98 protein-coding genes and 1 tRNA gene (2 of these 99 cut by a window edge) are annotated in these 115,343 nt (G+C 38.8%); 50 read left to right on the forward strand and 49 right to left on the reverse strand.

What is annotated here, in order from left to right:
* The 3 genes from EWU23_RS10065 to EWU23_RS10075 all read right to left on the reverse strand — a co-directional run.
* A protein-coding gene (locus EWU23_RS10065; protein ID WP_166231723.1) for an OmpH family outer membrane protein crosses the window boundary here: on the reverse strand, positions 1-318 show its 5' portion. Its footprint begins 264 nt before the window's first position; only the first 318 of its 582 coding nucleotides appear in the window; it begins with the start codon at positions 316-318; its stop codon lies beyond the left edge, outside the window.
* A gap of 75 nt (positions 319-393) precedes the next feature.
* A complete protein-coding gene (locus EWU23_RS10070; protein ID WP_166231725.1) occupies positions 394-762 on the reverse strand; it encodes a hypothetical protein in 369 nt (122 codons plus the stop codon).
* A 2-nt stretch (positions 763-764) separates the two neighbouring features.
* On the reverse strand, positions 765-3,203 hold the full coding sequence (locus tag EWU23_RS10075) for a penicillin acylase family protein (protein WP_166231727.1): 2,439 nt from the start codon (positions 3,201-3,203) through the stop codon (positions 765-767).
* A 132-nt stretch (positions 3,204-3,335) separates the two neighbouring features.
* Between EWU23_RS10075 and EWU23_RS10080 the strand changes: the two genes are divergently transcribed.
* Positions 3,336-4,280, forward strand: coding sequence for an isoaspartyl peptidase/L-asparaginase family protein (locus EWU23_RS10080; protein ID WP_166231729.1), 945 nt, complete (start codon positions 3,336-3,338; stop codon positions 4,278-4,280).
* A 12-nt stretch (positions 4,281-4,292) separates the two neighbouring features.
* A complete protein-coding gene (locus EWU23_RS10085) occupies positions 4,293-6,125 on the forward strand; it encodes a glycosyltransferase (RefSeq protein ID WP_166231731.1) in 1,833 nt (610 codons plus the stop codon).
* Positions 6,126-6,204: 79 nt separating this feature from the next.
* Here EWU23_RS10085 and EWU23_RS10090 read toward each other — a convergent pair whose 3' ends face one another.
* From EWU23_RS10090 to xylA, 3 genes are read right to left on the reverse strand one after another with little or no spacing between them, the layout of a single operon-like run.
* Positions 6,205-6,831 carry a DNA alkylation repair protein gene (locus EWU23_RS10090; RefSeq protein WP_166231733.1) on the reverse strand — a complete coding sequence of 209 codons (627 nt, stop codon included), beginning with the start codon at positions 6,829-6,831 and terminating at the stop codon, positions 6,205-6,207.
* Between the two features lie 29 nt (positions 6,832-6,860).
* A complete protein-coding gene (locus tag EWU23_RS10095) occupies positions 6,861-9,566 on the reverse strand; it encodes a glycosyl hydrolase (RefSeq protein ID WP_166231735.1) in 2,706 nt (901 codons plus the stop codon).
* Positions 9,567-9,570: 4 nt separating this feature from the next.
* Entirely contained in the window at positions 9,571-10,899 is a 1,329-nt protein-coding gene (gene xylA, locus EWU23_RS10100) for a xylose isomerase (protein ID WP_166231737.1), read from the reverse strand.
* Between the two features lie 175 nt (positions 10,900-11,074).
* Between xylA and EWU23_RS10105 the strand changes: the two genes are divergently transcribed.
* On the forward strand, positions 11,075-13,432 hold the full coding sequence (locus tag EWU23_RS10105; protein WP_166231739.1) for a M1 family metallopeptidase: 2,358 nt from the start codon (positions 11,075-11,077) through the stop codon (positions 13,430-13,432).
* A gap of 98 nt (positions 13,433-13,530) precedes the next feature.
* Here EWU23_RS10105 and EWU23_RS10110 read toward each other — a convergent pair whose 3' ends face one another.
* From EWU23_RS10110 to EWU23_RS10120, 3 genes are all read right to left on the reverse strand, one after another.
* A complete protein-coding gene (locus tag EWU23_RS10110; protein WP_166231741.1) occupies positions 13,531-14,361 on the reverse strand; it encodes a phytoene/squalene synthase family protein in 831 nt (276 codons plus the stop codon).
* A gap of 1 nt (position 14,362) precedes the next feature.
* Positions 14,363-15,838: a phytoene desaturase family protein gene (locus tag EWU23_RS10115; protein WP_166231743.1), complete on the reverse strand. Its 1,476-nt coding sequence runs from the start codon at positions 15,836-15,838 to the stop codon at positions 14,363-14,365.
* A gap of 137 nt (positions 15,839-15,975) precedes the next feature.
* A complete protein-coding gene (locus EWU23_RS10120; protein ID WP_166231745.1) occupies positions 15,976-16,479 on the reverse strand; it encodes an RNA polymerase sigma factor in 504 nt (167 codons plus the stop codon).
* 195 nt (positions 16,480-16,674) lie between these two features.
* Here EWU23_RS10120 and EWU23_RS10125 point away from each other — a divergent pair, with 195 nt between their 5' ends.
* Positions 16,675-19,008 carry a TonB-dependent receptor gene (locus EWU23_RS10125; protein ID WP_166231747.1) on the forward strand — a complete coding sequence of 778 codons (2,334 nt, stop codon included), beginning with the start codon at positions 16,675-16,677 and terminating at the stop codon, positions 19,006-19,008.
* Here the strand turns inward: EWU23_RS10125 and EWU23_RS10130 are convergent, their stop codons facing one another.
* Genes EWU23_RS10130 through EWU23_RS10140 form a run of 3 tightly spaced genes read right to left on the reverse strand, consistent with a single transcriptional unit; the run spans position 19,009 to position 23,019 of the window.
* A complete protein-coding gene (locus EWU23_RS10130) occupies positions 19,009-20,415 on the reverse strand; it encodes a murein hydrolase activator EnvC family protein (protein ID WP_166231749.1) in 1,407 nt (468 codons plus the stop codon).
* A gap of 11 nt (positions 20,416-20,426) precedes the next feature.
* Positions 20,427-21,272 (reverse strand): DUF4292 domain-containing protein, encoded by an 846-nt coding sequence (locus EWU23_RS10135; protein ID WP_166231751.1) that lies wholly within the window; start codon positions 21,270-21,272, stop codon positions 20,427-20,429.
* A gap of 28 nt (positions 21,273-21,300) precedes the next feature.
* On the reverse strand, positions 21,301-23,019 hold the full coding sequence (locus tag EWU23_RS10140; protein WP_166231753.1) for a tetratricopeptide repeat protein: 1,719 nt from the start codon (positions 23,017-23,019) through the stop codon (positions 21,301-21,303).
* 104 nt (positions 23,020-23,123) lie between these two features.
* Between EWU23_RS10140 and EWU23_RS10145 the strand changes: the two genes are divergently transcribed.
* Positions 23,124-24,236 carry an amidohydrolase family protein gene (locus tag EWU23_RS10145; protein WP_166231755.1) on the forward strand — a complete coding sequence of 371 codons (1,113 nt, stop codon included), beginning with the start codon at positions 23,124-23,126 and terminating at the stop codon, positions 24,234-24,236.
* On the opposite strand, the gene EWU23_RS10150 is transcribed toward EWU23_RS10145, so the two are convergent.
* Genes EWU23_RS10150 through ileS form a run of 3 tightly spaced genes read right to left on the reverse strand, consistent with a single transcriptional unit; the run spans position 24,237 to position 30,132 of the window.
* Positions 24,237-25,316, reverse strand: a complete 1,080-nt coding sequence (locus EWU23_RS10150) for a hypothetical protein (RefSeq protein WP_166231757.1) — start codon at positions 25,314-25,316, stop codon at positions 24,237-24,239. It lies immediately after the preceding gene.
* A 1-nt stretch (position 25,317) separates the two neighbouring features.
* Positions 25,318-26,724, reverse strand: a complete 1,407-nt coding sequence (locus tag EWU23_RS10155; RefSeq protein ID WP_166231759.1) for an MBOAT family O-acyltransferase — start codon at positions 26,722-26,724, stop codon at positions 25,318-25,320.
* Between the two features lie 6 nt (positions 26,725-26,730).
* A complete protein-coding gene (gene ileS / locus EWU23_RS10160; RefSeq protein ID WP_166231761.1) occupies positions 26,731-30,132 on the reverse strand; it encodes an isoleucine--tRNA ligase in 3,402 nt (1,133 codons plus the stop codon).
* 173 nt (positions 30,133-30,305) lie between these two features.
* On the opposite strand from ileS, the gene EWU23_RS10165 reads away from it, so the two are divergent.
* The 4 genes from EWU23_RS10165 (at position 30,306) to EWU23_RS10180 (ending at position 33,217) form a co-directional block, all read left to right on the forward strand.
* Positions 30,306-30,887 carry a 5-formyltetrahydrofolate cyclo-ligase gene (locus EWU23_RS10165; RefSeq protein WP_166231763.1) on the forward strand — a complete coding sequence of 194 codons (582 nt, stop codon included), beginning with the start codon at positions 30,306-30,308 and terminating at the stop codon, positions 30,885-30,887.
* Between the two features lie 69 nt (positions 30,888-30,956).
* Positions 30,957-31,463, forward strand: a complete 507-nt coding sequence (locus tag EWU23_RS10170) for a hypothetical protein (RefSeq protein WP_166231765.1) — start codon at positions 30,957-30,959, stop codon at positions 31,461-31,463.
* A 10-nt stretch (positions 31,464-31,473) separates the two neighbouring features.
* Complete coding sequence (locus EWU23_RS10175; RefSeq protein WP_166231776.1) at positions 31,474-32,466, forward strand: aspartate-semialdehyde dehydrogenase; 993 nt, start codon at positions 31,474-31,476, stop codon at positions 32,464-32,466.
* 34 nt (positions 32,467-32,500) lie between these two features.
* Positions 32,501-33,217, forward strand: coding sequence for a pyridoxine 5'-phosphate synthase (locus tag EWU23_RS10180; protein WP_166231778.1), 717 nt, complete (start codon positions 32,501-32,503; stop codon positions 33,215-33,217).
* 368 nt (positions 33,218-33,585) lie between these two features.
* On the opposite strand, the gene EWU23_RS10185 is transcribed toward EWU23_RS10180, so the two are convergent.
* Positions 33,586-34,200 carry a hypothetical protein gene (locus EWU23_RS10185; RefSeq protein ID WP_166231780.1) on the reverse strand — a complete coding sequence of 205 codons (615 nt, stop codon included), beginning with the start codon at positions 34,198-34,200 and terminating at the stop codon, positions 33,586-33,588.
* A 228-nt stretch (positions 34,201-34,428) separates the two neighbouring features.
* Between EWU23_RS10185 and EWU23_RS10190 the strand changes: the two genes are divergently transcribed.
* From EWU23_RS10190 to EWU23_RS10215, 7 genes are all read left to right on the forward strand, one after another.
* Entirely contained in the window at positions 34,429-35,028 is a 600-nt protein-coding gene (locus EWU23_RS10190) for an RNA polymerase sigma factor (protein ID WP_109323966.1), read from the forward strand.
* A gap of 52 nt (positions 35,029-35,080) precedes the next feature.
* Positions 35,081-35,215, forward strand: a complete 135-nt coding sequence (locus tag EWU23_RS14165; protein ID WP_262886088.1) for a hypothetical protein — start codon at positions 35,081-35,083, stop codon at positions 35,213-35,215.
* Positions 35,216-35,268: 53 nt separating this feature from the next.
* Entirely contained in the window at positions 35,269-35,919 is a 651-nt protein-coding gene (nth, locus tag EWU23_RS10195) for an endonuclease III (protein ID WP_166231782.1), read from the forward strand.
* On the forward strand, positions 35,916-36,488 hold the full coding sequence (gene pnuC, locus EWU23_RS10200) for a nicotinamide riboside transporter PnuC (RefSeq protein WP_166231784.1): 573 nt from the start codon (positions 35,916-35,918) through the stop codon (positions 36,486-36,488). Before nth ends, pnuC begins: the two co-directional genes overlap by 4 nt.
* A 156-nt stretch (positions 36,489-36,644) precedes the next feature.
* On the forward strand, positions 36,645-37,028 hold the full coding sequence (locus EWU23_RS10205; protein WP_109323970.1) for a TraR/DksA family transcriptional regulator: 384 nt from the start codon (positions 36,645-36,647) through the stop codon (positions 37,026-37,028).
* Positions 37,029-37,379, forward strand: coding sequence for a phage holin family protein (locus EWU23_RS10210; protein ID WP_166231786.1), 351 nt, complete (start codon positions 37,029-37,031; stop codon positions 37,377-37,379).
* The gene (locus EWU23_RS10215; protein WP_166231788.1) at positions 37,376-37,717 is read left to right on the forward strand and encodes a hypothetical protein; all 342 of its coding nucleotides are present in this window, start codon (positions 37,376-37,378) and stop codon (positions 37,715-37,717) included. Before EWU23_RS10210 ends, EWU23_RS10215 begins: the two co-directional genes overlap by 4 nt.
* 130 nt (positions 37,718-37,847) lie before the next feature.
* Here EWU23_RS10215 and prfB read toward each other — a convergent pair.
* Positions 37,848-38,922 (reverse strand): peptide chain release factor 2 gene (gene prfB / locus EWU23_RS10220; protein ID WP_166231790.1). Its coding sequence is split into 2 segments (ribosomal slippage): positions 37,848-38,861 and positions 38,863-38,922, totalling 1,074 coding nucleotides; the frame shifts between segments, so codons are not numbered across the junction.
* A gap of 80 nt (positions 38,923-39,002) precedes the next feature.
* Here prfB and lpdA point away from each other — a divergent pair.
* On the forward strand, positions 39,003-40,397 hold the full coding sequence (gene lpdA / locus EWU23_RS10225; protein WP_166231792.1) for a dihydrolipoyl dehydrogenase: 1,395 nt from the start codon (positions 39,003-39,005) through the stop codon (positions 40,395-40,397).
* On the opposite strand, the gene EWU23_RS10230 is transcribed toward lpdA, so the two are convergent.
* From EWU23_RS10230 to EWU23_RS10275, 10 genes are all read right to left on the reverse strand, one after another.
* Positions 40,392-41,018: a 3-keto-disaccharide hydrolase gene (locus EWU23_RS10230; RefSeq protein ID WP_166231794.1), complete on the reverse strand. Its 627-nt coding sequence runs from the start codon at positions 41,016-41,018 to the stop codon at positions 40,392-40,394. The two genes, lpdA and EWU23_RS10230, sit on opposite strands and share 6 nt — an antisense overlap.
* Positions 41,019-41,027: 9 nt before the next feature.
* Entirely contained in the window at positions 41,028-42,350 is a 1,323-nt protein-coding gene (locus EWU23_RS10235; protein ID WP_166231796.1) for a Gfo/Idh/MocA family protein, read from the reverse strand.
* An 81-nt stretch (positions 42,351-42,431) separates the two neighbouring features.
* Positions 42,432-45,548, reverse strand: a complete 3,117-nt coding sequence (locus EWU23_RS10240; RefSeq protein ID WP_166231798.1) for an efflux RND transporter permease subunit — start codon at positions 45,546-45,548, stop codon at positions 42,432-42,434.
* A 10-nt stretch (positions 45,549-45,558) separates the two neighbouring features.
* Positions 45,559-46,815 carry a carbohydrate porin gene (locus tag EWU23_RS10245; RefSeq protein WP_235942198.1) on the reverse strand — a complete coding sequence of 419 codons (1,257 nt, stop codon included), beginning with the start codon at positions 46,813-46,815 and terminating at the stop codon, positions 45,559-45,561.
* A 17-nt stretch (positions 46,816-46,832) separates the two neighbouring features.
* On the reverse strand, positions 46,833-47,915 hold the full coding sequence (locus EWU23_RS10250; protein WP_166231800.1) for an efflux RND transporter periplasmic adaptor subunit: 1,083 nt from the start codon (positions 47,913-47,915) through the stop codon (positions 46,833-46,835).
* Between the two features lie 2 nt (positions 47,916-47,917).
* Positions 47,918-49,117, reverse strand: coding sequence for a TolC family protein (locus EWU23_RS10255; RefSeq protein ID WP_205753152.1), 1,200 nt, complete (start codon positions 49,115-49,117; stop codon positions 47,918-47,920).
* Positions 49,118-49,267: 150 nt separating this feature from the next.
* Entirely contained in the window at positions 49,268-50,641 is a 1,374-nt protein-coding gene (locus EWU23_RS10260; RefSeq protein WP_166231804.1) for a HAMP domain-containing sensor histidine kinase, read from the reverse strand.
* Positions 50,631-51,332, reverse strand: a complete 702-nt coding sequence (locus EWU23_RS10265) for a response regulator transcription factor (protein ID WP_166231806.1) — start codon at positions 51,330-51,332, stop codon at positions 50,631-50,633. The genes EWU23_RS10260 and EWU23_RS10265 overlap by 11 nt, the downstream gene beginning before the upstream one ends.
* A 30-nt stretch (positions 51,333-51,362) precedes the next feature.
* Positions 51,363-51,977, reverse strand: coding sequence for an FMN-binding negative transcriptional regulator (locus EWU23_RS10270; protein WP_166231808.1), 615 nt, complete (start codon positions 51,975-51,977; stop codon positions 51,363-51,365).
* Between the two features lie 99 nt (positions 51,978-52,076).
* Positions 52,077-52,164 (reverse strand) — tRNA-Ser (locus tag EWU23_RS10275).
* Between the two features lie 334 nt (positions 52,165-52,498).
* Here EWU23_RS10275 and EWU23_RS10280 point away from each other — a divergent pair.
* Genes EWU23_RS10280 through EWU23_RS10290 form a run of 3 tightly spaced genes read left to right on the forward strand, consistent with a single transcriptional unit; the run spans position 52,499 to position 55,767 of the window.
* Positions 52,499-54,589, forward strand: coding sequence for a HEPN domain-containing protein (locus EWU23_RS10280; protein ID WP_166231810.1), 2,091 nt, complete (start codon positions 52,499-52,501; stop codon positions 54,587-54,589).
* A gap of 1 nt (position 54,590) precedes the next feature.
* Positions 54,591-55,388, forward strand: a complete 798-nt coding sequence (cobA, locus tag EWU23_RS10285) for a uroporphyrinogen-III C-methyltransferase (protein WP_166231812.1) — start codon at positions 54,591-54,593, stop codon at positions 55,386-55,388.
* Positions 55,378-55,767: a RidA family protein gene (locus tag EWU23_RS10290; RefSeq protein ID WP_166231814.1), complete on the forward strand. Its 390-nt coding sequence runs from the start codon at positions 55,378-55,380 to the stop codon at positions 55,765-55,767. Before cobA ends, EWU23_RS10290 begins: the two co-directional genes overlap by 11 nt.
* 93 nt (positions 55,768-55,860) lie before the next feature.
* On the opposite strand, the gene EWU23_RS10295 is transcribed toward EWU23_RS10290, so the two are convergent.
* Both EWU23_RS10295 and moaA read right to left on the reverse strand, forming a co-directional pair.
* The gene (locus EWU23_RS10295) at positions 55,861-56,844 is read right to left on the reverse strand and encodes a bifunctional heptose 7-phosphate kinase/heptose 1-phosphate adenyltransferase (protein WP_166231816.1); all 984 of its coding nucleotides are present in this window, start codon (positions 56,842-56,844) and stop codon (positions 55,861-55,863) included.
* A 2-nt stretch (positions 56,845-56,846) separates the two neighbouring features.
* A complete protein-coding gene (moaA, locus tag EWU23_RS10300) occupies positions 56,847-57,827 on the reverse strand; it encodes a GTP 3',8-cyclase MoaA (protein WP_166231965.1) in 981 nt (326 codons plus the stop codon).
* Positions 57,828-57,907: 80 nt separating this feature from the next.
* Here moaA and EWU23_RS10305 point away from each other — a divergent pair, with 80 nt between their 5' ends.
* The 6 genes from EWU23_RS10305 (at position 57,908) to EWU23_RS10330 (ending at position 66,475) form a co-directional block, all read left to right on the forward strand.
* Positions 57,908-58,153 (forward strand): MoaD/ThiS family protein, encoded by a 246-nt coding sequence (locus EWU23_RS10305; protein ID WP_166231818.1) that lies wholly within the window; start codon positions 57,908-57,910, stop codon positions 58,151-58,153.
* A 44-nt stretch (positions 58,154-58,197) separates the two neighbouring features.
* A complete protein-coding gene (locus EWU23_RS10310; RefSeq protein WP_166231820.1) occupies positions 58,198-60,093 on the forward strand; it encodes an NADH-quinone oxidoreductase subunit 5 family protein in 1,896 nt (631 codons plus the stop codon).
* 21 nt (positions 60,094-60,114) lie between these two features.
* Complete coding sequence (locus tag EWU23_RS10315) at positions 60,115-61,776, forward strand: complex I subunit 4 family protein (RefSeq protein WP_166231838.1); 1,662 nt, start codon at positions 60,115-60,117, stop codon at positions 61,774-61,776.
* Positions 61,777-61,783: 7 nt separating this feature from the next.
* Positions 61,784-62,143, forward strand: a complete 360-nt coding sequence (locus EWU23_RS10320; RefSeq protein ID WP_166231840.1) for an NINE protein — start codon at positions 61,784-61,786, stop codon at positions 62,141-62,143.
* Between the two features lie 28 nt (positions 62,144-62,171).
* A complete protein-coding gene (locus EWU23_RS10325) occupies positions 62,172-63,068 on the forward strand; it encodes a hydroxypyruvate isomerase family protein (RefSeq protein WP_166231842.1) in 897 nt (298 codons plus the stop codon).
* Between the two features lie 155 nt (positions 63,069-63,223).
* Positions 63,224-66,475 carry a T9SS type A sorting domain-containing protein gene (locus EWU23_RS10330; protein WP_166231844.1) on the forward strand — a complete coding sequence of 1,084 codons (3,252 nt, stop codon included), beginning with the start codon at positions 63,224-63,226 and terminating at the stop codon, positions 66,473-66,475.
* A 102-nt stretch (positions 66,476-66,577) separates the two neighbouring features.
* Here EWU23_RS10330 and EWU23_RS10335 read toward each other — a convergent pair whose 3' ends face one another.
* The 8 genes from EWU23_RS10335 to EWU23_RS10370 form a co-directional block, all read right to left on the reverse strand.
* Positions 66,578-67,351 carry an SDR family NAD(P)-dependent oxidoreductase gene (locus tag EWU23_RS10335; protein WP_166231846.1) on the reverse strand — a complete coding sequence of 258 codons (774 nt, stop codon included), beginning with the start codon at positions 67,349-67,351 and terminating at the stop codon, positions 66,578-66,580.
* Between the two features lie 68 nt (positions 67,352-67,419).
* Positions 67,420-69,114: a tetratricopeptide repeat protein gene (locus EWU23_RS10340; protein ID WP_166231848.1), complete on the reverse strand. Its 1,695-nt coding sequence runs from the start codon at positions 69,112-69,114 to the stop codon at positions 67,420-67,422.
* A gap of 160 nt (positions 69,115-69,274) precedes the next feature.
* The gene (locus tag EWU23_RS10345) at positions 69,275-70,219 is read right to left on the reverse strand and encodes a PstS family phosphate ABC transporter substrate-binding protein (RefSeq protein WP_166231850.1); all 945 of its coding nucleotides are present in this window, start codon (positions 70,217-70,219) and stop codon (positions 69,275-69,277) included.
* Positions 70,209-70,451, reverse strand: a complete 243-nt coding sequence (locus EWU23_RS10350; protein WP_166231852.1) for a hypothetical protein — start codon at positions 70,449-70,451, stop codon at positions 70,209-70,211. Before EWU23_RS10350 ends, EWU23_RS10345 begins: the two co-directional genes overlap by 11 nt.
* An 82-nt stretch (positions 70,452-70,533) precedes the next feature.
* Positions 70,534-71,199 (reverse strand): energy transducer TonB, encoded by a 666-nt coding sequence (locus EWU23_RS10355; protein ID WP_317164318.1) that lies wholly within the window; start codon positions 71,197-71,199, stop codon positions 70,534-70,536.
* Between the two features lie 200 nt (positions 71,200-71,399).
* Entirely contained in the window at positions 71,400-71,855 is a 456-nt protein-coding gene (locus EWU23_RS10360) for an ExbD/TolR family protein (RefSeq protein ID WP_317164319.1), read from the reverse strand.
* 84 nt (positions 71,856-71,939) lie between these two features.
* Entirely contained in the window at positions 71,940-72,545 is a 606-nt protein-coding gene (locus tag EWU23_RS10365; protein WP_166231858.1) for an ExbD/TolR family protein, read from the reverse strand.
* A gap of 73 nt (positions 72,546-72,618) precedes the next feature.
* Positions 72,619-73,455, reverse strand: coding sequence for a MotA/TolQ/ExbB proton channel family protein (locus EWU23_RS10370; protein ID WP_166231860.1), 837 nt, complete (start codon positions 73,453-73,455; stop codon positions 72,619-72,621).
* A gap of 354 nt (positions 73,456-73,809) precedes the next feature.
* Between EWU23_RS10370 and EWU23_RS10375 the strand changes: the two genes are divergently transcribed.
* On the forward strand, positions 73,810-74,139 hold the full coding sequence (locus EWU23_RS10375) for a DUF721 domain-containing protein (protein ID WP_166231862.1): 330 nt from the start codon (positions 73,810-73,812) through the stop codon (positions 74,137-74,139).
* Here EWU23_RS10375 and EWU23_RS10380 read toward each other — a convergent pair.
* The 3 genes from EWU23_RS10380 to EWU23_RS10390 are packed head-to-tail and all read right to left on the reverse strand — an operon-like array spanning position 74,117 to position 76,708.
* Entirely contained in the window at positions 74,117-75,286 is a 1,170-nt protein-coding gene (locus tag EWU23_RS10380; protein WP_166231864.1) for a glycosyltransferase family 87 protein, read from the reverse strand. The genes EWU23_RS10375 and EWU23_RS10380 overlap by 23 nt on opposite strands.
* The gene (locus EWU23_RS10385; RefSeq protein WP_166231866.1) at positions 75,276-76,070 is read right to left on the reverse strand and encodes a polysaccharide deacetylase family protein; all 795 of its coding nucleotides are present in this window, start codon (positions 76,068-76,070) and stop codon (positions 75,276-75,278) included. The genes EWU23_RS10380 and EWU23_RS10385 overlap by 11 nt, the downstream gene beginning before the upstream one ends.
* A complete protein-coding gene (locus EWU23_RS10390) occupies positions 76,067-76,708 on the reverse strand; it encodes a glycosyltransferase family 2 protein (protein ID WP_235942199.1) in 642 nt (213 codons plus the stop codon). Before EWU23_RS10390 ends, EWU23_RS10385 begins: the two co-directional genes overlap by 4 nt.
* Positions 76,709-76,896: 188 nt before the next feature.
* On the opposite strand from EWU23_RS10390, the gene EWU23_RS10395 reads away from it, so the two are divergent.
* From EWU23_RS10395 to ftsZ, 5 genes are all read left to right on the forward strand, one after another.
* The gene (locus EWU23_RS10395) at positions 76,897-77,793 is read left to right on the forward strand and encodes a S66 peptidase family protein (RefSeq protein ID WP_166231870.1); all 897 of its coding nucleotides are present in this window, start codon (positions 76,897-76,899) and stop codon (positions 77,791-77,793) included.
* 40 nt (positions 77,794-77,833) lie between these two features.
* On the forward strand, positions 77,834-79,372 hold the full coding sequence (locus EWU23_RS10400) for a YifB family Mg chelatase-like AAA ATPase (protein WP_166231872.1): 1,539 nt from the start codon (positions 77,834-77,836) through the stop codon (positions 79,370-79,372).
* Positions 79,373-79,399: 27 nt separating this feature from the next.
* Positions 79,400-80,413, forward strand: a complete 1,014-nt coding sequence (locus EWU23_RS10405; RefSeq protein ID WP_166231874.1) for a thioredoxin domain-containing protein — start codon at positions 79,400-79,402, stop codon at positions 80,411-80,413.
* A 99-nt stretch (positions 80,414-80,512) separates the two neighbouring features.
* Complete coding sequence (locus EWU23_RS10410) at positions 80,513-82,003, forward strand: M20/M25/M40 family metallo-hydrolase (RefSeq protein WP_166231876.1); 1,491 nt, start codon at positions 80,513-80,515, stop codon at positions 82,001-82,003.
* Between the two features lie 56 nt (positions 82,004-82,059).
* The gene (gene ftsZ / locus EWU23_RS10415) at positions 82,060-83,346 is read left to right on the forward strand and encodes a cell division protein FtsZ (protein ID WP_166231878.1); all 1,287 of its coding nucleotides are present in this window, start codon (positions 82,060-82,062) and stop codon (positions 83,344-83,346) included.
* On the opposite strand, the gene EWU23_RS10420 is transcribed toward ftsZ, so the two are convergent.
* A complete protein-coding gene (locus EWU23_RS10420; RefSeq protein ID WP_166231880.1) occupies positions 83,343-84,101 on the reverse strand; it encodes a copper homeostasis protein CutC in 759 nt (252 codons plus the stop codon). The two genes, ftsZ and EWU23_RS10420, sit on opposite strands and share 4 nt — an antisense overlap.
* 180 nt (positions 84,102-84,281) lie before the next feature.
* Between EWU23_RS10420 and EWU23_RS10425 the strand changes: the two genes are divergently transcribed.
* Positions 84,282-84,503: a DUF2795 domain-containing protein gene (locus EWU23_RS10425; RefSeq protein ID WP_109324052.1), complete on the forward strand. Its 222-nt coding sequence runs from the start codon at positions 84,282-84,284 to the stop codon at positions 84,501-84,503.
* On the opposite strand, the gene EWU23_RS10430 is transcribed toward EWU23_RS10425, so the two are convergent.
* Positions 84,500-86,083: a glycerol-3-phosphate dehydrogenase/oxidase gene (locus EWU23_RS10430; protein ID WP_166231882.1), complete on the reverse strand. Its 1,584-nt coding sequence runs from the start codon at positions 86,081-86,083 to the stop codon at positions 84,500-84,502. The two genes, EWU23_RS10425 and EWU23_RS10430, sit on opposite strands and share 4 nt — an antisense overlap.
* Positions 86,084-86,272: 189 nt before the next feature.
* On the opposite strand from EWU23_RS10430, the gene EWU23_RS10435 reads away from it, so the two are divergent.
* The 4 genes from EWU23_RS10435 (at position 86,273) to serS (ending at position 90,122) form a co-directional block, all read left to right on the forward strand.
* A complete protein-coding gene (locus EWU23_RS10435; RefSeq protein ID WP_166231884.1) occupies positions 86,273-86,950 on the forward strand; it encodes a tetratricopeptide repeat protein in 678 nt (225 codons plus the stop codon).
* 72 nt (positions 86,951-87,022) lie between these two features.
* Positions 87,023-87,499: a 6,7-dimethyl-8-ribityllumazine synthase gene (gene ribH / locus EWU23_RS10440; RefSeq protein WP_166231886.1), complete on the forward strand. Its 477-nt coding sequence runs from the start codon at positions 87,023-87,025 to the stop codon at positions 87,497-87,499.
* A gap of 18 nt (positions 87,500-87,517) precedes the next feature.
* A complete protein-coding gene (locus EWU23_RS10445) occupies positions 87,518-88,840 on the forward strand; it encodes an aspartate kinase (RefSeq protein ID WP_166231888.1) in 1,323 nt (440 codons plus the stop codon).
* Between the two features lie 10 nt (positions 88,841-88,850).
* Positions 88,851-90,122 (forward strand): serine--tRNA ligase, encoded by a 1,272-nt coding sequence (gene serS / locus EWU23_RS10450; RefSeq protein WP_166231890.1) that lies wholly within the window; start codon positions 88,851-88,853, stop codon positions 90,120-90,122.
* Here serS and EWU23_RS10455 read toward each other — a convergent pair.
* Together EWU23_RS10455 and EWU23_RS10460 are read right to left on the reverse strand one after the other, a co-directional pair.
* Complete coding sequence (locus tag EWU23_RS10455; RefSeq protein WP_166231892.1) at positions 90,115-90,822, reverse strand: response regulator transcription factor; 708 nt, start codon at positions 90,820-90,822, stop codon at positions 90,115-90,117. The genes serS and EWU23_RS10455 overlap by 8 nt on opposite strands.
* Before the next feature lie 11 nt (positions 90,823-90,833).
* The gene (locus tag EWU23_RS10460; protein WP_166231894.1) at positions 90,834-92,729 is read right to left on the reverse strand and encodes an ATP-binding protein; all 1,896 of its coding nucleotides are present in this window, start codon (positions 92,727-92,729) and stop codon (positions 90,834-90,836) included.
* Between the two features lie 137 nt (positions 92,730-92,866).
* Here EWU23_RS10460 and EWU23_RS10465 point away from each other — a divergent pair, with 137 nt between their 5' ends.
* The gene (locus EWU23_RS10465; RefSeq protein ID WP_166231896.1) at positions 92,867-93,673 is read left to right on the forward strand and encodes a T9SS type A sorting domain-containing protein; all 807 of its coding nucleotides are present in this window, start codon (positions 92,867-92,869) and stop codon (positions 93,671-93,673) included.
* A 254-nt stretch (positions 93,674-93,927) separates the two neighbouring features.
* Here the strand turns inward: EWU23_RS10465 and ruvB are convergent, their stop codons facing one another.
* Positions 93,928-94,953, reverse strand: a complete 1,026-nt coding sequence (ruvB, locus tag EWU23_RS10470) for a Holliday junction branch migration DNA helicase RuvB (protein ID WP_166231898.1) — start codon at positions 94,951-94,953, stop codon at positions 93,928-93,930.
* Between the two features lie 162 nt (positions 94,954-95,115).
* On the opposite strand from ruvB, the gene EWU23_RS10475 reads away from it, so the two are divergent.
* Together EWU23_RS10475 and glpK are read left to right on the forward strand one after the other, a co-directional pair.
* Entirely contained in the window at positions 95,116-95,820 is a 705-nt protein-coding gene (locus EWU23_RS10475) for an MIP/aquaporin family protein (protein WP_205753154.1), read from the forward strand.
* A 6-nt stretch (positions 95,821-95,826) separates the two neighbouring features.
* Positions 95,827-97,317 carry a glycerol kinase GlpK gene (gene glpK / locus EWU23_RS10480; RefSeq protein ID WP_166231900.1) on the forward strand — a complete coding sequence of 497 codons (1,491 nt, stop codon included), beginning with the start codon at positions 95,827-95,829 and terminating at the stop codon, positions 97,315-97,317.
* Here the strand turns inward: glpK and EWU23_RS14170 are convergent.
* Both EWU23_RS14170 and EWU23_RS10485 read right to left on the reverse strand, forming a co-directional pair.
* Positions 97,314-97,436 (reverse strand): hypothetical protein, encoded by a 123-nt coding sequence (locus tag EWU23_RS14170; protein ID WP_262495125.1) that lies wholly within the window; start codon positions 97,434-97,436, stop codon positions 97,314-97,316. The genes glpK and EWU23_RS14170 overlap by 4 nt on opposite strands.
* Positions 97,437-97,446: 10 nt before the next feature.
* The gene (locus EWU23_RS10485; protein WP_166231902.1) at positions 97,447-98,928 is read right to left on the reverse strand and encodes a type III PLP-dependent enzyme domain-containing protein; all 1,482 of its coding nucleotides are present in this window, start codon (positions 98,926-98,928) and stop codon (positions 97,447-97,449) included.
* Positions 98,929-99,030: 102 nt separating this feature from the next.
* On the opposite strand from EWU23_RS10485, the gene EWU23_RS10490 reads away from it, so the two are divergent.
* Positions 99,031-100,401 carry a UDP-N-acetylmuramate--L-alanine ligase gene (locus EWU23_RS10490; protein WP_166231904.1) on the forward strand — a complete coding sequence of 457 codons (1,371 nt, stop codon included), beginning with the start codon at positions 99,031-99,033 and terminating at the stop codon, positions 100,399-100,401.
* Here EWU23_RS10490 and EWU23_RS10495 read toward each other — a convergent pair.
* Positions 100,387-101,661 carry a DUF349 domain-containing protein gene (locus EWU23_RS10495; RefSeq protein ID WP_166231906.1) on the reverse strand — a complete coding sequence of 425 codons (1,275 nt, stop codon included), beginning with the start codon at positions 101,659-101,661 and terminating at the stop codon, positions 100,387-100,389. The two genes, EWU23_RS10490 and EWU23_RS10495, sit on opposite strands and share 15 nt — an antisense overlap.
* A 219-nt stretch (positions 101,662-101,880) precedes the next feature.
* Between EWU23_RS10495 and ettA the strand changes: the two genes are divergently transcribed.
* From ettA to EWU23_RS10520, 5 genes are read left to right on the forward strand one after another with little or no spacing between them, the layout of a single operon-like run.
* A complete protein-coding gene (gene ettA / locus EWU23_RS10500; protein WP_166231908.1) occupies positions 101,881-103,548 on the forward strand; it encodes an energy-dependent translational throttle protein EttA in 1,668 nt (555 codons plus the stop codon).
* Complete coding sequence (locus EWU23_RS10505) at positions 103,549-103,920, forward strand: DMT family protein (protein WP_166231910.1); 372 nt, start codon at positions 103,549-103,551, stop codon at positions 103,918-103,920.
* A 30-nt stretch (positions 103,921-103,950) separates the two neighbouring features.
* Positions 103,951-104,910 (forward strand): AAA family ATPase, encoded by a 960-nt coding sequence (locus EWU23_RS10510; RefSeq protein ID WP_166231912.1) that lies wholly within the window; start codon positions 103,951-103,953, stop codon positions 104,908-104,910.
* A gap of 56 nt (positions 104,911-104,966) precedes the next feature.
* On the forward strand, positions 104,967-107,186 hold the full coding sequence (locus EWU23_RS10515) for a glycosyl hydrolase family 28 protein (RefSeq protein WP_166231914.1): 2,220 nt from the start codon (positions 104,967-104,969) through the stop codon (positions 107,184-107,186).
* 1 nt (position 107,187) lies between these two features.
* Positions 107,188-107,646, forward strand: a complete 459-nt coding sequence (locus EWU23_RS10520) for a DUF1569 domain-containing protein (RefSeq protein ID WP_166231916.1) — start codon at positions 107,188-107,190, stop codon at positions 107,644-107,646.
* On the opposite strand, the gene EWU23_RS10525 is transcribed toward EWU23_RS10520, so the two are convergent.
* Positions 107,647-108,084, reverse strand: a complete 438-nt coding sequence (locus tag EWU23_RS10525; protein ID WP_166231918.1) for an Lcl C-terminal domain-containing protein — start codon at positions 108,082-108,084, stop codon at positions 107,647-107,649. It abuts the gene before it with no gap.
* A gap of 447 nt (positions 108,085-108,531) precedes the next feature.
* Here EWU23_RS10525 and EWU23_RS10530 point away from each other — a divergent pair, with 447 nt between their 5' ends.
* The 4 genes in view from EWU23_RS10530 to EWU23_RS10545 are tightly spaced (at most 38 nt apart) and all read left to right on the forward strand, a layout consistent with a single transcriptional unit that may run on beyond the window.
* Complete coding sequence (locus tag EWU23_RS10530) at positions 108,532-109,293, forward strand: hypothetical protein (protein ID WP_166231920.1); 762 nt, start codon at positions 108,532-108,534, stop codon at positions 109,291-109,293.
* Positions 109,294-109,319: 26 nt separating this feature from the next.
* Positions 109,320-112,616, forward strand: a complete 3,297-nt coding sequence (locus EWU23_RS10535; protein WP_166231922.1) for a tetratricopeptide repeat protein — start codon at positions 109,320-109,322, stop codon at positions 112,614-112,616.
* Positions 112,617-112,628: 12 nt separating this feature from the next.
* Entirely contained in the window at positions 112,629-114,305 is a 1,677-nt protein-coding gene (locus tag EWU23_RS10540; RefSeq protein WP_166231924.1) for a hypothetical protein, read from the forward strand.
* 38 nt (positions 114,306-114,343) lie between these two features.
* Positions 114,344-115,343, forward strand: partial view of an NAD(P)H-dependent glycerol-3-phosphate dehydrogenase gene (locus EWU23_RS10545; RefSeq protein ID WP_166231926.1) — the 5' portion only. 26 nt of this gene lie beyond the right edge of the window; 1,000 of the gene's 1,026 nt are visible here — the first part of the coding sequence; it begins with the start codon at positions 114,344-114,346; its stop codon lies beyond the right edge, outside the window.

Genomic DNA, 115,343 nt, shown 5'->3' on the forward strand with positions numbered 1-115,343 from the left:
CAAAGTCATATCAGCTGCTTGCAATTCTGCTTGTGTCATAGCAGAAGCTCGTTGTTGAATCGCTTGCAATTCGCCTTGAAGCGCGCGTTCTTTTTGACCTAAATCAACTTGTAAACGGTATCCTTTATTTTCAAACTCTTTTTGAGCGTCTTTGTAGAATTGGTAATTATTCAACAGGGAATCTGAATTAACAAAAACGATTCTCTTTCCGTCAGTGGTAATAACACCAATTCCTGCAGATGATCCTGCTGGTTTAAAGTACAAATAAGCAATAGCAAAAGTTAAAACTACTAACCAAGCATAATGAAGATTTTTCACGGGGTATAATGTTTAAAAATGACTAGGACGTAAAGATACAAGGTCTTATTCAGTTGTCCTAAAAAATTACAATTTTCAATGATTTCCTCTCAATTTTGAACCTGCCCAGGACCATAAAGCACCAGTCAAACCTCCAAATATACCTGTCACCAAGTATAAAGCCACTACACTTCCACCTAAAGGTAAAATTTGCGCCATACGAGAAGGTAATGTACTAGGAAATTGGCTATCCATCCAAATAGCGACTAATGCCCATAAAACAAAACCTGAACCCAAGCCAATTAAAAAGGCTGATTTACTAGGTAAAGCTAAAAAGAAGGAAATAATTCCAAAGGCAATTCCCATGGCATACCAGGGTAAATATGTTTGAACGATAGCGCCTACAATGACCATGATAAGCACCACAGTGAGGGCAAAAGATATATTCATTTTACGTTGTGCCATAATTACTTAGTTAAAATCATTTTTTTGCGAATTCGATTGGTTTTTTGGTCCGCCTGATTCAAGAATAAAAGGGGTCTCAATTCTCCTTTGGCCCAAGTATCAATTAAGTCATCGTAATGAGAGCTCCCTGGATTTCCAGACTGCCCTCCTGGATACACTCCATAGGCATTTGGGTTGCCAGATTTGGATAATTCAACCACCAATCTCCAAGATGGGCCTGTTTTCGTGGTAGAAGCATTGACAATAGAACCTCCTCCTCCAATCGGAATATTCAATCGACTCAATGCATCCATGCCCGGAATTAAGTGCCTAACCCCAGTTTGCTTATGTTTATACCAAACCCAATCAGCCCCTAATGGACCATGCAGCTTGATTAAGCTATCAATATTTGCTTGAAAAGAAGTACGAATAATATCGCCCATACTTTCCTTTTTGTTTTTTGATTTCACATTATCCCACCAAATTGCCCCTGGCTCTTCGATGATTAATTTCAGCGTACGATCTACTGTTGGAATATTCATGGGAGCCTTTTCGTCAGCATTGAATTCATCATCCCAAAGAGAAGACTGCAATAAAATCACCCAATTTTCAAAGATGGTCGCTCCAATCGACTCTTTGGAATTTTGCAAATCCCATTTTTTAAGGACTTCTAATGCCGCTGCCATTTGAGGATTCGGATTACTAACATGTGGTAATAATAAAGGTAATAATCGACGAGCCCGAATATTGAAATTATCATTTTGTAAACCTCGCAATGAATCCACGGTAGCCTTATTCATGACTGTCAAGCGTTCGTTTATTCTTCGACCGCGATCTGATGGAGCAAACTGCCATCCCAAATAGTATGGATAGCTTTTGTCTACTGAAAACTGATTGGCAGAGCTCACAAAGCCTCTTGAAGGGTTTTTAACATGGGGATCCTGATCATGTGGAATATAGCCTTTCCAATCTGCCGCAGGATCCGTACCATCCAGTAAATATTTACCCTGCAAATTTGCTTTCAATGGAAACTTTCCATTGACCCAAAGTGCAATATCTCCCTGATTACTAGCAAACACGAAGTTTTGAGCAGGGGCAGAAAAATGGGTAATGGCAGCTTTATAATCCTCATAATTAGCGGCACGATTCAATTGATAAAATGCGGAAACCTCTCTCGATTTTTCTAAAGCAATCCATTTCAAGGCGTGTCCTACTGGAATATTCGAACGGAATGGTTTTTCATGACTCAAATAAACCACTGGCCCATGGTGGGTAAAAAACACGGTATCCACAAAATCATCCTCTCCTCTCACTTTAAATTTTTCAATCCTCATCGATGTTTTCTTCCATTTTCCATCATGCCAATATTCTAGCTTGGAGGCATCTTTAAATTTGATTTGATACCAATCCATTACATCAGAACCTACATTGGTGACTCCCCAAGCAATGTTCTTATTAAAACCGGCTATCACATTAGGTGATCCAGGCATGGTGGAACCATAGACATTGATCCCAGGTGCTACTAATTGCATTTGATACCAAATGGAAGGTAATGACAAAGTCAGGTGCGGGTCATTGGCCAAAATAGGCATACCTGAAATGGTCTTATTTCCAGCTACCGCCCAGTTATTAGAACCTGTATTGGGATCTTTCTCTGGTGTTTTCATGGTACTTCCCAATCCAATAAAATCAGCCGGAGCAGCAGGTATCGGTAGCGGTTTGAAATCCAGCGGTGTACCTTCTGGAATAATGGGACTTTCCTCAAATGGATAATTGGGAAACAAATGTTCGGCTACATCTCTGCCATATTTTCTCAAAATATTGGTCATTTTTAAATCATCTGTCCCTGAAGCCAATACGAATGACATATTCTTTAAAAAAATAGCACTTTTTAAAGGCTCCCATTTTTCAGGACGGTAATTCAATAATTTATATTCTAAGGGTAAAGTTCGATCTGTTAAACTTTCTATGTATGCATTTACTCCATCTGAATAGGCTTCCAAGGAAGCTTTTGCCACGGGATCTTCTACCATTCCTTTCAAGGATTGTTCAGCTCCATAAACGGCACCCATTCGACGTTGGAATTGATCGGAAACCATTCCTTTGGAACCTACAATTTCGGATATCCTTCCTCCTGCAAAATGGGTTTGAAATTCCATTTGCCATAAACGGTCTTTGGCAGTTAAATAACCTTGTGCCAAGTATAAATCATGGTCATTCTTGGCAAAAACATGGGGTATGGCCATTTCATCATACAAGACTTGAACAGGTTCAATCAGTCCGGGTATTTGCAGACTCTCTTCCGTTTGTTCTGAAGTATCTGCTTTTTCAGCATTGACCCAAAATCCATGGAAAGGACTTAGTAATTTACCCATTGGAGGAAGGGTTCCCCAATTGGTATGCAGCGCATAAGTCCAAATCAAGGTTACGATTAAAGGGAAAAAGGATTTAAATTGTCTCATTGATGCGTTGGGCACGAATTTGAAGATGAAAATTCAAAGATTTTTTTTTACTTTGGAAAGACAATTTTACACATTTGTTATTCAATCAACAAACAAAATTATTTCTTAAGAGCTCGAGGCCATAAAATTTGAATGAAAAGAAGATCATTTTTACAAACTACCGGAATTTTGGGATTAGCGAGTCCTGCATTATTAGAACAACAAACTACCATCCCTGAACCTATCATCATAGCCACTTGGAAAAATGAAAAAGGTACCCAAGCGGGTTACCAAAAAATCATGGAAACAGGTAAAGCCTTGGACGGTGTAGAAGCGGGTGCTTGGGTACCCGAAGCAGACCCCAATGAAACTACGGTGGGTTATGGTGGCTATCCGGATAGAGATGGCCATGTGACCCTAGATGCCTGCATCATGGATCATCTGGGCAATGCTGGTTCAGTTACATTCTTGGAACATATCATGCACCCCATTTCAGTAGCTAGAGCCGTGATGGAAAAAACACCTCACGTGATGCTTTCTGGTGCAGGAGCCCTAGAATTCGCATTATCTCAAGGATTCAAGAAGCAAGACTTACTGACCGAGAAATCAAAGAAAGCCTGGCTAGAATGGAAAAAACAAGCCAAATACGAGCCTAAAGTGAACATTGAACGTCATGATACCATTGGTCTATTGGCTTTAGGCAAAGCAGGCGAAATAGCAGGGGCATGTTCTACCAGCGGAATGGCCTTTAAAATGCATGGGCGCGTCGGTGACTCCCCGATCATCGGTGGAGCGGTATTTTGCGACGATGAAGTGGGGGGTGCTTGTGCCACAGGTTTAGGTGAATTTGTCATGAAAACCTTAGGTTCATTTCTGATTGTGGAGTTTATGCGACAAGGCAAAAGTCCGCAACAGGCTTGTGAAGAGGCTATTATGCGAATTGTTAAACGCTATAAATACCAGGAATTTCAAGTTGGTTATTTGGCCATGAATAAAAAAGGGGAATATGGCGCTTATTCTATCCAAAAAGGCTTTAATTTCACTATTACCAAAAATGGTAAAACGGAAGTAATAGAAAGTGCCTCTTACATGTCTTAAATCATTTTCACTATGACGAACGAAGTTAAAACAAGAAAGCCCGTAGTTAAAAAGAAATTCTTAGTCGAAATAGCTTGGGAAACATGTAATCAAGTAGGTGGGATTTATACGGTTATTCGAACCAAAGTTCCTTCTATGGTAGAAAAATGGGGCGATGACTATGCTTTATTAGGACCCTATTTCCCGCAAACGGCTGCCGCAGAATTTGAAGCATTACCTGTAGGGGAAGATACTCCCATGGAAAGAGCCATTTTGTGGATGAGAGAACAGGGCTACCAAGTTCATTATGGAAACTGGTTGATCACCGGTAAACCCAAAATTATCCTTTTTGATATTGCTTCTATTTACGATCAAATCAATGCCATCAAAGGGCGGATTTGGGAAAACCATAAGATATCCACCTTAGGCGTAGAAGAACTGGTAAATCAGACGATAGCCTTGGGTGAATTAATCCGACTTTTCATTAGCAAATGGGCACAAGAAAACCAAAATAAAAAAGACCTTATCGTTCATTTTCATGAATGGATGGCTTCTACTTGTCTACCCGATTTAAAGAAAGAAAAAGTAAAAATTTCCACCGTATTCACCACGCATGCCACCATGCTAGGGCGTTATCTAGCGGGCAATGTACCCAACTTTTATGATGTCATTGATACCTTTGATTGGCACAAGGAAGCAGTCAATTATGGCATTGAGGCTCAAGCTAGTTTCGAAAGACAAGCCGCACAAAAAGCAGATGTCCTAACTACAGTCAGTGATATTACGGCAAAAGAATGTCAATATTTTCTAGGTCGAATACCTGAGCTCATCTTACCCAATGGATTAAATATTCAACGTTTTGCGGCTTTGCATGAACACCAAAATTTGCACTCCAAATACAAGCAGAATCTATCTGAATTTGTCATGGGGCATTTTTTCCAAAGTCAGGCATTTGATTTGGATCAAACTCTATACCTATTTACTTCTGGACGATTTGAATATAGCAATAAAGGGTACGATTTAACGCTGGATGCGCTTGCCTTGTTAAATCAAAAAATGAAGGAGATTGGTTCCAAGAAAACGGTGGTTATGTTTTTTGTCACTAAACAACCTTACCATTCCATTGATCCCGAAGTATTACACTCCAGAGCGGTATTGGATGAAATCCGAGAAAACTGCTCAGCCATAGAAAAAGAGGTAGGAGAAAAGCTATTTTTAGCTGCTGCGTCATCCAACAATTTGCAACTGCCTGATTTAAACAATTTTGTGGATGAATATTGGCGACTTCGTTTAAGAAGAACGGTTCAAACCTGGAAATCAAATGCTAGACCTAAAGTGGTCACTCACTTATTAAAACAAGAAGATGATATCATCCGAAACTTGCATCGAACTAATTTATTAAATAATCCGGATGATAAAGTCAAAATCGTATATCACCCTGATTTTATCGTTTCAACCAACCCCTTGTTTGGCTTAGATTACAGTCAATTCGTTCGCGGATGTCATTTAGGGGTATTTCCAAGTTATTATGAGCCATGGGGATATACGCCATTGGAATGTATGGCTAGAGGGGTGCCTACGGTAACATCTGATCTATCTGGTTTTGGGGATTATATCATGCAAATTATGCGTGATTATGAACAATGGGGTGTCAGCGTAGTCAATCGCAAATCCCAGACTTACCAAGAGTCTGTGGAGCAATTGGCCCATAATTTATTCAAATTTACGCAGCAATCTCAAAGAGAAAGAATTACGCAAAGAAATCGGGTTGAGAGTATTTCAGATACCTTTGATTGGTCTAATTTGCGTAGCTATTACGACACGGCTCATGAATTAGCCTTAATGAAAAAAAGAAATAAGGCATAAATAAAGGAAAGATAAATTTAGATATACACCTTTATTATGTAAAAGCCTTGTCAGCCTTCAACGGCTCGACAAGGCTTTTTTATAGGTGTTTGAGCGCTTCTCTCCTACTCAATGGGGCCAAATTATTCGATTGAACAAAATCCTTCACCCAAACTCCATCCACTCGGGCATATTGCCTTAATGACCAGCCTATCGCTTTCTGGATAAAAAACTCTTTCTCCTCGGATAGCTCTTGAATCAATCGGGCCAGCAATACCACATCCGTTTTATGCTTATATGTCAATTGAAATAATAGACAAACTCGTTGCAACCAAAAATTACCCGAAGACATCCATCGCTGAATCCAATAATCTCGTTGATCGGGATGTTTCAATACATAATTTCCCATCACATGTGGCCCTAAGACATCCACCACATCCCACCAAGATTGATCTCCAATCCAATCTTCTACCAATTGAGGAATACGTTCATCCCAGTTTTTTTTCTCTAACAGAAGATAATCCAAGGCGATGTATTGAAATTCCCTTTCTTTTAAACGAAATAATTCATTAGCCACTTGAAACCAATCTAGACCTCTCCCCTCTTGGGCATACCACTCTTTTAACAATTGATGCCTAATAGGTTTCTTTATCCCCAAAAATAGAAACTGCTCCCGCATGTATTTCTTCATCCAATGCGCATTTTCCTCATGACGATGTGATTGCATTTTTTGAACTAAATGCGCTACCGGGATTATCATCGATTGCTTAAATAAAGTTTTCCTTGAAGACCACTATCGGTAATAGGCCAATTAGACGCATCAAATGGGTTATAGCGAATGTCGACAAAATTAATTTCATAGAAATTCTTCCATTTGCCACCTTCCTTATCCAATTGACGAATCCGATTGGCTGATACATTCGTTACTTCCAATTCAATGTGGTTTTCTACTTTCAATATTCCTGTAGGAATGTTCAATTGAAATGGGATAGACCAAACAATACCCAAATCTTTTCCATTCAATTTTACCTTAACCCAGTCACGCACTTGGTCAAAATGAAGGACCTTAGCTGATTTTAGTTCCTCTGCTGTTAATGAAAAATCAAAGGAGTATTTAGCGGATCCACTAAATTGATGCGTAGAGGATTCCTTTGTCCAATAATTCAACTCATCTAGTTGCTGCGAATGAGGCAAAATGGGCGCACCTTGCACAAAATCCACTTGAATCTTGCTGGTAGGTTTAATATGAACCTCACTTTTTTCCGTCAATGCAGTCAGAACTCCGCCCTTGAAAGTATTTGATACACGGATAATCCGACTTTCGCCCGGAGCTAAAACTAGAGAAAGTAGCTTAGTTTTGGGTAATTTAATTTTCTTTACTTCTTGGGTTAGAGGGTTCAGCATTTCTATGCCTGCACTAGATTTAGCCAATGAAATATTGCCTTCCGTAAACTGATTAGACAAATTGGTCACAAAATAAGCAAAGCCATTTTCCGTTCTCTTTCGAATAAAAGAAAGTCCTTGTTCTACCATAGTCTCCTTACTCACCGCATGGCGAGTCAATGCATCTGCAGGATCAGACAACACCCTCAAAAGAAAGCTTTCTCGCGCCTTATTCCAGCGCTCTTTTTGTTCCTCCGTATAATTCCAAGTACTTGCCACCGAAGGAATATGTTCTAAAAAATAAACGGGCATTCCTTGTTTCACCCAGCTTGCCAAAAGTTCCATGGTTTCTAATGACAAATGGGTACTAGGAGGAATCAGCAACATTTTATACATATTCCCAGAAGGGGCCTTCCATTTTTTGGGAGCTACCACTTGCAAAGTACTAAGCAAATAATCTGACACATAATCCACCTGAAAACCTCGGTTTTGTAAGGCATTGGACCACTTGCCAAAAGGCGTTTGAATCATCCAATCTCGACTATTGGCATGTAAATCAAGGGCGTGGGTTTTCCCAGATGCATTTCTTTCATGCCAAATATCTTCCATAGGAAAATACAAAAGCAAGTCGGAATCCGTAGGATACTTCTGCAACATGCTTTGACATGTTTCAATGTATTTATTCAGTTCTGGTAAAGCACCCCAAAAATGACTTTGAGGATTAAAATTGGTACTAGCATAAAATAACCAACCTGGCCAAGCCACTTCAGGTGGAGAATAGGTAGCGCCATGGTAAAATACATGGTTCACCCCTCCTACAAAAACTTCATCGATGATGGGTTTTACTTGAGCTAAAGAAACCTTAAAATGGTTACCTAACCACGTAGCTGTTTCGCAAGAAACCAGTTTTTTACCCATGATATCAGCCGCAGATGAGGCTAATTTAATATTCCGCAAATCCGGTATGCCAAATCGCACGCTGTCATAATCTGGGTCTATACGATACCCCGGAATGGTATAGGGCTTACTTCCGAAAAATTCAGTCTCTGGAATATCCACCGATGCATATAAATCAATCAAATTGCCGGGAGATCCATGTGCTTGGTCTCGACTTAAGAAGCCTTGGTTTTTAATCCATTTGGACCAAGGTTTAGTAAATTGATTGAGCAACATATCAGCCAAGGTACGGTGATAATCCGCCCACACTTGATTTTGAAATTCGTCCTCGGCTTTGGCTGCCGCCAATACAGGCAAGTAATGGCGTAGATCATAGCCATTAATCCGTTTAAACTCATCAAATATGCGAGGGCTGAAATTGGCCCCATAAACTTCATAAGAATCGGTATAAATGGCTCTGAGTGGAGCATGTGATTTTTTCAAAAGTGCGGCAAAAGGTTGTTTATACGCATCCCATGCTTCTTGAGAAAAATGGTCCATCACCAATCCCTCTCCACCGGGAGCTGCTCGTTTGACTTTTTGTTGGGTTAAGGTTTGATAAAACAGATAAATGACTGTATTAGACGTTTTTGCTTTCCAGCTTGACAATTTACCTTGTTGATACAAAAGCCATAAATCTTCTTGAAAATTGTTGCCTTGATAAGACGTAATGGATACTAATTGAGAATTGGGAAATTTATCTAATGCTGGAGAAATGCTAGCGACATGTTCTCCTTCAGACAAATTCATGGATTGAATCTTATAAGCCTTAGCCGCTTCGGATAGTCCAATTTGCGGACCTCCGTATGGCCAACCTGTTCCTAAAGTTAAATCAATCCCGAGATGTAACCTTTTGGCTTCCTTCAGGACAAAGGTCAATTTATTATTCCATGCTGGACTCAAGTAATTCAAAAATTGCTTTTCATACCCTTTTGCCCCATAGATAGGAATGATGTGCAATCCTCCAAAACCTGCCTTGGTAAAGGCTTCTAGATTATGTGTTATTCCTTTCTCAGAAACAGCACTACCTGGCCACCACCAATAAGCCCAAGGCTTGGCACTAGAAAAAAGAGCAGGGTCTTTCGGCCCTGCTGCTTTAACATTGCTGTAAATCAACAGCAATACAATGAGTATTTTTTTCATTTTCTTAGACAAATCTGCCCAATAAATTTTCTAAATATTCTTGCTTTCCAGATATCAATGCTGGCTCACCAATTTCGGTGGCAATTTGATACAAGTCTTCTAATTTCAACTTACCTTGTTCAAATTCAGCACCTTTACCTGAATCAAAGCTAGCATAACGAGCAGCTTTCAGTTTATCCATTTCTCCGTGAGTCAAAATCTTATCTGCAATCAATAACGATCGCGCAATGGTATCCATTCCACCTACGTGAGCATAGAATAAATCGGCTGCATCAGTAGAATTTCTACGACGTTTCGCATCAAAGTTAATACCACCACCAGCTAATCCACCTTGACGTAAAACAATGGCCATAGCTTCAGCCCACTCATAAATATCCGTTGGGAATTGATCCGTATCCCAGCCATTTTGGTAGTCACCACGGTTAGCATCCAAAGAAGCTAACATGCCATTATCAGAAGCCACTTGGCACTCATGTGCAAAAGTATGACCTGCTAATGTAGCGTGGTTAACCTCTAGATTTAAGCCAAATTCTGACAATAAATCAAACTCTCTCAAGAATCCAATCACAGTAGCAGAATCATAATCATATTGATGTTTGGTTGGCTCACATGGTTTTGGCTCAATGAAGAACTTACCTGTAAATCCATTTCTGCGAGCATATTCCACACAAGTATGTAACATACGAGCAAAATGCTCACGCTCACGCTTCATGTTGGTATTCAATAAAGACATATATCCTTCTCTACCTCCCCAGAATACATAACCACGACCACCTAATTTGATAGTTGCATCAATGGCTGATTTTAACTGAGCACCAGCATGAGCTACTACTTCAAAATTGGGGTTAGTCGATGCGCCATTCATATAACGCTCATTAGAAAACAAGTTAGCTGTTCCCCATAGTAGCTGTACACCACTTTCTGCCTGTTTCTTGGCAAAGATGTCAGAAATATATTGCACTCGACTGGCGAATTCTTTGGGATCATTGGATTGATCGATCGCATCCACGTCGTGAAAACAATAAAAAGGTGCGCCAATTTTGGTAATAAATTCAAATGCAGCATCCGCTTTATCAGCTGCACGTTGACGTGGGTCAGATGCAACATCCCATGGATAATGATGGGTACCCGGTCCAAACGGATCTGAACCATCTCCACAGAATGAGTGCCAATAGGCAATAGCAAAACGAAGGTGCTCCTTCATGGTTTTACCCGCTACTACTCTATTTTCATCATAGTAACGAAATGCTAAAGGGTTGTCCGAATCAACTCCTTCAAATTTAATTTTTTCGATGCCTTTGAAATATTCTTTTTGGCCTATAATCACACTCATGGTTCAATAGTTTAATTTATATCTATAAGCCTCAAAACTACAAAATCTACCCAAGACTAAAATAGCTATCTGTCTTTTTTTTTAGTCTCTCTTACCTAATAATAAACGGAGCGTTTTGATTAGATGAACAAAGAGTAAAATCTTTTTTCTATTTTTGAAAAAAAAGAGCTCATCAATGACAAAAAAACTATTCTTCCTCCTTTTACTAGGACTTTTTGCTAGTCCTATTTTTGGCCAATCTCCAGCTGGAACTTATAATGCGAACAATCGATTCGAGCAATTAGAATCCATCCTGCCCACGCCTAATAGTTATCGTACGGCTAGTGGTTCACCTGGTAAAGATTACTGGCAGCAACGCGCAGATTATGATATCAAAGTTGAATTAGATGATATCAATAGAAAAATCACGGGTTCAGAGACCATCACTTATTTCAATAATTCACCGGATGAATTACCTTATTTATGGCTGCAATTAGACCAAAATCTATTTGAAAAAGGGTCGGCAGGTAGTACGACCAAAACCGGCGATATCAAAAATGGTATTTCTGCCTCCGCTTTTAAAGAACTAACGGATCCTAAAAGTTATGGATACAAAATTACGGCGGTAAAAGACATCAAAGGAAATGCTTTACGTTACACCATTAACCAAACGATGATGCGTATCGACTTAGCTACTCCCGTTAAATCAGGTGCTAGCGTAAGTTTTGCCATTGATTGGAATTATTTAATCACGGAATATTACGGTCGGTCAGGATATGAGTTTTTTGCCAAAGATGGGAATGCCAATTATTTTATCGCACATTGGTTCCCTAGAATGGCTGTTTATAACGATGTATATGGCTGGCAACATAAGCAATTTTTAGGCCAAGGAGAATTTACCTTAAACTTTGGTAATTATAAAGTGGCTATCACAGCTCCTAATGATATAGTCGTAGGTGCTGGAGGAGAATTGTTGAATCCTAATCAGGTGATGACTGCTACTCAATTAAAACGTTGGGATAAGGCAAAAACAGCGACTCGACCTGTTGAAATAGTCAATCAAGAAGAAGCTGAGCAAGCTGAAAAAGGAAAACCAACTGGTAAAAAAACGTGGATCTACAAGGCTGACAATGTTCGTGATTTTGCTTTTACTGCATCCCGTAAATTCATTTGGGATGCCATGCAAGTAGATGTAGAAGGGAAAAAAGTATGGGCTATGTCCTATTATTCTAAAGAAGGGAATCCACTTTGGGGGAAATATTCCACCATGGTAGTGGCCCATACCTTACGCTCCTATTCTAAAAGAACCGTGGCTTACCCATATCCTGTAGCTATTTCATGCCATGCTACTTTGGGGGGTGGAATGGAATACCCAATGATTTCATTCAATGGCGGTCGTCCAGAAGCGGATGGCACCTATTCCGAAAATGTAAAGAATGGCATGATTGGGGTCATTATTCATGAGGTTGGGCACAATTTCTTCCCTATGATCATCAATTCTGACGAAAGACAATGGTCATGGATGGATGAAGGTTTAAACACGTTCTGTCAATATTTAGCCGAGCAAGAATGGGATCGTAATTTCCCAGCTAGACGAGGAGAAGCTCAAAGCATCATTCCTTACATGCGTTTAGATGCTAAAAACCAGGTTCCTGTAATGGCCAACTCAGAAAACATCATGGATTTTGGGAATAATGCTTATGCTAAACCAGCTGCTGCTTTAAACATCCTTCGTGAGACGGTGATGGGCCGTGAGTTATTTGATTATGCATTCAAAGAATACGCAAGACGCTGGGCATTCAAACAACCTTATCCTGCTGATTTCTTCCGTACCTTAGAAGATGCTTCTGGGGTAGATTTGGATTGGTTTTGGAGAGGATGGTTCTATGGAACAGAGCCCGTCAATCAATCGATTGAAACAGTGGATTGGTATGGCATTGACAACCAAGATCCTATAGCCCAAAAAGCTAAATCCAAGGCCGATTTTACCGCCAAAAGGGAGACTATTTCAAATATCCGCAATAAAACAGATATCAAGGAAACGGTGGTTGAAAAAGAGCCCGACATGAAGGACTTCTACAACAGCTATGACCGTTTTGCCACCTCAGATGCAGAAAAGAAAAAATTCCAAGACTATTTAGCTTCATTATCTGATGATGAGCGCAAATTGGTAGCCGAAGGAAAGAATTTCTATGTGGTTAATTTTAAAAATAAGGGCGGTTTACCTATGCCCGTTATTGTTAAATTAACCTTTGAAGATGGTACCGAAGAAGTACTTCGTTTTCCCGCAGAAATTTGGCGATTAAATGATGTGCAGGCGAAAAAAATCATCCCGACCAGTAAAAAGGTGGCAAAATGGACACTTGATCCATTTTATGAAATCGCTGATATTGATGCAGACGATAATTCATTCCCTCGTGAACCCGCACAACCTACGCGTGTTCAATTATTTAAAGCCCAACCGAGAAGCTATGGTGCTGGTCAAGCTAACCCGATGCAAGAAGCACAAAATGCTAAAAAAGCGGCTGGGGCAGTTACAGGATCAAAGAATTAATGCTTCCTCCATCTGATTATAAACGAAGCTGTCAACCTCTTGGGGTTGACAGCTTCGTTTAAAGACATGATTATCTATTTACAAATGGCCCATGACTCTTAGAGAAGGCTACTCATCTGTTTAATATAAATCCACAATTTCTCCCCATCTGAAACGCGAATACGTTGTTCTTTAATTTGCTCAAGAGGAGCCTGCTTAATTCTTTCGAATAACCGTGTATAGTACAAATAGGCTAAAAGTACCCCCTTTTTAGCTTCATGGGGCAAACGATTGATTCCGCGCAATCCTGCATCAAAATCCAACTGAATATCTGCTTCTATTTCCTTTTTATCCTTTTCGGTCATGGTCAGATAGTCGATATGGGGAAAATACACCCTTCCTCTCTCTTCAAAATCCGATTTGATATCTCGCAGAAAATTAATTTTCTGAAAAGCGGACCCTAAAGCACAGGCATCTGTTTTTAAGGCTTGATAGGCTAATATATCCCCTCGACAAAACACATGTAAACACATTAATCCTACCACCTCTGCTGATCCATATATGTATCTTTTATACCCCGCTTCATCATACTGGGTTTCAAACAAATCAAGCTCCATGGAATATAAAAATGCATCCACTAATTCTCGCTCCATGTCATATTCATGAAAAACCCGTTGAAACGATTCTAGGATTGGATTCAAACTTATTTTTTCATCCAAAGCCCAATAAGTATCTTTTTTGAATCGCTCAAATAAAACCTTTTTATCGTGGTCATGAAAAGTATCTACAATTTCATCTGCCAAACGAACAAATCCATAAATCGCATAAACAGGATCGTGAAACCGGCTTGCCAACGTCTTTATTCCTGATGAAAAGGAAGTGGAATAGGCATTAGTCAACAATTTGGAACAAGCCAAAGAAACACGCTGATATAAATCAATCTGGGTCATGCTATTTTCTTAGGGATTTATCTACTTCATTGGCTACCACCAATCCAGAAATTAAGGAAGGTGGAACACCTGGGCCTGGAACAGTCAATTGGCCCGTGTAATACAAATTATCTAATTTCTTATTTTTCAAACTAGGTTTTAAAATAGCGGTTTGAAATAAGGTATTGGCTAATCCATAGGCATTCCCCTTAAATGCATGGTAATCCGACATAAAATCTTGATGCGCATAAGAACGCTTATACACAATAAAATCTCGAATATTTTCTCCACAATATGCTTCTAAGCGATCCATTAACTGAAGGAAATACTTTTCCCTGTGTGCTTCTGTATCTTCTAAATTGGGAGCGATAGGTATCAACAAAAAGAGGTTTTCACATCCTTCTGGTGCTACGGAGGGGTCTGTGACTGAAGGGGCACTGGCATAAAATAAGGGTTCCGACGGCCAGGATGGATCAGTATAAATCTCGTGAGAATGCACAGAAAAATCACGATCAAAAAACAAATTATGATGTTTCAGTTTGGGTAGACGTTTGGAAATACCTAGATAAAACAACAAGGATGAGGGAGCCATGACACGCTTATCCCAATACTCCTCAGAATAGTTTCTGAAATCATCTCCTAACAATTGTTCTACCCAATGGTAATCCGCACTGGCCACCACCATATCTGCTTCAATTAAGCCCTTGGCAGTCTTTACCGCCCGAACATGTTTATTGACTATTTCAAAGCCTTTTACTTCGGCATTATAAGTAAACTTCACTTGCTTTTCTTCTGCCAAGGCAACCATGCCATTCACAATCTGGTGCATTCCACCCATGGGGTACCAGGTTCCCAGCGTTATCTCAGCAAAATTCATCAAACTATACATAGCTGGTGTATTTTGTGATATGGCTCCTAAAAACAAAATGGGGAATTCCATTAATTTCAAAATGGTTTCCGACTTAAAAAATTTACGGATATGCTTATAAAAGGAGGAAAAGACATCCATCCGGATGGCATCCACTAACAGCTTTAAACTTAAAAATTCTGTGATTTTCACCGAAGGGCGCCAAACAAAATCCTGAATACCCACGCGATACTTATAGGCGGCTTGTTTTAAAAATTTGTCTAATTGAGCGGAAGCTCCTTCCTCATACGATTCAAACAGGGCTTTAATTCCCTCCATGTCAGCAGGAATATCAATAACCTCTGAATCAGACAATATGACTGAATAGGATGGGTCTAGACGTTTCAGTTCATAATAATCAGAAGGCTTTTTTCCAAATTTACTAAAATAGATTTCAAAAATGTCAGGCATCCAATACCAGCTTGGACCCATATCAAATACAAATCCCCCTTCTCTAAAAACTCGGGCTCTTCCTCCTGGTTCTGCATTCTTTTCCAATACCTGTACCTCATATCCTAGGTTGGCCAAAGCTGTCGCCGTCGATATTCCTGAAAAGCCAGCACCAATAACAATTACCTTTTTCTTTTTCATCCTATCCAATTAACCGAACCTAAACAAATATAACCATCTTTTGAAAAGAGCTGCGCAGCGTAAAAGAAAAAGCCAGACAAAATCTGACTTTTTACTTATTTCTTCTGTTAACCAAAAAACTAATCAATTCTGAAATTTTACGCGTACATGTATAACTTTTTCTTTAATTCCTTACGGGCAATATGGATTCGATTTTTAACCGTACCAATAGGCAAGTCCAATTTCTCCGAAATCTCATGGTATTTAAATCCTCTGAAATACATCAAAAAGGGTAATCGATACATCTCATCTGTTTGATCTAAAGCCTTTTCCAAATCTTCACGCACAAACTCAGATAATGCTCCATTGATTTGTAAAGATTCTTGTGAGTTAATGAAGTGTAAATTCTCAGTAGTATCAATAAAGGTATTTCGACGAACCATTCGCTGGTATTGCGTAATGAACGTGTTTTTCATGATGGTAAACAACCAAGCTTTTAAATTAGTCCCTTCTGCATACTTTTCACGGTTGGAATATGCCTTAACCAAGGTGTCTTGTACCAAGTCATTGGCATCATCCATGTCTTTTGTTAAACGTAATGCAAAGGGCTTCAAAAACTTAGAAAAGCTTCCAACCTGATACGTAAATTCAAGAGCTGTCATATACAATGTGTTATTTTGTTTAACAAATTTATAAAAAGATTAAACAAAACAAATTATTATTTAAAAAAATAATCGTTGAAACCCTCGAATTGGTCGTCCCAAAAAGCTCAATCATCGGTTATCTGCTCACTCCATTGGGCAAAAAAATAAAATGAGTGTATATTTAAATCCCCATCTGAAATAGATGGTATTCGCATGAAATTAAAATCCCTGATATTATTTTTCTTCTTGCTACTGCTTTTTCACGAATCATATTCGCAGAAGAACTGTTTTTGTACCCTTCAAGGTAAAGTATCCTCCATCGAAAATCGTGAAAAAATCAAAGGGGCATATGTCTATTTAAAAGGCACCAATTTTGCCGTGCAAACGGATTCATTGGGTTTTTTTTCCATTAAAAAAATATGCCCAGGTTCTTATACCTTAGTCTGTGAAATGAGCAGCTATGACCCTGTAGAAATCAAGGTCAATCTAAGCAATCAACACGAAGAAAATATTGCTCTGCATGTACATGATGAACATTTGCAAGAAGTAGTGGTCAGCGGAAAAAGAAATGAAACTAGTGCCCAAATGCGCGGCTCGCTAAGTACTGAGGAAAGAAAAGAAAGGGATGGTTTAAATTTAGGTGAAATGCTCAAAGGTATTTCAGGAGTTCAAAGCTTACAAACTGGAAGTACCATTTCCAAACCTGTCATACATGGCATGCACTCCAGTCGAGTGATTATACTCAATCAAGGTGTTCGTCAAGAAGGTCAAAACTGGGGTAGCGAACATGCTCCTGAAGTAGATCCTTTTGTTAGTAAAAATATTCAGGTGATTAAAGGGCCTGCTGGTTTGCGATATGGTGGTGATGCCATTGGAGGTATTGTCATGTTAGAACCCAACGCTCTTCCAGACACGAGTGGCGTTACAGGTGAACTCCAAAGTATTTATTTCACCAATGGCCGTCAGTGGGTAGGCTCAGGAAGCGTGGAAGGAGGCTTCGCTAACGCGAAAGGCTGGGGTTGGCGCGTTCAAGGAACAATCAAAAATGGAGGAAATATTCATTCTGCCAACTATTATTTAGCCAATACTGGTGTGCAAGAGCAAAATTTTTCTAGCCAATTAGGTTATAAAACACGTCAATTGGGAGCTGACCTATTCTATAGTCGATTCCATACTGTTCTCGGTATCTTTCTTGGCTCTCATATTGGAAACGTAAATGATTTAGAAAGATCAATTGAATTGTCTAGGCCTTTAGAACAATTTACTCCAAGGGAATTTATTCGAAGCATCGATCGACCTAACCAAGATGTGATCCATGATTTATTAAAGTTTAAAAGCTTTTATCAAGTTTTTACCCATTATGCTTTGCGACTCACCCTGGCTCATCAAACAGATGAACGTTTAGAACTGGATGTTCTGCGGGCAGGAAAAAACATCAACACCTTAAGCTTTCAATTAAGTACTTGGAATGGAGAACTCCTATTGGACGGAGCTAATTCCAGTCAATTATGGAAAGGGCAATTTGGGTTAACCTTTTCGCTACAAGACAATATCACTTCGGGAAATCGAGTAAATACTCCTACCTTGATCACCAGTTTATTGCCTAATTATGAACAAAATAACCTAGGATTATTTGCCATTGAGAGAATGGTCAAAGAAAAATGGGAATTGGAATTAGGGCTTCGATTGGATCAAAAGCAAATTGTGACCCACCGACCTATCAAAAACTACTCTTTCATCATAGACCAAGATGTGAAAAATTTTACAGGCTTATCTGGTAGCGCAGGCTTAAAATACCATTGGTTAGATAATTTAGAAAGTCACTTTATTTTAGCAAGGGCATTTAGAGCTCCGGGGGCCAATGAATTATTCTCCAATGGTGTTCACCATGGAGCGGCCGCTTACGAAATTGGTCAACCCAACTTAAAAGGCGAAACAGCAACCAACTTAAGTCTTACCACTCAATATAACGTGGAAAAATGGGACATCGAATTAGGCTTGTACAGTAATCATATTCAGGATTTCATCTACTTACGTCCCATGGTGAATGATGGTCAAGCCGTCTATATCATAACGCTACGTGGAATTTTCCCCGGATTCACCTATGAACAAATCAATGCCCGATTCAATGGGTTAGATGGGCAAATTTCTTACCATCTTAGTCCCAAAATTTCCTTGCAACAGAAAACAAGCTTGGTCAGAGCTTTTAATACCAATAACCAAGAATATATGGTCAACATTCCAGCTGACCGTTTTGAATATTTGATCCGATATCAATTCAACAATAACAAACAATATATCAGCGCAGGGCTCACTCAAGTTTCACGTCAAAGTCGGGTGGAAGCAGGTTCCGACTATGCCGTGCCACCCGCTGGCTATCAATTAGTGCAACTCAACTGGGGATATCAATTCCATAAACTGGATGTGGGAATACGCATTACCAATGCCCTCAATGAATCGTATCGAGATTACTTGAATAGATTCCGCTATTATACCGATGACCAAGGACGAAATATCCAATTGAGAGTAGCTTACAAATTCAGTTAATTATCTTCTCAACCATTGCTCAGGATTCTGGCGAATGGTGTTTTTCCACACTTGAAAATTAATTTCTGCAGTACCGTCATCATCTGATGCCACACTGCCTATTCGCTGGCCTGTACGAACACGCTGTCCCGTGGAAACCGAGACATTATCCAACTTACTATAGACGGTAAAGTAATCTCCATGCTGGATAGCCACTACCATATTAATACCAGGTATATTCACCACCGACTGGACTATTCCCTCATAGACAGAATGTACGGGAGAGCCTGGAGCAGTTTGAATATCAATACCATTATTATTAATCATCACCCCTTTTAAAATAGGGTGTTTATGTACACCAAAGTGGTCTGAAATAAAGCCTGAAGGTACAGGAAAAGGCATTCTACCCCGTAAAGCTCCAAAGGAACTAGCTAGTTTAGCTTCTTCCGCATTCATATAGTAAATATTCTTTTCCAAAGGTACCGTTTTGATTTCTTCTACTTTCTCTGCCACTTTTGCCTTAGCTAGCTCTTTTTTATCCTCAGCGGTTTCAATTCTTGTCTCTGATTTAGCCTCATCTTTACCCGACTTTTCACTGTATTTGGGTAAGGTGCCATCTCCCTTTAAGGTCGGCAATGAAGGTTTATTAACTTCTAATTTTCTGGCTTGCTGAGCTAGTCGTAATCGCCTCTCTCTTTCCTGACTTTTTTGAATTTCTCTAGCCACAATACCCGCTATCAAATTGTCCAATTTGCGAATCGCTAATTTCTTTCGCTCTAATTCAATGCGTAATTTCTTTTCTTGCTGGGTTAAGACCGTAACTACTTTGTCCTCCTTGGTTTTCAGAACTTCCAAATTCTTTTTCTCCTTTTCCTTCTCCACCAATACCTTTTTTTCCTCCGTTTTCTTAAAAATCACCTGCTGCTCCTTGGACATCAAATCCTGACGGGTCTGAAATATCTTATGTGCTTGGGCTTTGCGGTTACTAGTAAACTGACGTAGATAATCAAAGCGACGCGTAAATTCCCCAAGGTTAGAGGAAAGTAACAAGAAACTTAACTTATTATACACCGTGGATGTCTTTTGAGCCTCAAATAACATTTGAGCATACATCCGTTTTAACTTTTTCAACTTGGCGGCCAATACGTCACTTTCTTGACGGAGCTTATTGGCTTCTTGTGCCAATAACTTTTGGTTCTCACTCAAAATACCGATTTGCTTTTTCTGAACCCCGATCTGCTCTTTCAATACATTCAATTTCCCTAATGAGGCTTTTTTCTTCTTGGAAGTACGAGAAATGATGCTGTTTAACTCTTTAATCTTGGCTAAATTTTCCTTCTTTTGACGTTCCAATTGCTCTCTTTTATCCACTTGGGCATCCATGGAAAAAGCTAGCAATAAACAGAATAGAAAAGCAATGTATTTCAAGGTTTTAGGATTTATTTGTTCAGGTATTTAGCTGGAACTTTAAAAGGAAATTCCAATGGGTTTTCTAACAATTCTACTTTAGAATACTTGATACTAATGAGTGTTTTTACCACTTTATTGTCCTTGTCCTTCACATCTAAGGTAATTTGACTGGAAAAAGGGAATAAAAATTGGTTAATCGTAGCAAAATCTTCATAATCCAAGGTCAATTTATTTTCTGTTGGACCATCATTAACCAATAATTTTTTCAACTTTCTATTAGGCCCTACATAATTATCAATTTGAATTCGACCTTCATCTTGCTTCAAAATATAATTTTCATTTTCCCGAATTACTCTGGAATTATTCTTCTTAAATGGTTGATTCCCCACAATTAAAGATTGTAAAATTTCATAGGTAATCTTAAAGCCCATTTTGGTACTTAAACTATCATAGGTCAAGTTAAAATACTCACTATTAATTTTATGAAAAAACTGAACTCGATCTTTAGAAAAAAGTCCTGTAGCTCCCGTAATCATGGACACCGAAATATTCATCCAGATTAAACTATCTTTTTTCATCCGTATATCCACCGTATAAGTATCTGAATTGGAATTGGTCTTCCAAAGTACCTTAGATTTTGCCTTTAGATAATTGAAATTCAAATCTTCAGTAGCAACTTTAGGTTCTTCTACAACCGGCTGAACTTCGACCACTTCTGGCTTTTTTTCTACTATGACCGTAGTATCTTTAGCAACGATGGTATCGCTTACAGCGACAGTTTCCACAGGGAGAGTCCCAACCTTCTTCCCACAGGATTGAAAAAGGATGAATAAACCAAAAAGTAAAATATTCTTCCAGTGGCTTAAATTTGGCATGCGATTATTTTTACAGCACAAAATTATCTCAATTTTCGATAATTTGCCTCTTCTCAATCTTTTTAAATAAATTAGGACTAGCCCCTTCTAAACTTTTTGCTTTTTCCCAGGCCTTCACGGCCTCCTCTAACTTACCTAAGCGAAACAAGATATCTCCATAATGTTCCCAAACAGTCGAACTACTTTGCTTCTCATCTTTCAGCGCTAATTCTATGTATTGTAAAGCTTTGTTATAGTCCTTTTGTTGATACAAAACCCAAGCAAACGTATCCAAATATGTCCCATTTTTAGGGAATTTATCGGTCAACAATTTGGCCATTTTAGCTGCCTTGTCTAATTTTTCCTTTCTTAACGACAAATAATAACTGTAATTATTTAAGACATGTTCTTCTTCGGGGCTTTTGGCCAATACCTTTTCGAAACTCATATCGGAATCTCGGTAATTTCCCAAAGCATGATAAGCATCTCCCATCAAAGCAAACAATTGTACATACCAAGAATCTTTCTCTTGTACATAAGGACTGGCCGATTCAAAAGAAGCTAATGCTTCCTTACTTTTTCCCTGCATGTACTGTGCAAAACCCATTTGGAACCACAAAAACCCTTGGTTAGGATAAGCTTCTAGAGCTTCTCGCGTATGTACCTGAACACTATCCAAGGCATTCATTTCAAAATCTAATTGAATAATTCTTGTCCACACCTCAAACTTCCCTCCCCCATTTCGTGCTGCTTTAATATAGGCTTTTTGACCTTCTTGAAACTTGGAAATACTCATCCACAAATCTCCCTGCATGGCCACAAATCTAGGCTCTTTGGGAAAAGCAGTCACTGCCCTTTGCAGAAAAGCATAGGCTTTATCCCAGTCACCTTGACCAGACATTAATTCAAATGTTTCTAGAGTTACCTGACTAAACAATTCAATGTGCATGTCTGAATCAGCTAAACAACGTTCCAAAAAGGAAAGTGCTTCCGCAAAATTCTTTTCATGTACTCGAACATTGGCATTCAACAAGGCTACTTGTCCATCATTGGGGAAATCTGTAGACAATTGTTCCAAAGCTAATTTAGCTCCTTTCCAAGTACTTAAATGCCACCAATATTCCATTTGTTCCCAGGCAAACAGGGGTTCTTCTGGGTTATTGGCTACAAAGTTCATTCCTTCCTGAATCGCCTCTTCCCACTGCTCATTCTTCAAATAAATGTATTGCTTCGTCCGAATGATCTCTGGAAAATCACCAATCCATGGCTCTGCTGATTTCAATGCCTTCAAGGCCTCATCGCCCTGATTATTCCAAAGGTAGGCCTGTGCTAATCGAAGATTCACATCTGGCTGCATGGAATCATATTGTATCAATTTTAAAAAACACGCAATGGCTTCTTTGGATTTTCGCTCCTGCAATAATAAATCACCATAAAGCAATCCATAATCCAAGGAATATGGAGAAAGCTCATTGGCCTTTTGAGCGTATTTTAATGCATTGATGGATTTACCTTGTGCTAAATAACATTTGGCTAAATAAAACGAAATGGAGGCTTCCTGAGGCATTTCTGCCAATAGTTGTTCCCATACTAAAATGGCCTCATCATAATCCTCTTTTAAATAATGGCGCATAGCTTCCGCCATCCACTCTTCTGCTCGAGCAGGAGAAAAAGCGGTGTTTTCCTTCTTGACTTTTTTCCCATTTTCCTGTGCGAACAGAGAACTGGAAAGCAAGCCAACTAAAAGTATTGGATAGAGGTATTTCATAAAAGTTCGAATATACCGAAATACCCCGAATCCTTTTCAAAATTTCGAATGAAATGCGCTGTATATGAGCAGAATTGAATAGATTCGTTAAAATAATTGATCAAATGAAATACCTATTGTTCTGCACATTGCTCGTTAGTAGCTCTTTATTGGCTCAAGAAAAAACCATGAGTTTTGAAGAATACGACCCTGTTTCTACCTTAAAAGTTCCTGAACATCTCATTAAACAAGCTAAATACCCCTTCATCGATATTCATAATCACCAGTTCAACATGCCCAATCAAAATTTGGCTTATTTGTTAAAACAAATGGATAGCCTCAACATGAAGGTCATGGTGAATCTAAGTGGCAAAGGCTCCCAACGTGGAGCTGATATAGCTGCAGGTACAGCATATTTAACAGAATCTGCTCGTGCAGGCCGAGAAAAAACCAACAACAGAGTGGTGGTTTTTACCAATTTGAGTTTTGCCAATATCGATAGTCCTGATTGGACTGCCAAGACCGTAGCTGCCTTAGAAGCAGAAGTAAAAGCGGGAGCTATGGGTTTGAAAATTTATAAGGATCTAGGCTTAGAGGTTAAAGATTCCAAAGGAAATAGACTATCCACCAATGACCCAAGATTGGATCCTGTATGGGCAAAATGCGGCGAATTGAATGTCCCAGTTTTGATTCATACTGGAGAGCCCATCTCCTTCTTTGATGTACATGACAAAACCAATGAACGTTGGCTAGAATTAAAACAATTCCCCGGTAGAGCACGCCCATCCTCCAAATATCCTTCTTGGCAAGTTGTGATGGATGAACTGACCGATATCATCCGCAAGCACCCTAAAACCAAATTCATTGCGGCCCACTTAGCTTGGCGAGGCAATGATCTTGCGGAATTGGGACGCTTATTAGATACCTACCCCAACATGTATACCGAAATTGGTGCAGTAATCCATGAACTAGGCAGACAACCTAAAAATGCCCGGAAATTCATGATTCAATACCAAGACCGCGTATTATTCGGAAAAGATATTTGGGCCACTTCAGAGTATTACACCTATTTCAGATTGCTAGAAACCGAAGATGAATATTTTCCATATTACCGTAAAAGGCATGCTTTTTGGCGTATTTATGGGCTAGGGCTACCTGACGAAGTCTTGAAAAAGGTGTATTATAAAAATGCCTTGAATTTATTACCTAAACTAGATAAAAGTCAGTTTCCAAAGTAATTAAGGCAGTTTGCTGAGCACTTGATTAAAGTCGTTCAACCAGATTTGCGCACCACGCAAGTTCCAATGTGAATCGGATGAATAAAAATTCAACAATGCATGTTGTTTCAAAGATGCGCTGGGATCCACCATTTTGACATGCAATTGAGGATGCTCAACAATCTTCTGAATAGCTAAATTGCTGGCTTTCCCTTCTGTTTCTAATACTGCTACAGGGTTAGGTATCAGAGAGAAAATCACTTCATCAAATCCATTCGACAGATAATAGGATTCTATTTCTTGGAGATGATGCACCATTAAATCGACGTCTTCCTTTCCGACAAATCTAAAAGATGATCCCCTTTTTTGAGCATTAAGCGTTTCTTCTAAATATAGAAATTTGCCATCTCGTGAAACTTGGACATCTGGATTCGTCCGACCCAAAATCTTCCATGTGAAATCAGCTTTACGCTCTTTTATCCATCCCAAAAAACCGAGATTGAATAAGACAAAATCCAAATTAGATTCCAAAGTCGGATGATACATGGCCTTCTTTACTCCTGCATCAAATCGATCCAATTGATCGATGAGTATTTGCTTGGTTGACTTATCAACAGGTAACGATTTTTCTTGTTGGACATCTAGACGTAACCTAGCATCAGCCAGATTCATTCGGTCCCACATATTTCTTTCTACACATTCGATTAACAATACTTGTTTTCTATTGGATTTAGCAAAAATTAGATGCTGCTGGCTATCCGACCACCGATAGAATTGCAGCATTTTCACCCGACTGAAATAGGCAGGATGTTCTTGAAAGGAGCTATATAAATAACTATCACCTAGAATTGTTAAGTCATAATCTCTTAGAACAGTATCGGTTTTTTGGGGTAGAGGCAATAAATGGGTGTCCTTAGCTATGCGAAAATCCGACAAATAAGAAACCCCATACAAATCTCCAAAACGGTATTTGTCTGCTCCCCAGGCATCATTTCTTGCATAACGCCCTTGGGTAATCCAATGCATACCTTTTTCCGAACTACTAATCACTAGTATACTGGAAAAGAAAATGAATAAGAAAAGGGCGATCAGTCGACGCATATTAGAATTGGAAGTAGATAAATTGTTTCAAACTAAATACTCCTAGAAAATAAATGGCTATGGCCAACAAACTAAACTGAATTAAAAATGGCCATGTATGAGCTCGATGTAATATCCTTTGACGGTATTCCCACCAACATAATGAGAAGATCAAGCCTATGGACAACATGATTTCAGGAAAGTTTAAGGCAAGCGGCAATCCATCTGACTTACCCATGAATAGTGTTTGGAAGAACTGCTTCACCTCGGTAAAATGCTTTAGCCTAAAAAATACCCAAGCTAATGTCACCAAGATAAATGTCAATAAACGATATGCCCACTGGGCCCAAATTTGTCTTTGTACCTCTGCTGCCAAACCAGGAAATACCCGATTAATACTTAATCCTATGACTTGGAATAGGCCGTGCAAGGCTCCCCAAATCACAAAATTCCAACTGGCACCATGCCATATCCCCGACAATACAAATACGACCATGATGTTCAAATACCATTTCGGTATAGAAACCCGATTTCCTCCTAAAGAGAAATACACATAATCTTTGAACCAAGTAGACAAGGAAATATGCCAGCGGCGCCAAAATTCGGGTAAAGATTTGGCAAAATAGGGCGCATTAAAATTATCCATCAATTTAAAACCCATGACACGCGCCGCACCGATGGCCACATCGGAATATCCTGAAAAATCACAGTAAATCTGAAAGGAATAAAAGACCGCTGCTAAAGCTAAAGCTCCACTCGATTGATTGGGTAATTGCTCGTAGGTAGGATCTACCAATAAAGCTAAGCGGTCAGCAATGACTACTTTCTTAAAAATACCTGCGGCCATTTGCAGCAAACCTGATTTTACTCGGTTCCAATCCCAGCTGTGTACTTCATAAAATTGGTGTAATAAATTTTGTGGACGTTCGATAGGGCCTGCTACCAATTGAGGATAAAACATCACATACAAGCTGTAAATCCCAAAGTTTCTTTCTGCTTTTTGATGACCACGATACACCTCTATGGTATAACTCATGGCCTGAAAGGTATGAAACGACAAACCGATAGGCAAAATCATTTCAAGTACAGGTAGTTGCACATGAGTTCCCAACTGCTCGGAAAGCCAAACTATATTTTGGTCAATGAAATGATAGTATTTGAACATGGCCAAAACACCTATGTTAGCAGCCAAACTTAAAGCCAAGAATAGCTTTTTCTGAAACCCTTGGAAGCGCTCTAGATATATTCCAGCAAAATAATCGATGACAATAGTGAAACCCAAAATGCCTAAATACATGGGCACAAAAGCCATGTAAAAGTAGCAGGAGGCTAGTAAAAGTAAGAGCCAACGAAATTTAGGATGTAATAAAAAATAAGCACTGGTAATAATTCCAAAGAAGACTAAAAACTGCAAGGAATTGAATACCATAGCTTCTTATTTATGAACCGTCACTTTGACTGATAAAGTAGTATCATCTATAGATATTTCAGATGCATTATCTATGGAATCTTTCCAATTGATGCTTAATGCCTGAACTTCCTGACAGATATATGCCCCAAATTCACGAATACTTTCTTCCCAAGCTACATCTCCCTTCAACACGTCGATATTAATTTTATCCACTACATCAAATCCCGAATCCTTTCTAAGATTTTGAATGCGGTTAACAAATTCACGAGCCATACCCTCTCGAACCAAGGAAGGACTCAATTGACTGTCTAAGGCAATCGTTAATCCAGATTCACTGGCAGTTAAGTAACCAGGCATATCCTCCGTTAAAATCTCTACGTCTGCTAATTCAATGGAAAAATTACTTAACAAAATAGTTCCATGGGCCTCCAGTACTTGTAAATTTTCCGCCGTCATGGAGCTAATGGCTTCTGCTACGGACTTCATGTCTTTACCAAACTTAGGACCTAAAGCTTTAAAATTAGGCTTCACTTTTTTACTCAATACCCCAGCAGCATCGTCCAAATAATTGACTTGCTTCACATTTACTTCCGATTTAATCAAATCTTCCACACGTCGAATTTGATCGCGGACCTGTTCTTGTAAAACAGGAACCAACACTTGAGCTAATGGCTGGCGCACCTTTAATTTATGCACTTTACGAATGGAGTGTACCAAAGAACAAATGCGCTGTGCTAAGTCCATGGATGCCTCTAAATCTGGATTCACCCAATCAGCATTCACTTGAACAAAATCAGTTAAATGAACAGATTCCTTATTGCTTAGATTCTTGAATAACCAATCCCCATAAAAAGGTGCAATCGGCGACATCAATTGAGCTACCGTTTCTAAACAGGTATACAAGGTTTGGTAAGCCGCTTGTTTGTCCGGATTAATTCCTTTCTCCGTAGACTCTGGATTCCAGAATCTTCTTCTTGAAAGTCTTACGTACCAGTTCGACAAATGATCGCATACAAAATCTTGGATGGCACGTCCAGCCTTGGTAGGCTCATACGTGGCATAGGCTTCATCTACTTCCTGAATCAAATGCATTAATTTTGACAATACCCAACGATCTAATTCTGTCAAATTAGCCTCATCTAATGTATTTGTCTTAGGGTCAAAACCGTCCAAATTAGCATATAAAGCAAAGAAATTATAGGTATTGGTTAAGGTGCCGAAGAACTTATTTCTCACCTCCGTAATACCTGCTAAATCAAATTTCAAGTTGTCCCAAGGTTGAGCATTGGTAATCATATACCAACGGGTTGGATCGGCCCCATACTTTTTCAAGGTATCAAATGGATCAATGGCATTACCCAACCGCTTGGACATTTTATTTCCATTTTTATCCAATACCAAACCGGTAGAAACGACATTTTTAAAGGCCACCGAATCTTCCACCATGCTGGAAATAGCATGTAAGGTAAAGAACCAACCACGGGTTTGATCTACTCCTTCTGAAATGAAATCGGCTGGATAAGATTCTTTAAACACCTCTTGATTCTCAAATGGATAATGCCATTGGGCAAAGGGCATAGCCCCTGAATCAAACCACACATCAATCAAATCCAATTCACGCGATAATACCGCTCCAGTAGCACTCACTAAATACACTTGATCTACAAAGGGACGGTGAAGATCTGCTTTACCAGCTTGAATAGCTTCTAAAAAATCTTGATTCCCCTTGATTTGCTCTGCTTGTAATTTTCCTGATGCTAATGCCTTATTTAACTCCGTTGTCAATTGCTCCAAAGAACCAATACAGATTTCTTCTGATCCATCTTCGGTTCTCCAAATAGGCAGTGGAGTTCCCCAATAGCGAGAACGCGATAGATTCCAATCTACTAAATTTTCTAACCAGTTTCCAAAGCGACCTGTTCCCGTAGATTCTGGTTTCCATTGAATGGTTTGATTCAAAGCAATCAATTTATCTTTTACCGCAGTGGTTTTGATAAACCAAGAGTCTAATGGATAGTATAAAACTGGCTTATCCGTTCTCCAGCAATGTGGATAGGGGTGATCAAATTTCTGTACGTTAAATGCCTTATTTTCCGTTTTTAATTGAATAGCGATTCGTTCATCCACCGACAAATACTTATCTCTTCCTTGTTTGATTCTCGCTTGTTCCTTCTCTTCTTCAGTCAGATAAGCTTCTTTGACAGGCTCTAATGCGTAATCACTTACTTCTTCTACAAATTGACCTTGACGATTCACCAAAGGTACTTCTTTGCCCGTAGCATCTAACACCATGATGGCAGGAATACCATTTTGTTGAGCTACTCGGAAGTCATCTGCTCCAAAAGTAGGCGCTGTATGAACCATACCCGTTCCATCTTCTGTTGTCACAAAATCCCCTAAAATAACTCGGAATGCCGGTGTAGCGGGTTGAACGTAAGGCATCAATTGTTCGTATGCTATTCCTTCTAAATCCGCTCCCTTACATTCTCCCATGATTTGATAGGGAATGGCTTGCGGTTTTTTATCAGCAGCTATATAGGCATCAAAATCCCCATTTTCAACTGTTGCATTGAAATAGTTTTTAACCAAATCCTTGGCTAAAACAACATGAACAGGAAGAAAAGTATAAGGATTAAAGGTTTTAACAAGCACATAAGTAATTCCTTTCCCAGCCGTCAAGGCAGAGTTGGATGGTAAAGTCCAAGGAGTGGTAGTCCATGCCAATAAATACACCGAATTTCCTTGACTTAATTCAAACAAAAACTGGGATTTTTGATTCTGAATGGCCTTAAACTGAGCCGTTAAGGAAGTGTCTTTGACATCACGGTAGCAACCTGGTTGGTTTAGTTCATGAGAAGAAAGCCCCGTGCCCGCTGCGGGTGAATAAGGTTGAATGGTATAACCTTTATACAGCAAACCTTTATCATACAGGCGCTTCAATAAATTCCATACACTTTCAATATAAGGAGTTTGATAGGTCACATAAGGGTTTTCAAGATCCACCCAATAGCCCATCTTTTCTGTTAAATCATTCCATTGTCCCGTGAATTTCATGACCGTTTCACGGCACTTTTGGTTGTATTCTTCGACGCTGATTTTCTTACCAATATCTTCTTTGGTGATACCTAATTCTTTCTCCACTTGCAATTCCACTGGCAAACCATGCGTATCCCAACCGCCTTTACGTTTTACTTGTTTCCCTTTTAGTGTTTGATATCGACAAAAAATATCTTTGATGGCGCGCGCCATGACATGGTGAATCCCAGGAGTACCATTGGCTGAAGGTGGACCTTCATAAAAAGTAAAGCTTGGATGACCAGCACGTGTGGAAATCGATTTCTCAAAAATCTGTTCTTGATTCCAGAAATTTAAAATCTCATCGGCAACCTGCGCGTAATCTAAATTTTTGTATTCCTTGAATTTCACGTATAAAGGGGATTTAATAGTATAAGCTAGGCAAAATTGAGGCAAAAATAGTAAAATTTGGGCTGAAATCGTAATGTCATAACCTTCACTAGCCAATTAATCCGTTTTATTTAACTGGCCCATTTCTTTTGATTTTATGCCATTATTATCCTAATTTGATTCCTTGTCGATTTATGAAAAAGCTTGAAATAAGAAATAAACACCTTGCCCTTCGGAAATCTTGGTCTCAGGAAGAATGGCAACTGCGTAATGAACAATTACATCAACTTGTCGTTAGCTACCTCGATTCCCTTCCTAAAGGGACTACAGTTCTTAGTTTTCAATCCATAGTAGAAAAGAGGGAGGTCGCTACCCAAGCTATCCATGAAACTATCGTCAATCCTCCATACGAATTTCAATTAGCTTTCCCTAGAGTGGAGGGTGAGGGAAAGATGTCAGCTTACCTGGTTCATGAAAAATCCACTTGGATTTCATCTGCGTGGGGCATCATGGAACCTGATCCAGCAACTTCCGAAAAAATAGAACCAATGGAGATACATGTAGTACTTGTCCCACTCATTGGGTTTGATTTGCAAGGTCATCGAGTGGGATTTGGAAAAGGATTTTATGATCGCTTTTTATCACAATGCAATCCAGACTGTTTGAAAATTGGCCTTAGTTTGGAAGGTCCCGTTCAACAGATTGATGATCTACATGCATTGGATATCCCCTTGGATGTCGTCATTAGTTCTGAAAGACTTTATACCATTCATTGAATTAGTCCAAAAATTCCTTTCTAGTTCGAGATATAAGCCCTAATTTTGCGTTCCTATAAACATTTTTCTGTGAAAATCAGGCTATTAATGGTGTTTTCCTTTTGCTGTGTGACCCTTACTTTACTAGGGCAAGAAGAAGTAAAACCTAGGTTATATCCTATTGAACAGACAGAGGGAGGTTGGAACAAAAAGTTTACTTACAAAAGACAAATTATAGAAAGTCCATTGGCCTTGCAAATTCCCTTATTGGAAGCGAAAGACCCAGAAGTGAGTTATGAATTTTTGACCTATAAGCGTCAGAAAAAAGGTGCCGAAATCATTTCTGCTTTTACCACAGGGTTTTCTGTGTATACTTTTTTGAGTAAAGGACAGGTATCTGATGGCTTTTATTGGTCAGTGGTTGGGAGTGCTGCCGTACTTAATTTATACTTAGGCACAGTGAGCATCAAGCATTTCAAAAAAGCATTGAAACGCTATAATGAATTAGCACAAACTGATAGTAAAATCAGTTTGCAAATCAATTCTCACGGAAGCTCTGGAGCTTCCATGGGACTAGCATGGAATTATCAATTTTAACGATTATACAATGAAAGTTGCAGTAGTGGGCGCCACAGGCTTAGTTGGCGGCGAAATCTTGAAAGTATTGGCGGAAAGAAATTTCCCGGTTAGCGAATTAATTCCCGTTGCGTCAGAACGCTCGATCGGCAAAAAAGTCAGCTTTAAAGGCAAAGATTATGAGGTAGTTGGCTATGACACAGCTATTGCCATGAAACCTAATGTAGCTATTTTCTCAGCTGGTGGAGGAACATCCCTAGCTATTGCTCCTAAATTTGCAGAAGCAGGTATTACTGTAGTGGATAATTCTTCGGCATGGAGAATGGACCCTACTAAGAAATTAGTTGTACCTGAAATCAATGCATCTACCCTGACTCCAGAAGATAAAATCATTGCCAACCCTAATTGTTCGACTATACAAATGGTGGTGGTGATGAACCCTTTGCATAAAAAATATAAAATCAAGCGTGTTGTGGTTTCTACCTATCAATCTGTAACAGGAACGGGTAAAGCTGCTGTGGATCAATTATTCAATGAGCGCGCGGGTAAAACAGAATACGATAAAGTTTATCCCCATAAAATTGACTTAAACGTATTACCGCATATTGATGTGTTTTTGGATAATGGCTATACCAAAGAAGAAATGAAAATGGTCAATGAGACCAAAAAAATCATGATGGATGATTCCATTCAGGTAACGGCTACTACGGTACGTATTCCTACCATAGGTGGTCACTCCGAATCTGTCAATATTGAATTTGAAAACGATTTCGATTTAGATGAGGTAAGAAGTTTATTGGCCCAAGAAGAAGGAATTATTGTACAAGATGACCCTAAAAACTTCTTGTATCCTATGCCAATCACAGCTCATGGAAAAGATGAGGTTTTTGTAGGACGTATTCGTCGAGATGAAACACAAGCCAACACCTTGAATCTATGGATTGTGGCTGATAATTTAAGAAAAGGAGCTGCAACCAATGCCGTGCAGATTGCAGAATATTTGGCCAAGCATCATTTAATTTAAAAAATTGGCCGGTTTATCCGGCCTTTTTTATGATATGACTAGACTCAGCGTAAATATTAACAAAATAGCTACTCTCCGAAATTCCCGGGGAGGGAATAATCCAGATTTAATCCAAGTAGCTTTAGATTGCGAGCGATTCGGGGTTGAAGGAATTACGGTACATCCTAGACCTGATGAAAGGCATATTCGCTATGCGGATGTTTATGCTTTAAAAAAAGTCATTCAAACAGAATTTAATATTGAAGGTAATCCCCTAGAAGATAAGTTCGTTGAATTAGTGCTGGCGGTAAGACCCGAGCAAGTTACATTAGTGCCAGATGCTCTTGGGCAAATTACTTCGAATCATGGCTGGGACACGGTAAAGCATCAAGATGTATTGATTCAATTAATTGCCCCGTTCAAGGCGGCTGGCATTCGCACTTCGATTTTTGTAGATCCGATTTTAGAGATGGTGGAAGCCGCCAAAACCACGGGGGCTGATCGTATTGAATTGTATACGGAACCATATGCCGAGGAATTTTTAAATCATCCCACTCAGGCGGTTGCCTCTTATAGAAAGGCCGCATTCAGAGCTCATCAAGTAGGCTTGGGAGTTAATGCAGGTCATGATTTAAGTTTAGAAAATTTAGCATTCTTTACAGCCAATGTTCAACCTCTGGATGAGGTATCCATCGGGCATGCCTTGATTTGTGATGCCTTGTATTATGGTTTGGAAAACACGATTCAGCTCTATAAAAGACAATTGATTTAGGACATTTCTGTTATTTAAAGCGTCCTTTAAACAACAAAAACATCCTTTTAAAATGATTGAACCCAAAAAATTCATCATTCTGGATTAAAAGCGGTTAGGCATTCAAAAGAACACCTAGCTAATCATCAGCTAATCAGCCTTTGCTGATTTCCTGTTCCTTGTAATGCAAAATTGAGGATATTTAAAAGAAATCGTCTTGCGATATATCAAGAAATAAAATTGCGATAAATCAATTTTTAAAGGCTTATTCGGGATAAGCATTTCAAGAACAACTCCTTACACTCATAAGCCTCTAGATAATTTTATCCGCTTGTGGATAAAAAAAGGGGCAATCCATTGATTGCCCCTTTTCAATGTAATTATTTCCATTAATCTCTTTGACCTGTTAAAACCACAGCTCCACCAGCTACTGATAATTTGATGGCAGCTACTTTCCCATCTGTTCTAGAGAAAATAACATCCGCATCATATCCTTGAATAGTTGCGGTAAACACATCTGCATCTTTAGAAGGTTTTAATTCAGCTGGCTCACCACCACCTGCATCAGAAGATAAAAATAGTTTGCCTTCTTTAGCTGCGATCAAAATTTTCTTAACATACTCATTTTCAGACATTTTGAATGAACCCGCAAATTCATCGCCTGCAGATTTAGTTACTTCTTTTTGACCAGCTAAAACTTGTCCTTGAGCATCAATTTTAATCACGCTCACTTGACCATTCACTCGTTCAAAAGTGATCGTTGCACCCATGCTTTCCATCAGAAATTCATCAGCTTTCTTACCTGCTGCTAATTCTGAATCTGGGAAACCTTCGGCAGACATAACTAATTTTCCATCTTTGGGAGTCAATTTAACTGACTTCACGTAAGGATTATCTTGTAATTTATAATTACCTGCATAATCTGTTACAGCTGTCTGCGCACTAGCTGTAAAAGCAAAAAATGCCAACGATAGCCCTGTGACAATATTTCTACATTTTTTCATTGGGTGTTAATTTTGGTTTGTTTGACAAATCTAATAAAAAAATGATGCTTGCATAACTCATTTAAGCTTGAAATGACAAAAAAAAATATTAAAAATTTTATATCTATTGCGGATAAGCATTTTGATTTATAAAAGTTTTATTTACTTTTGAATCGAAATCAATTCGCCAACCAAACAATAGGAGACCCTGCATGAGATAAAACTCTACGTTAACAATTTTGAATTTTTATGATCAAAAATCAAGTTAACGATGCAGCGTTGGTATCAGCGTACATCCAAGGCGACGACCAAGCGTTTGAAACGTTGGTTAAAAGAAGCAAATCTAAAGTTTACACGACCCTCTATTTAATCGTAAAAGATCGCTACATAGCAGAAGATCTTTTACAGGAAACTTATATTAAAGCTATCGACGTATTGAAGTCGGGCCGCTACAATGAAGAGGGTAAATTTCTGCCTTGGGTAGTTAGAATAGCCCATAATTTAGCTATTGACTATTTCAGAAGAGACAAAAGGTATCCGACCATTGTCCTGGAAGATGGATCTAAAGTATTCAACAGTTTTGAATTTGCAGAAGATTCTGCGGAGGAGATACAATTAAAGGAGGATCAAATCGTTAATATCAGAGAATTAATAAAAAAACTGCCTGATGAACAACGAGAGGTCCTTGTGATGCGTCATTACGAAGAATTAAGTTTCCAAGAAATAGCGGCACAAACTCAAGTTAGCATCAATACGGCCTTAGGAAGAATGCGTTATGCATTGATCAACCTAAGAAAAATGCTAGAAAAACAAGAGAATGCCTATGACGCAAAACTTTACCCCAAATGACCTAGTCAAAACCCTTTATGAACCCCAGCCAGGGTTTTCAACCGTTTTAAGCTTGGAAGACCAATCGGAATTGGCTTCCCTCCAAAAGGTCAAATTGTCATTAGACAATGCACTACTAGAACCTCCTAGTAGAACCATCGAGGCTATTTTAGCCTATTCAAAGCATCAAATGCCCATTCAATCCTAATGGATGGGCATCCAAGCTTGAAATTTTTCTTACCTTTGTAGAAAGCAGTTTTCATGCAAAGAAAAGAACGATTTCAAGCATTTGTAGACCATTTTTCCAGCTCTTTTCCAGAGGCAGAAACGGAATTACATTATAGCAATCCTTATGAATTGTTAGTCGCTGTGGTGCTGTCTGCACAATGTACAGACAAACGTATCAATCAAGTGACACCCGCTCTTTTCAAACGCTTCCCAAGCCCTAAAGAATTAGCAGAATCCAGCGTAGATGAAATATTCAGCTACATTCGGTCCGTATCTTATCCCAATAATAAAGCCAAACATCTATTAGGTTTGGGTCAAAAATTAATTGATTCCTTCCATGGGGAGGTTCCTGAATCTTTGGACGATTTACAAACTCTTCCAGGAGTAGGCAGAAAAACGGCCAATGTCATTGCTTCTGTTATATACAACCAACCTGCCATGGCAGTGGATACACATGTGTATCGAGTATCTAGAAGATTAGGCTTGGTCCCTCAAACGGCCACCACTCCATTAAAAGTGGAGCAAATACTAGTTAAAAACCTTCCTAACGAAGTGATAGCTCGGGCTCACCATTGGTTAATCTTACATGGCCGATACATTTGTTTAGCTAGAAAACCCATGTGCTCTAGCTGCCAGATTTGTCATTTTTGTGCATACTTTGAAAAAAATGAGCCCAAAGCATGATCATTCAATGGATTCAAGATAACATCTGGGAGTTTAGTGGTATTATTTGCTCCATATTAGGAGTCTACTTTTCCATCCAACAGCATTTGGCCGCCTGGATTTGGAACATCCTGGGATCGCTACTATTTGGCATACTATTTTACCAACATGGTTTGTATTCCGATATGGAATTACAAGGATTTTTTATTGCCATGGGGCTATATGGTTTTTACCAATGGAGAAAAGAAGATAGCCATTGGAAGGCTGAAAAAAGCAGCACTCCCTTGCTCATTTGGGGAATCCTATTTTCTTTAAGCTATGGTATGGTAGTCGGATTCCTACATACACGATTAACCCATTGGGTTTCTTTTGCTTATTTGGATGCCACCTTAACAGGGCTTAGTATTTTTGGAACCTGGTTAGCGATTAACAAAAAAATAGAGAATTGGATTCTTTGGATCATCATTGACATCATCTATGTGCTGATGTATATTCAGAAAGAACTTTGGGGAACCAGCTTGCTCTATACACTGTTTATCTTTCTGGCTATCAGAGGACTATATCAATGGAAAAATAGTCTCAGGTCTTAAAAATTTAAATTCAATTTTATGTAATAATTATCTATTTCAATTAGATAAATTTATATTTGTGCTACCATTATAAGAAACGAAACTAAATCACTGATTAACAAATACTTGCAAGAGCAAAATATTTATTCAACATTCAGATTAAGCATTATTTAGAACATGGGAAACGAAGAAAAGCAAAGGTATTCAGCAGAAGAATTAAAGGAGTTTGAAGATATTATTCTTAAAAAACTAGAAGAAACAAAAGCCGAGTTAACGTATTTGAGAGAAACCTTGAGTAAAAAAAATGATCCGGGTACAGACGATACTGCAGGGAATTCCAAAGTAATGGAAGACGGTGCAGATACGGCTGAAAAAGAAAACATGAACCAACTGGCAGTTCGCCAACAGAAGTTTGCAGGTAACCTAGAAAAAGCGCTTATGCGAATTAAGAATGGTACCTACGGTGTTTGTGTAGAAAGTGGCAAATTGATTTCCAAAGAGAGATTGCGTTTAGTTCCTCACACGCAACATTCGATTGAAGCTAAACTTAAACAAAAGTAAATGGGATTTTTCGATAACAATAGGTTAATCGATCTCTTGAGTAATTACCTCAAGACTCAATTCGAATTGGTAAAGTTAGACATCCAAGAACGAATCGAAGAACTATTGACTCGAATATTTACTTTTTTCTTAACTGCGTTTGCTGTCTTAATTACCTTGTTTTTTGCCTTGATGGGCTTGGCTAACTTTTTAAATGAATGGTTAAAAAGCGCTTATTTAGGCTATCTGATCGTGGCTGGATTCAGCACCATTGTCAGTTTAATCCTACTGAGTAATCTCAAAAAACAAGGTAAGAAAGAAGAAGTAGAAGAAATTGATACCCAAGAAACTGAAGAAGAGATCCAATCATGAACCGAGCAAAAAGCAAGAAAGAAGATTTAATCGCCCAAGCAGAGATCTATGAAAAAGAACTTTCAGAAGAGGTGGGTGAAATTAAACAACAAATCAAAGAAAAAGGAAGCCAGGCCTTACTTATAGGTGGCATCTTAGTGGGTTCCTACTTGCTGTATTCCCTGTTATCTGGCTCTGACAAAAAGACAAAATCAGAAGCTAAAGAAGGAGGTTCATTCATTAGTGGGGCCATTAAATCCTATGCCATAGCTTTAGCACTTTCTTTAGCAAAAGATAAATTAGTTGAATTTCTTCAGCAACTAGAAGAAAATAATCAAGAAGTTACATCTGAAAAATAAGGCTAAAGTGTAATTTAGTTTAGTATATCTTATGTAACGATTTGTAAAGATTTGACACTTAGATTTGACAACTTTTAAAAAGTTGTCAAATCTTTCCGAATCCAACCGAAATCAGATCAAAATCTAATATTCAATTCCCCATCAAATACGCTTTAATAAAGTCATTGATTTCTCCGTCAAGTACAGCATCCGTATTGGAGGTTTGGTGATTAGTACGATGATCCTTCACCCTTCTATCATCCAACACATAACTTCGGATCTGGGAACCCCATTCGATTTTTTTCTTACCTGCTTCCACTTCAGCTCTTGCCGCATTTCGCTTATCAATCTCAATTTGATATAATTTCGATTTCAATAAACGTAAGGCCACTTCCTTATTTTGTAATTGCGACCTCTCTTGCTGACAGGCTATAATAATACCAGACGGTCGGTGAGTTAAACGCACAGCCGTTTCTACCTTATTTACATTTTGCCCACCTGCTCCACCAGAACGAAACGTATCCCAATCAATATCTGCTGGATTGACATCAATCTCAATAGAATCATCGGCTAGTGGGTAAACATACACAGAGGCAAAAGAGGTATGTCGACGAGCATTTGAATCAAAAGGTGAAATACGGACTAAACGGTGAACCCCATTTTCAGACCTTAAATTTCCGTAAGCAAATTCTCCTTCGATTTCTATAGTTACCGATTTTAAACCTGCCACATCGCCATCATTAGAATCCACCAATCGAACTTTAAATCCATTCTTTTCTGCCCACATGGTATACATACGTAACAACATGCTGGCCCAATCTTGCGATTCGGTCCCACCGGCTCCCGCATTGATTTCTAAGACAGCGCTCATTTGATCACCTTCTTCCGACATCATCTTACGAAACTCCAAAGCTTCCAGCTTTTCCTCTAATTTGGCCCCCTCCTGATCAACCTCCATCTCAGATGCATCGCCTGACTCATAAAACTCCCAAATGGTTTCTAAATCTTCCATGGAAGTATTGAGTTTGTCGAAGCCTTCCGTCCAAAATTTCAAGCCCCGCATTTCACGCATAGTGCTTTCTGCTTTTTCAGGATTATTCCAAAACTCGGGATCCAGGGTCACTGTTTCCAATTCGGAAATCAAATATTTTTTGTGATCGTAGTCAAAGATACCTCCTTAAAGCCTCTATTCTGGCTTTCAGGTCATTGAACCTGTCTTTTGTCATACCTAAATGTGTAATTAAGCTACAAATATACCCGCTTTTGTGCTAAATTGCGGACAAATTCATTTAATTCAAGCAATACAATGGCGCAACAATACGATTTAATCGTGGTAGGATCAGGCCCGGGAGGGTATGTAGCCGCGATACGAGCTTCTCAATTAGGCTTAAAATGTGCAGTCGTGGAAAAAGAATCTCTAGGCGGAATCTGTCTAAACTGGGGTTGTATACCCACGAAAGCTCTTTTAAAATCTGCTCAAGTTTTTGAATACATCAAACATGCCGCTGATTATGGAATTACGGTAAAAGGAGCCGAAGCGGATTTTACTGCGGTGATTCAGCGCTCACGCGGAGTTGCAGATAGCATGAGTAAAGGAGTTCAGTTTTTGATGAAAAAAAACAAAATCGATGTGATCATGGGTTTTGGAAAAATCAAGCCTGGAAAGAAAGTAGAAGTAACTGATGCGGAAGGAAAGTCGACAACCTACGAAGCAAAAAATGTTATGATTGCTACAGGGGCACGCGCTAGAGCCTTGCCTAACATTCCGATTGACGGTGAAAAAGTAATCGAATACCGCAAAGCGATGAGCCTAAGTAAAAGACCTGACTCTATGGTGATCATTGGATCTGGAGCTATTGGGGTTGAATTTGCTTATGTATATGCCGCGATGGGAACAAAAGTTACCATCGTAGAATTCCTTCCTAACGTCGTTCCTGTGGAAGATGAGGATGTATCAAAAGAATTAGCTAAGCAATACAAAAAAATGGGCATCGATATCTTGACCAATTCAAGTGTGGAGAAAGTAGATACCAAAGGAAAAGGATGCAAAGTATCCATTAAAACCCCAACAAGCAATCAAGAAATTGAATGTGATATCGTGTTATCTGCGGCAGGCGTTATCGCTAACTTAGAAAATATAGGGTTAGAAGAAGTAGGTATCATTGTGGATAAAGGTAAAATCCCAGTGAATGCATGGTATGAAACCAACATGCCAGGCTATTTTGCCATTGGTGATGTGACTCCTGGACCAGCTTTAGCACACGTAGCTTCTGCAGAAGGCATTATCTGCGTAGAAAAAATCGCAGGTCATAAAACAGAAGCCTTAGATTATACCAATATCCCTGGATGTACCTATTGTACTCCAGAGATTGCTTCAGTAGGTATGACAGAAAAGAAAGCGAGAGAAGCTGGATACGACATTAAAGTAGGAAAATTCCCATTTGTCGCATCAGGAAAAGCCACCGCTGCTGGTGCTCGCGATGGCTTTGTCAAAGTAATCTATGATGCTAAATACGGCGAATTACTTGGTGCTCACATGATAGGTTACAACGTAACAGAAATGATTGCGGAAGCGGTTGTCGTACGTAAACTAGAGAGTACTGCTTATGAAATCATGAAGTCAGTACACCCTCACCCGACCATTTCTGAAGCATTTAAAGGTGCAACAGAAGCGGCCTATGGTGAAGCAGTAGATTTATAGAAGTCGAACTTTAATCGACTTATACATTACTTTAGATTTGGGATCATGTGCTTGTATAGCGATGGTCCCATTTTTTATTAGTCTCAACTCCTGACCCTTATTTCTTAAAGGGCTAGCTGGCTGGGTATAATCCACTACGGTGATTCCATTGATTTTAGTCACGATACGATTTCCTTTTACCGTAACCACCATGTCATACCATTCATTATCCTTCACATAGACTTCGGCTACGTCTACCACATTGTACAAACTAGCGGATCTTCTCCAATCTGTATGGGAATTGTTTACCTGAATCTCATATCCTTGCTTTGGCCAGTCACCAGTCAAAAAATCGGTGTGCACATACAGCCCTGAGTTCGCTCCTGGAAATGTCATGATACGAGCTTGAACTTCAAAATCTTTAAAATCATGGTTATTAAACGCTCCATCGTAATACAAATGGGCGCGTTGTCCTTCCACCACTAAATTTCCATCTTCTACTCGAAAAGATTCCGGTCTTTCACTGGCCTTCCAGCCGTCTAAGGTTTTACCATCAAATAATTCAACCCATTTCCCTTTTTGAGAGAATCCTACTGAACTAGCCAAAAGGCCTAGCATCACTGTCAATACAATCTTTTTCATGTTCATCTTTTAAATTTTTATTCCCCAAGTTTTGTTCAATTTTCTACCCAATAAAGCATTGGCTTCTGCATCATTGAATTTTTCCGTTTTCGGATTCCATTCCAATGATTTATTCACGGCATAAGCAATATTACCCATATTACACACAGAAGCTGTCCTGTGACCTACTTCTACATCACATATCGGCATCGTCCTATTACGTATGGCTTGAATAAAGTCTACATAATGGTTTTCACTTTTATACACATGCTTTTCATTCGGTCCAATGACACGGTCTTTCAGCTCTGGCTTAGAAGTTTCAAGCTTCTTTCTAGCACTACGTAAAGTACCTTCTGTACCCACAAATTCCACTCCGCTATTCCATTCCCAAGGCTGATGTGTCATGATGATTCCATTGGCATAGGTATAGGTCAAATAGGGTTGATCTTTCCCATTTGGTGCACTCACCTTGACTGGTCCTGATTGATCCATATCCAATGCCCATTGAACAATATCAAACATATGCGCTCCCCAATCTGTCATACCGCCTCCGCCAAATTCCTTGTATTTTCTCCAATTAGGGAATACATCTTGTGAAATAGGTGGTGCTAACTCAGCATTAAAAGCAACGGCTTCATTAGGGCCTAACCATTTTTCAAAATCCAATCCTTCTGGAATAGCTTGTGCAGGTAAATAATAGGCTTCTGGTGGAGGTCCAACATTGACTTTGATCGATTTTACTTCTCCTATATACCCATTACGAATTAATTCTACTGCCTGACGAAACTCCGGCCAAGAACGTTGCATGCTTCCGGTTTGAAATACACGCTTGTGCTTACGAGCAGCATTCACCATGGCCCGGCCTTCTTTCACTGTCAATGATAGAGGCTTTTCACAATATATATCTTTTCCTGCCTCCGCTGCTCTAACGGCCATGGCTGCATGCCAATGGTCTGGAGTCGCAATGACTACAGCATCCACATTTTTGGACGCTAATAATTCTCGGTAATCTTGATAAACGGGTATAGGAGAATAGGCTCCCCAAGAAGGATTCTTGGCATAATTTTCTTTAACACGGTCGAGGAATAAGTTGGCCTTAGCTTGGTAAACCTCACTAATAGCACTTATTCTTACTTGACCTGTCGACAAAAAGGAGTTTGACAATCCACGTCCTTGCTTACCCGTTCCTATAAATCCTACATTAAGTACATCACTAGGAGCAAGATAAGAGCTTCCATCTGGTCGCTTTCCTCCTAGCACATGCCTAGGTACAATCATGATAGACCCAAAGGCCAAACTGGCTTTCGAAAGGAAATCCCTCCGATTTAAGCCATCGTTATGCTTATTTTTCATTTTCAAATAGGTTAATTAATTGGCATAAATGTAAACGAAATTCACCAAATAAAAAACCTTATTTGTCTGCCCATAAATCGATTAACGGTTCGACTTCGCTGATCTAACATAATGGCGTTTTTTCAAAGCCGAATGATAAATCAATGGGAATACCAAAAGAATGAAAAGGGTAGCGGTAACCAGTCCTCCTATGATTACTACTGCCAATGGTTTTTGGCTTTCTGAACCAATTCCTGTACTCAAAGCAGCAGGCAACAAGCCGATTGCAGCCATCAAGGCAGTCATCACTACGGGGCGTGTTCGGGCACGTACAGATTGCTGAATCGCTAAGGCTAAATCTGGTAGTTCTTTTGCCTGTTGATTTATCTCGGAAATCAGAATTACCCCATTTTGTATACAAATACCAAACAAGGCAATAAAGCCCACTCCCGCTGATATACCAAAATTAATCCCAGTAATATGTAGGGCAAAAATACCTCCGATGACCGCAAAAGGCACATTAATTAACACATAGCCCGCATCTTTGGCATTGCCAAACATGATAAACAACAAGACAAATATCAAGATTAAACTAATAGGAACGACTTGTCCTAATCGGGTAGTTGCTCGAACTTGATTTTCAAATTCTCCAGCCCATCCAATGGTATAAGCCACGGGCAATTTGACGTTTTTTAAGACGTTTTTCTGAGCTTCTGCAATGGTACTCCCCAAGTCTCGATCACGAACAGAAAACTTGACTCCAATAAATCGTTTCGTATTATCGCGATAAATAAAGGCTGGACCTGTTGAATTTTCCAAAATAGCAATTTCCTTTAAAGGTATTTTTGTCCCTTTGATCGTAGGAATCATCAAATACATAATATCATTTTCGTTTTTACGGTATTCTTTAGAAAAACGAATGCGTATGTCAAACTTCTTTTCACCTTCATACTTTGAAGACGCCGTCTTACCTCCAATCGCCATCTCAATCACAGCTTGGGCATCGGCTTTGGTCACTCCATAAATGGCCATTTTTTCCTCATCCAACAAAATACTGATTTCCGGTTGACCCACATTTCTCAAGATACCCACATCTTTTACCCCATCCACATCTTTGATTTGATCCAATACTTGATTCGCTAACTCATCCAATTTCCCTAAATCATCCCCATAAATCTTAACTGCATTGGACGCATTCATCCCAGCAACGGCTTCAGCTACATTATCAATGATGGGTTGAGAATAGTTATAATTAATACCTTGAAAATTCTTCAAACGCTTATCCATTTCATTCACTAAGCCATCAACCGTCAACTTCCTCTCCCATTCATCCTTAGGTTTCAAATTCACTTGCATTTGAACATAATAAAAACCACTTGGATCCGTACCGTCATTACTACGTCCTACTTGAGACAAAACCCCATTCACTTCAGGAAATTTCCGAAGTTCATTCCGCAAGGTTGTCACCATTTTTACTGTTTCAGGCAAAGAAGAACTCATGGGTAATTTAGCCTCCACCCACAATGCTCCTTCATTTAGTGGGGGTAAAAACTCGGAGCCTAACCACTTGGTAGAAAACAAGGACAAAGCAAATAAAGAACCTGCCATTAGGTAAGTAATTTTCTTATGTGAAAATGTCCAATGAAATGCTTTACCAACTATTTTATTGATAAAATCAATAAAGAAATTATGCTTCTCCCTCACATTTTTATTCAATAATACCGAACTCAAAACGGGAACTAATGTCAAGGTAAAAATCAATGCACCCAATAAAGCAAAACCTAAAGTATAAGCTAAGGGTGAAAACATTTTACCCTCTACTTTTTGGAATGAAAAAATAGGAAGCAAGGCAGAAATAATGATTAGTTTAGAAAAGAAAATGGCCTTTCCTAACTCCGTCCCTGTCTTTTTAATCAAACTCATCTTGGCCAAACGATTAAAAGCTGGCATTCCTACTTTTTGTGCCCGATGATCTAGGGCAACAAATAAACCCTCCACCATCACCACGGCTCCATCAATGATAATGCCAAAATCGACAGCTCCTAATGATAATAAATTGGCACTCATTCCTTTTAACTTCAAACAGAAAAAAGCAAATAATAAGGCCAAGGGAATGATGATGGAAACAATGAGGGTTGTACGCCAGTCGGCCATGAAAACAAATACAATCACGGTGACTAAAATGATTCCTTCCAACAAATTATGCATCACGGTTTTGGTACAATAGGCCATTAAATTATCGCGATCATAAAAAGTAACCATCTTCACATCTGAAGGTAAAACACGCGTATTTAACTCTTCAATTTTAATCTTTAAGCGAGCCAACACTTCTGAGGGATTCTCCCCTTTTCTCATGACCACAATTCCCTCCACCACATCATCATTATCATTTAATCCCACCTGTCCTACCCGAGGCATATTACTCTCAATAACCGATGCCACATTTTTTACCAATAAAGGATTCCCGTTATTGTTATCAACGATGGTGTTTTCAATATCTGCTGTCGTTTTTAATAGACCTATACCACGGACAACAAATGCTTGTCCATTTTTTTCAATCACATCACCACCTACATTTAGATTAGACTTGGAAACGGCATCAAATAATTCCAAGGGTGTCAAATCATATTTCTGTAGTTTAACTGGATCTATAGCTATTTCATACGTTTTTTCTCTCCCTCCAAATGCTACTATATCCGCTACCCCTGGTACTGCTCTTAGCTGCCGGTCAATCGTCCAATTTTGAATGGTCAGCAATTCCCTAGAATCTCGGTCCTTACTTTGCAAGGTATAGCGAAATATCTCACCCGTTGGGCCATAAGGAGGCTGTACATCGGGCTCCACATCGTCGGGGAGCTTAACTGTTCTCAATAAATTATTGACTTGCTGACGAGCAAAAAAATCATCTACATCATCCTCAAAAATGACTTTTATGACGGATAAACCAAACATGGTGATGCTCCGAACATTGGTCTTTCTTTGAACACTATTCATTGAAATTTCTATTGGAGTTGTCACAAAACGTTCTACTTCCTCTGCGCTTCGACCGTTCCATTCAGTGACTACAATAATTTGAGTATTGGTCACATCTGGAAAGGCCTCAATGGGGATATTAAGATAGGAAACTACTCCGCCTAGAGTTAATAGACTAACCCAGAAAAAGGTAAAAAAGCGATTCTTTAAGGAGAATGCCAGTATATTTTTAATGAACTTATTCATAGCTTAAATATTATAATTCCGTATGTACGCGAAGCCCCCAAACTGTCAGTGGACCTCGATCAATATTATATCCTGGGTTAATCACCCATTGAAAATCTGGAGATAAGGTAAAAGGACTATGGGGAACTTGGAAACTATAAAATGCTTCCAAAATGCTTTCATGACCATAATTCAGATTCCCATCTCCAATCATAAAACCATTGCCTCCCAATTGCTGATACTTTTGATGAGAAGATGAAAGGCCATTAGCCACCCAGGCTATTCCTGCAAAATCCTGTTTTCTATGCCAAGACTTTCCCCAAAAATGAATGCCCAAAGAAATGGATTCATCAATTTCCGTAAAGGCCCAAGTCTCATTTTTCCCATCACTCCATCCATAGCGAGCAAATAGCCCCAACACATCAGAATAGCTTATTTCCGTGTTTAAACCATATCCAAATTTAGTCCTGAAGGAACTTCTCGTGGAAGTAATATCAGGTATTCCAACACGCTTATTGGCTAAATCATAGTTTCCCATAGCTGCCTGATTCCGATAAGCGAGCACACGGAAAAATCCTGACCATGCGGCCGTAAGCTGAAAAGGTTTGGTTATTTCTACATTGATACCATTCGCTTTGTCGTATTGATAATCCAAGTCAGGACCATTGGCGGAAGTAGGTACGGCAGAAAATGAACCTCGGGCTTCCATTTCCGGAGTTGTATAGGCAACATACAATCCAGAGGTATAACCACGGGTATTAGCTGCATAATCCCAACTCCCCTGATTCATTAAAGACCAATTCATAAAATGGGCCCTAGGGTCATGCGAGTATGCATTCAAATCAAAATAATCCGACAAGCCATATTTACCAATCACCAATTTCAAATTTCTGTGATGAGCAAGTTCAAAATTCTGCTCCAAAAGCAATCGAGCCACATAAACTACAGGTTCAGGGTTCCCAATTCGAAATGTTTCTCCGTTGGTAAATCCTCCTAATCCTTTCGCTTGTGAAAGTCCTTTCCCTCCCGACAATTCTGGGTTGAAAGTAAAGCTGGCTCCTTTCCATAAGGGAATATCCAAAAACAAGGTTGAAGTTAGAGACATGGCCCCTTCTTCCTTGTTTTGCAAGCTATTATCACCAGAATAGCTGGCATCAAAAGCTGCATGGTATTGATACACGGCTGTTTGTTGAAAATGAATACTCATTTTCCTTTGCGTAGTATCCGACTGAGCCTTTAAGCGCATTCCAATAGATAAAAACAATAAAATGATGATGCTAATCCGCATTTCTTCTTGGCAAAAAATTAATCATTCAGTGCATCATAAATAAGCATTCCATTCTTCGAAATCACTTTTTCTCCTTTTTGCAACCCGTGCTGGATGTAGGAAATATTACCTAATTGACGGTATACTTCTACTTGACGGGTTTCAATGTTGGCCCGATCTTTAAAAATCATCACCCAATTTTTACTCTTATCAAAAATGACAGAGGAGGAAGGAACGGCAATCATTTGGTCATGTTCGGAATATCGAACGTCCACCATGGCATTCATCTCTGGCTTTAATTTATACGTCGCATTGGGGATTCTAACTCGGACTTTCATGGCTTTCGTTTCGGGATCGATTGCAGAAAATATTTTATCTATCTTTCCTTTATACACTTCATCTGCATAACTCAATGTGCGCACATCAGCTTCATAACCCACCTGAACCTTAGGAATATCACTTTCATTGACATTGGCCATGGCCCAAACTTCATTGATTTCCGCAATGGAAAACAAGGCATCGGATTTATCAGGACGAATTTGCTCATTAGGGCTAATTTCTTTTTGAACAATAAAGCCACTCATGGAAGCTGTCACATTATAAATAGAGCCTTTTTTCAAATTATAAATACTGAAAACTTCATTGATTCGAACTAGCTCTGCTTTTTGTCGATCTAGTTCCCGCTCTGCAGCTACCACATCCTTTTCAGAGGATAACTTGCTTCTATATAAGTCACGAGCCACTTGAAGATTCTTTTCCGCCACAGCCACATCCCCTAAGGCATCCAAACGATCTCGTTCAAATCCGGCTACTTCACCGCTTCGTATCACAGCCAATACTTGTCCTTTCTTCACATAATCCCCTAATTCCGCATTGATTTTAATGACATTTCCGCCTACAATGGAATAAATTTGGGCGAGCTTATTATTGTCGGCCTGAATTTTACCAAACAAACGAATCTCATTTTTTACCTCTTGTAAATCAGCCGAATAAAATTCGCATCGGGCCATCATGGTATCACTCAAACGAAATGCCACGGCTTTATCGGATTCTGTGTTTTCCTTGTTACAAGAAAGCATCAGAAAGGTGGCTGCAACAGCCATCAATACTACATTTTTCATATCTAGAATAGTTCTTTACCTGTACTTAATTTTATTTGTTCGGCTGAAGTGGCTAATTGAATTTTAATCCGGGAGATTTCGGAAAGGGCATTATTGTAGGATTCGAAAAAATCCACAAATTCTATCACACTGACATTCCCCTTTTGGAAATTCTCCGTCATTCCTTTCAGGGTTATTTCAAAATCCTCATCGTAAAGTTTATTATTTTTCAAAAACTCCGATACAGTTTGTCTATACTGCCAATAGGTACTTTGAACTTCTGCAATCACCTGACTTTTCAGTCCTTCGACAAACAAATGCTTCACTTTAATTTGGGTCTCGGCTGATTTAATGTTTCCTTGATTTTTATTCCAAAACATCAAAGGAATGGCTACACCCAAATTCACTTGTCGCTGAAAAGCTCCTCCACGTTGATCATAAGATGAAAACAAGGTGATATCTGGTTTCGCTAATTTCTTTTGAAGTGTAAAATACTGTTCGGCAAAAACAGCATCTTTCTTCCCCAACAGTAAATCGGGTCTATTTTCTAATGCTTGATTGATTAATAATTGTACATCGAAAGGCTGAATGAAACTTTGAATATCAGCATCAGTTACTTTAGGAACTACAATACTTTTGGTTTGCAGCAAAGTCTGTACTTTGGATAACTGCTGAAAATAATCCCCATAAATAGTGGCACGTTCATTGCTCAGATTTAAATAAACCCCTTTCAAGCGGACCACATCTTTCAATGGGATATTCCCTTTGTGTGCTTGATATTCATAGGTGCTTAGAATATTGTCCACCATGGCCATTTGCTTCGTATACTTACCAATCAAGATTTGTTGTTGATTCAATAAATAGAGTCCTGTATGCAGTTCAAATTTCAATTGACGTATCAAATCCTGAAATGCCAACTCAGTCATTTCAACATTGGTCTTGGCTAAATCAATTTGAGCTTTTCTCTTACCTCCTAATAGAATCAACTGTTCCAACTGAACGCTTTGTTGACCTGAATTACCCAAATGGAAAATCTTATTATTTTCTGGATCAATGGCATTCATGTCCAGGGTCAAAATGGGATTGGGGTATAAAGAAGCTTGCAGAACCTGCGCCTTCTGAACGTCTATGTTCAAAGAAGTGGCTAATAGTTGATAATTGGTACTTAAAAAGACCTTATCTGCCTGAGCTATGGTGATCGACAAAGTATCTGATTGTGCCATGCTGCTAAAAGCTAGCAAAAGCATCAAAAAAAGGCTGCAAATTTTAACGTAGGACATAGCTAATCTTTTATGTCCACAAAACTGAAAAGATTAGACTTAAAATGAACTTAAAATGAAAACAAAACTCCCAAACAACTCATTATTAGCAATTTATGAGCTTATTTTTACTGGAAAGTGGAGTGTGAAAACATGACGAGAATCTGTATCCAACTGATAATCTATTTTACCTCCGTGCAGCTGAATGATTTTATTGACTAATACCAAGCCTAGACCAAAGCCTCTTTTTCCCTGACTATTAGAGCCTCTAAAAAAGTGTTGAAATAGGAATGGTACTTCTGAAGAGGAGATGGCGGGGCCTTCATTGGAGAAAAGAATCTTTAACTCTCCATATTGAAATAAAAACATGATTTCCGCTTTATTTGTCGGGGAATAATGAATGCAATTCAATAGTAAATTTTGAATGGCCATTTGAATCAAACGGATATTACCATCAATTAGCAGTTTGCCTTCTTGCTCGATATTCGGATGAATTTTAATGTCAAATTTAAACTGAGGGTATATTTTTTTTGCTTCCGAACAAGCATCAAATACGATTTCATCCAATCGTATACGCTGAAAACTCAGATTTGCATGTGTTTCCACCTTGGCTATTTCCAGCAGTGCATTAATCATTTCACCCAATAGCTGGGTATCCACTTTTTGGTCTTGAATCCCTTTCAATAAAAGAATTGGATCTTTTTCTTTTTCTAAATTCTCCAAATTACTCACTAATATGGCGATCGGCGTTTTTAGCTCATGAGAAATATGGTGAACGGCATGTTTTTGAAAGGCAAAAGAATTCTGCAAGCGTCGCATCAGTTCATTAAATCGCAGTGCTAATAAGTAAATCTCATCTTTGTTTTCAGGAATAGGTAATAGACTCTGAGGAGTTTCCATATTAATGACTTTTAACGCGGCTGCCATTTGAATGATAGGCTGAGTAATCTGCTTGGATAGGATAAAGGAACTGATTAAAATAAGGCCAGAAATCAATACAAAAAACACCCAAAGGATATTTTTCAAAAAGTCTAATTTGGAATGCCCAAACTTATCATAGGCCTTAGAAATTCCATAAAATTGTTTCCCTCGAATTCTAAACGTAACCCCAACTACATCCAAATCTCCTTCCACCGTTTCTATGATCGGTCGATTCGAATTTAATTCATTTAACAGTTCTGTGGAAAATTCTATTTTCGTATCATCAATGCTAGAATAAATTAATTTTTTTTGTGCGTCAAATAGTAAAGTCTTTTCTCTAAATAATTTATTGACCGTCAACTCTCCCATGGATTGGATAATATCCTGGTCTAACTCTCGAACCTCGGCTAAAATCCCCATGGTGGAGAAAATATGATCTTTTACCCTTTGTTGAAATTCTTCTTTTCGATAATTATTAAATACCGTATAAAGCAATAAAAACGTAACAGCTACCACCGTAATAGATAAAACAGAAAAGTAGATTAAGATACGTTGTCTAATGCTCATGAGAACTTAAGTAATAACCAAAACCAACTTTGGTTTTGATTAAGTTAGAAGCAAAAGGTTTGTCTATTTTTTTGCGAAGAAAGTTAATATACACTTCAATTGTATTGTTATTTTCATCCAAAGAACCTCCCCAAATATCGCGATTCAACTCCCTTTTAGTGACTAATTTACCCTTTGCGTTGGCCAATTTAAGCAATAAATTAAACTCTCGGGGAGTTAGATTGATGGCAGATTTTCCCCTACTTACCGACTGGGTACCTAGATCGATTGTTAAATCTTCGATATGAATGATACTGGCTATTTCGGGAATCGTTTGATTTTTAGATCGCTTCAACAGGGCTTTGATTCGGGCCATAACCTCCCGCATAAAAAAAGGTTTGGTTAAATAATCATCTGCTCCGACTTCAAATCCATGCATTTTATCATCTAAGTCATCAAATGCCGTCAACATCAAAATAGGCGTATGGGTATTAAATTGTCGAAATTCTTTGCAAAGGGTCAAGCCATCTTTATATGGTAAATTGATATCCAAAACGATGGCATCATACGACTTTTCTTCCATCAATTTCTGGGCCGTCAAACCTTCTCTGGCTATTTCCACGAGATAAGCTTCTTGAAAAAAATAGTCATGGATGTTCTGACATATCCGAGGATCATCTTCTACCAATAATATTTTAACTTGACTCTTCATAGGCACATGTACTGTATATGATGCGCTAAATTACTTTTCCCAGTTCTTTTTCATATAGTCCGCAATAAGCTGTTCCTGGGTGGAAGAGCTTTGCGACAAGGCTTGAGCAATTTGTACTTGTTCTTTTTCAGATCTATTCTGACTTATTTTCTTTTTGGCTTGAATTTCAGAAACTTCTATTTCAAATGCGACTATTCCTTGCATCATGTTCGATTTATAATTTTCGGATAAAGCTGCCCATTGCGTTTTATAGTCCTTTTCAAAGAAATCAATACTTTCTTCCAAAATAGCTTTAGTCTCTTCCATGGTATGGGCTATTCTGACCTTACCGTAAAGGTGAACAGATATGTAATTCCAAGTGGGTACATTTTGATCTTTCTCATAATGCTTAGGGGAAATATAAGCATGGGGTTCTTGAAAAATAAGTAAGTTTTCTTGATCTATGATATGCTGCCAATGTTCATTGGCTTTGGCAAAATGAGCTCGCAAAATAATCTTATCATCTATCAGATGGGAAACAAAAGGCAAATGAGTCGCCACAGGCCTACCATGTACCGTGGTGATAATCGTTCCAAAACTGAATCGTTGAATGAAGTGGATGATTTCAACTAGATCTGTCAATTGATTGACGGCAGGAATGTACATAGTTCAGCGGATTTATGTGAACAAATGTATTCATTTCAAACGGAGAGTGGTCTTTCTTAAAATAAAAAAAGACAAATCTACATCAGATTTGTCTTTTAGCAGAGGGGAAGGGATTCGAACCCTCGATAAGCTTGAGACCTATACACACTTTCCAGGCGTGCTCCTTCAACCACTCGGACACCCCTCTGTTTGGGAGGGCGAAATTAATCAATTTTTCCGAAGAATGGAAGTCGCCATTCATATCCTTTCTATTTTGTTACGATTTCAAGCTATTTTCATACAACTCAACACATAAAATGCTACTTAACTAGCCTGTATAGCTATTAGCTGCTGAAATGAATTTACAGAAATGACTTGATCAGCCATTAAATATTAGCTCCATATCCAAGATTCCCAAGCAAAAGTTTTTTACATTCGAATGAAAAATCCTTGGTCGAATAGCGTTGAATTTGTAATTTTGCCTAAAATCTATATATCATATAGAGTATATAAGATTGATATAAGATTAAAAATACGCCATTATGCAAAGCTTCCGCTCAGAAATAGAAAATCCTATAGTAGAAAAAGACATCATTGATCTTGCTAAGAAAATTGCTCAATTCAGAGCTGGTGAGATACATGAAGAGAAATTCCGTAGCCTTCGATTGGCCCGTGGTGTTTATGGCCAAAGACAACAAGGTGTACAAATGGTTCGTATTAAACTTCCTTATGGTAAAATTAAGTTTAACCAATGGCGACGAATTGCGGCTATTTCAGACGAATATTCCACTGGAAATTTGCATTTAACTACGCGTCAGGATATTCAAATTCACTTTGTTTCCTTAGACCGCACGCCTGAATTATGGGCTAAACTAGAACAAGACGATATCACCCTACGTGAAGCATGTGGAAATACGGTTAGAAATATCACGGCCTCTCCTACTTCGGGTATTGATCCTTTGGAATTATTTGATGTGAGTGCCCATGCCGATACGGCTTTCCGATATTTATTGAGAAACCCGATTTGTCAAGAAATGGGAAGAAAAGTGAAAATATCTTTTTCCAATACCGATGAAGATACTTCTCTTGCTTATTTGCATGATATGGGCTTTATACCTAAAATTCAGCAAGGTGTTAAGGGATTTAAAGTAGTAGTAGGTGGAGGCTTAGGTGCTCAACCCATGTTAGCTTATACTGCCTATGAATTTTTAGCAGAGAATAAAATCATTCCTTTCATGGAAGCTATTTTGCGTGTTTTTGACCGTCATGGAGAAAGAAACTCTCGCCATAAAGCTCGTATGAAGTTTTTAATTCAAAAAATTGGATTTGAGGCATTCATGGATTTGGTAAACACTGAAACCAAAGCATTAAAAAATCAGGTAGTAGAAATCCCAAGCGATGGTGTTTGGGAAGTTTCTATTCCAAGTAAATTATCTGACCTTTCATCCGATGGTTCTACTGAATATCAAACTTGGTTAAGCTCAAATACTTTTGAACAAAAGCAATCAGGATATTTTGGGGTTTATGTTCGCATTTTAAATGGCAACATATCCAGTGATACTTCTAGGAGCATCATGCAAGCTTTGGAAGGATATATTGGGGATGATGTCCGCATCACCATTAATCAAGGTTTATTGTTCAAGTTTGTACCTCAACAAAACTTGGCTTATGTATATCAAGTATTAAAAGAACACGACTTCGCTTCTCCTGGTGCGAATTCGGTGGCCAATATCACCGCTTGCCCTGGTACAGATACCTGTAATTTAGCTATTTCTGATTCTACCAATATTACTTCAAAATTAGAAGAAGTGATATCGCAAGATTTTCCTGAGTTAATTCATGACAGCCAAATGAAAATCAAAATTTCGGGTTGTATGAATGCTTGTGGGCAACATAGTATGGCCAGTATTGGATTTCATGGTTCATCTTTAAAAGCTCCAGACAAACGAGTTCTTCCGGCATTGCAGGTTCTTTTAGGAGGAGCAACCTTAGGAAATGGTGAAGGTAAAATTGCAGATAAGGTAATTAAAGTGCCTTCTAAGAGAGGTCCAGAAGTGTTGCGCGTAGTCTTAAATAACTATGAAGAAAATGCCTTAGAAGGAGAATATTTCCACCAATACTACGATCGTCAAGGAGAAAAATATTTCTATACCTTGCTAAAGCCAATTGCAGATTTACAAACACTTAGTGATGATGATTTCATTGATTGGGGTGCTGCAGAAGCTTTTCATACGGAAATTGGTGTGGGAGAATGTGCCAGTGTAATCATCGATTTAGTGGCAACTTTGCTCTTTGAATCCGAAGAAAAATTTGACTGGTGCAAAAGCGCTTTAGAAGATAAGCGCTGGGCAGATGCCATATATCATGCCTATAGCGTATTTGTTTCTGCTGCCAAGGCCTTGTTGTTAGATAAAAGTGTACAAGTTTCAACACAACATGCCGTTATTACGAAGTTTGATGAACAATATGTTCAAACAGGTGATTTTGATTTACAAGCCGATAGTTTTTCTGCTTTAGTTCTTCAAATCAACCAACATGAGCCTAGTGAAGCATTCGCTAAAGCATATGCACAGCAAGCTTTGAGTTTTTTAGAAACTGCTAGTTTATTCCGCCAATCAATCGCCAGTAATTAAGATGATCCAACAATTAAGTCGGTTTAAGTCATTAGAACCTCAACCTAAATTAAGTGTGGTAGGGGCTGGTCCTGGTGATCCTGAATTGATTACCTTAAAAGCCATCAAAGCCTTACAAAGTGCTCAAGTAGTTTTATTTGATGCATTAGTGGATACAAGCCTGTTGGAACATTGTTCTGATAGTTGTGAAAAAATATTTGTTGGGAAAAAAGCGGGAGAAAGTCATTCCCAAGATGCCATTAATGCCCTAATTGTAAAAAAAGCGTATGAATTAGGGCATGTCGTTCGATTAAAAGGTGGAGATCCTTTTGTCTTTGGAAGAGGTCAAGAAGAAATAGAATATGCGAAGCAATTTGGCCTATTAACTGCTTACATACCAGGTATAAGTTCGTCCTATGCCGCAGCTGGTTCAGCCGATATCCCCTTGACAATCAGAGGAGTAAATGAAAGTTTTTGGGTCATGACTGGCACAAAATCAGATGGCTCTTTAAGTAATGATTTACAGCTTGGCTTACAATCCACCGCCACCATCATTATCTTGATGGGCATGCATCGATTAACCGAAATTTCGAAAATCTGTCGGGAGGCAGGAAAAGCCAATTTATCGGCTGCTATTGTTCAAAATGGGACCATGTCCCAACAAAAAGTAGGTCTTGGTATTGCCGGAGAACTTGAAAATTTGGCTAAAAATGAAGACCTTCGTAATCCCGCAGTCATTATCATTGGCGAGGTTGTCCGTCATGCCAAGAAAGATATCTGGGAAAAAGTATCTCACCTAATTAAAAAAAATGAGCAATAGAATATCCATATCGAGTGGTTCTCCATTTGAAGACGTATTTGGTTACTGCCGTGCAGTAAAAACAGGAAATTTACTTGAAATCTCGGGTACAGTGGCCTTAGTAGATGGAGACAAAGTAAAAGAAGATGATTTATATGCGCAGACCTATAATATCATTGAGCGAATCGCTGTCGTATTAGAAGAAGCTGGCTCTTCCATCAATGATGTGGTTAGAACACGCATTTTTACCACGGATATTTCAAAAAACTTAGATATTGCCAAGGCACATGCTCATTTCTTTGGAGCGATTAAGCCCACCACGGGCATTTATGAAATTTCTGCCTTGATCGCGCCACAGTATAAAGTAGAAATAGAATTCACGGCTTGGGTTAACGAATAGCTTATCAGTTTCTTGATACAATAATTCAAAAATTGGTCCGTTAGACAAACGCTGTCAAGGTTTGGAACCTTGCCAGCGTTGTAAAAAACACCTTTACATCAAGTGGCTTTCAGCCTCTTTTTTCAATAATTCTTTATCAATAGGTACTACGCCTAAAGACTCACAGACTAGTCCGCCGCCCAAATTAGCTAAGGAAGCGATATGCCTTGCCGGTAAGCCCAAGGCAAGCGCACATGCGGCAATAGAAATCACCGTATCTCCAGCTCCTGAAACATCCGCTATTTGTCTGATGTGTGCAGGAATCCGTACTTGTTCTTGCCCCAAGTCCATCAATACTCCCCTTTCTGAAAGGGTTACAAATACCCCATCAAAACCCTGGCTTTCTTTAAATTGATGTACCGTTTCCAATAATTTTTGCCCTTCCAAATCTTCCGGGAATAAACCCAATCCGTCACGCAATTCATGTAAATTGGGTTTAAATAAGGTCGCTCCTCGGTAATTAAAAAAGTTTCGTTTTTTAGGATCTACCACCGTGGGAATACCACGTTTTCTTGCCAAGGTAATCACCTCTTGAATGAATTGCTCATTCAAAACGCCTTTGTCATAATCTTCAAAAATGATCACATCTACTTTCTGGATACAGGCTTTTACCTTTTCTAGAAGCGCCTGAGAACTAACCAATTGCACAGACTTGTCGGTTTCTGAATCAACACGTAACAATTGTTGAGAACCGGCTATAATTCTTTCTTTAATGGAAGTTGTTCTGCCTTTTTCCTCTACAATTCCGCTTAAGGAAATCCCTTCTCTTTCCAACAACGATTTTAATTGCATACCTGCCTCATCATCTCCTACCACCGAAACCACCCAAGGTTTAGCTCCTAAACTGGCTATATTCATGACCACATTTCCTGCACCACCTAATCTAGCTTCTTTTTTTATCACTTGAACCACAGGAACTGGCGCTTCTGGAGAAATTCGACTCACCTTTCCCCATGTATAAGCATCAATCATTAAATCACCAATAACCAAAACCTGTAACTGATCAAAACCCTTGAAAATGTCATTCACTGTTTTCATAACTATCCGCCAATACTAGTCATAGACTCGTTTATAATTCCTTTTCTATTTTTTTCTGCTTCAAAACCATCTTTCGGTCTACTACCAAATAAAGTAATGAAAGTCTGTCTAATTTCTTCGTCACTAACTCCTTGCCGAATAAATGATTTTAAATCAAATACCCCATCGTCATACAAACAGGTCTTCACCTCACCCATTGCCGTCAAGCGAATCCGATTACAGGTCCCACAAAAAGTCCGACTAAAGGCTGCAATTACACCAACATCCCCTTTAAATCCTGGTATTTGATAACGCAGGGCCGTTTCTCCATAAGTTACAGCCATCGGTTGCATGTTTCCAAAATGAGATTTCAAATGATCGACAATCTTACTAAAATCCCAGTTCAAAATGGCTGACCCTTTACCTGAGCCATTGAAAGGCATTTCCTCAATAAAACGAACTGAAATAGGGTATTGCTCCGTTAATTGGGCCAAAGTTAGAATATCTTGCTCGTTCTTTCCATCCATCACAACGGCATTGATTTTCACCTTAAAATCAGCCTCAATCAATCGCAACATGGCCGAGTAAACCACGTCAAAATCATCCCGACGAGTAATTTGATGAAAGCGTTTTCGGTCTAATGAATCAAGACTTAAATTAATGGAACGGATACCATAGTCTTTCAATTGTGGAATATGTTTCTCCAGTAAAACACCATTGCTGGTCAAACAAACTTCTAATCCTTCTAAACGACTTAGCTCTTCTAGAAATTCCATGATGCCCTGACGTAACAAGGGCTCCCCTCCAGTAATTCTAACTTTTCTTAATCCTAGGACGTACAATTGCTGTACGATGCGCAACATTTCTTCCCAAGTCAGTAATTGTTTCTCAGGCATATAATGGATTCCTTCCTCCGGCATGCAATAAAAACACCGCAAATTACATCGATCCGTGACGGCTAATCGCAAATATGTCATTTCTCTACCATGATTATCATAGAGAATAGGACGAGACGAAGGTAAGCTTTGAGAAATATCCAATATATTTGTATTATACACAAAGGTACAAAATAGCCCTCAAACGAATGCCAAACTATCGAATTCTACTTTTTGGTTTAACAAGAGATTTGCTTCAAAATAAGGAAATTGTGGTGAATTCGGAGAAAATACTCACTGCGGCTCAGCTTCTTCAAGAATTAAAATCCAGCTACCCGTCCTTAGCAAATCTTCCTTCGCTTCGAATAGCGGCTGAACATCATTTTCCAGAAGCCGATTTTATCTTGAATGAAGGCATGGAAATTGCCCTAATTCCTCCAGTAAGTGGCGGTTAAACGACAAAGAACTGTATATTTGCACATTAAACTCGTGTAACCCGATGGGCTTAACCCCCTTATTTATTGGCCTCCTCCTTTTCCCTTGGATTTCGGCCATGCTCATCGCAGTTTTTTCCAGAATTCCGAAAAGTTTTCTTTCTACCTTTTCTATCCTATTGTCCTTCATCCAATTCATTGGATTAATCTATTTTATTTTCCAATTACAGGGGAATCATCTGGCCATTCACCTTAATTGGTTTAGCTTAGGAGATTCCGAATTTAGAGCCAGTTTTGAAGCTAATCCATCAGCCCAATTAGTGTCTCTATTAGTAGCTTTAGTGGCTTTTTTGGTTCAAATTTTCTCCAGCTCATACCTGCAGGATGAACCTAAATTAGCTCGTTACTATTTGTACTTGCACCTATTTGCAGCGGCTATGTATGCCTTGCTATTTGCTGATCAAATTTGGATATTTTATGCCTCATGGGAAATGGTGGGTGCTTGTTCTTACTTATTAATCAGCTTTTGGTATCAAAAAGACGTGGCCATCAAAGCTGCAAAAAAAGCCTTTTTATTAAATCGTTTAGGTGATATCGGACTACTTATTGGTTTAATTGGATTGTCGATACATTTCGACACCATGGAATTTTCTAGCATGCAAATTGGTTCAGTAGGCCCCGCTCCTATTACCATTGGAATTGCCTTATTAGTAGGCGCAATAGGTAAATCCGCTCAGTTTCCTTTGATGTCCTGGCTTCCCGATGCCATGGAAGGACCAACCCCCGCTTCTGCCTTAATTCATGCCGCTACCATGGTAGCAGCAGGTGTCTATTTAGGCATTAAAATCTACCCTTTTACTGGGGAAGATACTCATCTTTTCATGGCTGTCATTGGAGCCATTTCTCTTGTGAGTGGTGCCATTTTTGCCCTATTCCAAAATGACATAAAAAAAGCACTGGCGTATTCTACCATTTCCCAATTGGGCCTAATGTGGATGGGTATGGGATCTGACGCTTCACTTTTGCATTTAGTGGTACACGGTATTTTCAAAGCAGGTTTATTTTTGGCTGCTGGATCAGTAATACATTATTTACACCATCAAAAATCAAGTCGTCACCTTGACGCCCAAAGTTTAAACCAAATGGGTGGATTAAGAAAACAGCTCCCTTGGACAGCACTCGGCTATGGTGTTTTTGCTGCTAGCTTAATGGGATTGCCTTTCACCAATGGTTTTTTCAGTAAAGAAAACCTGGCTGGACTTCTTTGGGAAAATGCACAAAACAGCCCATTTTACTCCTTCTATTGGACTTTACTTGCTTGTCTAGGAGTAGGTATGCTGTTAAGTAATTGGTATATCAGCCGGCAATTCTACTTGATATTCTTGGGAGAAAATCGATCAAAATTAGCCTTAGAAAAATCCTCAAAAAGGAATATTCCCCAACATTTCCCAGTGCTTCTATTAGCACTATTTAGTTTGTTTTTCTGGACTAGCACAAATTTTTTGCATATTCATGACTCTTCTTTGGTAAATTGGTTTCAAATAAAAACATTTGAAGTCCCTGCCTTTTGGCTAGTCATAACTGCCTTTAGTTGGGTCATCGGTTTAAGCTTAACCTGGTTTAGTAGACATTGGATTCCTGCAAAAAATTACCAGTTTTGGGCTGCATTTTGGCCTTCCATTTTCCAATTTATCCCTTGGAAAGCACGTTGGACACATGTCATTGACATCCTCTTTTTGGATCGATTTTTGATTTGGTTAGCGCAGCTACAAGTGGTGACAGGACATATCATAGCCTGGATAGACCAATCGTTGGTGGATGGTATACTTGTCGGATTTAGCACGAAAACTAGTCAAATCTCGGGGCATTTCTTAAGTAAGTGGCAGTCAGGAAAAGTTCAGCATTATTGGATATTGGTATTTTTAACATTTGGGCTATTTTTACTTTACGTTTGGATGTAAAAGTCCTTTTAAAATGAAATAATGGGTTTACCGCTACTATCATGTATTATTCTTTTACCATTAATCGGTTCCCTAGTGGCTGCCGTCGTGAAATGGGAAAATGGAATCAAACATTGGGCAACTGGAATTTCAGTCATTCAATTGTTAGCCTTAATCTATGCTGGAACGGAATTTGACCATTCTGCTACGTCTTTTCAATGGAAAGAAGAACTGCAATGGATTCAATTACCCCTTGGTTCACTCGGAGAATTTGTCATCAAATATTCCTTAGGAGTAGATGGCTTAAGTTTTTTACTGATTGCATTAACTGGTTTTATTTCCTTTTTAGCTATCATTAACTCACACAGCATTCAAGAGAAAAAAGGAGCCTACTTTTCTTTGGTATTATTGCTAAATGCCGCCTTGATGGGTTGTTTTTTATCCCGTGATTTATTCCTTTTTTATGTATTCTTTGAGTTTATGCTCTTACCCATGTATTTCCTCATTGGAATTTGGGGGGGGCCAAGAAAAAACTACGCATCCATTAAATTCTTCTTATACACGTTAATAGGCTCGCTTTTTATACTCATCGTGATGTTGGGCATCAGTTTAGCCTATATAGATCCGTATGAAACAGCTAAACATCTGGGCTTAATTCAAGAGGGGCAAAACTTTGATTTAGAAGCTCTGAAAAACATTCAAACAGCCATTGCCAACAAAGAAATTGCCAACATTGATTTGGTACATAGTTTTGATATGCAGGCTTTAAGTGATGTCAATAATTGTCAAACTACGAGTATTTTACACCCCAATTCAGGTTGGTTACTCAATGGCCTAAGTGCCAGAATGTGGGGATTTTGGCTTTTATTTATTGGTTTTGCCATCAAATTACCCATGGTACCTTTACATACTTGGTTACCTGATGCTCACGTAGAAGCACCCACTCCTATTTCTGTGTTACTAGCTGGTGTTTTGCTGAAAATTGGAGCTTATGGTTGGCTAAGAACTGCTATACCCTTTTTCCCAGAGGAGGCTTTAGAATCTGCCAACATTATGGCTGCCCTCGGTACCATATCCATCATTTATGGGGCTTATAATGCCCTAGCCATGAGCGACTTGAAGAAATTAGTGGCCTATTCATCCGTTTCGCACATGGGATTTGTGCTATTAGGTATTTCCTCGTTTCATGCAGAAGGATGGCAAGGCGCTATTTACCAATTAATATCGCACGGTATTCTATCTTCCTTGTTGTTTCTAGTTGTTGGGGTATTATATGAAAGAACTCACGATCGACAAATTGACCATTATTCTGGCATTGCTACTTTAATGCCACGTTTCACGTTGATTTCAGGAATTGCCATTTTTGCTTCCTTGGGATTGCCTGGTTTTTCTGGTTTTATTGGAGAGTTTTTCAGTCTACTAGGTGCTTTTACTAGTCCCTATATACATCCAGCATGGGCCGTTTTAGGAGCATTTGGCATTTTATTAGGTGCAGGATATTTCCTATGGACCTTTCAAAAAGTCTATTTGGGCAAGACTCTTCTATTTAATTCCACTTGGAAATTGCCCGATTTAAATCGCTTAGAAATATTTAGTTTGTTCAGCCTTGGTATATTAAGCATCCTTTTCGGTATATTACCACAATTAATCTTGGATTGGTCCAAATACTTTGTTTCCAATTTCCTAACAACCCTACCATACTAGCTAGCTTATGAACCCTAGATTTTTGCCTTTAATTTCTCAATTAGAAATAGAAGAAATGATTGCCGTCAAACAAAAATTGCAGGGCTTAAGTGATAGTCAACAAGAGCAATTTTTGGGTATTTATCTGGCTAGAAGGAGAGATACGCTATTAATTCTCCTATGTACGCTCATGGGTTTTGCAGGCTTCGCAGGTATACAGCGCTTTGTTACAAACCGAATCGGATTAGGTCTTCTCTATTTTTTTACAGGAGGCTTATTACTGATAGGGACCATAGTTGATTTAATCAAATACAAAAAGATTGCCCTGAAATACAATTTAAAAATTTTAGAAGAAACCAGTAGTTTAATTGGAAACTGGCAGGGCTAATACCATTTAATTAAGAAAAACCATGACGATGAAAACAACATTCACAAGAAGAGATGTCATTAAAAATTCCGCAGGATTAGCAGGTCTAGGTTTCTTGGGTAATTCCATGGAACACCGTTTTAATGAAGCGGATAAGCAAACAGGAATTGATTTAAAAGGCAAAGTCAATCACTCTGCCTGTCGCTGGTGCTATCAGGCAATTCCCTTTGAAGAATTAGTCATTAATGCCAAAAAAATTGGTTTACAGTCCATTGAGCTAACTGGACCAGAAGAATGGGATATACTGAAAAAGCATGATATGACTGCCGCTATTGGTTGGGGCAAATATCCCGAAGGAATGGGACTTCCTAATTTCTTCAATAAGATGAAAAACCATGATCAATTGGTCGCTTTTTATGAAGATTTAATCCCCAGAGCAGCTAAAGTTGGCGTTAAAAATTTAATTACTTTTTCTGGTAACCGAGATGGAATGAGTGATGAACAAGGCTTATTAAATTGTAAAAAAGGCCTACAACGCATCATGAAAACTGCAGAGCGTCATGATGTGACGATTTCTATGGAATTACTCAACTCCAAAGTAAATCACAAAGATTACCAAGCTGATCACACAGAATGGGGTGCTGTATTATGTGAAATGGTCGGTTCCGATAAATTTAAATTACTATATGATATCTACCACATGCAAATCATGGAAGGAGATGTAATTGCTACTATTAAAAAGCATAACCAATATATTTCTCATTACCATACAGGTGGTGTTCCAGGCAGAAATGAAATTGATGAAAGCCAAGAGTTAAATTATGCGGCCATCATCAAAGCTATTTATGATACTGGATACAAAGGCTTTATTGGGCAGGAATTCATCCCTGCTCGTGCAGATAAAATGGCTTCCTTGGAGCAAGCGGTTAAGATCTGCGATATTTAATTGCCAAAGTCTTGATATTTACGCAAGCTATTGTAAATCAATAGCTTGCGTATTTTTTTTGCCAACTTGTCTATTATTCCGCTTCTTCTGTCCACCTCGGCTTGATAGGTGCAGGCTTTATTTTCTGATTTGAACTCACATTCAATGAATTCAAGATGAAAAAGCATTATTTCCAATTACTACTCCTTTGCATTTGCGGGGAAATACAGGGGCAATGTCCTATCATTCAATCTCAACCATTATCACAATCAGATTGCGATGGGAATAGTATCCGAATGATGGTTAAAAGTGATGGCGATCTTTACCAATGGGAGAAGAAACGACCAAGTGATAGTCAATTCAGCCTGATTTCAGGTGCTACCAGTTCCCAATATCAAATATATCCCAGTGGAGGAACCTTACATCCTTCTGGCACTTTATATCGAGTAAAGGTCAGCAAAAATGCCTGCCAGCTGTATTCGCAAGAAGCAAGTATCACTTTACATAGCATCACCTCCATTGTCAATCCAAGCATCTGCGAGCGAGGATCTGGCACCTTGATTCCTCAAATTCTGAGTGCATCATTGGCACAGGTTCAACATTATCAATGGACTAGATCCATCAATGGTGGCCCATTTGAGGATTTAGTAGATGATGCTAATTTCAGTGGGACTAAGAGCAAAGAACTGGTCATTTCTCAAGCCATGATGAGTTTGAATAGTCAAAAAATCAAAGTACGAATCAATTTTTCCATTAGTCCAAACAATGATAATGAAGGCTCATTGACGAATGAAAACCAGACGAGCACCTGCCCCAGAACTTCCAGCGAAGTAAGTTTACAAATTAAAAATGCACCTATCCCTAGCCATGCCTCTACACTTTATAAAGGATGTATGGATAGCCCTATTTCCGTGAATTCCACAGGCTGCTCTCCATATAGTACTTACTGGTACGATACACAAGGACAAAAAATAGGCGAAGGAGCCCGCTTAAATGTCTCGCTTACTGACGCCACAGCCTATTTATATAAAGCAACTTGCTACAAAAACGGCTGCGAAAGCCTTCCTTCGGTAGGTACTTATGCTCAAGCCTACCCAGTCCCCTCAGCTCCTAGCAACAGTGGAACGCCTGCTCAAGTGTGCAGTGGTTCTATGATTACTTTTAAGGCCTCTGGAGGAAGTAATAATTTGTGGTATCTAAACTCGACAGATAAAAATACGATCAGTACAGCGACATCCATTACTGTAAGTCAAACAACAAATTTGGGACAAGATGTACTTGAAATAACCCGATGGGTCTCTCAAAAAATCAATGAATGCGAAAGTCCAAAATCAGCCATTCGGGTAAATATCTCCCCTTCCCTCTTGGTCGATGCAGGTGAAAATAAACAGCTAAAAGGAGATGAATTATATGATACCAAATCAATTATAACCGCTAGAAATGGAAATCCTCCCTACCAGTATAGTTGGTCTACATCCAACAATACGCCTATCCACTCATCTCAAGAAAGTAATCCCATCATTGGCCCATTTCGTTCTTCAGGCTATATCAAACTTCAAGTTAAAGACCAATTGAATTGTATGCTTAAAGATTCCGTATATATACAATGGGAAAATCAGATAATTAATATTCCCATGGATAGCATTTCATTACCTGAAGTTCCTAAAGACAGCATTACGGTAACACCTGACCCAGAATCAGACCCAGATACAGAGGTGGATAATCCAATGGAAGATGAAAAAGAAGATGTAGAAGTAGACGAAACAAAGGATATTCCTATTCCTGTATGGCATGAAATAAGCTACACCATGGATCCTTTATGCCAACAAGATGCCTACAAAATACAGGTTCAAGGTTGCCCAGGAAATGTGATGTATTTCAATCAGTATGGGCCTGAGCACATGAGAGCACAAGGCTCAGAATGGATCGTAGATGCTAGTTATGAATTATTCGTACAAATACGCTGCTCAGATCCGAATAGTAATACCATCAATTTGACTATTCCTGTATTGAAAAAACCCAATATCCCTATCATTAAAAATTTTGAAAGCTACGTATGCCATGATCAAATGGCACAAATTGAAATAGATCAAATATATAAAAGTCAATTCGTGGGATGGGAAAAAGATGGGCATTTTTTCTCTGAGGCATTCATATTACATCAAACTTTAGAAGCTGGACAATACCAGGCGTTAATTCAACAAAACACTTGTTTCTACCGAAGCGAAATTTTGGACCTTGAAGTTCGCATAGCTCCACCAGCATCAACCATCACTGCCTCAAAATCATCACTTTGTATCCGAGATAGTACCTTACTACAAACGGCACCTTCCTATTCATACATCCGATGGAAAACTGGAGAAAAAGAAAGCTTTATCAAATTTCGAGCGCATCAATCAGGTCATTTTGAATTTCAAGCTCAGGTTAGCCAAGATAATCAATGTTGGTCTGATTGGTCTGAACCATATATTATTCAAGTGCATGAAAATCCGAATCAACCGAATATTGTGGCTTGGCCAGCACTTGGCTTTTGTGAAGGTGATTCCATCCAATTAAAAGCTCCCACAAACTTTCTAGGCTATCAATGGAATACAGGAATGACAACACAAACTAGCTATGTAAAAAAAACAGGAAAGTATTGGCTGAAAGTACAAAATCAATATGGATGTTGGTCTATCCCAAGTGATTCTATCCAAGCATATCATTATCCCGAAGAACCCACTCCTATCCTTGAGGCAATTCCTTCTAGGCAGTTTTGCTCGGGCGAAAGCATTCAATTACAAGCAAGTCGAGCTCATGCTTACTTATGGAAAAATGATTCCTCCAATCCTAGTATTCAAATTACTGATTCAGGAAATTATTGGCTTAAGACTCAAAACCATTTTGGATGTTGGTCGAAAAGGAGTGAAGAAATTAGCATTTACCGCCGAGATAATCCCTTAATGCCTGCCATTAAAAAATCAGGTGTATATTTTCTTGAGGTCATTAGTGTGGATTATCCAGACGGATATGAATGGAAAAAGGATCAACAATTATTGAATGATAATCAGGCTTTAATAAAGGCTAAGAAAATAGGCCTTTTTGAGGTCAGAGCCAAAAAACAATATGACCTTTTTCAATCGAAAAGTATAGTATGCTATTCCTCTTACCAAAAAATAAGTATGTCGATTCCAGAAAGTATGCAAGGGATATCCATATTCCCTAATCCCAATAAGACTGGATTATTACATCTAGAACTTTTAGAAGACATTCAAGATGCCGAAGCAAAGATATTTGACTTCCTAGGAAATGAAATCATTAACTACCTCCTCCCTCCAAGTTCACAACCTATCAGCTTACAATTACCCACAATTCCGGCTGGAACCTATATATTAAAAATCATTGCTCCAAATTTCAGCAAAGAGAAAGTGATCATCATTAGCCCCTAGTAAGAGATGGGGCTCCATTAAAAATACAGGAAAAAACTTAGCTAATTCTAAACAAGCAAGGGCCCAATTGGACCCTTGCTAACGTAAATTCTGAGTTACATATTACTCGTAAATCCCCTTAGCTACTTTTTCACTTAGAGATTTAGGCATTAACCAAGCAAGGGTCGCTCCCAGTTTATTAATCAATCCTGTAATGACTTCTGGCTTGTGGGCAAACAGCCCTTCCACTGCCAAGCGAGCTACCTCTTTGGGAGTCATCACTACTTTTTCTGCGGCTCGTCTAGCCTTCTCTTGTAAATTAGCTCGATCATTAAAATTAGTAGAAGTCGCACCAGGACTTACTACAGTAACTTGAATTCCTTTAGGTTTCCATTCATGATATAAACCACGAGAAAAATTTAAAACAAACACTTTACTTGCAGCATATAAACTCATCAAAGGAATGGCCTGATAAGCAGTAGAACTCGCAATATTTAACACATAAGCTTGTCCCTTTCCTTGCAATAAAGGAAAGAATCGATAACAAGCTTCTGTTAATGCATTCATATTAACCTGCATCATTTGTTGGTTTTCCTCCCAAGTATATGATTCAAATGCACCCACTAATCCATATCCAGCATTATTCACCAAAATTCGCACATCCACTTGTCTCTCTACTACCCATTCATATAACTGGGCAACTGAACCAGGCTGTGAAAGATCTAATGGTAAATAATCCACTTCTAATGAAAAGTGCGACTTGATTTCATCGCTTACTTGATGTAATTCTTGGGCATTGCGAGCCACTAGAAACAAATTATATCCCCTGGCTGCTAATTCCAAAGCTATTTCTTTTCCTATTCCTTTACTAGCACCGGTAACGATAGCGTATGACATGATGTATATGAATTGATTGTTGATCTAATTAAAAATAAAAAGCTGCATAAAGCAGCTTTTTATTCAATTTATTTCTTTGGAGCCACAGCTGGTGCAGCTGGAACAGGATTGAAATAAGCTTTGATATCTGGATCATCTGGCTTAATCTCCTGAGCCTTAGTAAATAATTCTTTTACTTTAGCTTCATCCTTGGTAACGGATAAATGATAACCACCTAAGAATTTAAGCGCCTCAAATAATTGATTTTTATCCTCTTTGTACTGCGTACTTTTTTCCGCTTTTTGTTGCTCTACTGAAGCCAAGAACTTTTCATAATAAGGAGCTCCTAACCATTTTGTACCAGTGTAATCAATGAAGTTATTCGCACGGGCACGATTGATGTAAAATGGAGGCCACTTATCATTAATCTCTATGGCTTTAGCAAACATAGAATCAGCTCTCATAGCCATGGCTGGACGACCTAAGGTATCCGCACGATCCATATAAGCAGAAGTCAAATAATAGTCCATGGCCACTTTGAAATAGTCACCAGAACCTACCGTTTGATTTTTCTTCTTTTTCCAATCAATACTACCGATAGCCGCTTTGGCAGCATCAGCATATCTCTTTTGCTTGTAACGTACATCATGAATGATTGAATACACGTTGTTATTCGTATCCAAAGGAGCTGCTCTTTCTAGGTAAAGTAAAGCAATAGAATCTTTACCCAAACCTTGGTAACCCTTACCGAAATATAAATCGTCCATGAAATAAGGCTTAACTCCTTTTTTCACCATACCATCTAAGTTTTCAATACCTTGTTGAAAATTACCCATCTCCACATTGGCATATCCACGCATACGGTAGATATCATTATCTTTTACACCTTTCTTATCCGCTTCGTCAGTAAATTTCATGGCTCCTTCATAGTCTTTCGATAAGAACAATAATTTTGCCGTTTCTAATGTCACTTCAGGAGTAGCCTCCGCTTTCTCTAAATACTTTCTGAAATAACGCGCTGCATTTTTGTATTGATTACCCACAATTAAATATTCACCATAACGACGGTGTGCAGGAGCATAGTTAGAATCTAAATCGATAGCTTCTTTGTAACGAGCTTGCGTTTCTTTGTAGTTCTTACCACGTAAATACACAATACCAATTTTCACTTTTGCTTTTACGTTTTTAGGATCTTGTAATAAAGCTTGCTCGTAAGCAGTTACAGCATTACCACCATCATTTTTAATCAAAAATGCATCTCCTTTCACAATGTACTGAGCTGCATTAGGAACCTTCTTCGTCTTTTCTTGAATCAAATCAATCAAACGAATGGCTTCACCCGGATCATTATTACTAGCATTGAAGCTTTCTTCTTTTCCTAAAACATAAAACATCTCATATGCCTCTGCAATACGGTGCAAAACATCTGGATTTTTTTCCTTTGTCTCTTTGATGATACGGTCAAATTCAGCTTTAGCCGCCGACACCTTATTTTGACCAACCAAAATTGATGCTAGACCGACTTGATTCAAATAGTTTTTAGGTTCAGCTGCTTTACCTTTTTCAAAGGCTGCTTTGGCATTATCCCAATCACGTAGATTCAAGTAATAATAACCAAGAAAATAGTAATTCTCACCCGTAGGAGCTGTTGCTACTAAAGATTCGAATACTTGTTTAGCTCTACTTGGCTGATGACGATCTAAAAAATGCAAACCATCTTGGATTGTTTGCCCGAAGGCCACATTGGATACTAATAATCCCAAACCCAGTATCCACGATTTCATTTTCTTCATTGTTAATTTAAATTAATTGCGATTCTTAATAATTCTCAGGCCTTAAATTGAAATAATTCAATTAAATATCGTAAAAATTTAGTTTTTTACGAACTACAAAATTAATTATAATTCTTCAATATTTTATTAGACAATGTCAATTAAATATGGTCTATTGGCTAATTTGATACTGCCTAATCGTGATAGGTCGGGTCAGCGGAATTAATCCAGCTTTCAAAACGACCAATTGTCCCATATCACCACACACATAATTCACAAATCCCGTGCCTAAGCCCATGTGTGACTCTTTTAGAATAATCTTAACATCCCGACGTAGAGGATATTTCTTCAGTGCCAAATTATAACCAAAGGGTTGATAAAAATCAGATGGAGCGTTACTGTTCTTTTCGCTAATCGACATCACATGAACAGAACGAATAAAACCTAAAGATGTTGGATTATCTCCATCACTAATCCAATTAGAGCCAATTAAGCCCAAGGCATTTTTATGCGTTTTTACATATTCAATAACTGCTTTGTTGGATCCAGCAGCAAAAATGGGGAGTGGTTTATTGATATCAAGGCCAAATTTATCAACCAAAAATTTAATATTACTGGAATTGGCTTTATCCACCACTAAGGCCACTTGGCCATGGGTACTTTTAGCCCCTAAAGACTCCCAAGTGGTATGCTCTCCAGTTAGCAGTGATTTCAACGCTGGAAGAGACAATAAAGTATCCACATTTTGAGGATGTACCAAAAGAGCCAATCCATCTGCCGCAAAATTATAACTGCGGTAGCTTACTTTTTCTCTTGTAAAAATCTCCTTTTCCTTTTCTGTCAAATCACGTGTAACCACAACAGCCCGAACCTTCTCATTTAGGAGATCGGCTATGGCTTCATTTTCAGCATGAAAATCAAAATTGATTTTCGCAAAGTGATAATTATTTTCAAAGGCTGATTTTTCGGCTAACAATAAAGGCTGAAAAGATTCGTCAACCGCCACAGAAATTTCTCCTTGGGCTGGCCCATCAGAAAATTTACTATCCTTGGATTTACTACAAGAAACTATACTGGCTAAAACTAACAAGCAAAGCCCTAAAGATTTAATCTTCATAATTGCCATAATCTGGATCTTTTGTTTCACTAACATATAAAAAAGCACGCCAAATACGAAATAATCCGTAAAGCATAAACAAAATTCCTAGCCAAAAAGTGGTAGGCATCTCCATTAACATTCCTAATTGAAAATCTGACCAGAATCCAATGTAATAGCCTAATAAAAAATAAGCTAAAGCGGCAAAAAAGCGAAAAAAAACATTAATCCAAACTGCTGCTGGGCGTGCCATAGTCAAAATAGAAAAATTGTTAAACAATCAGACCTGCCAAATAAAAGAATTTAGCAGGTCTGAAAAATGAATAGAAAATCGATTATTCGGAAAGTACGAAAGTAATCGGCTGAGTGAATCGAGAACGTACCGCACGACCTGACTGTTTACCAGGAGTCCATCTAGGTACCGACCTAATTACACGCATCGCTTCTTCGTCGCAACCAAATCCTACAGATTTCAATACAGTAACATCTTGGATAGATCCATCCGTATTAACGACGAATTGAACATATACTTTACCGCCTACGTTGGCACGTTGAGCAGCAGATGGGTACTTCAAGTTTTTCTGCAAGAAACGTCCGAACGCCGCAGGTCCACCAGGGAATTCTGCTTGTTGCTCTACCGCTGTAAAGATTTCCTCCTCAGCAGGTTTTGGTGGCTCAACTGGCTCTTCTTTTCCTTTAGCATCTGGATCCACTGGAGGTTCGTAATTCTCGGTTTCTCCTTTAACTGTTTCACTAGCTGTGTTACCACGTACCTCTTCTGGTGGTGGCTCAGGCTTAGTCACCTCTTCATCATGCTTGATTTCAGGAGGCAAGAATTTAGTTGTCGTCACCTTAGGAATTTCTTTCGGTGGTGGCGGCGGTGGTGGCGGTGGCAACTCTACCTTCTTAGCAGGTGGTGGAGTGTCCAATTTCATTACTTCGGCTGTCACCTCTGTTTTCTCAGTATTAGAGGCAGTTAACTGTTTCCAGAATGCTGCCAATAACAATGCACCAACAAAAAGTGCTGAGCCTAGTAATACAGACCGCTTGATGACCTTAGGATACGTTGTCCTTAAAAGAAAAGCACCATACTCTCGGTTCTTATCTTTAAAGATAATGTCATCTAATGTAGCATCTTGGCTTATTACTTGTGACATAGTTTATGTTATTTAAAAATTAATTTAAAAGGCTTTTGACCAAATTACTTTCCTGAACGTTTGATTAAGGCTTCTGTATCTGGATCAATTTCTAATAATGCATAACGCTTGTTATTAGTAATTGCACATTCATCCAACATATCTACCATATTACGGTATTTCGCTTTTTTTGTTGGCTTAATTACCAGAGTAAAGTTGCTACCAACTTTAGCCTTCAAATCCGTGATAACTTTACGGATTCCCGTGTCAGAATAATCGGTCACCTCTAACTTGGTGCCTGCTTCAGTTGGGATACCTTGGTAGTAATACACCTTGTTCTCATCTGGACACACGGTAAGTGTTTCCGACAATTTAACAGGTGAAGTTTCCTTTGTATCCGTTTTATCAGGCATGTTTAATTGCATGGTAACGGGCTTTGCCAACGTAGTCGTCAACATAAAGAAAGTGATAAGAAGGAAGCCTAAGTCCACCATCGGTGTCATGTCAATTTTGGTTGACATTTTTTTACTTCGCTTCTTCCCGCCTTTCTTACCCCCACCGGAGCTATCTATTTCTGCCATTTCTTTTTCGAATTAGAATGTAAATTATTTTGGTTTATTCTCAGGAGATGTAATCAACTGGAAGATGTTAATGTTCTGAGCTTGTAATGTACCGATTACATCAGCAAATACTTTATAGCTAGAATTTTGATCTCCTTTGATTGCAACCTTCAACTCAGGATTAGACAATTTCGCGTATCCAACCCAATAAGACAGCTCATTATTTGCTGAATCAATTGGGATACCCTTAACAAATCCTTTATCCTTGGCTTCTGAAGGCTTCATATTCAACACCTGACGCATCGCACCAGCTGGGTATCCGACGATTTCAGAACTCATGTAGTTCTTCTTCATTTCGCCTGTTAAAGCAACTCCATAGCGATTAGCCATGCGCTCTAACATAAATTCCCTAGCCATTTGATCATCAGTTGCCAAATAAACCCCTCCCTCATTGGAAACACTGATGGTTAACATACCATCTTTCGCATTCAGAGCTTTCTCTGAAATAGAGGACGGTGGTGTAATCGTAACTGCCTCTTCTGGACGGAACTTCGCGGTTAACATGAAGAACGTAAGCAGAAGAAAAGCCACGTCACACATCGCTGTCATATCGAGTGAAACACTATGTCGTTTGGCTTTAACTTTTGGCATAACAATTTTTATTTTGAACGGTGAAAAAAATAATAAATCAGAATGAAAAACTCATTCTGCATTGGTTCAAATATTAATTGTGATGCGTAGCATAATTTTGGTTAACGCTCAAACCAATCTCATCAATGCTATAAGTCAACTCATCAATTTTAGATGTGAAAACGTTGTAAGCAATGATACAGATAGCTGAAGTACCAATACCTAATGCAGTATTTACAAGAGCCTCAGAGATACCATTTGCCAAAGCAGATGCATCTGTTGATCCTCCTGAGTTACCTAATGCAGAGAACGCCTTAATCATACCAACTACCGTTCCTAATAGACCCAATAAAGTTGATACTGACGCTAAAGTTGCAATGATCGTTAAGTTTTTCTCCAACATGGGTAATTCCAATGAAGTAGCTTCTTCAACTTCTTTGCTTAATGCTGATAATTTTTGCTCTTTATCTAAAGAACCATCAGTAATCAATTGCTTATACTTTTTAACAGCAGAAAGAGTTACGTTTCCTACTGAACCTTTTTGCTTTTCGCAAGCTTTCAAAGCGCCTTCTACATCATCTTTGTCTAAAGCAGCTTGGATACCACGAACGAATGCATTTACATCACCAGTTCCCTTTGCTTTACCAATTGTAACTAAACGCTCAATTGAAAATGTTAAAGCTGTCAAGAAACAAGTCATTAACACGGGCACAATCACACCACCTTTGTACACGATACCAAAGTAATCGCCTGGAATTGGGTGTCCTTCATTGGTTCCACCTTCGAAGTGAGAGCCATCACCCATAATGAATTGGAAAATCAATAATGCAATGACAAATAGGATGACAAGAATTAAACCAGCAGAAATTCCGCCAGATTTTTTTTGGGGTGCAGCTGGCTTAGCAGCTGGCTTTGGTTGTTGTGTACTCATTAGTTTGGTAATTTGGGGTTAAAGAATTATTTAAAAATAAAACTCACGAAAATACAACGTAGCAGTTTTCATAGATTTCTAAGCATCCGCTGTTTTTTTCAGTAAAGGCAAAAGTAATGCAATTCTTAATTAATTTTTACACGGGTTTATCTAAAAAGTTCTCATTTTTTTCATATCACATAGAGACCTATTGTACTATCCTGATATTTTAAACTAAATAAGTCCCTTTATTAGGTACTTTTTCGAGAATTAAAAAATTAAAAAAAAATGAAAAAAAATTAATTTAAACCGTTAAATCGATGAAAGTCCTCCCTAAAAATTCTAACTTTAAACTCCAAAACAACCTTTTATCACATGGATTCTCCCTTTTATCCAAAACGGATTAAACCCTCCACTCGCAAAGAATCTAGCCATTCTTTAAAGGAGGTTATCGAGTCCATGCTCAAAGTCTACAAGATCCAAGGAAAATACGAGGAAACATTTGTAAGTGCCCATTGGGAAGAAATCATGGGAAAACCCATAGCTGCTCGTACGCAGAAAGTTTATGTGCACCAACAAAAACTATTTTTACAAATAAATTCAGCCCCACTCAAAAAAGAACTCATGATGGCCAAACAGAAGATGATAGACCTCATTAATAAACACGCCAAATCTGAATTAATTAAAGATGTCGTGTTTCTATAGGCTCTTGTTTCAATAAATCCCAGGCAATAGCCAACCACACCAAGAACAAGGGCAAAATCATCAAGCCCAATGGGTTGACCCATTCATTTCTCAGCCATTGAGGAAATAAATCCGTCGGCGAAAAACTAGAAATCAATAAAGTTATCCCCAACAAAGCCCAGCGAAACTTCGTTTTCTCTCCTAAAACAAACCAAATTCCTACGCCAGGAAAGGCCATAATCAACGTGGGTGACTCCGTACCCGTACTGGCTAACATCAAATATATGCTCACAAAAGCCAGCATCCTCAGCTGAAATGACAAATGCTTCCATTTTTTAACTTGGAAAAAGACATATACGTTTAAAATCATGGATGGAATTAAAAACCATAAATTAGACAATGTTCCATCGCCTGTCCAGCGTCGAAACATGCCCATCACGCATACATCTGTACGTAAGTTGCGAATGTCTACGTTCAACTCGTTTTTGTGAGACAAAACTTCCTTCCATCCTATATACGTAGATAAACCATAGTCCCAGCCACCTAGCAACATGGGAATGCATAAGATAATCACCATCCAAAAAACCAAAAAGCCTGCCAGGCGGAGAGGTTTTTTAGAAAAAAAGAAAAATGCTAGTCCGACAATCCCATATAACTTGATACAAATACCTAATACAATCCAAAGGGCCGCCCAAGCATCTTGTCCTCTATTAATGCAGATATAAGACCATAAAATCAGCGCAATACACAATGGATGAAATTGGGTATTCAATAAGGCTGTCATGGTTGAATTCAAGATAATCCAAGATATAGCTACCCGCTTTTTTTGATCCAATGGCAGATTCCAAACCGCTAAAAATAGGGCTAAGGCATTCACTACATTCCAAACCGTGACACTGATGCCAGTGGGCAACCATGCAAACGGAGCCATCAAAATGGCAAAAATGGGCCCATATAAATATAAATCGAAATACTCCTTAGGGTACTCGAGATACAATGGCATTCTTTGTAAGAAATGTCCGTAGCTCGATTTGAATATGATAAAATTGTTGATATGTGAATTTAACTCTCCTAAATGATATTGCTTAATCCCTGTAAATAGGCCAGCAAACAACCATATTCCTAACAAAAACTCGTATCGAGCATAAAATGCGGGCTTATTTTCCATTCTCTAATTGCTTGACAAAATTTCCCATAGTCATAAACTCTCCCAGGCCTTCTTTTTGCAAATACAAAATCAAGGATTTCAATTTAGAAACCAACTCTCCTTGGGAACCTCGACTCACATGGGCTGGCAATGGGTATTTCGATAAATCAGCAAATTCCCAAGGATGAAAGTACAAGTTCAAAAAACCATGCTTCTTCAAGGTTTCCTTGCACATTTGCTTGTATACAAACAATGGAAAGTTTTTAAAAGCCAACCAAAACAAAGGTATTCTAAAATTCGGAGTAACCGATGCGGGTATATTCCAAAGTCCCTGTTCGAAAAAAGGCAGCTTAGAAGCCTTTAAGTGGTTATATCTACCTGGAATCCAAGTAGGATTCAAAGAGGAATGATACGAATAGCCTGCTTGTAAGATATCGGCCTCCTCCACATGCTGCATTCTAGCCATTCTAAAACCTACTACCTTTCTTCCGCTAAGTTCTTCCAAAAGTACTCGGGAAGACAGCAGGTCCGTTTTCGGATCAAACTTACTATGATAAAATCCATGGGAAGCCAATTCATACTGGGCATCTAAGGCCTTTATCCATTCAGGATTATGTTGCGCATAAACACCTGTACAAAATATGGTACAAGGAACTTGTGTTTGCGAAATAACCGACATGAATTCCTGTAAGCCTTTTCTTGATTGCTCCAATTGTTCTTCCAAATCCAGGGAATAACCATACTCCAAAGGAATATCACATTCTTCCACATCAATGGTCAATAAAATGGCAGGGGCATGTTTCATTTAAAAAAGACTCCTCGGATTAAAATAGAAACAAAATTGAATAATTCCGTTAGGATGGTTTTGGGTTTCATGGTAGAAAAGTGAATTCCTTCACGTACCTGCACATAAATCCATTCCATCTGAATATCCTTTTGCTTGGACACTAAAACCAAAAATTCCATATCAAACAGAAAAGCTGAAATCGTTGTTTTTAGAAAAAGTTCTTTCCCTTTGGCATTAAATCCTTTCAATCCTGATTGAGTATCCTTGACTTTTAAACTAGGGAAAAACAAGTAGTTCATCAATTTGAGAGAAAGTGAAAAAATCTTCCTTCGAAAAGGCAATTGATCATAATATTGTTCATCTCGGACACCTACTACGACATCCGCCTGACCTTGCTCCAACCTTCGGTACATTTCCCATGCATTTTCCATACGGTAGGGATAATCTGCATCCGTATAAATGACCAAATCCCCTTGGCATTGGCGAATTGCATGTCTCAAAGCACCCCCTTTCCCTAGGTTTTGACTTAAGGGAATAAAGGTGAAATAAGGGATTGCCTGTTGTAAGGCCGCTATATCCTCTGAATGAACCCCATGCTTGCTCCCATCATCCACCACATAAACATGTACCTCCACATCGGAGGGAATACGAGACATAAATAAGGTATAATGGCGAATCAAATCCTCGGCCCAGCCCGGATGAGGGTTGTAACATGGATGAACCAAGTCTAGGCTTTTATTTGTCTTTGGAGTAGTCAAACAGGGATATTTTTTGCAATAATACAAAAATTAAGCCTTGGGTTAAAGGGAAAAATAATTCATATTTGTTTACCATTCTATCAAATATGAAAACTCCTCCTTTATTACGTCCCGGCGATGAAGTGATTTTGGTATCTCCTGCCTCGCATCCAAAGAGCGATCAATGGAAGCAAGGTGTAGAAGTATTAGAATCTTGGGGTTTGAAAGTTCGGCTAGCCCCTAATGCCTTATCTCATTATTTTGGATTTGGAGGAAACGATGAGGAACGATTGAGTGATTTTCAGTTAGCTCTAGATGACCCCAATATCAAAGCCATTTTCCCCATACGGGGAGGTTATGGATCTAGCAGGATTTTAGACCGTTTGAATTTTGAAAAACTCCTTCAACATCCTAAATGGATCATTGGATTCTCAGACATTACAGCTATTCTAAACCACGTAGCCCAACTAGGTATAGCTAGCATACATGGTCCTATGCCGCATAATTTCTGCCAAGTAGGTGGAGATGAAGCATTGGAAAATTTGCGAAACTTACTTTTTGAAGGTAAAACTCACATTGAAATAGTAGCAGAAGCGGACAATAGACTGGGCCAAGCAGAGGCAGAGATCATAGGAGGAAATTTATCTCTGATTGTACATCTATTGGGTAGCAAAAGCCTTCCTGATTTCACGGGTAAAATACTTTTGCTGGAAGATGTCGGTGAAAATTTATATCACATTGATCGCATGGTCTTACAACTAAAAAGAGCAGGTTTGTTGGATCATTTAGCTGGTTTGATTGTAGGTGGATTTAGCGACTGTAAAGAAGCAGGTCTTAGTGTGGGGAAAAATGTCAATCAAATTATCCTAGAACACACAGCAGGCAGTCAATATCCCATTGCCTTTGAATTTCCATCGGGGCATATTGCTCAAAATTTTCCTTTGGTTTTTGGCAAAAAAATCAAGCTCTTGGTAAATGCCGATAATGTCCAATTAACTGATTAAGTCCTACAGGTTTTCCTGCTAATTTGCCTAACAAAAAACCATGTTAGCCAAAACGTATGGATGCGCTGTATTCGGTGTATCTGCCAACCTAATCACTATTGAAACGCATGTAGGGCAAGGAAGTAAATGTTACTTAGTAGGGCTTCCTGATTCCACCATCAAAGAATCCATCCAACGAGTAGAATCTGCCCTAAAGAATAATGGATTCTTTTTCCCAAGGAGAAAAGTCATCATTAATTTAGCTCCTGCCGATATTCGAAAGGAGGGCTCAGCTTACGATTTACCCATTGCTCTTTCCATTTTAGAGGCATCGGAACAAGTGGAATTAAAAGGGCTAGATGACTATGCCATTATGGGCGAATTGGCACTTGATGGCACTATTCGTCCTATTAAGGGTGCTTTACCCATTGCTTTAGAGGCCAAAAGTAGGGGTATTACCAAACTTATTTTACCAGAAGAAAATGCCATGGAAGCTGCTATGGTAGAAGGTATTGAGGTATTTGGACTTAGCCATCTTAGAGAAACCATACAATTTATTCGGGGTAAAATAGCCCTAGCTCCTACTCAAGTCAATGTTCATGCCTTGTTCCATCAATCGCATGATGTATTTGATGTGGATTTTTCGCAAGTTCAAGGTCAGGAAAGTGTCAAAAGAGCCTTTGAAATTGCTGCCTCTGGTGGGCATAACCTCATCATGATTGGACCTCCAGGAGCAGGAAAAACCATGTTGGCCAAGAGGCTACCTACCATACTTCCCCCATTTTCTTTAACTGAAGCCTTGGAAGTAACTAAAATTCATTCCGTAGCAGGGAAATTAATGGGCAAGCATTCCTTATTGACCCACCGCCCTTTTAGGTGTCCACATCATACCATTTCCAATGCCGCTCTTGTTGGAGGAGGGTCATTTCCTCAGCCAGGAGAAATATCCTTAGCTCATCATGGTGTCTTATTTCTGGACGAGCTTCCTGAGTTCAACAGAAATGCCTTAGAAGTGATGCGTCAACCACTGGAAGATCGCAAAGTGTTTATTTCAAGAGCCAAATGGTCCTTAGAATTTCCCGCCAATTTCATGCTCGTGGCCAGCATGAATCCTTGTCCATGTGGTTACTATAACCACCCCAATAAAGACTGCGTTTGCGGCCCTGGGCAGGTTCAGCGCTATTTAAATCGTATTTCAGGCCCATTGCTAGATCGTATTGATATGCACATTGAAATTGTCCCTGTTCTATTTGAAGAAATGAGTGCCGGTCGCGCCGCCGAATCAAGTGAATATGTTCGAAACAGGGTGATGGAAGCCCGGCAAATTCAACAAGATCGATTCATCCCATTCCCCCAAATCCATTCCAATGCCATGATGTCTAGTCAGCAAGTCAATGAATTCTGCCAACTGGATGCGCCATCTCAGCAATTACTTTCTGTAGCTATGGACAAATTACAACTATCAGCGAGGGCCTTTGATAAAATTCGTAAAGTGGCTCGAACCATTGCAGATTTGGCACGATCAGAGAATATTCAATCAGAACATATTGCAGAAGCAATTACCTACCGAAATTTAGATAGAGAAAATTGGGCTGGATGATGTATTTTTGAAAAAAAATATCTTTATATGCGCCTATCTTCCTTGATACTTTTTCTTTGTTTATGTCTGTTGCAACCCACATTAGCACAAAAAATTGGTCAAAATAAATCCTTTAGACCTTTCATATCGATAGATGAAATATTTAAAAAAGCCGCAAAAGAAAACAAGCCGGTCTTTTTTGAGGCCTTTTTGCCTACTTGTTCGCATTGTATCGCCTATGACAAAACCTTAAGTCTTCCTACCATCAAGACCTATTTGGACAAAAACTACCATGCCTATCAGTTGGATTTAAGCCAGCGAGAAAACAATGCTTTTTTACGTTCGCGTAAAATTTTCATTCCATCTACGCCGTCTTTTATTGTTTTTTCTCCACAAGGAAAAGTTTGGAATATTGAACCTGTAGGAGAAACAACGAATTCCGTGAATGGCATTATTCAATTATTGAATGCTGCAAAAAGCCCGATGCAGAACCAAGCTCAATTGCTGGAACGCTATGGAGCAGGTGAAAGGAATAAAGAAAACATGATTTCTGCTGCCTATTTCACTCGCTTAAGTTTGGATACCCTGAAAAATGTGGCATTGGTCAATGACTTGGTTCAATTGATTAAGCCTGAAGAATTTGAAGGACAAACCAGTTTTTTGCTCATCCAAAAGGTCATGATGGACGATGACAATGCCCTTTTCCAACATTTCATTACTCATCTAAAAAACTACGAAGGCAAATTTGATAGTTTGGAAGTCAGACAAACTGCAGAAAATACCATCATGACTAGTTTATATAGCGGCCGCGCTAGAACCTACAGTCCTGAGCGCCTTCAACGTTTAAAAAATGGCTTACAGGCCATTGGATTAAAACCTCAACAAATCGCCGCTCGATTTATCTACCTAGAAGTGTTGATCGATTTAGATAAAAAGTGGGTGGAACAAGCGGTAACTCGGGTAAAAAATTACTATGGAGGAAAAGCTATTCCAGAAAAAGAAAAAGAGTTTTGGTGTAAACTTTTAAAAAAGCCGGGTAGTACGGAGTGCTTACTTCCATAAATACTCATTTCTTTAAAAACCTCATGGAACGAATTGGTATTTTGCTCAAAAAAAAGTAAATTTCTGAATCGTAAGCCTTCATCCTATTTAAACTAATCCATGAAGAAAAGTATATTATCCATCTTTGTCTTTGTTTTCTTAATCACTTCTTTTGGCTTCACCCCTACTATTGGTGGGGAAGAGAGTTTAGAGTCTGTATTTAAGCGTATCAAAGATGAGGTTGATCAAAATTCCTTGGCTTATTCTTCATTAGGGACTGCCTGCCAAACCCTAGGCCATCGCCTGACAGGGAGCGAAAAAGGAAAAAAAGCGGAAGAATTTGCCTTTAATCTCTTTAAGAAATATGGCTTTCGTGATACTAAATTTCAGGGTTTCCAAGTAGAAGCTTGGGCCAGAGATACTGTAACCTTATCCATTGCCCCTCCTAAATCTGATGATTTCAGAGAAGTACCCGTGGTTGCTTTAGCGATGACTCCCGTAGAAGCGAATATTACGGGGACCATGGTGGACATGGGTAATGGTCTTGATGTGGATTTTGAATCAAAAAAAGAACAAATCAAGGGTAAAGTAGCCGTGATGAATATTGGATTGATTGATCCTAAGCCTGGACAAAAGAACCTACACCGGTCTGAAAAAACGGCTTTAGCCATTCAATATGGCGCCATTGGGGTGATTTTTGTCAATACTGTCAAAGGACAAGTTTTATTAACCGGGACAGCCTCTGTTACTGGAAATTTAATTTCAATCCCTGCCGTGTGTATCAGTTGGGAAAGTGGTGTTGAAATCCGTAAATGGATGTTGGAACAACCTGGACTTTTGAGTTTAATTGAAATGCACAATGTGAGCAAGCCTATCAAGGCTCGCAATGTAGTGGCTACGTTGAAAGGTGATAACAAGAAATACCGTCGGGAGAAAATTATTATTGGGGGTCACTTAGATTCTTGGGACTTATCCACGGGAGCGATCGACAATGGTATTGGTTCTTTTTCGGTCATCGATATCGCCAGAACATTTAAGGCATTAGGCTTAAAAAACAAAAGAACCATTGAATTTGTCGCTTTCATGGGTGAGGAAGAAGGTTTACTTGGTTCCAGAGCCTATATAGAAAGGGCCAAAAAGACTGGGGAGATTGATGAAATCGTGTACATGATTAATTTGGATATGACAAACAATGTCTCTGGTTTCAATGCAGGAGGTAGAGATGAATTGGTGGCATTATTAAAAGAAATTGGTAATAAAATCAAGTCGATTGACCCTGCTTTTGGAAATGAGATTAGCAATAGTGCTGGATTACATTCTGACCATCAATCCTTTTTATTAGAAGGAATTCCAGCCAGCGCACCGATAGGCCGATTAGAAAAACGGGTCTTAGATTGTTATCATGCAAACTGTGACTCTTTTGATTTAGTTAACAAAAAAGAATTAGAAAATACCGTAAAATATACAGCTATGTTGTTGTATGGAGTGGCCAATGCCAATGCCATACCAGCAAAAAAACTAGATTTTTACTCCACTCGTGATTTCTTCATCAAGCAAAATTTGAGGAGAGATTTAGAACTAGGCAATGACTGGCGCTGGGGTAAAGATTGATAGCATACATTTTTGATTTCACTTATTAGATTATTCCCTAAAAGCATTGTAACATTATGAATAACCAGAACCCTTCCTTTTTCGATCATAAAATGGAAATTGTTCCTGAATCATCCTTCAAATCCATCATCAAGGTTATTGGTATTGGTGGTGGTGGCTCCAATGCGGTTCGCCACATGGACAACATGAAGATCAAAGGAGCGGATTTGATTATTTGCAATACTGATTCTCAAGCTTTAGCTTCTAATCCTGTTAAGACTAAAATCAAACTAGGAGAACAAGGGCTAGGGGCTGGTACAGATCCAGAAGTAGGAAAATTAGCTGCCCTAGATAGCATTGATAAGATTAATGCCGTTTTAACCAATGGCACTGAAATGCTTTTCATTACCGCAGGTATGGGAGGAGGAACAGGAACGGGGGCTGCCCCAGTGGTGGCTGAAATTGCTAGAAAAAGAGGTTTATTGACCGTAGCTGTAGTGACTGCACCTTATGCTTGGGAAGGTCGCGAAAAAATTCAGTATGCCTTAACAGGGATTCAAGAATTAAAAACCTATTGTGATACCGTATTGGTTGTCATGAACGATAAGCTAGCTCAAATATATGAGAAACTAGCCGTCAAAGATGCTTTTGCTAAAGCGGATGATGTATTAGCCAAAGCGGTAAAAAGTGTGGTGGACGTCATTGCTAAACCCGGAGATATCAATACGGACTTCATGGACGTAAAAAAGGTATTGAAAAATGCAGGTCAAGCCATGATGAGCTCCGCTTTAGGAACAGGCGAAGACCGGGCATTTCAGGCCATTGCTGAAGCATTAGAATCTCCCTTATTAAATTCTCAGGAAATTAAAGGAGCAAAACGCATATTAGTAACCGTATCTACTAGTTCGGAACATGCTTTAGTCATGAGCGAACAGAATATCATCATTGAATACCTAAATGGTCGTATCAATGATCAAGCCGACATGGTGAAATTTGGTTTCTCCACAGACGATGATTTAGGAGAAGATTTATACTTAACGGTGATAGCTGCTGGATTTGAACATGAGCAAAATGCCTTGGATGATTTCTTATTCAGTGATACGAGACATTACGGCACAGCCAATAAACCAGCCTCATTAATCTCAGGTGCTACTGTTGAATTTGATGAGTTTGGAACCACAAGTTCAGCTTCCACGGAAAGTGAAGAAGTACGTTTCCAAAAAATGGTAGACCACTATAAAAAAGGTGGGCCGGATGAAAGCGACTTCGCCATTCCTACGTATCAAAGAAACCAAATTCCTTTGTATGATTTGGGCCGAATTCCTCAAGAAGAATGGATTGAAACTCCTTTATACGAAGATTAACAATTTTTGATTTTCTGCACTGCTTCGCGAATTATTTCTTGACTGGAGTAAGCCACCTCAAATTCCGAAATTTCGGCCACTCCACCCATGGAAATACCTGGTCTACGGTAAATCATGTCCGACTCACGCGTGGTCCTTGCACTAAGATGAACGGCATCGACACCAGCATCAACTAGTTGTAAGCAATTTTGAGGATTGACTCCACTTCCCGCCATGATCTGAATTCGGCCTTGAGCAGCTTCTACCATGGTGGCTATCGCTTCAATTCCTTCCATCGCCTTGTTTTTTTGACCCGACGTCAGAATTCGATCAAACCCTAAATCAACCAAAGCTTCCATTACTTCCAATGGCTCCCTAGAAACATCAATAGCTCGGTGGCAGGTGAGCTCCGCTGATTCTCCAACAATATATTTAACCTCCTTTAAAAAGTTCATATCGATATCGCCATGTGAGGTAAGCGCCCCAATAACCATACCATGAACTCCCAAAGAAAGAAATTGATCAATCTCGGCTAACATGGTTTTTTTCTCCCAAGTATCATAACAAAAATCTCCACCGCGAGCCCTCACCATCACATGAATTCCTAAAGAAGTTTGGGATAATGCTTCTACAACTAGACCAGCCGAAGGACTTGTACCTCCTTCCCAGGGTGAGGCACATAATTCCACGCGATCTGCTCCTGCTTGGTCAGCAGCTAAACAAGAAAATAGTGAATAGCTACAAACTTCAACAGAGATAGTACGGGATTTTGACATAAAAAATAGGGCTCTATAAGCGTTAAAACGAGTTTATTTTTATTTATTCAAAATTTAAAAAATAAATCTTTCATAAATATTTTTTTATTTTACTTTTGCAGTCCGATAAATCTTTGATTCTTAAGAATCTAAAAGAGAAAAGGACCAACATTTGAATCTTTAAGAATTAAAATTAAACATATGTACTGGACACTAGAACTTGCCTCCTATTTAGAAGATGCACCATGGCCTGCTTCAAAAGATGAATTAATTGACTACGCAATTCGTACAGGATCTCCCTTAGAAGTAGTGGAGAACTTGCAAGAATTAGAAGATGATGGACAACCTTTTGAAAGCATCGAAGAGATTTGGCCTGATTATCCAACCAAAGACGATTTCTTCTTCAATGAAGACGAATATTAATGAAAGGAGGCGAAAGCCTCTTTTTTTATATCCATGATTAATTGTCCCTTCGCTTGATCTCTCAAACTAATCCCCCAGCGTCGGTACAAAATATCTTCCCAGCATTCCGCCATTTCATCATTTTTCAAATAATTCAGCTCGCCTTGTAAATAAGGTAATGAGCTATGGATTAATTCCAATCCCTCTTTTTCATGTTCACAATGCTCCAGTACTTTCAGTGCCGTGAAACCATATATTTCTCTTAGGTGTTTGGCACTACGTTCACTTATATGCAACTCAGCGATACGTTGCTGCCAATGTTCTTCGTCCATTTTTTCTCCCCCAAAAAGTAAATAGTCCTTTGTACGGCAAGTCTGTTTATAACGATGCAGTACTTCTTCCTCCACAATATTCATCGTATCCTCAGCCATAACACGATAAGTGGTCCATTTCCCTCCCATGATGCTAACCAACTTACTTCGTTGGTCTACCTCTACTTCATGATCACGTACCAAAGACTTGGTGTCTGATTGCATAGCATCAGAAAGACCTACTTGCAATAAAGGTCTTTGACCGACAAAACCAGAACAAACATCTTCTTGCTTAGCCTTGTTCAAGGCAAAACGGTTAAAATAGTCTAATAAATAGGCTTCTTCTTCCGCTCTGATCTTAGGATCTTCCATCAATTCATCAGGCTCATCGGTAGTTCCTACCAGCACATAATCCCTCCAAGGAATAATGAAGACAACCCGACCGTCGTCTGTTTTGGGAATTAATAAGGCCGTATCACCCGACCAAAAAGATTTAGGTAATACAATATGGGCTCCTCGTGAAACTTTCATTCTAGGTTTCAATTTAAGATTAGCCAATTGGCGGATATGATCGGTAAAAGGTCCTGTGGCATTCACCACGACTTTACAACTTACTTCATGTTCCTCCCCAGAAATTAAATCTTTGAAATGAATCTTTTTAATTTTTAAACTTTTGGGACTTAGACCAAAGTGACTCAATTCACAATAGTTTACAATGGCGGCTCCTTCCTTTTCCGCCGACTGCAAAATAGCCAAGGCATAGCGTGCGTCATTGAGTTGCCCATCGTAATATAAAATCCCTCCTGACATACCCTTCACCTGCAGATTAGGTACTAGGCGCTCCATTTGTTGATTGCCTAATCCTTGACTGTTTTTCAAATTGGTCGCTCCCGATATTCGATCATACAACCACATGCCAATGCCATAATAAATCCGATCCCACCAAGAATAACAAGGAGTCAATAAAGCCAAAGGATGAGCTAAATGTGGGGCATTTTGCAGCATCACTTTCCGCTCATGCAATGCCTTATACACCATTTTAAATTGTTGCCAATCGACATTCCTAACAGCTTGTTCTAGGTAACGAACGCCACCATGAACTAATTTGGTCGATTTCGAAGAGGTTTGTCCAGCGAAATCCCCTTTTTCTATCAATAAAACCTTATAACCACGCAATACAGCATCCAGGGCCACTCCGGCACCTGTTGCCCCACCACCTATGATACAAATATCATATTCAGATTCATTTGCTTTAATTTTTTGAAATTGATCAATCCGGGAAAATGCCATGAACTAAATTTAAGCTTGAAAAATCCGCAATCCGACGAATTTACTAAAGAATCAGGAAAATAAAACCGAAAAGATTCCATTAATATTGATATAAATGAAAGAGATTTTATAATTTTGCAAACCTTTGATGGGTCTGTACCCATTTAATGAAAGGTCAATACAATTAGACTCCTGAAATAAGGACGTAATATGGCAAAGAAAGAAACTAAAGAAACGATTGAAATTATTGAAAGCCCAGAGGCACTACAACAAGAATTAACCAAGGTCTCTGGATTTTTTGAAAAAAATAAAACTTCTGTGTTAGGATTAGGCGCCATCATCGTGGCCTTAGTAGTAGGAACCTTAGGTTACAAGTGGTACACGCAGACTCAGGATGAAGAAGGTGAGAAGAAATTATTCAAAGCCGTTTACGCTTTTGAATCTGATTCTTTATCGAAAGCAACAAAGGAATTAAATAAAATTTCCGACGAATTTGGTGGAAATACACAAAATTTGGCCGATTTATATCAAGGTATCGCCTTATTGAAGCAAGGTAAATTTAATCAATCGATTGAAAAATTGAAGAACTTCAGCAGCGGTGATTTACTAGTGCAAGCAAGAGCTTATTCCTTAATTGGAGATGCGTATGTAGAAAAGAAATCGTTTGGTGAAGCCATAGATTACTACAAAAAAGCCGCTGATTATAAGCCAAACAAATTCTTTACTCCAACGTATCTTTTGAAATTGGCTACAGCTTATGAAGCTAATAAACAAGGTAAAGAGGCATTGGCAACCTATACGGATATCACGGAAAAATTCCCAGAGTCGGCAGAAGCTGTACCTGCTAAGAAATATAAAGCTCAATTAGAAAGCTCTATCTCTGAATAATTAGATAAATTTTTATATCAGGAAGGGATAAGAGCAACAGCTTTTATCCCTTATTGTTTTAATCCATCCAAGATGTCATCCCAACATAAAAATTTAAGTGATTTTTCGACAGAAAGCCTTCCAGCCATTCAAGATAAGCAATTTGCCGTTGTCGTTTCTGAATGGAACACGGAAGTGACAGACGCTTTGTACCAAGGCTGCGTGAAAACGTTACTTGCCCATGGAGCTAAACCTGAATTCATTCATCGAGTACAAGTACCTGGTAGTTTTGAATTAAGCTTAGGAGCTCAGAAATTAGCTCAAAAACCCGAGATTGATGCAGTCATTTGTTTAGGTTGCGTGATTCAAGGCGAAACACGTCATTTTGATTTTATCTGTGACGCCGTGGCAAAAGGAATTACTGATGTAAGTTTAAAATACGACAAGCCTGTCATCTTTGGTGTGCTAACACCCAATAGCCAGGAACAAGCGATGGATCGTGCAGGTGGAAAACATGGAAACAAAGGCGATGAAGCTGCCATAACTGCTATCAAAATGCTAGCTATATAAACCCATAATATAACCTATATGCAAGTTTGGAAATTTGGAGGGACCTCCGTTGGAAAACCAGAAAGAATGAAGTCGATCCGTCAATTAATCACAGAAGACGGAAAAGCGAAAATCGTGGTATTATCAGCTCTTTCAGGAAGTACCAATTCCTTATTATCAATTTCAGAATCCTTAAAGGCTGATCAAATTGCAGAAGCAAAAGATAAGGCCAAAGCATTACGTGATCACTACGATGTTTTTTTGTCAGAATTATACCAAACAGAACAAGGTTTAGCTAAAGGGAAAGCTATAGTTGATAAAGAATTTGCTTTTATTAATGAACTAATTGCAACGAGCCCATATGGCACAAAGCAAGAAAAGGAAATGGTTGCTTTAGGTGAGTTATTATCGACCCAAATATTTGAAGCATATCTACAAGAAGAGGGAGTTAATTCTTTATTACTTCCTGCTTTGGATTTTATGGTGATTGATGAAGACAATGAACCCATTTTAAAGAAAATCGAGGCGAATTTGGGAGCAATTTTGGCCAAAGAGCCTGGTAAGCAAATTTACATTACCCAAGGTTTTATCTGCCGTAATCCGCAAGGAGAAGTGGATAATTTGAAAAGAGGTGGCTCGGATTATACGGCTTCATTGATTGGTGGAGCTATTGCTGCTGAGGAAGTCCAAATCTGGACGGATATCGACGGCATGCACAACAATGATCCGCGTATCGTGAAGAATACCTTCCCTATCCGTGAACTATCTTTTGCTGAAGCAGCAGAATTAGCCTATTTCGGGGCAAAAATTTTACATCCAAGTACCATCACTCCTGCCAAACTAAAAGGTGTTCCTGTACGTTTGAAAAATACCATGGAGCCTAGTGCTTATGGAACATTGATTTCGGAAAAATCTACCGATATAGAAATTAAGGCCATTGCTGCCAAAGATAATATTACGGCCATTTACATCCATTCAACACGTATGTTAAATGCCTATGGTTTCTTGAAGCGTGTATTTGAGGTATTCGAGAAATATAAAACTCCAGTGGATATGATTACCACCTCGGAAGTTTCTGTTTCTGTTACCATTGATCAAACCACCCACCTAGATTCCATCATGAGTGAATTGAGAGAATTTGCGGAATTGGAAAATCCAGATAAAGACCAAGTGATTATTTGTATCGTGGGGAATTTCTGGGCTGATAAAGAAGGAATAGCCCTCAAAGTATTGAATGCGATGAAAAACATCCCGATTCGCATGATTTCTTATGGTGCTTCGGAACATAATATCTCCCTATTGGTAGATGCCAAACATAAAAATGAGTCATTAAATGCCTTAAACGAAGGTTTATTCTTCTAAAATTGATCCTATGCTAACGCTTGCTTTTATCCGTGCGAATACAGAAGTAACCATTCAAGGTTTACAGAAAAAACGTTTTTTTGAAGCTGAAAAGGTAGTTGAGCAATTGATTTCCTTAGACGACAAGCGTAAAACATTATTGCAGCAAGCAGAGCAAGCTTTAGAGAAATCCAATGCCGCGGCAAAGGAAATTGGGGCCTTGATGAAAAATGGTCAAGCTGATTTAGCTGAATCCAAAAAAGCAGAAACGGCGGCTTTAAAAGCAAGTATCAAAGAGTTGGGGGATGCTGCTAAAAATGCAGAGCAAGAAGTATATGAACTTTTGGTAACCCTTCCTAACCTACCCCACAGCTCTGTACCTGAAGGAAAAACTGCTGAAGACAATGAAGTGGTTTTAAGCTGGGGATCTATTCCCAATTTAGGAGATGCTGCGCAGCCTCACTGGGATTTGATCAAGAAATATGATATCATCGATTTTGATTTAGGAAACAAAATCACAGGAGCAGGTTTTCCTGTATACAAAGGTAAAGGTGCTCGTTTACAGCGTGCATTAATTAATTTCTTCTTAGATGAAGCCATCAAGATCGGTTATTACGAAATTCAACCTCCCATTTTGATCAATGAAGATTCGGGGTTTGGTACAGGTCAATTACCTGATAAAGAAGGTCAAATGTATGTGACCAAAGAGGAAGGGCTATATTTAATCCCTACGGCTGAGGTGCCTATTACCAATTTGTATCGGGATGTCATTGTAAATGAAAAAGAATTACCGATTAAAAATGTAGGACACACACCTTGTTTCCGTCGTGAAGCGGGTTCTTGGGGTGCTCATGTACGTGGTTTAAATCGATTGCATCAATTTGATAAGATTGAGATTGTACAGATTCACAAACCTGAAACATCATATCAAGCCTTAGAGGAAATGTCTCAGCATGTCCAAGGCCTTTTACAGAAGATGGAATTACCATACCGTGTATTACGTCTTTGTGGGGGAGATATGGGTTTTGCTTCGGCCTTGACCTATGATATGGAAGTATGGTCAGCGGCTCAAGGACGTTGGTTAGAGGTGAGTTCTGTCTCAAATTTTGAAACATTTCAGGCAAATCGTTTGAAACTACGTACCAAAGTGGACGGAAAATCCATCCTTTGCCATACCTTAAACGGATCAGCCTTAGCTCTTCCACGCATCGTGGCGGCTATTTTAGAAAATAACCAAGGGCCAGATGGAATCAAGATTCCTCAGGTTCTAGTGCCATATTGTGGCTTTGAATACATTAACTAAGCCCTTCTACGCTTAGTCGAAAACCTTCGCCGTGCAGATTCATCAGCTGCACGCGGGGATCTTCTTTCAACATTTTACGCAGTTTGGTCATGTACACATCCATGCTTCGCGCATTGAAATAGGTATCATCTCCCCAGATTAATTTCAGGGCATAACTTCGACTAACTGGTCTACCTAAATTTTCACATAAGAGTTTCATTAGGTCATTTTCTTTGGGCGTGAATTTCTGTTCTGTTTGACCCAAAATCAATTTCATTTTTTGAGGAACATATATAAAATCCCCTAAAGCTATTTCATCTGCTAAACTGGGTACTGATTTACCGGAATGCGTTCTACGTAAAACGGCTTCAATACGTGCAACCAACACATCCATGGAAAATGGTTTGGTCAAATAATCATCAGCCCCTACCTTAAATCCCTGTAAAGTATCTTCTTCCATGGACTTGGCCGTTAGAAAAATAATGGGTACGTCTAGGTGAGTCGCACGAATATCTTTGGCTAAAGAAAACCCATCCTTCTTGGGCATCATGACATCCAATAGACAAATATCAAATGATTCCTTAACAAACATATCCAAGGCTTCATCACCATTCTGAGCCCATTGCACATCGTATCCTTTCTTTTTTAAAAATTCCGACAACAATAGTCCCAAATTCGGGTCGTCTTCGGCCAATAAGATAGATGGGTGACTATTTTCCATTTTTGATGACATTAAGCAGTTGGATGAAAAGGTAAATTAATTTCAAATGTACTTCCTATACTGGGTAAGCTAGAAACTTGTACAGAACCGCCATGTGCTTCTACAATTTTTTTCACATAGCTCAATCCTAAGCCGAAGCCTTTTACATTGTGTACATTTCCTGTTGGAACTCGATAAAATGGCTCAAACACAGAACCTAGTACCTCCTTGACCATGCCAATGCCTTGATCAGAAATGCGAATACTAAGGAATGTGGGGCTTGAATTAGTACTGATGGTAATTTCAGGTTTCTCTTTGCTGTATTTAATGGCATTATCGAGTAAGTTGAAAAGGACATTGGAAATATGCACTTCGTCTACCTCTATTTGAGCATTCTGAGCATCTAACAACAAATTCAAATGTCCTCCCTGGGATTGAATCAAAGGTCCATTCATATCCGCTACTTGCTGAACTAAAGTATTTAAATTGATTTCCTTCTTTTTCAACACAATATTTTCCTTTTCCATTTGTGCCGTTTGCAATACCCGTTCCACTTGTCGGCCTAGTCGGATATTTTCTTCTTTGATGATTCCCACATACCTATTGATGGATTCATTATTGATACCATTGGACTCTTCTTGAATCAATTGGGCCGCTAAAGAAATAGTAGAAATGGGCGTTTTGAATTCATGAGTCATATTATTGATGAAATCATTTTTTACTTCAGCTAGCTTCTTTTGCTTTAAAATTGTCATTACAGCGATGTAGAAGCAGCCTATCATGGTCAACAATAATAAGGCCGATCCCAAAAAACTAAAGCTCATGGCTTCCCAAACCAAAGCTTCCTGGTTGGGAAAATAGATTTGCAAATATTGACCACTAGGACGTAAATCATTGGGAAATAATGGAGTTATGAACGAGGCTGATTGCGCCCTTGGAGTTTTCATTAATCCAGCAGAAGTATATACCCAGTTTTTATTTTTGGAAGATTCTTTTGAACCAATCCCAAAAACATAAGGCATCGTAATACCCTTTTCAGCCAATTCTTGCTTGATTAAACTATCAATATGTTTGGTGGAAACTCGCTGAGTAATGGGTCTTTCTTTAAATAGGAAATCAGCAAAAACTTCCTTCGCCATTTCTGTCTTTTTTAATACTTTTTGAAGCTCGGCCTTTTCTTCTTTTAACTTTTCGGCATCAATAGTGAGGGCATTGATTTTCTTGGTTTTTTGTTGATCTTCTTGATGTAATTGGGCTAAAAATTTAGGACGCATTCGATTCAAATCACTGATTCGCTTAGCCTCCCGAGCTCTCAATCGATTGGTCTCTTTGATCCGATTCAGCTCTTGTAAGACCCGAGGTTTTACAGCACCCATCATTTCATTGAGCTGCTTTTCTTCTCGTAATCGACGATTGATTCCCTTCAAATCGGCATTGATTTGGTATTCTTCAGTTACCTCAGCAATTTGGCCATTGGGTAACATAAATGACTTCCGAACATACAAGATGTCATTGGGCATCTCATTTTGTTGGAATTTTTTGAATGCTTGAAGCTCTGCTTGATTAAATCTAAACTCGTGGGATATATCCTCTGCAATGAGTTCCATGGGGTCATGCTGAGCCAACATAGGATCCTTCATTTGAGGAGGACGTGGAGGACTAGGAATGGCTTTAGATGCTAACTTCTTTTCCAAAGCAGCAATTTCCTTTTGCTGACTTTCATATTCTCTTTGCTTTTGAGATAGGACATAAAGCTCTTGTTTTTCCAACTTACGGACAACTTTTTCCATTCCATCTCGTATATCGGCAGCTAATTGCTCCTTTTTGGTTTCTAACATAAAACCAAGCCAATACGATTGAAAGGAAATTAAGCCAATCAATGCCAAAGTCATCAAGCCAATTATGAGTCGTATTTTCTTTTGGGACATATCTTTTCAAACCATTGAATGACAAAATTAAACGATTTATTGGTCCATTTTTCGATTCAAAGACCACTTAACATTCTTTAACAGTCAAGTATTGAATGCTTTATCTAAGTTTGTGCCGTCACAAAAATTAAAATTTTATGAAAACATTCATTTTATCGGCCCTATTGGGAACGATGGGAACCTTGGCCTTGGCACAAGATGCGCCAAAATCGGAATCTACCATTAAGATTGTGGTAGATGAAAATGGCAAACAGAAAGTCATTGAGAGGACATTTGCCAATCCTGACTTAGCGGAAGCTGGTATAAAACAATTGAACGACTCATTGAATAAGGAGATGGGGAAATCAGATGGAAAAACGAAAATCATCACGATGGATATCCGCAAAAGAGGTGGGAACAGAATGCAAATGGATGCTATGGGTTCTATGCCTCATTTGGATAAAAAAGCAATGGCTAGAGTCGAGAAACGTATGAGAAAATTAAGGACCCAGATGGATGACAAGCAGGTTCGAATTTTCCGTCATGGGCCAGATGATATGGAAATCCATATGGAAGATATGCCAGGAGGGAAAAATTTCAAATTTGATTTTGATGAAAATAGCCCTGAATTTCGTGGACTAAGAAGACTTCAGGAAGATGGATTTTCGATGGCTGGGCAAAATTCTGCCTGGGGTCAAGCATCGAGCACGATCAAAGGTCTCTTTGCCAACCCGAATCATCCATTTAATGGTAAATTAAATATTCGTTTCCATGCTCCTGAAAAAGGAACTGTGGCCATTACGGTAAGAGATGTGAATGGAAAGGAAGTGGCTTCTGAAACTGTCAAAGATTTTCAAGGCCGCTATTTAGGTCAAGTCGACTTAAAGAAAGCAGCATCTGGAGTATATTTTGTGCAAGTTACCCAAGGAAATGATGGAGCTGTAATCCGAGTAAAAATTGATTAATATTCAATCCGCTTAATAGAAAAACGCCTAGTTTCAACAACGCTGTCAAGGTTTAAAACCTTGACAGCGTTAGGCAAATCTAACTCTTTCCTTTCCCCAATCAGTTTTAAAAACTGATAAATATTGGACAAAATCAATTCATTGATTTTGTCTGTAAATTACCAAGAAACTGTTTAAGAATTTTAGTAAAAAAGTAGACTTTTACCAACGCTGTCAAGGTTTAAAACCTTGACAGCGTTATTAAAAAATAAAAATTAAAACAAAGAACCCGTTTGAGATTTAGGCTCAATACCCACATGTCGATAGGCCTTTTCAGTAGCTTCTCTACCTCTGGACGTTCTTTTCAAAAACCCCTCCTGAATTAAAAACGGCTCATATACCTCTTCAATCGTTTCTGCTTCTTCTCCACAGGCCGTAGCAATGGTGGTTAAACCTACAGGCCCACCTTTGAATTTTTCAATGATGGTTAACAAGATGCGATTATCCATTTCATCCAACCCATTCATATCCACATCCAAAGCCTCCAAAGCAAATTTGGCAATCTCCACATCAATATTTCCAGTCCCCTTCATTTGAGCAAAATCACGTGTTCTCCTCAATAAATTATTAGCAATACGAGGCGTTCCTCTACTTCTTCTAGCTATTTCAAAAGCACCCGTTTCATCAATAGGCATATTCAAAATAGTTGCTGAACGCTTCACAATGGTCGTTAATAATTGGGCATCATAATACTCCAACCTGGCATTGATTCCAAATCTGGCTCGTAAAGGCGAAGTCAACAATCCCGCTCGGGTGGTCGCTCCAATCAAGGTAAATGGATTCAAGCCTATCTGTATACTTCGGGCATTAGGTCCCGAATCCAACATAATATCAATTTTATAATCCTCCATGGCCGAGTATAAATACTCTTCAACTATCGGATTTAAACGATGTATTTCATCTATAAATAAAACATCATAAGGCTGTAAATTGGTTAATAAACCCGCTAAATCAGATGGTTTATCCAATACTGGCCCCGAAGAAATTTTTAATGCTGAACCTAATTCATTCGCTATAATATGTGAAAGGGTGGTCTTTCCCAATCCCGGAGGGCCATGCAACAACACGTGATCCAAGGCCTCCTCTCTGGCCTTCGCAGCGCCCACAAATATTTTTAAGTTCTCAACAATCTTACCCTGTCCCGTGAAATCAAAGAAACTCAAAGGGCGTAATGCCTTATCTATTTCTTTTTCTTGCTGAGGTAATGACTCAGAATCTCCCTTCAAATAGTCTTCACGCATAAAACTTGAAAATTTATAATCCTTAATCAAAGATAAATTTAAGCCTGCAATAAATGACCATTTCAAGCAAAATTAAATTCGGGAAATAAAATCTATACTCTAAAAAAAAGCCTATTTTTATTGATAAATTTCATATTTTTGAAGGTACTTAAACCTTACATAATGAGTTCTATTTTTATTGGAGAATTAGCTGGAACAGCCAGTTTGATTTATTTAGGAAATGGTGTAGTTGCCAATGTTTTGTTAAAAGGCACAAAAGGCCATCAAACTGGATTACTGGCTATTGCTGCCGCTTGGGCATTTGCAGTCACCATTGGTATATTCATTTCAACCTATTTTGGTAGTCCTGGAGCTCATTTAAATCCCATTGTCACCATTGCTGGATGTGTCAAAACTGGAGATTGGTCTCTTTTTACTACGTATGTAGGTGGCCAGTTAATAGGTGCTATGCTAGGTCAACTATTAGTTTGGATTCATTACCATCCCCATTATCAAGTAACGGAAGATCCAGGAGCCATCAAAGCTTCCTTTTGTACGGACCCCGCTATCAAATCGTGGCCATTCAATTTTATCTCCGAAGCTTTTGCCTCCGCCCTCATCATTGTTGCTTTAGGTACTTTCTCTAGTATTGAACATGGCCTAGGCCCCTTTTTAGTAGGCATTCTTGTATGGGCGGTCGGATTAGCCTTAGGTGGAACTACTGGTTATGCTGTAAACCCAGCGAGAGATTTAGGACCTCGTATCATGCATTTCATTTTACCTATTCCAAACAAAGGAAAAAGTGACTGGGAATATGCTTGGATTCCCGTTTTAGGCCCATCAGCGGGTGCTTTAATTGGCGCCTATTTACTTACATTAAACTCATAATGACGCATGTATATCGGATCCATTGACCAAGGAACAACAAGTTCTAGATTCATTATATTTAACAAAGGAGGAGAAATTATCTCCATGGGCCAGAAAGAACATGAGCAGATTTATCCTCAAGCTGGTTGGGTAGAACATAATGCTGAGGAAATTTGGCAAAATGTACAAGAGGTCATTGGGTTGGCACTTGGTAAAGCCGGATTATCCGCCCGAGATATTGCTGCTGTTGGGATAACCAATCAACGAGAAACTACCGTAGTTTGGAATAAAAAAACAGGAAAACCCTACCACCATGCCTTGGTTTGGCAAGATACTCGTGTTGGAGCTGAATTAGCGGAACTCGCCCAAGATGGCGGAATGGACCGTTTCAGAGCTAAAACAGGTTTGCCTTTAGCCACCTATTTTAGTGGACTTAAATTGCGTTGGTTACTCAATCATGTTCCAGGTTTACGGGAAGATGCCTTGCAAGGTGTAGCCCTATTTGGAACCATGGATACCTATATTTCTTGGCAATTGACTGGTGGAACCGAAGGTGGAATTCACATTACTGACGTCACCAATGCCAGCAGAACGCAATTAATGGACTTAGCTACTTGCGCTTGGGATGACGAAATATTGAACGTGCTGAGTATTCCCAAAGCTATGCTTCCTGAAATTAAAGCGAGCTCTCAGGTTTATGGAAAATCAAAAGGGGTTTTAGAAGGCGTGCCATTGGCTGGTATCCTAGGCGACCAACAAGCCGCCCTAGTTGGCCAAACCTGTTTTGATCCTGGCCAAGGAAAAAACACGTACGGAACAGGTTGTTTTCTATTGATGAATACGGGTACACAAGCCATCCCTTCCCAATTTGGTTTACTGACCACCGTAGCATATCAATTGGGAAATGAACCCGTACATTATGCCTTGGAAGGATCTGTGGCCATTGCTGGCTCCCTTGTACAATGGCTTCGAGATAATTTAGGCCTCATCCAAAACAGTCCGGATATTGAGAATTTAGCTAAAGAAGTGGATGATAATGGAGGCTGCTATTTTGTCCCTGCTTTTTCAGGCTTATATGCTCCATACTGGAAACAAGATGCCAGAGGGGTTTTAGTCGGTCTAACTAGCTATGTCAATAAAAGTCATATTGCTAGAGCAGCTTTGGAAGCCACAGCATTTCAAACCTGGGAAGTTTTAGAAGCCATGGAAAAAGACGCTGGGATCTCCATTTCTTCTTTGAGAGTAGACGGAGGAATGGTCGTCAACCAATTATTGATGCAATTCCAGTCTGATATATTAGGACAGGAAGTCATTTGTCCAAAAATTATAGAAACTACTGCTTTAGGCGCTGCCTATGCTGCAGGTTTAGCGGTGGGCTATTGGGAAAACCTTGAAGATCTGAAGAAAAATTGGGCAATCCAACACCGTTGGAATTCCCAAATGGAAGACAGCAAACGTTCCCATATGAAAAAACAATGGAAGAAAGCCGTCTCAAAAAGCTTTAACTGGGAGGATTAACCTCGCTTCACCTTAGGGGCATCAGCACGGGTAGTTCCGTAAGCTGGACAATTGGTATTTTGTGAACATGCAGCACAAACAAAAGTGGCAAGCAACACGATGGCCAATACTTTTTTCATATAATTAGTTTTAAACAGATGCTAATGTAGTTTTTGATTTAATCTCAAGCTCAATTCTTGCTTTCAAATCCTCCTCCTGTTGTATCGTCACCGCCTGGTTATAGCCTAAAATATTCAACATAGAGCTACTATTTTGCTCCTCAGAAAACAAGCGCGTTGTCACGGTTCCATCCTCCAATCGGTCAATGATTACGTGTTTAGGCGCAGGGATTAAACAATGTTGAATACCACCATATCCTCCCAAGGACTCTTGATAAGCACCTGTGTGGAAGAATCCAACGTATTGTCGCTCAGTTGCTTCCTCAAAAATAGGTAAATATAAATCAGAACTATGCGCTTCCGTATTATAAAAATCCATGGAATCACATGTTAAGCCACCCAAATTTACTTTTTGGTATGGAGAACCCCAATTATTCACTGGAAGCATGATGTACTTTTGATTCATTCCCCAAGAATCCGGTAATTGAGTAATGAAAGAACCATCTATCATATACCAAAGCTCCTTATCATTTTGTAATTTTTGATCAATAATCTCATACAAAACGGCTCCACTTTCCCCCACTGAATAAGAACCGAATTCGGTAAATATATTTGGCACAGGTACGTTATTCTTATTGCAAATCCAGGAGATAGATTCCACAATTTCATCCACCATAGCCTGATAATCGTAATTGAATTGCAGTGAAGTCTGAATTGGTAAGCCTCCTCCTAAATCAATGGAATCCAATTCAGGACAGATTTTTTTGATATCACAATATTTGTAAATAAATCGACTTAACTCCGACCAATAATAAGCACTATCCTTAATTCCTGTATTGATGAAGAAATGTAACATCTTCAAATTAAAACGAGGATTAGGCTTAATTTTCTCCAAATACAAGGTATTTACATCGGAATATCGTACCCCCAAACGAGAGGTATAGAATGCAAAATCAGGTTCCTCATCCGTCGCAATACGAATCGCTAAGTTCACCTTATCGGCCGTTACCGATTTCTCATAAAAATCAATTTCCTTCAAATTGTCCAAAATTGGAATACAATTGAATCCTTCATTGATAAACTCTGAGATGTATTGGGTATACAATGGCTGCTTATAGCCATTACATAAAATATACGTTGATTTAGAGATTTTTCCACGCTCATACATATCACGGATAATCGGTATGTCAAAGGCACTACTTGTCTCTAAATGCACATGCTGCTTGATCACTTCATCCAATACAAAAGAAAAATGGGAAGATTTCGTACAATAACAGTAGGTATAATTTCCCTTATAATTGTATTTCTTAATCGCGTTTCTAAACAATAATTTGGCATTATCTATATGCTCCCCTATCTTGGGCAAATAGGATAATTTTAATGGCGTACCATATTGTTTAATAATCTCCATCAAGGGCACATTATTAAACAATAACTCATTGTTCTCATTGATATTAAATTCCCGAGTGGGGAATTCAATGGTTTGATCAATTAGATCGATGTAATTTTTCATGGATACTTACCAAATTAAAAAACGAGTACTCTCGAATTGTGGAAAAACGTGCAAAACTGCAATAAAAGTATGTACTTTGCAAACTATTCTATACAATGTTACATGCCAAAAATTCATTTTATCGCTATAGGTGGTGCGGCGATGCATAATTTAGCCTTAGCACTTCAGGTTCAAGGATATATAATTTCAGGTTCTGATGATGAAATCTATGAACCCTCTAAAAGCTTGCTTGCCCAACATGGCATTTTACCAGAAAGTTTTGGATGGTTTCCCGAGAAAATCACCTCTGATGTAGATTGTGTGATTGTAGGGATGCATGCCCGTGCCGATAATCCTGAATTGCTAAAAGCACAAGAATTAGGTTTACGTATAGAATCCTATCCCTCGTTCTTGTACGAACATAGTAAAAACAAACAGCGTATTATCATTGCCGGTAGCCATGGTAAAACCAGTATTACTTCCATGGTGCTCCATGTGCTAAAGGCACTCCATAAAAAATTCGACTATTTAGTTGGTGCTCGAATTGAAGGTTTTGACTTAATGGCATCTTTATCTGATGCACCTATCATCATCATTGAAGGGGATGAATATTTAGCCTCTCCTATTGACAGAAGGGCAAAATTCTTATTGTACCAAGCACATATTGCCCTGATTTCTGGCATTGCTTGGGATCATATCAATGTGTATCCCACTTTTGAATCTTATACAGAATCGTTTGAAAAATTAATCCAGTCCATGCCAAAGGCTGGAAATTTATTTTTCGACCAAACGGATACCACACTTGAACAATTAACGGAATCCTGTCCAGATCATACGGAAAAAACAGGCTATGCGGCTCATCCTTCTTACATCAAAAATGGGCAAACGATTTTAAAAGGTTTGGATGGTAAAGAATATGAAATCCAGATTTTTGGAGAACATAGCTTGAAAAATCTGAATGGAGCGCGTTTACTGTGTGAACAAGTGGGTGTGTCTACTAGCGATTTTTACCAAGCCATACAATCGTTCAAAGGTGCGGCAAAACGACTAGAGCTGGTCGGGAAATCGGATTCTTGTTTATTCTATAAAGATTTTGCCCATGCTCCATCAAAGGTGAAAGCCACCACCCAGGCGGTCAAGAATCAATATCCACAAAGAAAACTGATTGCTTGCTTAGAATTACATACGTTCAGTAGTTTAAACCCTGCGTTTTTACCGCATTATGCCAAGACATTACAAGCTGCTGATGTAGCTGTGGTCTATTTAAGCGAACATGCGCGTGAAATCAAAAGAATGGACCGAATGGAGGATAATCAAGTGCAGCAATATTTTGAGCACCCTAATTTACTCATTCTAAGAAATCCCGCTGACTTAATGGCTCATCTACTAAAACAATCCTGGCCCCAAAGTAACCTGTTGATGATGTCATCAGGCACATTTGATGGGCTAGATTTTATAAGCTTAGCCAAACAGATGGGACTAAGCATTGAGTAATTGATCCAATTCAGCTTTAAATCCAGTCAAGAGAATCTCCTTCATGCTGATTTTACGTTTCTGCGTATTAATCTTACTTTGAATGGGCTTCTCTTCCATTTGACGGTCTTGCTCAGCCTGGGCGATAAAACTTTCCAATTCACTGCGCTCTTTTTTCGTCATGTAATCCATCTGATTAATCATGATTTTCAATTGCTCAATTCTTGGTTTATCGTTCAAAGCTGGATGGCGGTATGAAATTACCCGTAACAAGTAATTCATTTCGAATATCTTATCGCAAATATTTCTGAAACGCTCAGCCAAACTACGATCCAACGATTTCATTTGAGCTGTAATTTCTTTCCATTTAACTAAATAGGCCTTAGCCATATCTGCAATGGCTGGCATGTTAACCTGATCGCTCAACTTAGACTCTAATTCTTGGGTCATAGCAACTAACTCCTGAACGCGAGGGTCGATACGCGGCTTAACTTCAATTCCTTTAATACGATTGTATTTTTCAAAAAACATATCGTTTGCCTTTTTGAAATTCTTCCAAAGCATCGATTGTTTTTTAGGAGGCAAGCCTAGTACTGTCTTCCACTCCCTCTGTAATTCTTTTACCTTTCCCACAGAATCATCGATATCTGGTGCTTTTCTCAATTGATGCACCCCATCGATAAACCCTTGAAGTTTGGCTATTTTCTCATCTATGATTCGATTCTTTTCTTCAAAATACACTCTTCTACGCAAGAAAAATGCTTCTAAAATAGCTTGAAAAGTATCGGTTAATTCGTCTTGAAATTGGCGATCAACAGGACCTGTTTTAACCCACTTGGATTTAATCTCCACCAATTGTTCTGTGGCTACCAATACATCATCTCCATGAGCCGCATTTTTAGCATCCTCAATAAGAGCTCGTTTAATCTCTAAATTCTTTACTTGATTTTGATGAATCAAAGAGCGCAAAAACTCTTCTACTTTTTCTAATTCATCAAACAAGGGTTTGAAATCTCCTAAACCATCAAACTCAGCCAAATAGGCTTTCATTTGAACTACCTTAGTCAAAAATGAACCTTTGTTTTGAACTTCCTTGACTTCACTCGATAGATCAGTCACCTTTTTCTTTGCCAATTCAAATCGATTGACAAAATACTGAAGTGCTTCTTGTTCTGTATTACGAACAAAACCTATTTCACGCTCGGGAAAGTTTAGAAATGCTTTGATATAAACTTTGCCGTCTCGACAAAATCCGTATTCATTGGAGGTGGTTGCTTCCATCTTTTTGATATGAGAGAGCTTCAAGCAAATGCTCTGGCTCAAAAATTAGGTGTGGTTTAAATAATCTTATTACAAAGCCCTAAATTATTTAAATTTTAATAAATCTCTAAACAATTTGAATTAATAATCTTTTTAAAAATATAAGCAAACCGAAAATAATCAAGAAACTGTTTCCAGCTTTTTCCGATATTTGTAGCTTATTAAAATTCCAAACCCCGCATGAGCAACGAAACAATCATATTTTCCATGGAAAGGGTCTCCAAGACTATCCCTCCTCAGAAAACTATTTTAAAAAATATTTACCTGTCTTTCTTTTACGGAGCTAAAATCGGTGTGCTTGGTCTCAATGGTTCTGGTAAGTCTACCTTGCTTCGAATTATTGCGGGCATCGACAAATCCTATACAGGTGATGTGGTATTTTCTCCTGGTTATTCCGTGGGTTTATTGGAACAAGAACCACAAATAGACCCCAACAAAACGGTATTAGATGTAGTAGAAGAAGGTGTAGCCGAAATTAAAAACTTGTTGAAGGAATTTGATGAAATCAACGAGGCCTTTGGTGATCCAGATGCCGACTTTGACAAATTACTGTCGCGACAAGGCGAAGTGCAAGAAAAATTGGACCACTTCAATGCCTGGGAACTTGATAACCGTTTGGAAAAAGCGATGGATGCATTGCGTTGTCCTCCATCCGATGCTCTCATTAGCACCTTGTCTGGTGGAGAAAAAAGACGTGTAGCCTTATGCCGCCTCTTACTTCAAGAGCCAGATGTATTATTACTCGATGAGCCTACCAATCACTTGGATGCCGAGTCCGTTTGGTGGTTAGAAGAACACTTACGTCAATATAAAGGAACAGTCATTGCAGTGACCCACGATCGTTATTTCTTAGATAATGTGGCTGGTTGGATTTTGGAACTAGACCGTGGTGAAGGTATTCCTTGGAAAGGAAATTATTCATCTTGGTTGGAACAAAAGCAAAATCGTTTGGCCCAAGAGGAAAAAACGGAGTCCCGGCGTCAGAAGACTTTACAACGCGAATTAGAATGGGTGAGAATGGCTCCAAAGGCACGTCAAGCTAAATCTAAAGCGCGTATAGGTGCGTACGAAAAACTCCTTTCAGAAGAAAACAAACAGAAAGAAGATAAATTAGAAATCTACATCCCAGCAGGTCCACGCTTGGGTAATAAGGTCATCGAAGTACAAGGGGTTTCCAAAACCTATGGTGATAAGCTACTTTTTGAAAACCTAAGTTTTTCTTTACCTCCAGCAGGTATTGTAGGTATTATTGGACCCAATGGTGCAGGTAAAACGACCTTATTTAAACTAATCACGGGACAAGTTCAACCAGACACAGGAAGTTTTGAAGTGGGTGAAACCGTACAACTGGCTTATGTGGATCAGGAACATCATCAATTAAAAGCTGAAAAATCCGTTTTTGAAACGATTTCAGATGGAAATGATTGGGTTATGTTAGGCGGAAAGCAAAGTAATGCACGTGCCTACGTGAGTAAATTTAACTTCAATGGCGCTGATCAAGAGAAAAAAATAGGTAACCTATCCGGTGGAGAGCGTAACCGAGTGCATTTATCCATGATGTTGAAAGAAGGGGCCAACGTATTGCTTCTGGATGAGCCAACCAACGATTTGGATGTGAATACCCTTCGTGCCTTAGAAGAAGGTTTGGAGAATTTTGCCGGTTGTGCGGTAGTCATTTCCCACGATAGATGGTTCCTTGACCGCATTGCTACACATATTTTGGCCTTTGAGGGTGACTCACAAGTTACTTGGTTTGAAGGTAATTATTCAGAATACGAAGAAGCTAGAAAAAAACGCTTGGGCAATGACATTAATCCTAAGCGTATCCGATACAAGAAATTAAACTAAATGAGAGGAGTCATCACCATTGCAATGCTAGTACTATCCAATGTCTTCATGACCTTGGCTTGGTATGGGCATTTACAATGGAAAGAAAGTTCCTGGCTGAAGCATGCGGGTATATGGTCCATCATCCTGTTCAGCTGGGGACTAGCTTTTTTTGAATATATGATGCAGGTTCCTGCCAACCGAATTGGATTTAAAGAAAATGGAGGACCATTCTCTTTTTTTGAATTAAAGACTATTCAAGAAGCTATATCCCTGATAGTCTTCACCCTTTTTCTTATTTTCGTTGTCAAGTCCGAAAAACTAGCTTGGAATCATTTCTTGGGATTTGGCCTGATACTTCTGGCAGTTTATGTTATTTTTAAAAAATGGTAAACTCCGAAGGGATAAAAAATTACTGATACAATGGAATCTAGAGAAAAAATAAATGCCCTGTTAAACGAGATGAGTAAAGTGGTGGTGGGCCAAGAAAGGTTGATCAATCGACTTTTAGTGGGCTTATTCACGGGTGGCCATGTGCTTTTAGAAGGCGTTCCAGGTTTGGCAAAAACATTGACCATCAACACATTAGCCAAGATTCTCGATCTCAATTTTCACCGTATTCAATTTACTCCAGATTTATTACCTGCCGATTTGGTTGGGACTATGATTTACAATCCCCTAAAAAATGAGTTTGAGGTAAAAAAGGGTCCTATTTTTGCACAAATCATCCTAGCTGATGAAATAAACCGTGCTCCAGCCAAAGTACAATCTGCCTTATTGGAGGCCATGGCGGAAAAGCAAGTAACCATTGGTGACACAACCTATCCCTTGGACAAACCCTTTTTGGTTCTAGCTACTCAAAATCCAGTAGAACAAGAAGGAACATTTCCCTTACCTGAAGCTCAAGTAGATCGCTTTATGCTGAAAGTATTCCTGAACTATCTGGATAAAGAACAGGAATTAGAAGTGATGCGTAAAATGTCTAACATGGACTTCCAATATGAAGTGAAGACCATCATGAATTTGGAAGATATTCAGAAAATCCGAAAGGAAATCAACCAAATAACCATTAGCGAAACCTTAGAAAAATACATCATTGAGCTCATTTTTGCCACTAGAAATCCTGCGGAATATGGATTAGTCCAAGAGGCCAATTACATCCAGTTCGGTGCCTCTCCACGGGCAAGTATCCACCTGAATCTGGCCGCCAAAGTGATGGCTTACTTGGAAGGACGTGATTATGTGTTGCCAGAAGACATCAAAGAAATGGCCCCAGATGTGTTAAATCATCGTATCATTTTAAATTATGTGGCTGAAGCAGATAATATAAGTACCCTTCAGATTATCCAATCTATTTTAAGTAGCGTTGCGATTAATCGTTAATTAAACGGGTAAATTTGATTGTCGATTTTCTTTTATAGACAATGAAATCCCTGTCTATGAAAACTCGCCTATTATTCCTTTTTATAAGCCTTGCTCTTTTTAGTTTCCAAGCCTCAGAACCATTGCGGGTTTTTCTCATTGGGGATTCTACCATGGCCGACAAAGTCCCAGCCGACTATCCTGAAACAGGCTGGGGTATGCCTTTTGCACATTTATTTAATGAGGCTGTTGAAGTGCAAAACCATGCCTACAATGGTCGGAGTACCAAAAGCTTTCGTCGAGAAGGAAGATGGGCCAAGGTATATCAACAAATCAAAAAAGGGGATTATGTGTTCATCCAATTTGGCCATAATGATGCCAAAATTTCAGATACGAGCCGATATGCCGCTGCACAAACAGATTACCGAGAAAACCTGACTCGCTACGTAAAAGAGACCCGTTCCAAAGGTGGAATTCCCATTTTACTAACTTCAATTCAAAGGAGAAAATTTGATTCTACGGGAACATTTGTGGATCAACATGGAGAATATCCGCAAGTGGTACGCGAAGTGGCCAAACAAGAAAAAGTATTGCTGATTGATTTAGAAAAAATTAGTCGTGCACAGATTGAAAAACTAGGTCCAGACCTTTCCAAAAAAATATACCTACACTACCCAGCGGGGATCTTCAAAAAGTTCATGAAAGGAGTAGTAGATGACACTCATTTTTCTGTTTATGGTGCATCTTGGATGGCACAAGCTGTAGCATCTGCCATATTTGACTCCAATGAAGCGCTGAGAAGCTTTCTTGAAAAATCAGCTTTCAGTCAAAAGTTCCAATATGAATTGCCTCTGGTAGCAGGAACTGCATTTAAAAAAGATACCTTTTCGATTGTTTCTTATGGGGCAAAATCTTCTCCAACGCTACTGAATACGGCCGCTATCCAACAGGCCATTGATCTCTGTTCTGCCCAAGGAGGTGGCGTGGTCAACATACCTACTGGATTTTGGTTAAGCGGCCCTATTGTATTAAAATCTCAGGTTAATTTACATCTTGAATCAGGTGCCTTATTGCAATTCAGTCATCAAAGCAAAGACTTTCCTTTGGTTAAAACATTTTGGGAAGGTGTAGAAGCTATTCGGGCTCAATCTCCCATTTCCGCATTTCGGGCTCATAATATTGCCATCAGTGGTGCAGGAATCATTGATGGGGCAGGTGAAGCTTGGCGACCAGTAAAGAAAGGAAAATTAACCGCAGGGGAATGGACCAACTTAGTTAAATCTGGAGGAGTACTGAATGAAACAAAGGATACTTGGTACCCAACGACTGGTGCATTAAAAGCTGCCAGTTTGGACCGCCCAGGGGTAGTCGCAGCAGGTTGGACAGTAGACAAAGCGAAAGAAATTAAAGAGTTTTTAAGGCCCAACATGATTAGCTTGATTGAATGTGAGCAAATTTTATTGGAGGGTGTAACCTTCCAAAATTCACCTGCTTGGAACATCCACCCATTACTTTGCAAGCACCTGACTGTTAATCAAATAAAAGTAAAAAATCCTTGGTTTGCACAAAATGGAGATGGGATAGATATTGAATCTTGCGAATATGTTTTGGTTAAAAACAGCAGTTTTGATGTAGGAGATGATGGGATTTGTTTAAAGTCAGGTAAGGACGAAGAAGGCAGAAAACGAGGAAGACCCAGTGCCCATATCTGGATTGACCATTGTCAGGTATTTCATGGTCATGGTGGAGTAGTGGTAGGAAGTGAAATGTCTGGCGGGGTCCATGATTTATATGTTTCCAATTGTCAGTTTTTAGGAACCGATGTAGGTCTTCGTTTTAAAACAGCTAGGGGCCGAGGTGGAATCGTAGAAAACGTCTATATCCGAGATATATTAATGAAAAATATAGCTGGAGAAGCCATACTTTTTGACATGTATTACCAAGGGAAAGACCCACTGAGTACCTTTGGCAATGGAGAAAAAAAACCGGTGATAGCGGCAATGCCCATGAATGAGGGCACTCCTCAATTTAGATCCATCTGGGTAGAGCACATTCGGGTAAAAGGAGCTGCTACAGGTCTACTCATTCGGGGCTTACCCGAAATGCCGGTAAAGCAAATCAAATTACTGGATGTTGATATTGAATGCGATCAGGCTTACCGAGCCATCGAGGCAGATGGCATTGATTTAGAGCAGGTTATATTCACAAAAACCCAAGATCGTAAAAGCGAACTTTATCATGTTCAGCATTGGAAATTTTCTGGGAAAGAGCTAACATTGGAAAAAGAAAACCACTAACATGCCCTATCTATCCATTTTTAACTCCGAAACTAGTCAAGAAATTTTTATCCGAATTGATGCCCTGCACCCTGACTCTCCAGCTCTATGGGGGAAAATGAATGTGGCCCAAATGCTAGCACATCTCTGCGTTCCATATGAGCAGATTAAGGGAGAAAATACCCAGCAGGTACCTTGGTTCATGAAATTCATTTTGAAATTGTTTCTCAAAAAAACCTTAACCAATGAGGTTCCCTATCAAAAAAATGCCCCCACAGCCCCGGCATTTATCAAAGTAAATCAGCACGAATTTGAATGGGAGAAAAATCGACTAAAAGCCTACATCTCGGAAATCGAAAAAATGGGCGCTGAACAACTTTGTCAGCAGCCTTCTCTCAGTTTAGGGATGTTGAATGAAACAGAATGGAATAACATGCTTTACAAACACCTTGATCATCATTTAAAACAATTTGGTGTTTAATTAAAATGATCTAACTGCTATAACCCGCATGTTCAAGCGCTTGAAATAATTTGTTTGCATACCTGTATTGAGATTATGCGTCACGGCGTGTTCTTTATCTATTTCAGTGGAGGTCCAATACCATGCCGATTTAAACACATTATTGGACTTCATCTTTTTAAGATTCAGTTTTTGATGAATTAATTCAAACTCCTCTTGAGTGGGTAATCTCCAATCATCAAATCCATTCAAACTGAGATTTTCGCAGGCTAAAAGTGCATTAGGATAATCGAATTGCCCAATATCTTGGGTGGTTGCTATTAAGCCATGAGTATCTTTTTCAAAAATCAAATAGCCCCCTAATTTTTCTTGAGGGGCTTTGACATTGGCTCTTTGACCCATGGAAAAAAAGATCCCACTAAAAACAAATAATAAGATGGTAAAAAATTTCACTGACATATATTGGTTTTTCCATTTCAAAGTTCTGAAATAATTCCAATAATCATTTCATCATTGGGTAAATTGAACGTATTTATTGAATATAATTCCCCGACTAAATGATCTGGGCCATACTTAATTTAGGTCGATTGGTCTATACATCTTGCAATTAAGGCCGAAAAGCTGTATTTTGAAGTAATTTTACTTTGAACTTAACAAAAACCCAAATAACCATTACTTAGATTTGACCTACCTACGGAATTTTAGGAAAGGAATTGATGGTAATTAGATGATATTTTCCCTAAATACCCTTTTTGTCTATGGTCATTTTATAAGCCTTGAAATTTACATTTTCAAATGGACATGATTAAACTAAAAATTTCAAAGGAAATATATGATGGTTGCAGACGTTTTATTACATAAAGCCTATTCCCAACCTCCTAGCATTTTTTGTTAGCCAGATTAATTATGTCAGCAAATTTAGAAGAACTTACTACTTTAGATGAAATCGTATTTCAGCATAGAAATCAAGAATACGGCGCATTTCAATTAAGGAATAGCTACCCTTCTACACTAAACAAATCAGCCTTAAAAGGAGCTGCTATATTTACCTTAGCTATTGTTTTGATGTTTTGCGTACACCTTTGGCTAGATTCAAAGCAAGAGAAAACCGATTTAAGTAAGGAAGTAACCGCTGAAGTCATGCGATTGGCCCCAGCTCCTCCAGTTAAAAAACAGGATGAATTAGCCCCTCCTCCTCCAAAAGAAATCCCTAAAGTAACCAGCACGAAGTTCTTGCCCCCTGAAATTAGACCAGATGACGATCCCACGCCAGTAGTAAGACCTCCTGAACAAGATAAAATCAAAGGTAACCCGGGTAGAATTGATGCGGTTGGAGATGTCAACGAAGGACAAGCAGATGGCCCTGAAATAGAGGAGGAACCAGCTGTTATTCCCTTTCCAATTAATAATGGTATTTGGGATTGGCCAAGTGGCAAAAGCCTACAAAGTCTAATCCCTAGCGGTTCTACCGCATGTTCCATTGATTTTAGAATAAAAATTAAGGCCGATGGAACCGTAAAAGAAATTCAAGCCAATAGTGATTGTGAAAGCAATGTGGAAGGAATACTAACGAATTATTTTAAGAACCACCGTTTTGTTTTGCAAAACACCAAAAAAGTGGGGACCGGAATAGCTGTCACTTCAAAAAAAGATTACATTTTGAATTAGAGCACGATACCCAATTGAAAATTGACATGATGACGGCAAATAAATCAGCCCTTTTTTATACCCCCATTTACCTGTTTTTCTTCCTCATTGGAATGGAAATCATGATGCCCTATCAGGGATTTTCACAAGATTCTAATATCAACAAAAGTCCTTCCGAACAATTTAGAATTGCCAAAGATTATTATATCGCTGCCAATTATGCGGCAGCTAGAATGGAATTTTCTTTATTCTTGGAAAAAAATGCCAAGGACTTTGACCGTAATTCCAATGAAATAGTGGATGCTGAGTTTTTCATCGTTTTATGCGACTTTTATATCAATACTACTCGGGCTAAAGTAGCTGTAGAACGCTTCATTGCCAATCATCCATCCAGTTTAAAGACCTCCATCTTGGTCAAAGAAATAGGCAGTTTTCTCTATAAAGCTGGTCAATACCAAGATGCAATTCAATACATTGAACAACGAGTTTCCATTTTAGACCCTGAAATACGCTTTCAGTTGGCCATTTGTTATTTACAAGTTGGACTAAATACCAAAGCCCTCAGTTTGTTTGAATTATTAAGCAATGATGATAATGAATCTGTAGCCTATGCTGCCTCCTATTTCTCCGGTTTATTAAAACTAAATCAAAAACAATTTTCGGCAGCCGTATTTGATCTTAAAAAAGCCGATGAAGCTCCATTTAAATTGGCTCAGGTACCTCTTTCTGATTCTGTTTGGGTGAGGATCAAGCGACAAATTCCCACCATGATCAGTCAGGCCTATTACCAAATGGGTCCAGAAAAGTACGCTGAATTAATTGCCTATGCTGAACCAATGGTCTTACAGGATACGAGGGAAGTGGAAAAGTTAGACATCGCAAGGCTCTTGGGGGATATCTATTTTAACCAAGGCAAATTCAGCAAATCGGCTGAAATATATGCTAAGTATTTGCTAATGAATGAAAGCAAAAGATCTGTGCATCAAAGCAATACCGAGGACATTCCTCTGAAACAAGCATTTTCATTGTTTAAATCTGGGCAATACCAAGCAAGTGAAATACTACTTAGTAAAGTCGCCAACAACGAAACCCTCATTGATTCTTTAAGTCAATTAGTTCACTACCAAATAGGAATGTCTCAATTTCATCTGAAACAATATGAATCGGCCAGCAATAGCCTACATAAGGCCATTCAAATTAATTGGAATAAATCCTTATCCGAAGACGCCTATTTCAACCAATTAGTTGCCTTAGAAAATCAAGGGACTTTTGATCCATTAATGAGTAAAATAAAGGGCTTTTTGCAACAATATCCTCAAAGCAAGCACCAGCCCAAACTGAATAATATGATTATTCATGCCATCAGTGAAAGCAGTATTCAAGCCACTGGCATATACCAAGTGAAGGAATTTTTTACGTTTAATTCCCTACCAACAGAAGAATTTAAAAAAGCCTATCAAGAACGAGCATATAGCTTAGCTGTAGCACTTTTTGACCAAGAAAATAACCTAGCTCAGGTGGATCAAATGTTAGGTTTACTAGAAGAAGTTTTAGCTTTTCCTTACAATCCTCAATTGGTCTTTTTAGCGAAGGTCTTACAGGGAGAAACCCAAGGTTTATTAGCCAAGGCTTACCAGCAAAAGAAAAATCGGGTATTGAACAAGGAGGAAGAAAAAGTTCATCAATTTTATTTGACTAATCTCATCCAAATCTATTCTTCCTTACACCAAAATCCAATTCCAAGTAATCCTGGAAGAGAATTGGCCTTGGATAGCTTGGCCTTAAAATACCAAATTAAATCAGCCTTATTGAATGCTTTGATTGACCTAAATCAAGAAAGACCTGTTCAATTGGCATTAGCTTCTTATTTGTTCCATTCCCCATTAGCAGATGCCGCGACGCGTAAAAAGGTGATTGAGGTCTGGAAATACAATTCCACCAAAGAAGCAAGTGAATACCAGGAAAACAACATTTTGGCTCAAACCATCGGACTGCTAGAAATCGCCTATGAAAAAGGTAATCCGCAAGAAAAAGAAGGTTACTTGTGGGATAAAATCAAGATTCTAGAGAAACTCCGTCGCTACGATGATGTCAGTGATTTATATGGAAAATTCTTACAGGAATTTCCTAATTCAAGGAATAAAGAGGTGGCCACCTTAAACCAGTGGATCAGTTTATATCAAAAAGGTGGGCGAGAAAATTTCGCACAAGCCATCAAAGGCTTCTCTGAAATTTTGCAAAAAAATGCAAAAACAGCCCTCCATTATAAAAGAGCATTGGATTTCAGATCACAGACTTACGAAAAGCTTTCCATTCTTTCCCAAGGGGAAGAGCAAATGTCATTGGGAAGATTAGCTATTCAAGATAAGGAAGAACAGTTAGCAAGCAGTCAAGGTGATACCATTCGCGTTAGTGTAGTCAATAAGCTTAAAAACTTATACAAGCGATTGAATCTTGAGGTAGAATGGGTGAAAAAGCATTACCAAGAATATGGAAGTGAAGATAAATTTTGGGAAGATTGCCTAGAACTATATCAAAGTAAACGCTGGGATGTAGCCCGAACTACCTTCTTAGAATTCCAAAAAATCTACCCTAATTCTGCGAACAGTAATACCCTGTTAAAGAATCTAGCTGCTTGTTCTGATAGCCTACATGATTACCCTGGGGCAATCGAGTTTTACCAACAAATCATTAGTAAAAAAGATAAATTTAAACAAGCGGAAGTCATCAGTGCGGCCAAAAGAGCTGGAGAACTAGCTTTGGAAAATCAACAAATAGATGTGGCGATACGCTCTTTTCGGTTTATTAAGTCCTATACCAAAGTCAGCCGCCACCAAAAAATGGCCGATGAAAATTTAGTCAACATGTATTTGCAATCGAAACAATTGGATTCCTTGTATGACTTAACTTCCGCATGGGATGAGTTGTATGAAGTGGATGAAAAAAATGTTCTGTATCAAAAATACCTCCAAATAGCTGTAGACGCCCAACAGTCTGACTTAGTAAAAAAATGGCTACAGAAAATCAGTGTCAATAACCACTTAAGTCCTGTGGTTCAGCAGATCGTAATAGGAGCTGAGGCGGAGCTAAAATTTGCACAGCTCTTATTCCAAGAAAAGAAACACCAAGAATTGGATGAATTATTGGATAAGACCTTGATTCGAAAAATTATTGCCACAAATATCCGTACCAAAAAAACCTATTTCAGGGGCCTGTTATTGTATGCGGACAATTTAATGGCCTTAGACCAAAAGGATAAAGCCATGGGATATTACACCGCTTTGTCCCAAAATATGGCCAAAGAAAATGATGTTAGAACCTTAGCCAAGAGTCGATTAAAATAGATTGAAACAACAATGAGCAATTCATACCTACGCTATATTCTTATTTTCATTGGCTTCATTTTAAAGGCCGAAATGGCCATGTCTTTTGTTCCTCAGACAGTAGATACGATACGAATTTACCGTGAGGTCAATTTGGGGGAATTAAAACTTTCTCATGATAAAATTAAACTTCCCACTTTTCGTGATAAAAAAAGCAATCAAAAACCAGTAGAGGTCCCTTTAGAATGGAATAGCCATGAGGAACATTCCTTGAAATGGTCCAAAATCAATCCAAGAGAAGGGGAAGTTTTTGGCCTAGATTCCTTAAACAACAATATCATTCGGGTAGGTGCTGGAAGTTTTGGATATACGTATTTAAACTTAAACCTCAATAAAGCCGATCAACGATTGGGTTTTTATTTATCTCATGATGCCTATGCTGAAGGACCAGTGGCGGATATCTTTTCTCAGAAAAAACTGAATAATATCAAAGTATGGAGCCGTTCTAGAGCAGATAGTAAACTAGAATTAGAAACACATGTAGCTTATTCTCAATTGGGAACCAACTACTATGGATTTGAACCTGGACAAAAAATTCCTAGCTTCCGAGATCAACGTTTAGTATACGACACATATAACTTTTTTGGGAAATTTGGCACCAACATTCCCAAATCTACCTTTGATTTTAATGCCAGTATTGATGTTTCAAGAATCAGTAATTTGAGTGATGTCAGTGAGTTAACCAGCAATGGCTCTTTCTATTCCAAGATTAAATTAAAGTCGAACTCCTTCATTAATTTAAGCGGCGAGATGATACTTTCAGAATACAAAACGCCTGCCATGACCCTCACTAGGAGTTTTTCTAGGCTTAGACCATTTTATACGTTCTCCAATTATTTTGTAACTGTTTCTGCAGGAGCCCATTTCTTACAAGAAACAAGCGACGGCCCTGAACCGGCCAAAACAAGCTTTTTCCCTCAATTTTTGATTGACTTTTCTAGCTTAGATTATATCCACTTTTTTGCAGGCTTAGGCGGCGATGTACAATTCAATACCTATGCCAATTTTGTGAAGCAAAACCCATGGATGGCTCCTACTATCCTGCTGAAAAACTCCTCTCAAGTAGGTAATTTATATGCTGGAATTAAAGGAACGAACCGAACCGATAAAGATAAAGCAGGGGATATCGATTTTGAATTTAAAATTGCCTACTCTGAATACACAGATCTACCCATCATCTCCAATTCCGAACTTGATCCCACTCAATTTGTCCTAAATTATGTGGGTGGCCTAAAAAAAGTTCAGGTTACCACCTTTTCAGGAAACTTTGACTTACAAGTGAGTAGATCGATCAAAAGTGCTGTTCGATTTAATTTTGACAGCTATGAATCTCTGGGAGATTTGGAAAAAGCTTTCCATAGACCTGCTTGGAAAATAAATTGGAATGGCACTGTCCTATTGGGTAATAAACTCTCGATCATTCCTACTATTGAATACATCAATGGTTTGTATGCTTGGAGTCCTACAGAATCAAAAGTGAAAACCATGGATGAGATATTTGATTTAAATTGCCATGTCAACTTTAAATTTAATGAAAAGGTTGCCTTGGGAGTTAATCTAAATAATTTATTGAATAGAAATTTCCAGCGTTACCTTAATTACCCCAGCCTAGGTTATAATTTTGGTGGAGTACTCACTTATTCCTTTTAATCTAAACTCATTCCATCTTTTTAAATTAATTTTGTGCTATGAGTCAAATCGAGGAACTTAAGAAAAAAATCCCTACCCACATTACTGTCTTGGGAGGAGGAAGTTGGGCAACTGCTCTGGTCAAAATATTGTCTGAAAATCAAGTAAAAATCAAGTGGTGGATTCGTAGAAAAACGGATGTTGATTTTATCAGAAAATACAACCATAACCCGAGTTATTTAACGGATGTGGCCATTAATCCACGTAAAGTTAAGACATACCACAAAATGTCAGATGCCTTGCATGGGGTAGAATACATCATTTTAGCGGTTCCTGCAGCATTTATACCCAGCACCTTAAAAGACTTAAATAAGAAACATTTTGAGGGCAAAAAAGTAGTCTCAGCCATTAAAGGTATGATTCCAGAGGAAAACATGCTGGTGACCGATTGGATCGAACGAGAATTTAACCTTCCACTGGGTCAAACCTGCGTGATTGCGGGACCTTGTCATGCGGAAGAAGTGGCTTTGGAGAAACAGTCATATTTAACCATAGCCTCTCCCAACTTGGCGCTTGCTCAGACCTTTTCAAACTTATTGAATAGTCGTTTTTTACAGGCCCATGCCATTGAAGATTTATATGGAGTGGAGTATTGTGCGGTTATCAAAAATATCATTGCCATGGCCTGCGGTATTACCCGTGGACTAGGTTTTGGGGATAACTTCCAAGCCGTTTTGGTTAGCAATGCCATGCAGGAAATTAAGCTATTCTTGGATGCGGTTGATCCAGAAACCAATCGTGATTTAAACAGTTCAGGATATTTGGGCGACCTTTTAGTTACTGCCTATTCTCAGTTCTCTAGAAATAGAACATTTGGAAATATGATTGGCCGAGGATACTCCGTCAAATCTGCTCAGATAGAAATGAATATGGTTGCAGAAGGATATTATGCCGTGAGAAGTATTTACCATATTTCTAGACAGCATAAGATTCACTTGCCTATCATAGAGGCCGTTTATGCCATAGTTTATGAAAAAGCCAACCCTCAATTGGAAATGA

Origin of the sequence: Aquirufa beregesia, assembly GCF_011090385.1 — a bacterium.
Taxonomy (GTDB): Bacteria; Bacteroidota; Bacteroidia; order Cytophagales; family Spirosomataceae; genus Aquirufa; species Aquirufa beregesia.

What these genes read in the sequence shown, in the direction of transcription:
- EWU23_RS10070 (WP_166231725.1), bottom strand. Translation starts at nt 762, where the DNA reads ATGGCACAACGTAAAATGAATATATCTTTTGCCCTCACTGTGGTGCTT.
- EWU23_RS10075 (WP_166231727.1), bottom strand. Translation starts at nt 3,203, where the DNA reads ATGAGACAATTTAAATCCTTTTTCCCTTTAATCGTAACCTTGATTTGG.
- EWU23_RS10080 (WP_166231729.1), top strand. Translation starts at nt 3,336, where the DNA reads ATGAAAAGAAGATCATTTTTACAAACTACCGGAATTTTGGGATTAGCG.
- EWU23_RS10085 (WP_166231731.1), top strand. Translation starts at nt 4,293, where the DNA reads ATGACGAACGAAGTTAAAACAAGAAAGCCCGTAGTTAAAAAGAAATTC.
- EWU23_RS10090 (WP_166231733.1), bottom strand. Translation starts at nt 6,831, where the DNA reads ATGCAATCACATCGTCATGAGGAAAATGCGCATTGGATGAAGAAATAC.
- EWU23_RS10095 (WP_166231735.1), bottom strand. Translation starts at nt 9,566, where the DNA reads ATGAAAAAAATACTCATTGTATTGCTGTTGATTTACAGCAATGTTAAA.
- xylA (WP_166231737.1), bottom strand. Translation starts at nt 10,899, where the DNA reads ATGAGTGTGATTATAGGCCAAAAAGAATATTTCAAAGGCATCGAAAAA.
- EWU23_RS10105 (WP_166231739.1), top strand. Translation starts at nt 11,075, where the DNA reads ATGACAAAAAAACTATTCTTCCTCCTTTTACTAGGACTTTTTGCTAGT.
- EWU23_RS10110 (WP_166231741.1), bottom strand. Translation starts at nt 14,361, where the DNA reads ATGACCCAGATTGATTTATATCAGCGTGTTTCTTTGGCTTGTTCCAAA.
- EWU23_RS10115 (WP_166231743.1), bottom strand. Translation starts at nt 15,838, where the DNA reads ATGAAAAAGAAAAAGGTAATTGTTATTGGTGCTGGCTTTTCAGGAATA.
- EWU23_RS10120 (WP_166231745.1), bottom strand. Translation starts at nt 16,479, where the DNA reads ATGACAGCTCTTGAATTTACGTATCAGGTTGGAAGCTTTTCTAAGTTT.
- EWU23_RS10125 (WP_166231747.1), top strand. Translation starts at nt 16,675, where the DNA reads ATGAAATTAAAATCCCTGATATTATTTTTCTTCTTGCTACTGCTTTTT.
- EWU23_RS10135 (WP_166231751.1), bottom strand. Translation starts at nt 21,272, where the DNA reads ATGCCAAATTTAAGCCACTGGAAGAATATTTTACTTTTTGGTTTATTC.
- EWU23_RS10140 (WP_166231753.1), bottom strand. Translation starts at nt 23,019, where the DNA reads ATGAAATACCTCTATCCAATACTTTTAGTTGGCTTGCTTTCCAGTTCT.
- EWU23_RS10145 (WP_166231755.1), top strand. Translation starts at nt 23,124, where the DNA reads ATGAAATACCTATTGTTCTGCACATTGCTCGTTAGTAGCTCTTTATTG.
- EWU23_RS10150 (WP_166231757.1), bottom strand. Translation starts at nt 25,316, where the DNA reads ATGCGTCGACTGATCGCCCTTTTCTTATTCATTTTCTTTTCCAGTATA.
- EWU23_RS10155 (WP_166231759.1), bottom strand. Translation starts at nt 26,724, where the DNA reads ATGGTATTCAATTCCTTGCAGTTTTTAGTCTTCTTTGGAATTATTACC.
- EWU23_RS10165 (WP_166231763.1), top strand. Translation starts at nt 30,306, where the DNA reads ATGAAAAAGCTTGAAATAAGAAATAAACACCTTGCCCTTCGGAAATCT.
- EWU23_RS10175 (WP_166231776.1), top strand. Translation starts at nt 31,474, where the DNA reads ATGAAAGTTGCAGTAGTGGGCGCCACAGGCTTAGTTGGCGGCGAAATC.
- EWU23_RS10180 (WP_166231778.1), top strand. Translation starts at nt 32,501, where the DNA reads ATGACTAGACTCAGCGTAAATATTAACAAAATAGCTACTCTCCGAAAT.
- EWU23_RS10185 (WP_166231780.1), bottom strand. Translation starts at nt 34,200, where the DNA reads ATGAAAAAATGTAGAAATATTGTCACAGGGCTATCGTTGGCATTTTTT.
- EWU23_RS10190 (WP_109323966.1), top strand. Translation starts at nt 34,429, where the DNA reads ATGATCAAAAATCAAGTTAACGATGCAGCGTTGGTATCAGCGTACATC.
- nth (WP_166231782.1), top strand. Translation starts at nt 35,269, where the DNA reads ATGCAAAGAAAAGAACGATTTCAAGCATTTGTAGACCATTTTTCCAGC.
- pnuC (WP_166231784.1), top strand. Translation starts at nt 35,916, where the DNA reads ATGATCATTCAATGGATTCAAGATAACATCTGGGAGTTTAGTGGTATT.
- EWU23_RS10205 (WP_109323970.1), top strand. Translation starts at nt 36,645, where the DNA reads ATGGGAAACGAAGAAAAGCAAAGGTATTCAGCAGAAGAATTAAAGGAG.
- EWU23_RS10210 (WP_166231786.1), top strand. Translation starts at nt 37,029, where the DNA reads ATGGGATTTTTCGATAACAATAGGTTAATCGATCTCTTGAGTAATTAC.
- EWU23_RS10215 (WP_166231788.1), top strand. Translation starts at nt 37,376, where the DNA reads ATGAACCGAGCAAAAAGCAAGAAAGAAGATTTAATCGCCCAAGCAGAG.
- lpdA (WP_166231792.1), top strand. Translation starts at nt 39,003, where the DNA reads ATGGCGCAACAATACGATTTAATCGTGGTAGGATCAGGCCCGGGAGGG.
- EWU23_RS10230 (WP_166231794.1), bottom strand. Translation starts at nt 41,018, where the DNA reads ATGAAAAAGATTGTATTGACAGTGATGCTAGGCCTTTTGGCTAGTTCA.
- EWU23_RS10235 (WP_166231796.1), bottom strand. Translation starts at nt 42,350, where the DNA reads ATGAAAAATAAGCATAACGATGGCTTAAATCGGAGGGATTTCCTTTCG.
- EWU23_RS10240 (WP_166231798.1), bottom strand. Translation starts at nt 45,548, where the DNA reads ATGAATAAGTTCATTAAAAATATACTGGCATTCTCCTTAAAGAATCGC.
- EWU23_RS10245 (WP_235942198.1), bottom strand. Translation starts at nt 46,815, where the DNA reads ATGCGGATTAGCATCATCATTTTATTGTTTTTATCTATTGGAATGCGC.
- EWU23_RS10250 (WP_166231800.1), bottom strand. Translation starts at nt 47,915, where the DNA reads ATGAAAAATGTAGTATTGATGGCTGTTGCAGCCACCTTTCTGATGCTT.
- EWU23_RS10255 (WP_205753152.1), bottom strand. Translation starts at nt 49,117, where the DNA reads ATGGCACAATCAGATACTTTGTCGATCACCATAGCTCAGGCAGATAAG.
- EWU23_RS10260 (WP_166231804.1), bottom strand. Translation starts at nt 50,641, where the DNA reads ATGAGCATTAGACAACGTATCTTAATCTACTTTTCTGTTTTATCTATT.
- EWU23_RS10265 (WP_166231806.1), bottom strand. Translation starts at nt 51,332, where the DNA reads ATGAAGAGTCAAGTTAAAATATTATTGGTAGAAGATGATCCTCGGATA.
- EWU23_RS10270 (WP_166231808.1), bottom strand. Translation starts at nt 51,977, where the DNA reads ATGTACATTCCTGCCGTCAATCAATTGACAGATCTAGTTGAAATCATC.
- EWU23_RS10280 (WP_166231810.1), top strand. Translation starts at nt 52,499, where the DNA reads ATGCAAAGCTTCCGCTCAGAAATAGAAAATCCTATAGTAGAAAAAGAC.
- cobA (WP_166231812.1), top strand. Translation starts at nt 54,591, where the DNA reads ATGATCCAACAATTAAGTCGGTTTAAGTCATTAGAACCTCAACCTAAA.
- EWU23_RS10290 (WP_166231814.1), top strand. Translation starts at nt 55,378, where the DNA reads ATGAGCAATAGAATATCCATATCGAGTGGTTCTCCATTTGAAGACGTA.
- EWU23_RS10295 (WP_166231816.1), bottom strand. Translation starts at nt 56,844, where the DNA reads ATGAAAACAGTGAATGACATTTTCAAGGGTTTTGATCAGTTACAGGTT.
- EWU23_RS10305 (WP_166231818.1), top strand. Translation starts at nt 57,908, where the DNA reads ATGCCAAACTATCGAATTCTACTTTTTGGTTTAACAAGAGATTTGCTT.
- EWU23_RS10310 (WP_166231820.1), top strand. Translation starts at nt 58,198, where the DNA reads ATGGGCTTAACCCCCTTATTTATTGGCCTCCTCCTTTTCCCTTGGATT.
- EWU23_RS10315 (WP_166231838.1), top strand. Translation starts at nt 60,115, where the DNA reads ATGGGTTTACCGCTACTATCATGTATTATTCTTTTACCATTAATCGGT.
- EWU23_RS10320 (WP_166231840.1), top strand. Translation starts at nt 61,784, where the DNA reads ATGAACCCTAGATTTTTGCCTTTAATTTCTCAATTAGAAATAGAAGAA.
- EWU23_RS10325 (WP_166231842.1), top strand. Translation starts at nt 62,172, where the DNA reads ATGAAAACAACATTCACAAGAAGAGATGTCATTAAAAATTCCGCAGGA.
- EWU23_RS10330 (WP_166231844.1), top strand. Translation starts at nt 63,224, where the DNA reads ATGAAAAAGCATTATTTCCAATTACTACTCCTTTGCATTTGCGGGGAA.
- EWU23_RS10335 (WP_166231846.1), bottom strand. Translation starts at nt 67,351, where the DNA reads ATGTCATACGCTATCGTTACCGGTGCTAGTAAAGGAATAGGAAAAGAA.
- EWU23_RS10340 (WP_166231848.1), bottom strand. Translation starts at nt 69,114, where the DNA reads ATGAAATCGTGGATACTGGGTTTGGGATTATTAGTATCCAATGTGGCC.
- EWU23_RS10345 (WP_166231850.1), bottom strand. Translation starts at nt 70,219, where the DNA reads ATGAAGATTAAATCTTTAGGGCTTTGCTTGTTAGTTTTAGCCAGTATA.
- EWU23_RS10350 (WP_166231852.1), bottom strand. Translation starts at nt 70,451, where the DNA reads ATGGCACGCCCAGCAGCAGTTTGGATTAATGTTTTTTTTCGCTTTTTT.
- EWU23_RS10360 (WP_317164319.1), bottom strand. Translation starts at nt 71,855, where the DNA reads ATGTCAACCAAAATTGACATGACACCGATGGTGGACTTAGGCTTCCTT.
- EWU23_RS10365 (WP_166231858.1), bottom strand. Translation starts at nt 72,545, where the DNA reads ATGCCAAAAGTTAAAGCCAAACGACATAGTGTTTCACTCGATATGACA.
- EWU23_RS10370 (WP_166231860.1), bottom strand. Translation starts at nt 73,455, where the DNA reads ATGAGTACACAACAACCAAAGCCAGCTGCTAAGCCAGCTGCACCCCAA.
- EWU23_RS10375 (WP_166231862.1), top strand. Translation starts at nt 73,810, where the DNA reads ATGGATTCTCCCTTTTATCCAAAACGGATTAAACCCTCCACTCGCAAA.
- EWU23_RS10380 (WP_166231864.1), bottom strand. Translation starts at nt 75,286, where the DNA reads ATGGAAAATAAGCCCGCATTTTATGCTCGATACGAGTTTTTGTTAGGA.
- EWU23_RS10385 (WP_166231866.1), bottom strand. Translation starts at nt 76,070, where the DNA reads ATGAAACATGCCCCTGCCATTTTATTGACCATTGATGTGGAAGAATGT.
- EWU23_RS10390 (WP_235942199.1), bottom strand. Translation starts at nt 76,708, where the DNA reads ATGTCTCGTATTCCCTCCGATGTGGAGGTACATGTTTATGTGGTGGAT.
- EWU23_RS10395 (WP_166231870.1), top strand. Translation starts at nt 76,897, where the DNA reads ATGAAAACTCCTCCTTTATTACGTCCCGGCGATGAAGTGATTTTGGTA.
- EWU23_RS10400 (WP_166231872.1), top strand. Translation starts at nt 77,834, where the DNA reads ATGTTAGCCAAAACGTATGGATGCGCTGTATTCGGTGTATCTGCCAAC.
- EWU23_RS10405 (WP_166231874.1), top strand. Translation starts at nt 79,400, where the DNA reads ATGCGCCTATCTTCCTTGATACTTTTTCTTTGTTTATGTCTGTTGCAA.
- EWU23_RS10410 (WP_166231876.1), top strand. Translation starts at nt 80,513, where the DNA reads ATGAAGAAAAGTATATTATCCATCTTTGTCTTTGTTTTCTTAATCACT.
- ftsZ (WP_166231878.1), top strand. Translation starts at nt 82,060, where the DNA reads ATGAATAACCAGAACCCTTCCTTTTTCGATCATAAAATGGAAATTGTT.
- EWU23_RS10420 (WP_166231880.1), bottom strand. Translation starts at nt 84,101, where the DNA reads ATGTCAAAATCCCGTACTATCTCTGTTGAAGTTTGTAGCTATTCACTA.
- EWU23_RS10425 (WP_109324052.1), top strand. Translation starts at nt 84,282, where the DNA reads ATGTACTGGACACTAGAACTTGCCTCCTATTTAGAAGATGCACCATGG.
- EWU23_RS10430 (WP_166231882.1), bottom strand. Translation starts at nt 86,083, where the DNA reads ATGGCATTTTCCCGGATTGATCAATTTCAAAAAATTAAAGCAAATGAA.
- EWU23_RS10435 (WP_166231884.1), top strand. Translation starts at nt 86,273, where the DNA reads ATGGCAAAGAAAGAAACTAAAGAAACGATTGAAATTATTGAAAGCCCA.
- ribH (WP_166231886.1), top strand. Translation starts at nt 87,023, where the DNA reads ATGTCATCCCAACATAAAAATTTAAGTGATTTTTCGACAGAAAGCCTT.
- EWU23_RS10445 (WP_166231888.1), top strand. Translation starts at nt 87,518, where the DNA reads ATGCAAGTTTGGAAATTTGGAGGGACCTCCGTTGGAAAACCAGAAAGA.
- serS (WP_166231890.1), top strand. Translation starts at nt 88,851, where the DNA reads ATGCTAACGCTTGCTTTTATCCGTGCGAATACAGAAGTAACCATTCAA.
- EWU23_RS10455 (WP_166231892.1), bottom strand. Translation starts at nt 90,822, where the DNA reads ATGGAAAATAGTCACCCATCTATCTTATTGGCCGAAGACGACCCGAAT.
- EWU23_RS10460 (WP_166231894.1), bottom strand. Translation starts at nt 92,729, where the DNA reads ATGTCCCAAAAGAAAATACGACTCATAATTGGCTTGATGACTTTGGCA.
- EWU23_RS10465 (WP_166231896.1), top strand. Translation starts at nt 92,867, where the DNA reads ATGAAAACATTCATTTTATCGGCCCTATTGGGAACGATGGGAACCTTG.
- ruvB (WP_166231898.1), bottom strand. Translation starts at nt 94,953, where the DNA reads ATGCGTGAAGACTATTTGAAGGGAGATTCTGAGTCATTACCTCAGCAA.
- EWU23_RS10475 (WP_205753154.1), top strand. Translation starts at nt 95,116, where the DNA reads ATGAGTTCTATTTTTATTGGAGAATTAGCTGGAACAGCCAGTTTGATT.
- glpK (WP_166231900.1), top strand. Translation starts at nt 95,827, where the DNA reads ATGTATATCGGATCCATTGACCAAGGAACAACAAGTTCTAGATTCATT.
- EWU23_RS14170 (WP_262495125.1), bottom strand. Translation starts at nt 97,436, where the DNA reads ATGAAAAAAGTATTGGCCATCGTGTTGCTTGCCACTTTTGTTTGTGCT.
- EWU23_RS10485 (WP_166231902.1), bottom strand. Translation starts at nt 98,928, where the DNA reads ATGAAAAATTACATCGATCTAATTGATCAAACCATTGAATTCCCCACT.
- EWU23_RS10490 (WP_166231904.1), top strand. Translation starts at nt 99,031, where the DNA reads ATGCCAAAAATTCATTTTATCGCTATAGGTGGTGCGGCGATGCATAAT.
- EWU23_RS10495 (WP_166231906.1), bottom strand. Translation starts at nt 101,661, where the DNA reads ATGGAAGCAACCACCTCCAATGAATACGGATTTTGTCGAGACGGCAAA.
- ettA (WP_166231908.1), top strand. Translation starts at nt 101,881, where the DNA reads ATGAGCAACGAAACAATCATATTTTCCATGGAAAGGGTCTCCAAGACT.
- EWU23_RS10505 (WP_166231910.1), top strand. Translation starts at nt 103,549, where the DNA reads ATGAGAGGAGTCATCACCATTGCAATGCTAGTACTATCCAATGTCTTC.
- EWU23_RS10510 (WP_166231912.1), top strand. Translation starts at nt 103,951, where the DNA reads ATGGAATCTAGAGAAAAAATAAATGCCCTGTTAAACGAGATGAGTAAA.
- EWU23_RS10515 (WP_166231914.1), top strand. Translation starts at nt 104,967, where the DNA reads ATGAAAACTCGCCTATTATTCCTTTTTATAAGCCTTGCTCTTTTTAGT.
- EWU23_RS10520 (WP_166231916.1), top strand. Translation starts at nt 107,188, where the DNA reads ATGCCCTATCTATCCATTTTTAACTCCGAAACTAGTCAAGAAATTTTT.
- EWU23_RS10525 (WP_166231918.1), bottom strand. Translation starts at nt 108,084, where the DNA reads ATGTCAGTGAAATTTTTTACCATCTTATTATTTGTTTTTAGTGGGATC.
- EWU23_RS10530 (WP_166231920.1), top strand. Translation starts at nt 108,532, where the DNA reads ATGTCAGCAAATTTAGAAGAACTTACTACTTTAGATGAAATCGTATTT.
- EWU23_RS10535 (WP_166231922.1), top strand. Translation starts at nt 109,320, where the DNA reads ATGATGACGGCAAATAAATCAGCCCTTTTTTATACCCCCATTTACCTG.
- EWU23_RS10540 (WP_166231924.1), top strand. Translation starts at nt 112,629, where the DNA reads ATGAGCAATTCATACCTACGCTATATTCTTATTTTCATTGGCTTCATT.